Origin of the sequence: Streptomonospora alba (assembly GCF_000826685.1) — a bacterium.
Classification (GTDB): Bacteria; Actinomycetota; Actinomycetes; order Streptosporangiales; family Streptosporangiaceae; genus Streptomonospora; species Streptomonospora alba.
On record NZ_JROO01000009.1, the window covers coordinates 168,409 to 262,184 of the forward strand.

Here is a 93,776-nt window from a genome sequence, read left to right on the forward strand (position 1 = left end):
CCTGGGGCACCCTCCTCCTCGCTCCAGGGCAGCCAGGCGCGCAGGTGGAAGCCGCCCGCGTCGTCGGGGCCGTGGGTGAGCCGTCCGCCGGCGAGCGTGACGCGTTCGGCGAGCCCCAGCAGGCCTTGGCCGCCCGGTGCGCCGGGCCCGACGGGGGCGTCCGGCACCTCCGGCGCCTCCGGTCCGCCCGGTCCGCCCGGTCCGGCCGCGAGCGCTTCCCCTGCCTCGGCGGGTGCGTGCGGCGCGCCGGGGTCGTGCCGAGCCGGAGCCGGCCCGGCGGCGTCCGCTGCGACGGCCGAGCGGCCCGCGCCATCCGGACCCTCCCCACCGACCGGACCGCCGGTCCCGCGGCCGACCGCCGCCTCCGCGGCCGCGTCGCCACCGCCCGATCCGTCGGCGCCGCCGCCTCCGGCGCTGGGAGCTGAGTTGCCGACCTCCACCGACAGCCCTTCCCCCGCAGCGCCGCGCAGGGCGACGCGCACGCGCGCGCCCGGCGCGTGGCGGCGGGCGTTGGTCAGGCCCTCCTGCACGACTCGGTACGCCGTGCGGCCCGCGGTGTCCGGTGGGCGGCCTGCGGCCTCGTCGTCCAGTTCGACGCGCATCCCGGCCGCCGCCGACTCCGAGACCAGCCCGCGCACGTCGGCCAGGGTCGGCTGCGGCAGCTCGCCCACCGGGGCGCGCAGCACGCCGATGACCTCGCGCAGGTCCTGCAGCGCCCGGTGCGAGCTCTCTCGGATGACCGCCGCCGCGCGGGCGACTTCCGCTGCCGGCGCGTCGGGGCGGTACTCCAGGGCGCCGGCGTGCACGCTCAGCAGCGACAGCCGGTGCCCGAGCACGTCGTGCATTTCGCGGGCGATCTGCTCGCGCGCGTGCATCTGCGCCTGCTCCGAGCGCAGCCGCGCCTCGGACTCGGCCCGCGCCGCCCGCTCGCGCAGCGACAGCACAAGCTGGCGCCGGTGCCGGATCACCGCGCCCCAGCCCAGCACCGCGACGACCATCACGGCGGTGAACGCGACGATCCACTGCATTTCACCGGGATCGGCCTGGCGCTGCGGGGGAGCGAGTCCGCTGAAGAGCAGGAAGTAGGCGGCCTGTCCGGCCACCGTCGCGGCGCCGCACAGCGCGGCGGTGCGCGCGGAACGGTGCACGGCGACGGTGAACAGGACGGCGAACTGGGCGCCGTCGGCGAGCGTGGCGTAGGCGGACAGCGGTATCAGCCCCAGCGCCAGACCGACCGGTCGGCGCCTCCGCAGCCACACCGCCGCGCACGCGACCGCACCGACGACCTCCTCGCGCAGCAGCGCGGTCTCGGAGACGTCGGGGTCCTCCGTCAGCGCGATCGCCCACGCCAGGCCGTAGATCACCGCCGCCAGGAACAGGCCGGTGTCGGCGGCCCACTCGCGCGGCCCGCGCCTGCGGCGGGGACCGGCGGGCTCCGCACTCGGGCTGGGTGTCCGTGGGCCCTCCATACCTCGAACCTAACCCGCCGACCGGCTCCCGCCGGGCGGCCGCGGGCAAGCGGCCGACCGGCGCCGCGGCGGCGAATACCTTCGGATGACAGCCCCCGGCCGGCGGGCGACCGAAGTCGCCCGATCCGATACCGGCGGCCGACGCGCCGCACGGCCCGCGCGCCCTAGCGTCGAGGCATGACACGGACAGCCCGGATCGCGGGCCTGGTCGTCGGAGCGGCGCTCTGCCTCCAGGGCGCCGTCGGACTCGCCGGCGCTCTGGGAGCAGGGGTGTGGGATGCGGCGGAGCGGCTGTCGATCGTGGGGCGGATGCCCTGGCTCGCCGACTACGCGGTATTCGCCAACGCGTCGCTGCTGGTCGCGGGGATCGCGATGGTCACCGCAGCGGCGCGGCTCGGGGACCGCTGATCCGGGAGTGGCCGCTGCGGAAGAGCAGCGGGGGCAGGGGGGACGGCCGGTGACGCCGGTCGTCGCGGTATCGGAGTCGAGGAGCGGGGGAGTTTCGGACACGCTATGGCTGAGGAGAGAGCTGGCATGAAACCGGAGGCGTCGGCACCGGGCGGAGCCACGGTCGTCGCGCCCGGCACGGGCGAGCGCGTCCTCATGTGGGGCGGGTTCCCGCTGCTCGGTGCCGGGCTCGGCGCGCTGGTGCGGAGCCTGGTCGGCTGGCTCGCGACATGGCCGTGGGTGCCGTTGGAGGGGCCGGTCCAGCTGATCGCCGCGCTTCCCGATCTGCCCACCCGCATCGGCGGCGCCGCGGTAGGGCTGGTCGCGGGGCTTGTGCTGGCGTTTATCGGCGAAGGCGAGTCCGGCACGGTGACCGTCGGCGACGACGCCGCCACCGTCGAGCGGGGAGACCGGCGCATCACCTTCGCGCGGTCGCGGACCCGTGCCGTGTTCAAGGACGGCAAGCGCTTGGTGGCACTGGGACCGGACACCGAGGAGCTCGCCGGGCAGTCCACCGACCTGAGCGAGCGCCGGCTGGCCGCGGCGTTCCGCGCGCACGGCTACCCCTGGCACGAGGGCGGCGACCCGCACGCGGCCGAGTACCGGCGCTGGGTCGAGGGAATCCCCGATCTTTCGGCCGGGGCGCACGCGCTGTTCGCGGCGCGGGAGCGCGCGCTGCGCAAGGACGGCTCCGAGGCGGCCGCCGACGCCGAGGAGTTGCGCTCGGAGCTGGCCAAACTGGGCCTGGTCGTCCGCGACGAGCACAAGAAGCAGTACTGGCGTCCTGTCCCTCAGCGGGGAGGAGCCGACGAGGCCGGCTCCGGCGGGGAGTGAGCGGAGGGAGGCGGCGGCTACCGGCGCCTGCGCCCGTGGACGGCGCGCGAAATCCGGCGGCCCAGCAGCAGGTAGCCGATCAGGGCCCCCGTGGTGTTCAGGATGACGTCGTCGATGTCGAAGGCCCGGCCGCTGACGAGTGCCCCCTGCACCGTCTCCACGAGGAGCATCACCAGCGCGGTCAGCACGACGGTGCGGACGATGCGGCGGAAGCCGGGGTAGAGGACGGGCAGCAGGAAGCCGAACGGCGCGCCGAGCACCAGGTTGCCGCCGACCTGCTGGATCGCTTCGCGAGCGGGGGCGTCCAGGTAGAACTTCAACGACCAGCCGGGTTCCAGGTTCGTGTGGGTGTGGCCGACGGCGCCGGGAACCGGCGTGAGCGTGATCCGCGCCAGCGCCACGGCGAACGCGACCATCCCCGCGAACGCGGCGAGGACGACCACTGCGCGCAGCACGGCCAGGCCGAACCGGCGGAGCCGGCCGGGTCCACCGCCGTGGCCGTCGGAGGAGTCGGCCGGGGCGCGGTCGTCGGCCCCCGCCATCTCGGTGGCGGCGACCACCCCCGCATCGTCGGCCGGGGCGTCGTCACCCCGTTCTTCGGATCGCTCAGCCACGTCCCACCCACGGGTCTCGGTCCTCCGGAGGCCGACGGCGCTCCGCCTAGCCAGTCAGGTCATGCGTACAGCATGTCCCTGTGGAGGGGGAATGCCCTTCACGGCCACGATCGGCTTCCCGTCCGCCGGAGGGGCGGAGCGGGGCGGCGAGGGCTGGCGGGGGGACGACGGGACGACGGGGCGGCGTCAGGCGGTGCGGGTGCGGATGCGGTGGTGCGGCCCCGGGCCACCCGGCGCCGTCGCCGTCCTCGTCGGGCGCCCGGGCTTGCGCCGGTGGGACCGGTGTCAGCGGGACCGGCTTCCGTCGGCCGCCCCTCCGCTGTGCTCGCTGCCGCCGCGCGCTCGGCCGGGGCGGGGCGGGCGGGACCGGCCGGCGGCCCGCCGCCACCGGCCGCCGCGGCCACCCCCGGTCCCGGACCGGCACGGTCAGTCCCCTTCGCCCTGTCCCACCCGTCTTCAGGCGCCTGCGAGATACGTGGCGCAGCTTTCCAGGAGGTACTCGGTTCCCTGGCGGGAGATCTTGGCGGTCTTGGGGCTGTCGCAGACCTGGTGGACGGTCAAGCGGGTGCGGCCGTCGCCCAGGTCGGCGAACTCGAAGGTCATGCTCTGGGGTTCCAGGCCGGCCCCGGGGGCCGCGCCCATGGTCTCCACCAGGCGGCGGTGCTCGACGACCTCGACGTAGCCGCCGCTGATGGAGTGCACCTCACCGGTGGGCGTCTTGATGTCGGCGCGGTACTCGCCGCCGGGGCGGACGTCCAGGACCACCGACTCGGGGACGGCGTTGAACACCTGGGCGAACGCCGCCGGCTCGGTCCAGGCGGCCCACACGGCTTCGACCGGAGCGTCGAATTCGCGGGTGACGGAGTAGCTGCTGTTCTCGGCCTCGGTGGTGGGCGTCTGGGACATGTCGGTCTCCTCGGCTCTGCGCGGCTGCACCGCGTTCAACGTGCTGACAGGGGAGACCGTCGGGCACGCGGGAACTCATCGCCGATCGGGGAAGTTCCGCGGACACGTTCCACCGGTGCCCGTCCCCGGCGCCGTAGCCTGCACCGGCAGGTCGGCGCCTACCGCGCGCCACCGGACCCCGCCGCCTCGACCAGGGCGGCGAATCGGTCGGCGTCGGCGATGGCGGAGCCGACCGCCACGACGTCGGCGCCCGCTGCCAGGTATTCCGCGGCGTTGCCGGCGTCGACGCCTCCTGTGGCCACGATCCGCAGATCCGGGAACGGTCCGCGCATCGCCGTCATCCACTCCGTGCCCAGCGGCGCCGCCGGGAACGCCTTCACCCACCGGTGCCCGTTCCGGAGGGCCTGCTGGATGTCGGTGGCCGTCGCCACCCCCGGAAGGTGCGCCATGCCCGCCGCTCGGGAGGCGGCGGAGACCTCGGCGTCGAAGCCGGGCGCCACGGTGAATACCGCTCCCGCCTCGCGGGCCGCATCGACGTGCTCGGGGGTGATCACCGTCCCGGCGCCGACGTGCTGTCCCCGGGCGGCGCCGGCCTCGGCGACAGCGCGCAGCGCCTCCACCGCCTCGGGAGTCTGCACGGGCACCTCGACCGCGTCGACGCCCAGGTCCCAAGCCCGCTCGGCGAAGCGGAGGGTGCGCTCACGGGACATGCCCCGCAGGATGGCCATGATGCGGGACCGTGAGAAGAGCTCGTCGAACAGCGTGTCCTCGCCCATGGCGCTCCTTGCCTCTCGCTGACTGCCCGGGGCGGCCCCATGCTTGCACACGGCCCCGCCCGCCCCGGCGCCCCCGTCGAGGCCGGGCGGGCGGGACGCGCGGCGGTGCCGTGCTCTACCGGATGCGCGGCAGGTAGGGGCCGGGGTGTCGGACGGCGGTGACCACGCCGCGGGTGATCGCCTCCTTGAGCGCGGCGGAGGGACGGCCGGTGAGCGCGGCGCGCACCGGGGTGTCGTCGAAGCGCAGGAACTGGGTCACACCGTCACGCCGTCCCAGGCTGATGTTGACGGCGGCGTACCCCAGCCAGACCCGGCGCGGCGTGCGCCCGCGAGCGACGTCGGCGACCACGTCGCCGGCCCGCATGCCCATCGGAAGCCCCGTCTGGCAGGTCATCCGCGACACGCCGCCCCGCGTCGCCGCCGCTGCCGCGTCTCCCGCGCCGACGACCTCGGGGTGGGAAACGGACCGCAGGGACTCGTCGACGAGCAGGCGTCCGTCGCCGTCCACGGCGAGGCCCGCATCGGCGGCCAGGGAGTGGACCCGGAAGCCCGCGGTCCACACGAGGGTGTCGAAGCCGATCGGGTCGGATCCCTCGACCAGCAGCCGCCCGTCCTCCACGGCGCTGACCTCGGTGTGCTCGCGCACGGCTACACCCAGCCGCTGCAGCGAGCGGCGCAGGTAGCGCAGGGAGCGCGGCGGCAGCCAGTCGCCGACCGCCTCCGCGGAGACGAGTTCGACCCGGGCCCGCGGATAGGACTCGGCCAACTCGCTCGCCGCCTCAAGACCGGTCAGTCCGCCGCCGGCCACGACGATTCGGTGGAGCTCCGCTCCGCTCCGGGCCGCCTCCGGGGACGGCGGCCGGGCGGGCGCGATCGCCCCGGCGGCTCTCGCGCCTGCACCGGCTGTGTCCTCTGCGGTCGCGGCCGCGGGGAGGGATTCGACGCGGGGCGGCGCGGTTTCGGCGCCGCCGAGACGGGCGGCGAGGTGGTCGCGCAGCCGAGCGGCCTGGTCGGCGTCGGCCACACCGAACGCGTACTCCTGCACGCCGGGCACGCCGCGGGTGTCCCAGGAACTGCCCAGCGCGTAGACGAGCGTGTCGTAGTGCAGTCGCCGGTGCGCTCGCCGGCCGTGCCGCTGTTCGGCCAGATGCACGGTGCGCGAGTCGGGGTCGATCCCCGTCACGCGTGTGATGACCGTTTCGACGCCGCTTCCCCGAAGCAGGTCGGCGATGCGGATGTCCGCGAGCCGCTGGCCGGCGGCGACCTGGTGGAGGCGGGTGCGCTCCACGAAGTGTTCGGAGGCGTTGACGAGGGATGTCCGCCGGGGCGGTACGCAGTCGCCGGGCGGCGCGCCCGGCGGCGGCCATGCCTGCGAATCCCGCGCCCAGGACGACGATGCGGTGGCGTGTCATGGTCTCTTCCTTCCGCGTTCCTGCTGTGGTCCGCGAAAGTTGAACCGGCGCCGCGCGCCCACCGTGACAGCCGGAGCGGTGGCCTGCGTCACACGATCCGGGCCGGATGTCCGCTCAGCCCGCCGGCTCCGTCTCGCCCTCCCCGCCTTCCGGGTCCGCCTGCCCCGCGAGGAACGCCAGCTTGCCGGGAGGCAGCACGACGCGTACCGCCGTGATCCTCCCGTCGGGAGCGGTTTCCAGCCACATGACGCCGGAGAGTTCGCCGCCGACCCGGAGTATCGCCGCGGTCTCGCCGTTGACCGCCCTGACCTCGGCCTCAAGCCCGGCCGCTTCGGGGCGTATGCCCACGACGGACGCGAAACGCGCCACCTTCGCGCGCCCGGTGATCGGGCGGGGCGCCGCACGGACCGTGCCGCCGCCGTCGGTCCAGGCGACGACGTCCTCGGCGAGCATCCGCTCCAGCGAACCCACGTCGCCCTCCACGGCCGCGGCGACGAACCGCTCGACGATCCGGCGCTGCTGTGCGGTGTCGGCGGCGAAGCGGCGCTGGGGCGCGCCGACGTGCTCGCGCGCACGCCGCAGCAGCTGCCGCGAATGGTCTTCCTCGACGTCGAGCAGTTCGGCGATCTCGCGGTGCGTGTGGCCGAAGGCCTCCCGCAGCACGAAGACGGCGCGCTCGGGCGGCGTGAGGCGTTCGAGCATGACCAGCACGCCCACCGACACCGAGTCGCGCTGCTCCGCGGTCTCCATGGGGCCGAGCGCGCCGTCGTCGATCAGCACGGGCTCGGGGAGCCAGGGGCCGATGTAGCTTTCCCGGGTCGCCCGCGCCGATGTGAGCCGGTTCAGGCAGAGGTTGGTGACGACCTTGGTCAGCCAGGCCGCGGGTACCCGAACGGCGGAGGCGTCGGCCGCGTTCCAGCGCAGGAACGCGTCCTGTACGGCGTCCTCGGCCTCGGCCGCGGACCCGAGCATCCGATAGGCCAGCCCCAGCATCCGGGGACGCTGTTCGTGGAACAGCGCCGCCTTGGCCGAGTCCGACAGCGGGGCGGAGGGCTCGGGCGCGGCTTCGCCGCCGTCGCCGCGGGCCGCGTGCGCGGCGGCTGTGTCCATGGTGCCGGCGTCGGCCCGGCCGCCGTCGCCCGCCGGCGCCGGTGAAAGGGGCCGCGGTTCGGGATCGGGATCGGGATCGGGATCGGGATCGGGGCGCGATGGGGCCACACGACGATGCTAATCCTGCCGGTTCCGCCTGCGCGGCCGCCCCGCATGAACGGGTCGGCGGATCGCGTGACCTGCGGGTCGGTCCGGCGCGCAAGGCCGGAGCAGCGGGCGTTCACGAACGCAGGCGTCCCACGAGCGGCACGAAGCGGCCGGTCCGGGCGGCGTAGTCGCGGTAGGCGTCGCCGTGGACGCGCAGCAGGTGCGGTTCCTCGACCAGGCGGACTTGGATCTGCACGGCTGCGACCGCGAGAACGAGCCCGATCGCCGAGACCGCATTGGGGACCAGCAGCAGCATGCCGGCGAAGACCGCCGCGACGATGCTGAAGATCGGGTTGCGCACAAGGCGGAACGGGCCGGCGGTCACGAGGTCGGTGTGTTCGCCGCTGTCGACGCCCACGCGCCACGACGAGCGCATCGAGCCCTGGGCCACGGGGACCGCGACCAGGGCGAGGGTGAGGACCGCGATCCCGGCGCCGGTCGCGAGGCCGGAGTCGAACAGGGCGGGCACGCCCAGCAGGGCGGCGACCGGCGCGGTGAACCCTGCCAGGAGCGCGGCGGCGAAGGCGAGTTTCCCCCACCACTGGACGCTGCCCGGCGGAGCACCCATGCGCAGTCCGGCGTCGCCCGTCCGGCGGCGGTGCCGCCACGACTGCACCCCGAAGGCGACGACGAACAGAGCGGTGAAGTACGCCAGTGCGATCCAGGCCATGGGGGCCGCCCTCAATGGATACAGGGGATTATGTATTCACGGATGAGTGAACCATATTCGGGGCGGACCGGCAACGGCTCCGGTGGCGGCATCGATGCGCCGCCGGGCGTTCGGGGAGGGTGCGGCCGGGGTGCAGGGCGGCCGCTTCCGGACATAGGGCGGTCGCGGGCCGTCGACCGGCCCCACGGCGGCGGGCAGGCCGGCGCCGGATGCGACGGCAGCGAGCGTCGGAGCGCTCCGCACGCTGCCGTCCCCACCCTTGCCCACCCGGAGCGCCGGGCGCGCGGCCTCAGCTGTAGGGGCTGGGCGTCACCGGCGAGACGCCGGTGTCCTCGATTCCGGTGTTGGCGCAGACGTCGATGCCCGGGCCCATTCCCGCCCGAGCCCCCTTTTCGTCCGCGCCGACGAAGAAGTCCAGGCCGTAGATCTCGGTGGGCTCGCACTCCTCGGGGGCGTGGTTCCCGGCACGGGCGTGGCCGAGGGTGAACTCGGCGACGTCGCCCTCGTCGAGGACGAACGGCTCGCCCGGCTCGCCGCGCTGGACCGCCCAGGAGCCGATCTGCTCGCCGTCGATGTCGACCCAGCGCACGTCTACTGTGCTCGGCATCAGGCACGCGCCGTCGCCGTCGTGGATGCGGTCCAGCGCCATCTCGAAGTAGACGGTGCCCGCAGCGCCGTGGCGGCCGTTCTCGATGAGTTTGAAGTGGTGGGATCCGCAGGTCGGCACCGCCTCGGCGGTGTCCGCGGCGGCGAGCGGCGCGCCGGCCGCGAGCGCGGGCAGCGCGGCGCCCGCCACGACGGCGGCGCGCAGTCGGCGGGCGGTACGGGACGCAGGTGTGGACACGGACATGGTTCCCCCTTCGCGAATCCCCCGTTCGGGCGGCTCTCATATCACTCGGTGTGACGGCCGATCGGGGAGAGGGGTTCGCCGAATCACGCGTACGGCGATGGCCTGAATCGGACATCGTCGCAGGTAAACCTGGGTCCTGTTCCGAATGCAGGGTGCCGAGGGAACGTGGAGTGTGCACAAGGTGTGCACCGGATCGGTGCGCCCCTGCGGCCGCCCCTGTCACATGTCGATGAGCGGCAGTTGCTCGCCGCCCTGGGCGCTCCCTCCCGCCGCCGGAGCCTCGGCGGGGTCGGGGCGGTGGCGCGGCCTGTCGCCGCCGCCCGGGTGCACGAGGCCGTGGCGGCGGGCGGCGTCGCGGACCCGCGCTCCGATCAGATCGCGGTAATCCCTGGGCGCGTAGGCCCCGCGGCCGTAGAGCTCGCGGTACTTCGGCACCAGGTGCGGATACTCGCGGGCCAGCCACTGCAGATACCACTCCCGCGCGCCGGGGCGCAGGTGCAGCACGATCGGGGTGAGGCTCGCGGCACCGGACTCGGCGATCGCGGCGACCGTCGCCTCGATCTGCTCGGCGGAGTCGGTCAGGCCCGGCAGGATCGGCGCCATAAGCACCGAACAGCTCAACCCGCGGTCGGCGCTGCGCCGGACGATGTCCAGGCGGGCGTCCGGGCGCGGAGTACCGGGCTCGGCCGAGCGCCACACCGTCTCGTCGAGGGAGCCGACCGAGACCGCCAGCCCGACGTCGGTGACTCGGGCCGCCTGTTCGAGGAGGTCGAGGTCGCGCAGGATCAGCCGGCCCTTGGTGAGGACGGAGAACGGGTTGGCGAAGTCGCGCAGGGCAGCGATGATCTGCGGCATCAGCCGGTAGCGGCCCTCGGGCCGCTGGTAGGGATCGGTGTTGGTGCCCATGGCGATCGGCTCGCCCGACCACCGCGGATTGGCCAGCTCGCGGCGCAGCAGCTCGCCGGCGTTGACCTTGACCATGATCTTGGAATCGAAGTCGTGGCCGGAGTCGAGATCGAGGTACTCGTGCGTACGCCGGGCGAAGCAGTTGTGGCTCACCACCCCGTTCGCGAGGAAATCGCCGGTACCGGTCGTGATGTCGTACAGGGTGCGCTCCTCGCCGGTGTCCTCGATCGACACGACGTCGAGCTGGGCGTCCGACGTGAGCGCGGCATCGTCCACCCGGCGCTTCCGACTGACGGCGGGGTCCGTGGTGTGGAAGAAGCGCAGCCGCTCCCGCAGCCCTCCGGTCAGCCGTACCACGCGCATGTCCGGCGCCGCGGCAGGGACATCGAGCGTGTGGTCGAAGTCGAAGCGCTTCAGGCACAGGCGGACCGCGGTCGCGATCTCACTGTCGGAGCCGGAGATGCGAAGGACGCCCGGGGAACACTCCCCTTCCGCATCGAATACCCCGGCGAGGAACCCCTTGCGCCATTCGTCGCACGGCGCTGTCGGCCACTCCACGATCTCGGAGATGCGCTCGGACGAGGCGCGCTGGGAGCTCCGTATCGCCGGCATCGGTCGCCGGTCGGCCGCCGCGGCGGCGAAGTCGAATCCGTCCGTGCTCACGCCGAGGTCGGCGAGGAAGTCCGCGGCGCGAGCCAGGGCCTCGTCGTCGGCCGGTGCCAGGCGGAACCGGAACGCGCGGGCGCCGTCGGCCGAGTGACCCGCTCGGGGAGGGCCGGATTCGCCGAGATGCGCGTCACCGCGAATGATCCCGCGGAGATAACCCTGCTTGTAGGAGGCGGTGACCTCCGGGGGACTCGCGTAGTGGCCGGTCCCCAGCAGGCCCATGCCTTCGGTGAGGTGCGGGCGGCGCCTGTGACCGGACATGCCGCCGGTGACGTGTTTCCAGCCGCGGCGTGTGAGGAACCGGTGGTCGCCGCTGGCGACGAGCGTCGTGCCGTCCGCCAACGTGATGCGGTAGGCACGCTTCACCGTCTGCCAATGCGCCTGCACCGTCGTCGGCGTGCAACGCCGGTAGGAGCCCGCGCGCCGCGTTCCGTAGATCCGGTCGCCGACCCGGAGCTCCGCCAGTGGTGTGGTCCGACCGTCCGCCATGAGGATCGGGGTCTCGCCCGACAGGCAGTACACGCATGCATGACTGCATCCCCGGTAGGGATTGACGGTCCAGCGGAACGGGACCGAGGCCTCGCCGGGGACGCGGTTGATGATCGAGCGCGCGCGGATCTCGACGGCCACGGCGTCGCCTCCGTCACCTCCGAGGACCGGGCCCGGGCCGGGATCGCCCAGCCCGGCCCGCCCCGTGCCGCGCTCCTGGCCGGAGGGCTCGGGTGCGACGGCCGCGCGATCGAACAACGCGAGATCGTCGTGCTGGTCACGCAGGGATTCCCAACGCATACCCGCTATACGAACACACGTTCGAACACCTGTCCAGTCGCCCTCCACAGCCCGGTGTCCAGGAGCGCGGCCGACCGGCGCCCCGGCGGTCCTCAGGCCTGGGTCGGCGCGGGCAGCACCTGGTAGAGGCGGTTGTCGGGGACGGGGCGGCTCCGCCACTCCCGCGGGTAGCCCACCGAGACCTCTTGGAACCGGACCCCGTCGTGGTGGGTGACCCGCGGAATGTGCAGGTGGCCGTAGACCACCGCGGCGGCGTCGTACTTCGTGTGCCAGTCCGCTGTGTGCACGCTGCCGCACCACTGGGCGAACTCGGGGTAGTAGAGGACGTCGGTGGGCTCGCGCACCAGGGGATAGTGGTTGACCAGCACGGTCGGGCCGCTGATTTCCGAGAGGCGGCGCCGGCTGTACTCCAGGCGCGCCCGGCACCACTCGTCGCAACTGGGGTAGGGGTCGGGGTGCAGCATGAACTCGTCGGTGCACACGACGCCGGTGCCGCGGGCATAGGCGAGCCCTTCCTCCTTGGTGGAGGTGCCGGGCGGATGGAAGGTGTAGTCGTAGAGGGTGAACAGGGGCACCACGGTGACCGGGCCGCCGGCTCCCCGCCACACGGGGTAGGGGTCCTCGGGGGTGTGTACGCCCAGGTTCCGGCAGATGTCGACGAGTTGCTCGTAGCGCTGGACGCCGCGCAGTTGGCGGGGGTCGCGCGGGGTGGTCCACAGCTCATGGTTGCCGGGCACCCACACCACCTCGGCGAAGCGCTCCCGCAGCATGCCCAGCGCCCATTCGACGTCGGAAGGCAGTTCGCCGACGTCGCCGGCCACGATCAGCCAGTCATCGGCGGTGTAGGGGCGCAGCCCTTCCAGCACCTCGCGGTTGCCGCTGTGGGACACGTGCAGGTCGCTGATGGCCAGCAGGTGCGGCTCGGCGCCAGGGGCGTCGGCGCGCGCGGTTCGGTCGGTGGAGTCGTGTTCGGGCATCGGCGCTCGGCTCTCCCTGGTTCGGCTCGGCTGCCGTCACCGGAACAGTCTCGGACACCCGCCCGCGGCGCGCGCATCCGGCCCGGGCGATCCGGGCTGCGCGCACGCATCGGCCGCTGCGAAGAGCAGGCGCGCGCCCGCCCTCAAGACGCCGCCCGCCCTGTGGACGGGGCCAGCGCCGACGGGTCCGCGCAGCCTAGAGTGGTTGTCAGGGGGCGCCCCCGGGGTCACGCTCGCGGGCGGACCCGCCCGAACACCGGCTCCACACACGTCGGTCGGCCCCGCAACGCGTCGACGGACCTCCCGCACCGGGGACCCGGCGGGCGGCGCCCGGCCGTGCGCCGCGGCCCCGCCCGGGCGCCTCGGGCGCTTCCGCGGACCAGGCAAGGGAACGGATGCCATGACCCGGTACACACCCGCCACCGTCGGCGGCGACCTGGCCGGCGACCTGCTGCTGCACTGGTCCGCGCGCATCGGCGGCCGCCACCGGTTGGTGCCCGACGGCTGCGTCGACCTGCTGTGGATCGACGGCGGCCGGCTCGTGGTGTGCGGCCCCGAGACCACCGGCTGGACGTTCACCCTGCCTCCCGGCACCGCGGCCGCGGGTATCCGGTTCCGGCCGGGGCGCGTCGGCCCGGTCCTGGGGATGGACACCGCCGACGCCCGCGAGCGGCGGATACCCGTCGAGGACGTGCTGGGCTCGGCCGAGCAGCGCAGGCTACTCGAACGCCTCGACGAGGCCCGCGGCGACGCCGAGCGCGTGGCCGTCCTGGAGGACCTGGTGCGGCGCAGGCAGCACGGCGCCCCGCCCGCCGACCCGGTGATCACGGCGGTCCTCGGCATGCTCACCGCCGATCCCGCGGCGCCCGTCGCCCTCCTCGCCGCCGAGACCGGGTTGAGCGAGCGTCAGCTGCACCGCCGCTGCACGTCCGCGTTCGGCTACGGGCCCTCGGTGCTGCGCCGCATTCTGCGCCTTCAGAGGTTCCTGCGCCTGGCCCGCCACCCGGCCGCGCCGACCGGCCTCGCGGGCCTCGCATACACCGCCGGGTTCACCGACCAGTCGCACCTGTACCGCGAGTGCCGCGACCTCGGCGGCGCCGGACCGCACGAGCTCATCGGCCGCCCTGGGCGGCGCGGCGGCGCCCGGCCGCCCGGGGCGCTGGGCGCCGGCGTCGACCCGGCGGGCGCGTCCGATTCGTACACGACCGCGCGCAGCGTCGTCCGAAAGACTCGGCGGCATGGAGACACGGAATCCGGACACCGCGAAGGTCGCCGAGCGCTATCGCAAATTGGCCGCTGAATTCACGCGGCGGGTCGAAGGCGTTCCCGCAGGGGAGTGGGAGGCGCCCACCCCGTGTGCGGAGTGGAGCGCTCGCGACCTGCTGAGCCACATGATCCGCAATCACACGCACATGCCGGCCCAGGTCGGCATCGACATCGAGCCTTCGCAGTCGGTCGACGAGGACCCGGTGGCGGCCTGGCACGAGGCGCGCGCGGCGATGGAGGAGGTACTGGACGATCCCGAGCAGGCGGCCAAGGAGTACGACGGCTACTTCGGGCGCCTCAGCGTCGCCGGCACCGTCGACGACTTCCTCGGCTTCGACCTGGTCGTGCACTCGTGGGACCTCGCCCGGGCGACCGGGCAGGACGAGACGCTGCCCGCCGACGAGCTGCCCCGCCTGTGGGAGATGGCGCGCACGTTGGGCGACAGTCTGCGTATGGACGGAGTCTGCGGGCCCGAGGTCGGCGTCCCCGAATCCGCGTCGGAGCAGGACCGCCTGCTGGCCTTCCTCGGCCGCCGCCCCTGAACCGGCGGCACCGGCGCGCCCGGCCGTCCTGCGTGTCCTCCGTGCCTCCGCCGGGGCGCAGGCACGGCCTGGCGGAGGCACGGATGGGGCACGGTCGGCGCCGCCCCGCGCGGGGCGGCGTGCGGCCGACTGCGGGGCCGGGTCGGGCGCCCGGGACGGGCCCCGCCTCAGTGTCCGGCCGGGCCCGCCGGGGCCTCGTCGGGTTCGAGTGTGCGCATGATCCCGGCCAGTTGACGCACCTGTTCGCGGGTGAGCCGGTCGAACACGCGCTCGCGCACACGGGCGACATGGCCCTTGGCCGCCTCACGCAGCACCACGAGTCCATCGTCGGTGAGGATCGCCCAGAAGCCGCGGCGGTCCTCCTCGCAGGGCTCCCGCCGCACGTAGCCGGAACGCTCCAGCCGCGTGATCTGGTGCGACAGGCGGCTCTTGGAGACGATGACGCTGTCGGCCAGCATCCGCATGCGCATCCGCATGCCGGGCGCCTCGGACAGCGCCACGAGGATGCCGAACTCGACGAGGCCGATCCCGTTGCGGGTCTGCAGGTCGCGGTCCAGCTCCTCCTCGATGCGGGATTCGGCGGTAAGCAGGTGGCGCCACATCGCCTGCTCCTCGGCGTCGAGCCAGCGAACGTCCTCGTCTCCAGCGGCCATGGGCGCCATCGTACTCACACCTGCCCTCACACGGACCCGCCTTCGGCCCTGGCCGAGGAGGCGTCCTGTCCCCGCTGAGCGGGCGAAGCGGCCAGTCCGCTGCCGACCAGCCAGCCGTGCGCGGCGGCCAGCACCGCCGGCGGCAGTTCGTGGCCTCCGGAGTGCTCGTGCAGCGTGACCTCGGCACCGCGTTCACGCAGCTGGCGGCTGAGCAGCCGCGCGTCGTCGGCGGTGGTGATGGGGTCGGTGCGCCCGGTGCCCAGGAACACCGGCTTGCCCGACAGATCGACCTTCTCGGGCTCGCGGTCCTGCAGGGGCGCGGCCACGGCGAACAGCGCGGCGCCCGCCAGCGTCCCGGGGTGCAGCAGCAGGGTGGCCGCACCGATGTTGGCGCCGTTGGAGAATCCCACGGCGATCAGGCTGCGCGGGTCGATTCCGTACTCGTCGACGGCGGCGGCGATGAACCCCGCCAGCTCTCCGGAGCGTGCGACGACGTCGTCGACGTCGAAGACGCCCTCGCGCAGGCGGCGGAACCACCGGTTGGCGCCGCGTTCGCTGACCTTGCCGCGGGGCGACAGCAGCGCCGCCTCCGGCGCCAGCGCCCGTCCCAGGGCGAGGAGGTCGTGCTCGTCGGCCCCGGTGCCGTGCAGCAGGAGCAGCGTCGGGCGCCCCGGCTTCTCGGCGGGCACGTAGACGTGGTGGAAGTCCTCGGTGGTGGTCACTGGTCGGCCTCCTCGGTGGTCGCGGTGGCGGCGGACCGCGGGGCGGTGCCGTGCTCGTCGACGACCAGCTCCGGCAGGTGCCGCTCGATCTCCGCGCGCTGGGGCTCCAGCCACGGCGGCAGCCTGAGCTTGCGGCCCAGCTGCAGCAGCGGCTCGTCGTAGTCGAATCCGGGGCCGTCGGTGGCGATCTCCAGCAGAACTCCGCCGGGCTCGCGGAAGTAGATCGAGGTGAAGTAGGACCGGTCGCGGATCTCGGTGACGCCGACGCCGTCGCCGGCCAGGCTCTGCTGCCACTCGACCTGGGTGGGCTGGTCGGGGGCGCGGTAGGCGACGTGGTGCACGGTGCCCGCCGCCACCAGGCCGGTGCGGGCCCTGCGATCGGCGATCACGTCGACGACGGTGCCCACGCCCGCGCCCGCGTCGTCGGTGTGGAAGCGGTAGCGGTCGCCCAGTTCGGCGGCGAGCCCGAAGCCGAGTTTGCCGCTGAGCATGCTCGCCGTGCTGTCCAGTTCGTGCTCGGTGAGGGTGATGCCGCGGATGCCGCGGATGGCGTGCTGGGGCGGGATCCCGCCGCCGTCCCAGGGCTCGGTCTCGTGGTAGTCGGCGGTTGCCACCAGCTCGATGACCAGTCCGTCGGGGTCGTGCAGGCTCAGCACGTCCTCGCCGAGCCGCTCGACGGGCCGGCTGGTCTCCAGGCCGAGTGAGGCGAGGTGCTCCTGCCACCAGCCCAGCGAGCCCTCGGGCACCGCGAAGGACGTGGTGGTGGCCTGGCCTGCGCCCAGGCGGCCCTTGGGCGCGTTGGGCCAGGGGAAGAACGTCATGATCGTGCCGGGGTTGCCTGCGCGATCGCCGTAGTACAGGTGGTACGTATCGGGCGCGTCGAAGTTCACCGTCTTCTTGACCAGCCGCATGCCCAGCGCCTTCAGGTAGAAGTCGGCGTTGGCCTGGGGGTCGCTGGCGATCGCTGTGACGTGGTGGATCCCCGCCGGGCGCACATCCATGACCGTCCCTCCCTCGTGATTGTTTTGGTTTTGACTATGTCTCTGGAAACAGTTGAAGCTTAAACCATATTTCGGGGAGAGGTTCAGTCGGCGGAGCGGATGCGTGTGCCGAGCCCCCGGGCGGCGCCGCTCAGCGAACCGTGCGGGACCCGCCTAAGCTGGCGGCATGACGGCTCCCGCTGCCCCGGCTATCCGCGTGCTGATCGTCGACGACGACCCGCTGCTGCGCGCCGGGCTGGCGATGATGCTCGGCGGCGCACCGGATCTGGAGGTCGTCGGCGAGGCCGGGGACGGGGCCGAGGTGCCGGAGCTGGTGGCGACCCGGAGCCCCGACGTGGTCCTCATGGACATCCGGATGCCCTCGACGGACGGGCTCACCGCCACCGAGCGGCTGCGTACCCGGCCGGACGCGCCCGAGGTGGTCGTGCTGACCACCTTCGACGCCGACGAGCACGTGCTGCGGGCCCTGGGAGGGGGTGCGGCGGGCTTCGTCCTCAAGGACACCCCGCCCGCCGAGATCGTCGAGGCCGTGCGGCGGGTGGCGCAGGGGACGCCGGTGCTGTCGCCCTCGGTGATCCGCCGCCTGATCACCCGGGCCACCGGCGGCGACGGCCGCCGCCGGCGGCGGGAGCGGGCGCACGAGCGGTTGAGCGCGCTCAACGAGCGCGAACGCGACGTCGCAGTCGCGGTCGGCGAAGGCCGCTCCAACGCCGAGATCGCAGCCGTGCTCCACCTGAGTGTCCCCACGGTGAAAACCCACGTCTCGCGGGTCCTGGCCAAGCTCGATTTGAACAACCGCGTCCAGATCGCCCTCCTGGCCCACGACGCGGGCCTCGTCGAGGACACCGGCGCCGATGATTGACCGCCGCGCGCCCTCCCGCCCGGCGGCCGACCGGCGCCCGCCGCCGCCCCTGCCGCTCCGCGGGGCGCGGGTGTGCGGATAGCCGGGGTGTGCAGGGGCGCGCGAAGGACACGGTGACCGACCGGACGCTGGACGTCTTCGAGAACCGCTTCGTCGGCTCCCGCCCGGCCGGGGAACGCGTCGCGCCCGCTTCACGGGCGACGTCGGTCCGCACGAAGCGGTCAAGCTGTGCTACGTCGGCGCCATCCAGACCACTGGGGCGAGCCTCGCGCCGCCGTGACCGGAGAAACCGTCGTCATCGACGGCGGCTAGCACGTGCTGTATCAGCCCGGCCAAGGCACGCGATGCCGCGTGAAGCCCCGGGTGGGATGATGGAGCGCCCCCGCCCCGCCCCCCACGAGGAGCCGCTCGTGCCCCCCTCATCCCACCCTCCGGCGCTGTCTCGCCCCGTCCGCTCGCTCCTGGCCGTCCTGGGATGCGCAGGGTTCGCGCTCGGCGCCACTGCGGTGTTCACCACGGAGAACGGCACAGGCGCGACCGCGCTGATCGTGTTCGGCGGCGTGCTCCTGGTTGCGGCCTTCTTCGGCGACCGCATCGACAGCCTGGAGTTCGGCGGTGCCAACCTCCGGATGCGCGCGGCGGCGGCCGAGAAGTACCGCCAGGCCGAGGAGTCCGAACTGCGCGGCGACACGGATGCCGGCGAGCGGCTGCGCGGCGAGGCGCGTGCGCTGATGGAGGCCGCGGGCGTGATCGCCGAGGATTACCGCTCGACCCGGCGAATGATGCCGTCGGGCCCGGACCGCACGGCCGCCATGGAGCGGATCGTTGCGCGCGCCCGCGACTTGGGGCGCTCGGGTGCGTCCGACCCGGAGCAGGTGCGCGAGTGGCTGCGCTCCTCCGACGAAGAGCGGCGCGTGACGGCCCTGGGCATGATGCAGGCTGATCCGCGCCTACACGACTTCGACGCCCTGCTGCCACTTGTGGAGGAAGCCGGCAGCGCCTTCGAGCAGTATCACGCGTTGGTGCTCGCTGAGGAGATGGCCGACGGCCTCGGCCCCGAGCGGCGCCGACGGCCTCGGCCCCGAGCGGCGCCGGCGGCTCGCCACAGCGGTCCGCGCCGGTAAGGGGAGGTACGACTTCGGTCACAACCGGCGCCGGGCCGCCGAGGCGCTGTTGGAGCGGCTGGAGGGCCGGGCCGACAGCCGCTGACGGCGGGGAGGAGGTTTTCGCAGGGTGCCCGCGGAGGGCTCGCACGTACTATACACACGATGTATAGACGTCGTGTACAGTCTCCGTCATGTCCTTCGCGCACACGGTCCTCGGGCTGCTGGAGAACGGCCCGGCACACGGCTACGACCTCAAGAAGGTCTACGACGAACACTTCGCACACGACCGGCCGCTGCACTACGGGCAGGTCTACGCCGCGCTGGCGCGGCTGCTCAAGAAGGGCCTGATCGAGGTCGCCGGCACCGAGACCGGCGGCGGGCCCGAGCGCAAGCGCTATGCCATCACCGACTCCGGTGTCACCGACCTGAACACCTGGCTGGGCACCCCCGAAGCGCCGCAGCAGTACCTGCAGAGCACGCTCTACACCAAGGTCGTCCTGGCGCTGCTGGCCGGACGCCCTGCGGCGGACGTGCTGGAGGTGCAGCGCAGCGCCCACCTGAAATCGATGCGTGAGCTGACCCGGCGCAAGACCGAAGGCGACCTCGCCGAACAGCTCATCTGCGACCACGCCCTCTTCCACCTGGAGGCCGACCTGCGATGGCTGGAGCTGACCGCCGCCCGGGTGGACGAGCTCGCCGAAGAGGTGAACCGGTGAACACCCACGACACCGCCGCCGGCGCGGCTCCGGAAGGGGAGCTGCTGGCCGCCCGCGGACTGGCAAAGTCCTTCGGGCCCACTACGGCGCTGCACAACGCCTCATTCGACATCGACCCCGGCGAGATGGTGGCGGTCATGGGCGCCTCCGGGTCGGGCAAGACCACGCTGCTGCACTGCCTGGGCGGCATGCTCCACCCCGACCGGGGACGGATCCACTACCGGGGCCGCGACCTCACAGCCCTGTCGGAGAGCCAGCGCAGTGGACTGCGCCGCGAGGAGTTCGGCTTCCTGTTCCAGTCCGGCGGGCTCGTGCCGGAGCTGAGCTGCCTGGAGAACACGGCACTGCCGCTGCGGCTCAACGGTGTCCGCCGCAAGTCCGCCCACCGCAGCGCCGAGGAGTGGCTGGAGCGCCTGGGCGTGGACGGCACCGCCCACCAGCGCCCCGGCGAGGTCTCCGGCGGCGAGTACCAACGCATCGGCCTGGCCCGCGCGCTGATCACCGAACCCGCGATCCTGTTCGCCGACGAGCCCACCGGCGCCGTCGACTCGCTGAACGAGGAGAAGGTCATGCGGCTTCTGGTCGATGCGGCCCGCCGCAGCAGCACCGCCGTCGTGCTGGTCACCCACGAGGCCCGCGTCGCCGCCTACGCCGACCGCGAGGTCACCGTCCGCGACGGCCGGACGCGCGACCTCGTGCAGGGCGGCGCCGAATGAGCGGGCAGGCGGCGCGCCGCGGGCCGACGGGGCCGCTGCGCTGGGTCCGAGAGGTCGCCCTGGGCGTGCGGATGTCGGTGTCGGGAGGCCGCGACTCCTGGGTGCGGCTCGCGCTGATCGCCACGGCTGTCGGGGCGGCGGTCGCGCTCCTGCTCGGCGCGGCCTCGACCCCCACTCTCATGGACGCCCGCGCCGAGCGCGACGAGGCGCGCTCCTACGATCAGACGCAGTCGATCCCCGAACCCTCCGCGGACACCCTCCTCGTCGGCTACGCCGACAGCGACTATTTCGAGCGGGGCATCGTCGGCCGGGTTCTTGTGCCCGAAGGGCCGCGGGCGCCCGCGCCGCCCGGTGTGGACGAGGTTCCCGGCCCCGGTGAGATGGTGGTCTCGCCCGCGCTGAAGCGCCTGCTGGAATCCCCCGAGCACCGGCTGCTGCGGGAGCGGTTGGACTACCGGATCGTCGGAACCGTCGACCCTGAGGGACTGCTGGGCCCCCACGAGCCGGCCTACTACGCCGGCGCCGACAAGTCGGAGCTCTCCCCGGCGATGTCGATGGTCACCCGGATCGACGACTTCGGCGCCGAGCGTCGCGAGTCCGAACCCAGCCCCGCCATCCTGTTGCTGGTACTGGTGGGCGCGAGCGTTGCGCTGCTGCCGCTGGGTGTGTTCGTCGCCGCGGCCCTGCGCTTCGGCTCCGACAAGCGCGACCGCCGGATCGCGGCGCTGCGGCTGCTCGGCGCGGACCGGTGGACGGCCGGGCGCATCGCCTGCGGCGAGGCCGTCATCGGCGCGCTGGCCGGTATCGCCGCCGGTGTCGCCCTGTTTCTGCCGCTGCGTGAGGTCGTGTCGCCGATGCGGCCCGGCGGCATCGACGTGTTCGCCGCCGACATCGTGCCGCACCCCGTGCTCGCCGTCGTCGTGTGCTTCGGCGTGGTCGCCCTCGCGGTCGGGGTCACCCTCGTCTCCACCGCCCGGGCGGCCACGGACCCGCTCGGGGTGACGCGCCGCGCCGCCCGGCCGCGCCGCAGACTGTGGTGGCGAGCGGCGCTGACCGCGGCCGGCGCCGCGCTGCTGGCCCCGATGGCGACGGCCGGCGACGAGTTCGCCGGCGGGTCCGAGTCGCTGCAGGCGGCCGCAGGGCTCGTCCTGCTGCTGCTGGGTGCCGGAGCACTGACGCCGTGGCTGTTCCAGGTCGTCGTCTCCCGGGCGCGCCGCGGCGGGGTGGCCTGGCTGCTGGCGGTGCGCCGGCTGCGCGCCGACGGTGCCGCCGAGACACGCGCCGTGACCGGTGTCGCCGTGGCCGTCGCGGGCGTCATCGCGCTGCAGTCCCTCTTCGCCGGCGTCGCGGAGCGCTTCGACAACCCCGAGCCGATGAACCCGGGCATGCCGCCCTACACCGCCCGCGTCAACGCGCAGGACCCGTCGGCCGCCGAAGGGACCGCTGAGCGGCTGAGGTCGGTTCCGCAGGTGCGGGACGTGCGAACCGTCGTCGAGTACCAGCGGGTGGAGGGCCCGGACGGGAGCCTGGCGATGCGGGTCGGCGGCTGCGATGCGCTGCGCCAGTACGCCCGCATCGGCACGTGCTCCGACGGGGACGTCTTCGTCGGCGAGGACGGGGCCGCCCCTGCCGCCCCCGCCGCCCCGGGCGACCGGCTGCGGGTGCTCGGGACCGGGGAGGCGGCCTCGTGGACGCTTCCCGGATCCACCCGCGCGGTCCCGTTGTCCGAGACCGCCCGGCAGGACCCGGCGAACGCGGTCGTCGGCGTGCTGGCCACACCGGGCGCGGTCGCGGAGGCCGGACTTCCCGGTTCCGTCGTGCGGGCCTCGTTCGACGTCGCCCCCGCCACGCCGCGTGCGGTCGAAGAGGTCCGCACCGCGGTGCGGGAGCTCGGTCCCACGGCCACCGTGACGGCCAACACGATGCCGGGCAACGTGCAGGTGATCGACTCACTCAGAGGACTGCTCACCGCCCTCGTCGCCGCCTCGCTCGGCGTCATCGGGCTGGGGCTGCTGATCTCCACGGTCGAGCAGCTACGGGAGGGCAGACAGGCCCTGGCGCTGCTCGCTGCATCGGGTGTGCGCGGGCGGACGCTGGCGGCCTCGGTGCTGTACCAGTCGGCGATCCCGCTGGCGGCGGGGCTGCTGGTCGCCGCCGCGATGGGGACGGTGCTGGGCGGGCTGCTGCTGCGCATGCTCGACTATCCGGTGGAGTTCGACCCGGTCGCGATCGCGGTGACCGCCGGCGCGGCGGCCGCCGTCGTCCTCGGGGTCACGCTGCTCAGCCTGCCCGCGCTGGCCCGGCTCGTCCGCCCGGACAACCTGCGGGCGGAGTAGGGCGTCCGGGACGCCCCGGTCCGTCCTCCCGGGGCGTCCCGGACCTCGCGGCCCCTCAGCCACCAGGCCGGGCCGGGCACCACGCCGGCGGGGGTTATGAACGCGATGTATAGACAGGGTGTATAGTCCCGCCCATGTCCTTCGCGCACACGGTTCTCGGGCTGCTGGAGAACGGTCCCGCGCACGGTTACGACCTGAAGCGGGTCTACGATCAGCACTTCGGTCAGGATCGCCCGTTGCACTACGGGCAGGTCTACGCCGCGTTGGCGCGGCTGCTCAAGAAGGGCCTGATCGAGGTCGCCGGCACCGAGCAGGGCGATGGGCCCGAGCGCAAGCGCTATGCCATCACCGACTCCGGTGTCACCGATCTCCACACCTGGCTGGGCACCCCCGAGGCCCCGCAGCAGTACCTGCAGAGCACGCTCTACACCAAGGTCGTCCTCGCGCTGCTGGCCGGACGCCCCGCCGCAGATGTGCTGGAGGTCCAGCGCAGCGCCCACCTGAAGTCGATGCGTGAGCTGACCCGGCGCAAGACCGAAGGCGACCTCGCCGAGCACCTCATCTGCGACCACGCCCTCTTCCACCTGGAGGCCGACCTGCGATGGCTGGAGCTGACGGCGGCACGACTGGACGAACTCGCAACGGAGGTGAACCGGTGAGCGCAGCCGGTACCGAAGCGCCGCCGCCCGCCGCGGACGAGGCCCTCGGAGGAACCCTGCTCGCCGCCCGCGGACTGGCCAAGTCCTTCGGGCCCACCACGGCGCTGGAGAGAGCCTCCTTCGACATCGATCCCGGCGAGATGGTGGCGGTCATGGGCGCCTCGGGGTCGGGCAAGACCACGCTGCTGCACTGCCTGGGCGGCATCATCGCGCCCGATCGCGGGTGGATCCTCTACGAGGGCCGCGACCTGGGGGCGATGTCGGAAAGCGAGCGCAGCGGACTGCGCTGCGGCGACTTCGGCTTCCTGTTCCAGTCCGGCGGGCTCGTGCCGGAGCTGAGCTGCCTGGAGAACACGGCACTGCCGCTGCGGCTCAACGGCGTCGGCCGCAGAACCGCCGATGCGCGCGCCCGGGAACGGCTGGAGAGCCTGGACGTGGACGGCACCGCCCACCAGCGCCCCGGCGAGGTCTCCGGCGGCGAGTACCAGCGCGTCAGTCTGGCCCGCGCGCTCGTGGCCGAGCCCGCGATCCTGTTCGCCGACGAGCCCACCGGCGCGCTCGACTCGCTGAACGAGGAGAAGGTCATGCGGCTGCTGGTCGATGCGGCGCGGCGCAGCAACACCGCCGTGGTACTGGTCACCCACGAGGCCCGGGTCGCCGCCTACGCCGACCGCGAGGTCACCGTCCGCGACGGCCGGACGCGCGACCTCGCCCCGGGAGCCGCCGGTTGACGGGGCGGGCCCCGCCTCCCGCGGTGGGCACAGCATCGCCGGCGCCGCTGCGTTGGGCCCGGGAGATCCGGCTCGGCGTGCAGCTCTCGGTGACCGGCGGCCGCGACGCGTGGATCCGGCTCGCGCTGGTCGCCTCCGGCATCGGCGTCGCGGTGGCGGTTCTGCTCGTCGCGGCCTCCTGGCCGACCATGGCCGAGGCCCGCCAGGAGCGCCACGACGCGCGGTCCTACGAGTTGGACCGGCAGACGCCCGAGTCCACCGACCAGACGCTGCTCATCGCCTATGCCGACACCTCCTACCACGGCGAGTCGGTCTACGGCCGGCTGCTGGAGCCCGAGGCACCGGGGGCGCCCGCGCCGCCCGGTGTGACCGACCTTCCCGGCCCCGGTGAGATGGTGGTCTCCCCCGAGTTGAAACGGCTGCTCGACTCGCCCGAGGGCCGGTTGCTGCGGGAGAGGCTCGACTACAGCATCGTCGGGACCATCGGTGACGAAGGGCTGGTGGATCCCGGCGAACTCGCCTACTACGCCGGTGCCGCTCCGGATCTGCTCTCATCGGAGGAGACGGGTAGGAGCGAACGCATCGACGGCTTCGGCACCTCTCGATTCGACTTCCCACGGGGTGGGGAGACGCTGGTGCTGGCGCTGACGGGGGCCGTGGTGGCGCTGCTGCCGCTGGGGGTGTTCGTAGCGGCGGCCCTGCGCTTCGGGGCGGACCGGCGGGACCGCCGACTCGCGGTGCTGCGGCTACTCGGCGCCGATCGGTGGACGGCTGCGCGGACCGCCTGCGGCGAGACCCTGATCGGTGCCCTCGTCGGCACCGCCGCAGGGTTCGCACTGTTCTTCCCGTTGCGCGGGCTCGTGCCGTCGGTGCAGGTCGGCGGCGTGAGCGGGTTCGCCGCCGACATCGTCCCCCACCCACTGCTCGCGGTCGCGATCCCGATCGGGGCGGTGGCCCTCGCGGTCGGGGTCACCCTCGTCTCCACTGCCCGTGCGGCCGCCGACCCGCTTGCAGCGGCGCGGCGCGCCTCGTGGCCGCGTCGCAGGCTGTGGTGGCGCGCGGCCCTCCTAACGGGCGGCACGGCACTGCTGCTGTCCTCGATCGGTGCCGACCCCGGCCGGTTCGGGCGGGTGCCTGAGACCGCGGTAGTCGGCGGCGTCCTGCTGGTTCTGCTGGGTGCGGGCCTGGTGACGCCGTGGCTGTTCCAGGTCGCGGTCTCTCGGGCGCGCCGCGGAGGCGTGCCCTGGCTGCTGGCGGTGCGCCGGCTGCAGGCCGACGGGGCCGCGGAGAGCCGGGCCGTGGTCGGGCTCGTGGTGATCGTGACGGGCGCCGTCGCGCTGCAGACCCTCTTCGCCGGGATCCAGATGCGTTATGCCGACGAAGAGCCCGTTCCCGGGGAGCGCGTCTACCGCACGGACGTACCCGAGCTGCCTCCGGCGGGGGCAGCCGAGGTCGCCGAGCGGCTGAGCGCTGTGCCGCAGGTACGGGACGCGCGCGCCGTCGTCGAGTATTGGCACATCGAGGGCCCGAACGATCCGGTTTCGCTGCGCGTGGGAAGCTGTTCGGCGCTGCGCGACCACGCCCGGATCGGCGAATGCTCGGACGGCGACGTCTTCGCCGTCGAGGGGACGTCGACACGGGTGGAGGAGGGCCAACGGCTGCGCATCCCCGACGCCGACGGCGCGGCCACGTGGGAGCTGCCCGAGGTGAAGCGGAGCGTCGCACCACGCGACCCGAGCGGACTCGGGGAGGACCCGGTACCCGGATCGGTGCTGGCGACCCCTGGCGCCGTGGCCGGCGCGGACCTGCCGCGTTCCGGCGTCTCGGCGGTCTTCGGCCTCGACCCGCTGACACCCCGGGCCGTCGAGGAGGCCCGCAACGCGGTCGCCGAACTCAGCCCGATGGGCACCACGGTTATCGGGCAGACGTCCGACAGCGAGCGCGAGCGCGAGCTGGATCGGATCGGCGCGCTGGTGACGGCAGGGGTCGGAGCATCCCTTCTCGTGGTCGGCCTGGGCCTGGTGATATCCGCCGTCGAGCGGCTACGGGGCACCAAGCGGGAGCTGGCGGTGCTCGCGGCTTCGGGGGTGGACCGGCGGACCCTTGCGCTGTCGGTGCTGGCGCAGGCGACGATCCCGCTCGCCGTCGGCCTGGCCGTATCCCTGGCGGTCGGGGTCCCGCTGGGCGCTGCGCTGCTGCGCATCGCCGAGGTCCCCGTTGCCTTCGACATCGGGGGGATCGCCGCGATCACCGCCGCGTCGGCAGCGGTCGTCCTGTCGGTGACGGTGCTCAGCCTGCCCGCTCTGGCCAAGGCCATCCGCCCGGAGAACCTTCGGGCGGAGTAGGGCGGCGGGACGCCCGGTCCCTCCTCCCGGGCGTCCCGCCGCACGGCCGACCGGGACGCGGACCGCATGCTCCACGCGGGGACGCCCCAGCCGCTCGCTACCGCCCCAGGCGCCGGATCAGGCCGATGGCCGCCTCGATGAGCCGGTCGGCCTCTTCCCGGGAGTCGGCGACCACGATCTCGCGGCGCGCCTCGCCGATGATCGCGGTCAGCACGCTGACGGTGAGGCGTTCCAGTGCGGAGTCGCCGGCCTGAAGCAGCACGGAGTTCTGGCGCACCCACTCCCTGCTGCCTTCGCGGCGCCGCACGTCGAAGCCGGGCGGCCCGTCGCCGGTGAGCAGCAGCAGACCCACGTCGCGGCGCTGCCAGGAGTCGTCGAGGAAGGCCCGCGCCCCCGCGATGAACAGTTCGAGCGGATCCTGCTCGCCCTCGGCACGCGCCTGGGCGACGGCGCCGGCGGCCTGCTCCTCGTCGGTGGCCTGCTGGTCCTCCCACAGGGCCATGAACAGCTCGGTCTTGCCGCCGAAGTGGTGATAGAGGCTGCCGACGCTGGAACCCGCCCGCTCGACCATGTCGGCGACGGCGGCATCGGCGAAGCCCTTCTCGGCGAAGACCTCGCGGGCGGCCTCCAGCAGGACGCGGCGGGTGTGGGCGGTACGGCTCCACTGCCAGGCACCTTCGCGCCCGCCCGTGCGGGTCCCGGTCCTGCGTGCCATGTGCGCCCTTCCGTCGAGCGGGGCGCAGCGGCCGCCCCGGCCCGGGCTGTACGCCTCCACGTTAGCGAACCCCGCCCCGGCTTCAGCGCCGCCCGCCGGGGCCCTCTCCGGTACGCGTGGCAGAAAAGGTGGGCAACCTGTCGTTGCAGACGCCCGCATTCGCGGCGAGCATGTGGACATGGCCCCTCCGACGCTGCTCGCCGTGCTCTTCCCACAGGTCCAGAGCCTGGACGTGACAGGCCCCGTGGAGGTCTTCACCGGCGCGAACAACCTGTGCGCGAGCCGGGGCAGGCCGCGGCCCTACGACGTCCGCACCGCATCCCCGGGCGGCGCGCCGGTGCGCACCTCCAGCGGGCTGCTGCTGACTCCCGACACCGCCCTGGAATCGGTATCGGAGCCCGGCGTCGTGCTGGTCCCCGGTGGCGAGGGCACCCGGCTGCCCCAGCCCGAGGTCGTCGCGTGGCTGGCGGAGTGCGCACCGCGTGCCCAGCGGGTGCTGTCGGTGTGCACGGGCGCCTTCCTGCTCGCCGAGGCGGGCCTGCTCGACGGACGGCGGGCGACCACCCACTGGGCTCAGTGCGCCGCACTGGCCGAGCGGTTCCCCGGCGTCGACGTGGACCCCGACCCCGTCTACGTGCGCGACGGGAAGTACGCCACTTCGGCGGGCGTCACCGCCGGCATCGACCTGGCGCTGGCCGTCGTCGAGGAGGACGCCGGTCGCGACGCGGCCCTGGAGATCGCCAGGTACTTGGTGGTCTTCCTGCGGCGACCCGGCGACCAGGCCCAGTTCAGCAACCAGTTGGCCGCGCAGACCGCCCGACGCGAGCCGCTGCGGGAGATCCAGCAGTGGATCGTCGAGAACCCCGCCGCCGACCTGTCCGTGGAGGTCCTGGCCGCGCGCGCCAGCCTCTCCCCGCGGCAGTTCGCCCGGGCCTTCGCCGCGGAGGTGGGCATACCGCCGGGCCGCTACGTCGACCGCACCCGGCTGGAGGCGGCGCGGCGCCTCCTGGAGGACAAGGACGCCGGCGTGGAGGAGACCGCGCAATCGTGCGGTTTCGGCACTCCCGAAGCCATGCGCCGTGCGTTCCTGCGCACGTTGGGCGTCGGCCCGGCCGAATACCGCCGCCGGTTCCGGCCGCGGCACCCTGCCGAGGCGGAATGAGCCCTCCGGGTGCTCCGCCCCGCTGATTGTCCGGCGCCGATCAGCCCACGCGCCGACCCGCCGAGCCCGACCGGGAACCGTCCGGGCGCAGTCACGCCCGAGGGCGGGCACACACCGAGGAGAGGAACAGCCATGCGGATCGCCATACTGCTGTACGACGGTTTCACCGCTCTCGACGCCGTGGGCCCCTACGAAGGCCTGAGCAGGCTGCCCGGGGCGAAGGTGTTTTTCGTCGCCGAGCGCACCGGGCCCGTGCGCGCCGATACCGGATACCTGGACCTGGTCGCCGACACGGCGATGGACGACGCGCTGGGCGCGGATTCCGCCCCCGACATCCTGCTGGTCCCCGGCGGGCCGGGGCAGGCCGAGCACATGGACGACGCCCGGATGCTGGAGTGGATCCGCGCAGCGGACGCTACGAGCACCTGGACGACTTCGGTATGCACCGGCTCGCTGCTGCTGGCCGCCGCCGGCCTCCTCGACGGGCGCCGCGCGACCTCGCACTGGGCGCTGGTGGACGACCTGCCCGCGTTCGGGGCCCGGCCCGCGGAAGAGCGCGTCGTCTTCGACGGCAAGTACGTCACCGCCGCCGGAGTGTCCTCGGGCATCGACATGTCGCTGCACCTGATCGCCCGCATCGCCGGAGACGGGCACGCCCAGTTGGTCCAGCTCGTCACGGAGTACGATCCCCAGCCCCCGTTCGACGCGGGTGCTCCGCACAAGGCGCCCGATGCGGTGGCGGCCGCGGTCCGCGAGCGGTTGGCAGGCCTCTCCGGGCGGAAGTAGGAGGGGGCGCTCGGCGGTGCGCCCGGTGCGCGTGTCCACACCGCGTCCCGGAGTCGCCCGCCGGGCCGGTCCCGCCGGAAACGGCAGGGCCGACCCGGTCCGATGGCCCTAGAGCTCGACTACCTGGCGCACGGCCTCGCCCGAGGCCAGGCGGTCGAATCCCTCGTTGACCTCCTCCAGGCCCAGGCGCCCGGACAGAAGCTCGGTGACCGGCAGCATGCCGCGCCGGTAGAGGGAGATGTAGGTGGGGATGTCGCGGGCGGGCACCCCCGAGCCGAGGTAGCTGCCGCGCAGGGTGCGCTCCTGGGCGGCCAGGGTGACCGCCGGGATCGACACGTGCCGGTCGGGGTGGGGCAGCCCGACGGTGACGGTGGTGCCGCCCGGGCGCGTCGCGAGGTAGGCCTGGGCGAGCACGTCGGGGTTACCGGTGGTGTCGACGATCTTGTCGGCGCCGCCCCCGGTCAGTTCGCGCACGGCCTCCACCGCGTCCGGGCCGCCCTGCAGCCGGTCGGTGGCGCCCAGCCGCGCCGCCAGATCGCGCTTGGCCTCCACCGGGTCGACACCGATGATCTGTGCCGCACCCGCCACGTTCGTGCCCAGCAGCGCCGAGAGTCCTACGCCGCCCAGCCCGAACACCGCCACGCGCTCGCCCGGCCGCACCTCGGCGGCCTTGAGCGCGGCGCCGACACCGGTCAGCACCGCGCATCCGAACAGCGCGGCGACCTCGAAGGGCAGGTCGGAGTCCACGCGCACCGCGGAGTCGGCCGAAACCACCGTGTACTCGGCGAACGCGGAGACGCCCAGGTGGTGGGCGGGCCGCTCGCCGTCGGGGCCGCGCCAGCGCCGACCGCCGCCCACGAGGTCGCCGGCGTTGTTGGCGGCGGCGCCGCGCACGCACAGCGCGGGGCGGCCCTCCATGCAGCGGGCGCAGCCGCCGCAGGGGGCGACGAAGTAGAGCACCACGTGGTCGCCGACCGCGAACCGGTCCTGGGCGCCGGGGCCGCAAGCCACGACCTCGCCCGCGGCCTCGTGGCCCAGCACCATCGGCACCGGGCGCGGACGGTCGCCGTTGACCACAGACAGGTCGGAGTGGCACAGCCCGGCCGCGCGGACGCGCACCAGCAGTTCGCCGGGGCCGGGCGGGGCGAGTTCGAGTTCGCGCACCCGCAGCGGGCGCGAGCGGGAGTACGGGCCGTCGGCGCCGATCTCCTCCAGGACGGCGGCGCGCACGGCGGCGGGGGCGGGTGCGTTCACGGGCTCCTCCACTCCACCGGCCGGCTCCGGGCCGACCGGTCCGCAGCGGCTGTTCTCGGTCGGGCGGCGTTCACGTGCCGCTCGTCTGCAGCTTCTCCAGGGCGGTGCGGAGCCGGCCCGCGAGGGGCACCGGCCGGCGGGTCTCGCGGTCGACGAAGACGTGCACGAACCGTCCTTCGGCCACCTTCGTGCGCCGGTCGCGCCGGTAGAGCCCCACGCGGTAGTGCACCGAGGAGGTGCCCAGGCGGGCCACCGAGAGCCCGACGGCAAGCACCTCGGGGAACCCGATCTCGGCGGTGTAGGAGCACTGCGACTCCACGCACAGGCCGATGACGTCCCCGCCGCGGTAGTCCAGGCCGCCCTGCTCGACGAGCCAGGCGTTGATGGCCGTGTCCATGAACGCGTAGTGCACCGTGTTGTTCATGTGGCCGTAGGCGTCGTTGTCGGCCCACCGCGTGGGGATCTCGGTCCAGTGGGCGTAGTCGGGTCCTTCGGCGCCGCCGGCCCCCGAGCCGTCCGCAGCGTTCTGGGCCGCGTCCACCGGCCACCCCCGCATCCATGACGACATACCAGTCGGTATGGAGACTACAGGTTTCCGTGCGCCGCCGCTCGCGCGGGGGAACGGGGTGGGCGCACGCGCGCATCCGCCTCGGCGGAAACGCCCGGTACAACGATCCGTTGTCCGCGCCCTGTGATCCGTTCGCGGGGTCTCCTTTCCCTATTCCGCCGACGCCTGGTATGGCCCCGGTATTCCCATTCCACCGCTTTCGAGAACGCGTATGCGTGGTGCCTCGTGGTGGCGGCAAGAGGGGATGAGGCAGGATCGGAGTATGAAGATCCTTTGGGTGTTCGCGCACCCGGAACGGCGCTCCCTCAACGGCTCCCTGATGGACGAGGGACTGGAGCAGTTGACGGAGCTCGGCCACGACTACCGCGTCTCCGACCTGTACGCGATGGACTTCAAACCGGTCGTCGACGCCGCCGACTTCCGCGGAGTCGGGGGTGCGGGCTGCGACCGGCTGTTCGTCGGCGACGCCCAGGAGCGCGCTTACCAGGAGCAGCGCCTTGGCGCGGACGTGCGCGGCGAGCAGGAGAAGATCGAATGGGCCGACGTGCTGGTTTTCCACTTCCCGCTGTGGTGGTTCGGCCCGCCGGCGATTCTCAAGGGCTGGTTCGACCGTGTGCTCGTGCAGGGCTTCGCCTTCGGCCTCAAGGACGAACGCGGCCGCACCCGCCGCTACGGTGACGGCGGGCTGGTCGGCAAGCGCGCGCTCATCGTCACCTCGGTGGGGGCGCGCGAGTCCGGGTTCGGACCGCGAGGCGTGCACGGGCAGGCCGAGGAGGTGCTCTTCCCGCTGCTGCACGGCACTTTCTGGTACACCGGCGCCGCCGCGCTGCCGCCGTTCGTGGTCTACGGCGCCGATCGCGCCGGCAGCGCCGAATTCGACGTCCACGCCGCCGAGCTGCGCAAGCGGCTCTCGGAGCTGGACACCGCCGAGCCTCTCGCCTACCGGCACGAGAACAGCGCCGACTACGACGACGACCTCGTGCTGAGCCCGGAGCTTGCCTCAGGTCGCGCGGGTCTGGGTGTGCACCGGGCCGAGCCCGGTGCACACGGCCGTCTGGAGCCTGCCGAGGCCAAGGACGGAACCGGCGCTCGCATCCCGGGCCGCCCCGTCGGGTGAGGCGGGGCCTTCCGCAGGCGAGGAGCCGCCCAGCCCACGAGGGGCCTCCGGGAACCGTTGGGGCTCGTCACCCCGGAAGGCCGCGGCGATGGGGTTGTGTCCGCGCGACGCCCGGAGGTTCCTCGGGCCTGGGGCACCCTGCCACGAGGCACCGCCTCGGTCAGCCCCGGCTCCCGTCGAGCAGCTGCCGGAAGAACGCGCGGTAGCCGCGCATGGTGGTGCGCAGATCCTCCGTGCCGGAGTCGGATCGCCCGGACCACTGCTTCTCAAGCGTCTGCTTGCGGGCGGCGAGCCGCTCGTTGAGCGTGCGCAGCATTTCGTCGACCAACCGGTCGGCGCTGTCGACGGCCGAGCGCGGGTCGTCGACGAAGTCGCTCTGCACATCCCGCCACCGCTGCTGCAGGTGCTCGGCGTCCTCGGGGGTGAACAGGGCGGCTCCCTGCTCGTCTGCCTCCGCACCGCCCGCCGCCGGGCGCCCGTCCGCGGGTCCGCGGGCGGACTGGGCGGGTACGGCGGTGGTCGCGCCGGAGGCGCCCGAGGGGCCGGGGGCCTCCGACCCTTCCGACGTGGTCGGCGCGGAGGACACCGCGGGGGCGGCGGTGCGGGAAGCGCCCGACCCCTCCCCTTCGGCGGTCTCCGAGGCGGCCGAGCCCTGCTTGGGTCCGGTGGAGGCACGCCCGTCGGGGGAGGTTTCCGCGGGAGATCCGGCTGCGCGGTCCGCCGGCCGGTGCCGGGCGTCGGCACCGCCGCTGCCGACGGCGCCCGCGGCCCCGGCGGAACCGTCGACCGGCTCGGTCGTCGGCTTGTCGGCTGTGCGGTGCGGTTCCTGTTCGCCGGTACCGGAGCCTGCGGGCTCCGGGCTGCCGCCGCCGGCGGTATCCGCGGCGGCCTCGTTCTTGCGCTTCAGCGGGTTGTCCATGGTGGGACTCCCTTCAGCGGGGCGCGCTGCGCCCGTGCGGCTTCGACTGGTCAGCGGGCGGCGGTGCCGCCGCGATCGGCGGGGCCGGACTCATCGTGGGCGGACCCGCTGCCGAGTAGTTCGTTGAACAGCGCGCGGTAGTGCATCGTCGCGGCGCGCAGGTCCTCGGTGGTGGCTTCGCCGGCGGCGCTGCGCTCGCTGATGGCGCGGGCCTCGCGATAGCGGTCGAGAGTGCCGGCGTGCTCGACCGAGAGGTCGGTGATGCGCTGGTCGTCGTCCTCGGTGGGGTATCCGCGGTCGGCCATGAGCCGCGCTAGGAGCTCGTGCCCCTCGCGCACGGCCTCGCCCGGCGAGTCGACGAACCGCTCCTGGATGCGTTCCCAATCCGCCTCGTACTGTCGGCGGGAGGCGTCGGAAAGGGGCGTCAGCTGCAGCTTGGCGTGGCGCTTCTCGCGCTCGGCGAGATCGCGCTCCGCCGCGCGGCGGTCGCCGTGCTTCTCGACAGCGCGGTCGTACTCGGGGCCGAAGCGCGAGCGCAGTCGGCGCCTGCGCTGCCACGGCACTGCGAACGCCGCTCCCGCGGCCACGACGGCGGCCAGCGCGACGACAACGACGACGATGACGATTATCAGGCCGGTGTCCATGTCGATCGGCCTCCTCGTTCCGGTTCGGTCCCCGCATCGAGCGGGGCCCACTGCGGCTTCACCGCACGGCTACCCGACCAGAGCCGGGTAAACCGGCGACAATCCTCCGGTCAAGGGGGATCGGGAGATCGGCATGCTTACCTGGACTGATAAGGCGGTCGCGGACGGCGGATCCGCGCCGGGGCGAGGGCGGCCGGGTACCTACCGTGCCGAGCGGCGGTGAACCGACGCGCGGGCCCGGTCGCGGAGCGCTCCGCGACCGGGCCCGGCGGCGCCTCGGCGGGCCCCGCGTGCTCAGTTCCCCTCGCGCCGCCTGCTCAGGTAGTTCTGCGCCAGCACCACGGTGATCAGGAACGATCCGCTGACCACTTGCTGGAAGGCCGAACTCAACCCGCCGATCCCGTTGATGATGTTCTGGATGACGTTCAGCAGCAGTACTCCCACCAGCGACCCCGAGACGAAGCCGTAGCCGCCGGCCAGCAGGGTGCCGCCGATGACGACCGCCGAGATCGCGTCCAGCTCGATGCCGATTCCGAAGATGGTCACCCCCGACCCCAGCCACACCGCGTTCAGCGCCCCGGCCAGTCCGGCCAGCAGGCCCGAGAGCGAATAGGCGGAGATCTTGGTGCGCGCCACGGGAACCCCCATCAGCGCGGCCGCGTCCTCGTTGCCGCCGACGGCGTAGAGGTTCTGGCCCCATCCGGTGCGGCGCAGCGCCACCCCGCCCACGGCGAACAGCACGAGCACCAGCAGCACCGGGTAGCCGATGCCCAGGAAGCGCTCCTGCACCATCGGGGTGAGGGCGAGCCCGTCGGGAACGACGTAGGTTTCGCTGCCCTCGTCGGATACGGCCAGCATCAGTCCCCAGGCGCCCAGCATCGTCGCCAGCGTGACGATGAACGGCGCAAGCCGTGCCTTGGCGATGAGCACTCCGTTGAGCGCGCCGATCAGCCCGCACACCCCCAGCGGCAGAGCGAGCGCGGCCAGGCTGCCGTACTGCGACGCCCACGCGGCCAGCACACCGGCCAGCGCGAACACCGTGCCCACCGACAGGTCGATGCCGCCGGTGATGATCACGAACGTCATGCCAAGGGCGATGATGGCGGGGAACGCCGCGCCGACGGCGATGTGGTTGAGGTTGCCCACGCTGAAGAAGCCGTCGATCGTCAGCGCCGCGACCGCCAGTACGGCCGCCAGGACCACAAGCGCGCCGTGCCGCTGGACGAACTCGGCGGCCGAACCGTCGCCCCCTCCCGCGCCGAACGGCCCGCGGACGCCGCCTTTCCGGCCCGGCCCGCCGCCGGGGAGCCCGGTTGCGGACGCGGCCGTGCTCTTCACCGCGGTCATTTCCTCCCCCGCTCCCTCGCCACGTAGACGGCCGCGATGATCACCGCGGTCTGGGCGATCTGCGTCCACGACGGCGGCAGATCGTGTTTGATCAGGGTCGACACGAGCAGCTGCATCAGCACCGCGCCCGCCACCGTGCCGGCGATGCGCACCCTGCCGCCCTGCAGCGGGGTGCCGCCGACCACCACGGCGGTGATCGCGGACAGCTCGATCAGCCGGCCGATGGAGTTGGGGTCGCTGGCCTGCAGGCGCGCTGTGGCCAGCACGCCCGCGACGGCCGCCAGCAGCCCGCACAGCACGTAGACGACAAGCAGCGTGCGCCGCACCGGGAGTCCGGACAGCTCGCCCGCACGGCGGTTGCCGCCGATGGCGACGATCCGGCGGCCGAAGACGGTGCGCCGCACCACGAACACGACCACCGCGACGAGCACCGCCGATATCCACACCAGGTAGGGCACGCCGAGCGCCTCGCCGGCGCCCAGCTCGCGGATGCCGGGATTGCGGATGCCGTCGAGCTGGGGCAGCAGCACCAGCGACAGCCCGCGGCCGCCGATCATCATCGCCAGTGTCGCGACGATGGCCTGGACTCCGGCGAAGGCCACCAACGCGCCGTTGACCGCGCCCGCCGCCGCACCCGCCACGAGCGCCACCAGGACGGCGACCACCGGCCCGTACCCCAGGTAGAGCGAGATCATCGCCGCCGAAAGCGCCATCACCGACCCCACCGACAGGTCGATGCCGCCGGTGGCGATCACCAGCGCCATCCCCAGGGACAGGATGAGTACCGGGGTGACCTGCACCGCCTGGGTGCGGAAGTTCTCCAGCGAGAGGAAGTGCGGGGTGAAGACGAGATTGAAGACCAGCAGGGCCGCCACGCCGATGTAGACGCCGTACTCCTGCAGCCAGGGAACGGCCCGCGTGCGATCGACGCGCACCGCGGGCATGCCGATCGCGGTCATCGGACCCCCTCTGCGCCGGCGGACCCTTCCTCTGCGGCTTCTGCGGCAGCGTCCGTCGCAGCGGCGTCCCCGTCGCCGGCGGCGATGGCCCGCATCAGCGCGCCTTCGCTGACCTCCTCGCCGCTCAGCTCGTCCACGACGGCGCCGTCCTTGAGCACCACGACCCTGTCGGCGCCTTCGATGAGTTCCTCCAGGTCCGAGGAGATCAGCAGAACGCCGAGCCCTTCGGCGGCGAGTTCGTCGACCAGGCGCTGCACCTCCGCCTTGGCGCCGACGTCGATGCCGCGCGTGGGCTCGTCGAGGAGCAGCACCTTGGGATCGAGCGCCAGCCAGCGGGCCAGCAGCACCTTCTGCTGGTTGCCGCCGGAGAGCTCGGCGACCTTCTGCCGGGTGCCGGCCGACTTGATGCGCAGCCGCTCGACGAACACGTCCACCACCCGGTCGATCCGACGCTCGGAGACCAGCCCGAACCGGGACAGCCGCGGCATCGCCGCCAGCGCGATGTTCTCCCGCACCGACAGTTCGGGGATGATGCCCTCGCTCTTGCGGTCCTCGGGCAGCATGCTGACACCGGCGGCGATGGCCGCGGCCGTGGACCGGCGGCGCAGCGGGACGCCCGCCACCGTGATCCGGCCCGACCGCAGCGGCATCGCCCCGGCGATCGCGCGGGCCGTCTCGGTGCGGCCCGACCCCAGCAGTCCGCCCAGCCCCAGCACCTCGCCGGGGCGGATCGCCAGGGAGACGCCGTGCAGTCGCCGCCGGTCCCGCAGGCCGTCGGCGACCAGCACCGGCTCCTCGGCGCGCCGCTCGTGCGGACCGCCGAAGGTGGTGGCGCCCTGGCGCTCGACCTCCTTGGCATCCCGCCCGAGCATGAGCGAGATGAGCCCCAGCCGATCCAGGTCGGCCAGCGCGCCCGTGTGGACCACCCGGCCGTCGCGCAACACGGTGACGCGGTCGCAGATCCGGTACAGCTCGTCCAGCCGGTGGCTGACGTAGACCACCGTGATGCCGCGCTCGCGCAGGCCGCCGATCACCGAGAACAGCGTCTCGACCTCACGGGGCTCCAGGGACGACGTCGGCTCGTCCATGATCACCACGCGGGCGTCGGCGACCACGGCGCGGGCCAGGGCCACCATCTGCCGGGCACCCATGGACAGCCCCTGCAGGGGACGGGTCACGTCGACGTCGACCCCGTAGTCGCGCAGGATGCCCGCCGCCTCGCTGTGCATGCGCGCGAAGTCGATCAGCCCGAAGCGCCGCGGCTCGCGTCCCAGGAACAGGTTGCGCGCCACGCTGAGCAGCGGGATCAGGTTGACCTCCTGGTAAATGGTGGAGATCCCGGCCTGCTGCGCGCGCAGCGGCGCGTCGAATCGGACGGCCTCCCCGCGATAGCGCATCTCCCCGCCGTCGGGGGCGTACACGCCGGTGAGAACCTTGATCAGCGTCGACTTGCCCGCCCCGTTCTCGCCGACCAGGGCGTGCACCTCGCCGTGGGAGAGGTCGAAGTCGACGCCGTCGAGGGCCAGCACCCCGGGGAACCGCTTGGTGAGTCCGCGGGTCCGCAGGACGGGACCGGCCGCACCGGCCCCGCCCTGCTCTGCGGTAGCGGTCATCGCCACCGTCTCCTCCTCATGTGCTCCGTCGCCGGTGCAGCCTGCGGTGCCGCCCGCCGCTCAGTAGGCATTGGACCGTTCTTCCTCGGCGTTGTCGGCGTCGTACTCCCGGTCGGAGATGATCAGCTCGACGGGGACCTCCTCGCCCTTGCCGAAGGACTCGTGGGCGTCGAAGGCCAGCGGGCCGAAGCGCGGGTTGGACTCCACGACGCCGTGGACCCAGCCGTCGAGGATGAGCTGCACGGCCTCCTCGGTGCCGTCGACCGTGACGATCTCCACCTCGCCGGGCTCCTTGCCGGCCCCGCGCAGCGCAGTGACCGCGCCGATGCCCATCTCGTCGTTCTCGGCGTAGACGCCGTCGATGTCGGGGTTGGACTGGATGAGCTGCTCGGTGACCGACTGGCCGCCCTCGCGGGTGAACTCGCCGGTCTGCTCGAAGACGATCTCGATGCCGGGCGCGTTCTCCTCGATGCGCTCCTTGAAGCCCTTGGTGCGCTCGGTCGTGACGTTGTTGCCGGCTGCCCCCAGCAGGATGGCGACCTCGCCCTTGCCGCCCAGGGCCTCGGTCATCTGGTCGGCCGCGCGCCTTCCCTGCTCCACGAAGTCGGAGCCGATGAAGGTGACGTAGTCCCCGCAGGCGTCGCCGTTGATCTGGCGGTCGATGGTCACGATGGGCACCTGCTTGCGCTCGGCCTCGGCCAGCACCGGCTCCCAGCCGTCGGAGTTGAGCGGGGCGATGATCAGCAGCTCGGCCCCCTGGGACATCAGGTCCTGCACGTCGCTGATCTGCTGGGCGAAGTCGGACTGGGCGTTGGAGGTGATCAGCTCGACTCCGCGCTTCTCGGCCTCCTTTTCGATGGAGGCGGTCTCGGTGATGCGGAACGGGTTCGACTCCGCCTCGGACTGGGAGAAGCCGACCTTCATGTCGGCGAGGTCGAATTCCTCGATGCCGGCCTGCTCGGCCGAGCAGGTCTCGCCGCTGCCCGCGGCGTCTTCGAGCACCTGGGCCTGGGCGGCGGTGTCGCCGCCGTCCTGGCCGCCTGCGGCCTCGTCCTCGCCGCGTGCGCAGGACGCCGCCAGGAGCGCCAGCGCTGTGCAGCCGGCCGCGGTGAGGACCGTAGCCGTGCGGCGCGGGGCGCGCTCGGCGCGGTCGGAGGGGTCGATTGCCATTTCCAGCCTCCACCGGAGAAGGGATGTGTGAGCCGGTCGGGTCGCGCGGCGCGCGAATCAGCCGAGCGGGGTGCGGACGGACGGGGACTCGGGCGGGTCGGCGGGGTCGGGGCGGAGCGCGGATCGACGGGGCGCGCCCCCGCGGACTCCGGGGCCGGTGCCGCCCGCCGGGTCACGGGCGGGCGGCACCGGTGCGGTCGGAAGGCGGGTCCCCACCGCCCTCCGGCCGCGCCGCCGCGGCGCCGTCCGGCCGGTCAGGCCGGGCCGGTGCGCGGTCGGGGGGACTACTCGGCCCAGGGCTCCTCGATCGCCCAGGTCGCGTCCGCGTCGAAGTCCTGTGCCGTCTCATAGGGCTCGGGACCGCCGACACCGGCGAGCCAGAGTTCCTCTTCGTAGTGGCGCAGGAACTGGTCGGGGAAGTTGTAGGAGCGCAGCGAGACCCCCGAGCCGGACAGGCCGGGCGCCGCGCACCAGGTGGCGTCCTCGCGGTAGAGCTCGGAGCCGTCGGGCGCCTCGCGCCGTACGCGGGATGCGCGGTGGCGCAGGTACTCGTCGGGGTAGTTCACCGATTCGAGGGAGTAGCACGTGTCGTCGGCCAGGCCGGGCACGATCCTCCACGTCGCGTCCTGCTTGAGCAGGTCGGAGCTTGACTCGTCGACCACCGAGGTGAATCCGAGCGCGTCCCGGTGGCGGATGTAGCGGTCGTCGTGGCCGGATGTGGTGACCCGCAGCGAGTGCTCGCCCGTCGGCAGCTCGGCTTCCCCGCCGACCGGGCGGCCCGCGATCAGGTCCTCGTGCGCCTCCCGGATCCGGGGCTCGTCGACCTTGACCCGCTGCCGGTCGTAGGTCCACAGGCCGTTGAGCTCGTTCTCCACATCGGTGATCTCGGTGTAGATCGCCGCGGAGAGCCCGTTGGTGCGTTCCAGCCGCTGGAGCCCCGCGGTCAGGCCGACATAGCGGGAGGTCAGCGATTCGCTGTCGGAGACCATCTCGTAGCCGAACCCGTTTCCGGGACTCCACTCGTGGCCGTCGACCCGCAGGCCCAGGCCGCCGTACTCGCCCAGCACGGAGGCGCGCGAGTCGGTGGCCGGAGCGGGATCGCCGGGGCCGACGTAGATGTGGGAGTCGACGACGTCGCCGTTGCCGGTGTCGTGCCAGCCCGAGGCGCCGGTGACCAGCCGCGAGGGGTCCGTCCGCTTGACCTCCTCGGCGATGCGGGCGCCGTCGTACTGGCCCCATCCCTCGTTGAAGGGGATCCACTGGGTGATCGAGGGGAAGCTGCGGTGCTGGTCGACCATCTCGCGCAGTTCGTGCTCGTACCGGTCGCGCGCGGCTTGGTCGGGGTTGTGCGCCATGGACGGCATGTCCTGCCACACCAGCATGCCCATGCGGTCGGCCCAGTAGTACCAGCGGTCCGGCTCGACCTTGACATGCTTGCGGATGGTGTTGAAGCCGAGGTCCTTGGCCGCCTTGATGTCGAACTTCAGGGCCTCGTCGGTGGGCGCGGTGGAGATCCCGTCGGGCCAGTAACCCTGGTCGAGCGGACCCATCTGGAAGACGTACTCGCCGTTGAGCGTCATGCGCCGCACTCCGTCCACCATCTCGGTGCCGACGGAGCGCATGCCCGCATAGCTCTCGACCCGGTCGCGGACCTTGGAGCCGCGCTTGAGCGCGACCTCCACGTCGTAGAGGAACGGGTCGTCGGGCGACCACAGGTGCGGATCGGGCACCGGCACCTCGATCCGGGAGCCGGGCTCGCCGCTCGCCCTTCCCACGACCTCGTCGCCGTCGCGCACCGTCACCTGCGCTGTCGCCCCGCCGGCGCCTGCGGCGCGGACCACCGCGTCCAGCTTCTCGCCGGACACGTCGGGCGTGAGGTCGACTCGGGTGGTGTGCGCCGGCGCGACCGGCTCCATCCACACGCTCTGCCAGATACCGGAGTAGGAGGTGTAGAAGATGCCGCCGGGGTCGTTGCGCTGCTTGCCGACCGCCTGCTGGCCCGAGTCGGTGGGGTCGTGCACGCCCACGACGATCTCGTTGTCCTCGCCGCGGCGCAGCGCGTCGGTGATGTCGAAGGAGAACCTGTCGTAGCCGCCGCGGTGGGCGCCGATCTTCGTGCCGTTGACCCACACGTCGGCCGTGTAGTCCACGGCGTCGAAGTTGAGCTTGACGTGCCGGCCCTTCCAGGAGTCGGGGACGGCGAAGGTCCGGCGGTACCACATGCGGTCGGTGTCCTCGGCGATCCCCGAGAGCGCGGACTCCACGGGATAGGGGACGAGGATGCTGCGGTCGAGTGACCGGCCGATGGGCGGTTCCTCGCCCTCCTCGGCCGGGGCCCACTCCCACTCGCCGTTGAGGCTGTGCCACTGGTCGCGCACCATCTGCGGGCGCGGGTACTCGGGCAGCGCGTTGTCCGGCGACACGTCGTCGGTCCAGGGGGTGGTCAGCGGGGGTTCCTGCGGCGCCCACTCGGCGGCCTCGGCGGGGGAGGCCAGCGTGAGAGGCATGATCAGTGCGGCGGCAGCGGCAGCCAGCGCGGTCAGCGTGGAGCGGGGGCGCCTGCCGCGGAAGGCGCGGCGAGGTCTGGCGGACGGGGGGTCGACGTCATGCGGGAAGCGTCTCATCCGAAGCCTCCGGGTAGGGGGATTCGGTCGAGCGGGGTGCCGGCGCGGCCCGCTGACCGAGGTCCCATGGTTTTACAACGTGGGAAACCCGGTTCCATTCATGATGAGAGCACAGTCACAGGTGGCTGTCCAGACCCCGATTCGCCGCTCCGTGGAGTTCACGGATCCTCCACCGCAGCGCGGTTCGTGCGGGAACATGCGGTGAGCAGCGCCCATGTACGGGGTGGTCTTCGGTGTTGTATAACGATGGAAAAGTCAGCACCGACTCCGGGCACCGGGCAGCGCCGAGCAGACCGAGGGCCCGGCCGGTCCGCTGGTCGGCAAGCGCCTTCAACCGGCGCCGCTCCGTGCCGATCGCTCCGTAGGCTCGGAGCCGGGCGCACGGATGTGAGCGGGCAGGCGCGCGTGCGAAGGAGGCGCTGTGGGCATCAGCCTCAAAGACGTGGCCGAACGCGCGGGCGTGTCGGTCAAGACCGTGTCGAACGTGGTCAACGGCTACCGCCACGTCACACCGGCCACCCGGCAGCGGGTGCAGCAGGTCATCGACGAACTGGGCTACCGGCCCAACCTCACAGCGCGCCATCTGCGCAAGGGGCGAACCGGGATCATCGCGCTCGCCCTGCCCGAGCTGGGCAACCCCTATTTCGCCGAGCTCGCCGACGCGGTGATCAGCTACGCGGCCGGGCTGGACTACATCGTGCTGCTGGACCACACCAACGGGCGCCGCGACCAGGAGATCCTGTTCGCCCAAGGGTTCCGGGCGCGGCTGATCGACGGGCTCATCCTCAGTCCCATCGAGCTGGAGAACGAGGACCTGCTCGCCCGGGGGAACGACGCGCCCCTGGTGCTCCTGGGCGAGCGCGAGTACGAGGCGCCGCACGACCACATCGCCATCGACAACGTCGCCGCCGGGCGCACCGCCACCCGGCACCTGCTCGACATGGGCCGCCGCCGGGTGGCCTTCCTCGGCGCCCGCCACGGCCGCGCGCGCCGGACGGCGCATCTGCGCCTGCGCGGCTGGCGCGCGGCGATCGCGGAGTCGCCCGACGCGGCGGGCGGCGACGAACTGGTCGCCACCACCGACGGCTACGCGCGCGGGGACGGCGCGCAGGCCATGGCCCGCCTCCTGGACTCCGGCGCCGCCCCCGACGCGGTGTTCTGCTACAACGACCTGATCGCCATCGGCGCCATGCGAACGCTCACAGAGCGGGGTCTGCGGGTGCCCGAGGACGTCGCGGTCGTGGGTTTCGACGACATAGACGACGGCCGCTACTGCTCCACCAGCCTGACCACCGTCGCCCCGCACAAGCAGGCGATCGCCCGGGCGGCGGTGGACGCCCTGCTGGCCCGCCTGGACGGCGGCGCCGAGGCCGCGCAGAGCGAACCCCGCCACATCCGCCCGGGGTTCGCCCTCATCCGCCGGGAGAGCACCCTCGGTCGGCCGTAGCCGCGCGCGGGTTCCCCACTCCGGCAGCGGAGCAGGAACCCTCGGGAACCACCTGGGCAACGCCGTCCCGGCAGCCTCGCCCCCTCGGCGGGAAGCCGGCCCGCAGCCTAGAGGGCGAGCACCGTCAGGACGCGTGCCACAAGGGCGGCCGTGGCCGCGGCGACCGCGGCGGCGCCCACGACGCCACCGAAGTCCCGGAACGGGCGTGCTCGGCCACGCCCGTCGGGTGCGCTGCGGTTCCCGGGCGGTGCGGGCGGTTCGGCGCGCCGGGCCCCGCGGGCCGGCTGCACCGAGTGCGCGCAGGGGCACCCGTGCGGAGAGCGCAGCGGCGGTTCCGGTTCCGGGCTCCGGAGCGCTGTGCCCGGCCGCCCGGAACCGGCGGATCGGGGCCGGTGAACGTGCGGTGGGGGCTCGGCGGTCTGCGGAGGACGTGTGGCCGCGGGCCCGCTGGCGATGATCTCCGGCCGGCTGTCGGCGAGGTGGCGGATGAGGGAGGCCAGCGCGGCGTTCTGGGCCGCGTCGAGGGCCGCGGGATCGTCGGGCGGGCCCGGCCGGTCGGGCTGGGGCGCGGTCGGCCGAACGGTGTTCCACGGCGCGGCGTGTCCGCCGTACGTAGTGGCTGCGGGCATGGCTGTGCCTTTCAGGAAGCGCTGAGGGCACCGGCGGGTGCCGCCGCACGGCGGAGAAAGGGCGGGAAGCGGAACGGGAAGTCCGGAGCCTGCGGGGAAGGCCGGATGAACGCACCGTTCCATCGGGGATCCCGCGATCGTGGCGGGCCCGTCGGTGCTCCGAGTTTATCCGCGCGCACCCCGCGGATTCCGGGATTCCGCTTTTCCGAGTGGCAGGGATTTCCGCTGCTGAAAGTACACGCAGGTAGGCCGAGTGGCGGAGTGCCGGGTCACGGGTGCGCCCGTGTGGGCGATCCGGGCGTTGGGTGCCGCCGAGCGGTAAAATCAACGGGGATTCCGGCGGCGGAGGATTTCGGTAGCGGTGTCCGTTTCCTGGAATCGGGTGAGTCCTTCACGGGAATCCGATCTCAGGTTTCGGAAGTGCGCCATCCGGACGGCACTCGGCCCGCCGGTCCGTCCGCCTGCTCCGCCGCCGCGGCCACGACCCGGCGGGCGGTCTCGACGATTGCGGCCAGCCGTGTGTGGTGGGCGCCGGGCCAGTAGACGCGGCCGCAGTCACGGCAGCGGGAGAAGGTGTCGTAGGTCCTGCGGGTACCGGGTTCCAGCAGGTGGTCGACGTCCGCTTTGAAGGCGGGGATCAGCGGCCCGTTGCACGCGCTGCAGCGGCTCCACGGCGCCAGCGGCGGTACGAACCGGTCCAGCACGTCGTGCAGTTGGTCGTCGGGGTGCTGCCCGTGCACGAAGGCCCCGGCCGCCAGCGCGCGGCGGTGCAGAAGCCGGCGGTCCTGGGTCAGCAGCACGCGGTGCTGCCGGTTGGCCATCGCGACCAGTGTGTCGTCGTCGAGGTCGTTGCTGTAGGCGGTGTCCACACCCACCAGGCGCAGTCGGCGGGCCAGCGCTCCCAGGTGCACGTCGAGCAGGAACCGAGGCGGGCTGAAGGGCGGCCGCTGCGGGCGGGTGATTGTTGTCACGTCCGCGGTCGTGCCGGGGGCGGGGCGGTGGTCGGCGCCCACGCAGCGCCCGTCCGCGAGCAGGCGGCCGACCTCGGTCAGCGGCACCCCCGTCGACTGGACCACGTGGCCGAGGGTCGCGGTGGGGTCGTGGTCCATCCGGATCTCGGCTGCGCGGGTGCGGGCGGGCAGGAAGAACCGCAGTTCAGGCGCGAACCGCAGGCGCACCCCGGGCCGATCGGGCCGATCCATGCCCCCAGGGTGCCAGAGCCGTATCGGGCGCTCGGGCCCGTCCTCACCGGCGCTGCGGTCTCGGCTCCCGCGTCCGGCCGCCCCCGGTGCGCCGCGGTTGCGTTTTCCTGAGAGGATTCACATGATCCTGAGAGGATTCACATAAAACCCCGGTAACGCCTTGAATGTAACGAGGGCGTCACGACACGATGGGGGTGCTCGGTGCATCCCCATCCGGGCCTGACCCTGTATTCCCGTCCGGAAATGCGATCCGTGACTACTAACGTACAGTCTGCACGCAATACCGTCGCCGCCCCTCCGGCCGGCGGCTCCGAACGACGGTTCCTGCCCGAGGTGCAGGGGCTGCGCGCCGTGGCGGTCGCGCTCGTGCTCGTCTACCACGTCGACCACGACCTGCTGCCCGGCGGTTACGTCGGCGTCGACGTCTTCTTCGTCATCTCCGGCTTCCTGATCACGTCGCTGCTGCTGCGCGAGGCCCGCACCGAGGGGCGGGTGTCGCTGGGGCAGTTCTACATCCGCCGGATCCGGCGGATCCTGCCGGCGGCGAGCGTGGTGCTGGCGTCCACCGGGCTGGCCGCGTTCTGGCTGCTGCCGGAGCCGCGGCTGGCCGAGACCGCCAAGGAGTTGGCGGCCAGCGCCCTGTACGTGGAGAACCTGTTCCTGGCCGACCAGTCGGTGGACTATCTGGCGGCCGAGAGCGCGGCCAGCCCTGTGCAGCACTTCTGGTCGCTGGCGGTGGAGGAGCAGTTCTACCTGCTCTGGCCGCTGCTGTTCGTGGCCTGGGCGGCGGGCGGCCCGCTGTGGGGGCGCCGGCGGGCGATCCTGGCGGTCACGGCCGGGGTGCTCGTGGTGTCGCTGGGGTTCTCGGCGGTGCTGACCGCCTCCGATGCCGAGTCGGCGTACTTCCTGCCGCAGACGCGGATGTGGGAACTGGCCGCGGGTGGCGTGCTGGCGGTCGCCGCCGCGCGCATCACGTGGCCGGCGGCGGCGCGCTGGGTGCTGGGCTGGGCCGGGCTGGCCGCGATCGGCTATGCCGCGCTGAACTACAACGATCAGACGCCGTTCCCGGGCCTGGCGGCGCTGGTGCCGGTCGCGGGGGCGGCGGCGGTGATCGCCGCCGGGCAGAACGGGGGCCGCTGGTCCACGTACGGGCTGCTGGCCAGCCGTCCGGCGCGGTTCGGCGGCGACATCTCCTATGCGCTGTACCTGTGGCACTGGCCGGTGATCGTGTTCGCGCTGGTGCTGACGGGATCGTCGGAGCTGGAGCCGCTGTATGCGGGGCTGGCGGTGGTGGTCTCTGTGCTGCTGGCCTGGGCCACGAAGGTGGCCGTGGAGGATCCGGTGCGCCGGTGGGGGCTGCTGCGCTCGGGCAGGCACGCGGCGTCCTTCGCGGTGGCCGCCGCGGTGGTGGTCGGCTTGATCGGCGCCGGTCAGATGGCGCGGTACGAGTGGCTGCAGAACGTGGAGTTCGATCCGGTGCAGCATGTGGGCCCGGCTGCACTGGGCACGTCGGAGCCTGCGGGCTCGGGCGATGCGCAGCTGTACCCCTCGCCGGTGGCCGCGGGCGACGACCTTCCCGACGTCTGGAGCGAATGCCAGGCCGATCCCGGGGCGACGAAGCTGCAGTCGTGCGTCTACGGCCCCGACGACGCCGATACCACCGTCGCGCTGACGGGCGACTCCCACGCGGCCCAATGGGCCCCCGCACTGCGCAAGATCGCCGAGGAGCGCGGCTGGCAGTTGCACGTCTACGCCAAGTCGTCGTGCTCCTTCACCCTCACCACGATGGAGCGCAACGGCAACGACTACGGCAAGTGCACGGAGTGGAACGAGGCTCTGCTCGACGAACTGACCGGTGAGGTCGAGCCCGACATCCTGTTCACCACCTCCAGCGCCAACAACAAGGCGGCCTCGGCGGCCACCCAGTCCGAGGGTGCCGTCGACATCGCCGCCGGCATGAACCGGCTGTGGGGACCGCTTGAGGACGCCGGTACCGAGGTCGTCGCCATCCGCGACAACCCCCGCATGGCCACGCGTCTGCCCGAGTGCGTGTCACTGCACAGCGACGACCTGTCGAAGTGCGAGAAGCCGGCCGAGGAGGCCTTCTCCAACGAGGACCCGCAGCTGATCGCCGCCGAGCACGACTCCGACGTCGAGGTCGTCGACCTCACCGACCAGTTCTGCACCGGCGCCACCTGCCTCCCCGTGATCGGCAACGTCATGGTCTACCGCGACAGCCACCACATCACCGCCACCTACTCCGAGATGCTCGCCCCGGAACTCGAACAGGCGGCGCAGAACGCCCTCGGCGGCCTGTAGGCCCGCGATGTGGGGAGGGCCGCGCGGCTCCGCCCACCGGCGAAGCCGCGCGGCCTGCGAGGCCACCGCAGGCGGCGGCGGATGCGCGGACCGGGAGATCGACCACGCGGGGAAGCTTCGTGCCGGTGCGTGCCGGTTTATCACCGGGTGGCGCTATCGTGGCCGCGTGCGCGAACCAGACGAAAGAGAAGATCGCCCCGAACCGGCAGACTCCGCTCACTCCGGTCGGGCCGCGGGCGGCATCAAGGAGCCCTGGCAGGCGGACCCCGGGGCCGACAAGGTCGGCGGCGGCCCTGCGGGCAGCCGGGGCGGGCCCCCGACCGGTATCGACACCAGCGTCGCCCACAACGCGCGGGTGTGGAACTACTGGCTGGGAGGCAAGGACAACTACGCGGCCGACCGCGCGGCCGGCGACCACGTGCTGTCGCTCTTCCCGAGCATCGTCGACGTCGCGCGCGCCGACCGCGCCTTTCTGCGGCGCGCCGTGCGCTATATGGCGGGCGAGGCCGGGCTGCGCCAGTTCCTCGACATCGGCACGGGCCTGCCCACCGCCGACAACACCCACGAGGTCGCCCAGGCCCTCGCACCGGAGTCGCGGGTCGTCTACGCCGACAACGACCCGCTGGTGCTGGTGCACGCCAGGGCGCTGCTCACCTCGCGGCCGCCCGGCGCGACCGACTACGTCGAGGCCGACATCCGCGAACCCGACCGCATTCTGGAGGCGGCCGCGGCAACCCTCGACCTCGACCGGCCGGTCGGGCTGATGCTGCTGGGCGTCCTCAACTTCGTGCTGGACACGGCGGAGGCGAGCCGCGTCGTCGCCCGCTTGGTGGAGGCTCTGCCTCCGGGCAGCCACGTCGCGATCACCCACCCCACCCTGGACATGGGCGGCGAGGCCAACGCGGAGGCGATGGCCTTCTGGAACGAGAACGCCACCCCGCCGATAACACCGCGCACCGTCGCCGAGATCACCGGTTTCACCAACGGCCTGGAGGTTCTGGAACCGGGCGTGGTCTCCTGCGCGGAATGGCGCCCCGACCCCGGCGAACTCGGCGGCGCACCGCAGCGCGTCGCCCAGGTGGGCATCGTCGCGCGCAAACCCTGATCCGAACGAAGCCCGGCCGGCACCGGAACGAGAAGCCGGTGGACGCGGGCGGGCGCGGCGCGGGCCCCGCGCCGCGCCCGCGGCTCATGCCGGCGGCGCCGGTTCGGTCGGGCGGCCGTAGGTCATGCGGCGCAGGAACCATTCGGCGGGCCCCCGCCGGAACCCGGCGCGGCGCAGGGCATCAGCCAGCACGACCGTGGCCAGCCACACCGGGGCGCACAGGCCCGTTCGATGCGGCTCCGTCAGGCCGGGCGGCGCAGCAGCCACGCCCAGAAGCCGCGGCGCGGATGGCGCGCCTTGATCCTTCCGGACTTCACCTCGCCGCTGACCCGCAGCACGGGTGCCCCGGGCGCGGGCGGCCCCTTCACCTTGTTCACGACGGTGCCGCTGGAGGCCGTCGTGTCATCCATGTTCACCCACCAGCCGTGCGGCACCACCAGCACCACCGAACCCGACTTGGCGCGGGCCTCGACGGCGACCTCGCTGTACGGGCACTCGGCCGCGGTGAAGTCGAGCTTGATCATGCCGGACGCGCACTCCACCGTGATGTGCTCCGGCACCGGCCAGTAGCCCTCCCGCTTCAGGCGGCCGCTCTTGGTCTCCAGCACCAGCGGAGGCGTCTCGACGCTGCGCCGGCCCGCCACGGGTTCGGCGGGCAGATCGGCGGTGAGCGGTTCCAGATCGGCCCGGGTCTTGGCCGCATACACGGCGGATAGCCGCTCGTCCAGTTCGGCGAGCTCCAGCCGGCCCTCGGCCACCGCCTCGCGCAGCCGCTCGGCGGCGGCTTCGCGATCGGCGTCGGCGACGCGCAGAGCGGGCGCAGCCGAGGCCGGTTCCTCTTGTGCATCGCCCACGTCCGGCTCCCAACCCGTTGGAATCGCGCCCTGTCCGCGCTACGAGCATATGACGGCCTCGTTCACCGCCGGTCCGAGGCGGAAACTCACCGCCGCCGGCGCGCGGGGCGGCGCACCGGCGCTAGAGCGAACCCGGTGGGCACAGCGATGACAAGGACGGTCCAGGCAGCCGTACGGCATGGCCGACTCCGGACGGGACGGGCCGGAGCTCCGGAGGGGCGAGGGGCGAGCGGAGCGGGGCCCTCAGCGGCGGCGCGCCGTCGGCGCCAGGCCGAGGATGACCACCGCGCCGACGACCAGGTGCGCCGCCAGCAGCACGATCATGCTCGCCGTGCCGGCGGCGGAGATCACCGGTCCCATCAGGGACAGCACCAGCACCGCCGCCGCGACCGCCGTCCAGATCGGCCCCGGACGCCCCGTCAGCCGCTCCAGCACAGCGAGCAGCGCCCACCCCGCCGCGCCTGCCCCCAGGGCGGAGGCGGCGATCGACACGGGGCCGATGGGGCCCACGGTCCCGCCCCGGTCGCCGGCGACCTCGATTCCCGCGACGGGCACAGCCACGGCCCACAGCGCGAGCACCGCGACAGCCGCTCCGACCACAGCCCCCGCGCGGCGCAGGCTGCGGCCCCCGCCGGCGGAAGCCGACGAAGGAGCGCTCTCGGAGGCGGGTGCGGATTCGGTTCGACCTGACATGTTCTTCCCTTCCGTCCCGCGGGACACCGTGTCCCGTGCGGGCTTGGCTGAGGTTCGGCAGGTGGCCGCGATTGCGGTCGGCCACCGGCGGACACCGAAAGACTCCCGCGAGCGCCGCGATTCCGCCTCGGGCGAGGGGATACCGTTTCCCCGACTCCGGTCGGCGCGGCACCTACTTCGGTCGGTGTCGGCGCCGTGGCCCCCGTGGCTAACCTTGGCCGGTGAACGAAGAGACCGGCCCCGGCCAGGCGGCAGACCCTGGATGCTCGACGGCTCCGCGGCCGCTCACGGCCCTGGGCGTGGCGGCGGCGTCGGCCGTGCTCGCGGCACTGACGATCTGGGCCCGCAACGGCGCGCAGCCCGACGCCGCCGCGCTGACGCTGGACATCGCGGTCGGCGTGCTCGGCTGCGCGCTCGCGCCGCTGCTGCTGTGGCGCCCGCTGACCGGTGCGCTGGGCCTGGTGGCGCTGGCGGCGCTGTCCCCGGCCGTCACACCGCCGGCCACCTTCGCGGCGCTGCACGTCGCGCAGCGGTACCGCCTCCCGGTCGCCGTCGCCGTCGCAGCGGCGGGCGTCGCCGCGCATGCGATCCAGGGGCTGTGGCAGCCCAGCGGCGGGCTCTCCTACGGCTGGTGGCTGGTGCTGATCACCACCGGGTACGGCGCGATGGTCGGGTGGGGCGCGCTGGTACGGGCCAACCGCGCCCTGGTCGTGTCGCTGCGCGAACGGGCCCGGCGCGCCGAGGCCGAGCAGGGCCGGCGGGTGGCCGAGGCCCGCATGGCCGAGCGCACCCGTATCGCGCGCGAGATGCACGACGTGCTCGCCCACCGGCTGTCGCTGCTGGCCACCTACGCCGGCGCACTGGAGTACCGCCCCGATTCCCCGCCCGAGCGCCTCGCCCAGGCGGCGGGCGTGGTGCGCACGGGGGTCCACCAGGCGCTTGAGGAACTCCGCGAAGTCATCCTGGTGCTGCGTGACGAGGACACGGCCGAGGGGGTGGGCCCCGCCCGGCGCAGTCCCCGGCTGACCGACATCCCCGCCCTGGTCGAAGAATCCCGCTGCGCCGGAGTGGGGGTCCGGCTGCGCGACGAGACCGCCGAGGCCGACAGCCTGCCCGCCGCCCTCGGCCGCACCGCCTACCGCGTCGTCCAGGAAGGACTGACCAACGCGCGCAAGCACGCCCCCGGCCGACCGGTCGAGGTGGAGATGACGGGACGGCCCGGCGAAGCGCTCGTGATCACGGTGACCAACCCGCTCGGCGGTGGCGAGGCGTCGGCGGACGCGTCGGCGGAGGGGTCGGCCGAGGGGGCGGTGCAGGGGAGCCGGTCGGAGAACGGCGGAGGAGGCGCGCGGCGGCCCGAACGCAGCGGAGCGCACGGGAAGCAGGCGGCGTTCGGGGACACGGGCGGGCTGCAGGCGCGGGAAGCGGAGCCGGAATCGGCCCTGGGCGGCGTCGTCGGCGCGGCCACGGGCCGGGCGAGGTCCCGGGGAACGCTCATCCCCGAGCTTCCGACGAATGATCCCACCGCGCCCAGCAGCGGGACCGGCCTGGTCGGCCTGACCGAGCGGGTGCACCTCGCCGGCGGGCGGCTCGACCACGGCCGGTCCGACGGAGGGTTCCGGCTGCACGCCCGTCTACCATGGCCCGCATGAGCCGGGAGCTGCGGATTCTCATCGTCGACGACGACGCTCTGGTCCGCGGCGGGCTGTCCATGATGCTCGACGGCGTCCACGGCATCTCCGTCGTCGGCGAAGCCGCGGACGGCGACGAGGTCACCGCTGCCGCGGACACCCACGCGCCCGACGTCGTGCTCATGGACCTGTGCATGAAGCGGGTCGACGGCATCGCCGCGACCCGCAAGCTGCGCGCGCGGCCCCGCGCACCCGAGGTCGTCGTGCTGACGACCTTCGACAGCGACGAGAACATCCTGCACGCCCTGCGCGCCGGTGCGGGCGGCTTCCTGCTCAAGGACACCCCGCCCCCGGAGATCGTCGACGCGGTCCGCAAGGTCGCCGCCGGCGACCCGATCCTCTCGCCCCGCATCACCCGCCGCCTCATGGACCGCGCCGCCACCCAGTCCGGCGCCTACGAACGGGCGCGCGCCGCCTTGGAGTCCCTGAGCGCGCGCGAGCACGAGGTGGTCCAGGCGGTAGCCGAGGGCCGCGCCAACGCCGAGATCGCCACCCGCCTCTACATGAGCGTCCCCACGGTCAAGGCCCACGTGTCCAGCATCCTCACCAAACTCGACCTGGACAACCGCACCCAGATAGCCCTCCTGGCGCATGATGCGGGGCTGGCGTGAGGACACGATCGCCGGTGTTCCGTGTTCCCCTCATGCGGCATCGAGTACGGAGCGGACCTCCGGCACGTCGGAGATCCCGTTCCTCATCATCCGCGGCGCCGACGAGGAGGCGGCCGGAGAGGTCACCGTTCGGGATATGGCCACCGGTGAACAGCACAGGGTGCCCGACGGCGACGCTGGCGCGCAGATAGAGCGACTCCTCGACCACTGATCCCGGGATCTTGCACGCAAGATCGGTTTGGAGGTGGCCTGAAAGTAAAGCTTGTACCCGTCGAAAAGGGGGTCTCCTATCCCCTGCGGAAACATCACTCACATCCGAGCGCTGCCGCCATCGAGCGCCCGGTTTTCGTTACTTGAGGCGCCTGATAGCAGTGAAATCCGCGCGTTGGATTGGTGTCAGGCGCGTGTGAAGGCGGTTCCGAAGCTGCCGCCGCAAGATTTGCTGGCGGAGAGTGTTTGCTTCCGCCTATTCTGATGGTGACGGCGTTGGCATCACTCGGAGGTCCGTAGTGTCTGACTTCGCGGCACGAGCGCGCGCGGCTCTGGATGAGCGCGATATTTCGCTACGGGCGGCCGCCCGGGCGATGCACATAGACCCCGGCCACCTCTCCCGCGTGCTCTCCGGAAAGCGGTCCCCTTCTCCGCAACTCGCGGAAGCTTTGGATGGCCTCGTCGGTGCCGAGGGTGCCCTGGCCGATCTTGCGGCGACTCTGGACGAGGATGACCGGGGCCGGATCGCACACAGCGTCGCGGAGCCGGCACGCGTGGACCTCGGCACGGTGCGCGCGTTGGCGGACGTGCTCGCGGCACAGCGGCGGCTCGACGACACGTTGCCCGCCACCGCGATGCTGCCGTCGACGTCGGCACAGTGGGAGACCGTGGAGCGGTTGGCGCGCGACGCGCGGGGGCCGCATGCGGACGCCCTGCGCGAAGTCGCTGCGGAGTGGGTCCAGTTCGTCGGGTGGCTGCACGCCGAAGCGCGCAACGACGCCGACGCGGTCCGCTGGCTTACGGAGGCAGAAGACCGGGCCGACGAGGTCGGCAGTGGGGAACTCGCGGCGCAAGCGGCGAACTTCAAGGGTTACCTAGCGCGTCGACAAGGGCGCCCGCGGGCGATCGTGCGCTGGTTCTCTGCGGCGTACTACACGCCTGGAGCGGCCCCGCTGCAACGTGTCGGGGATGCGGTCCAGGCAGCCCATGGATACGCGCTACTGGGTGAACGCGACGCAGCACGGCGATTGTTGGGGGAAGCGTCCGACCTCGTCGACGAGGCCGGGGATACGGAGGCACCGGGCACCGCCTATTGGCTGTCTCCCACGTTCTCGCGGATGGGGATGGGCCTGGTTCACCTCGCCCTGGGCGAGTACGCGGAGGCGGCAGCCAATCTTCGGGCCGGACTGGACGGACTGCCGTCCGAACAGCGGCACGCGGAATGGTCACGCGAGTACCGGGACGCCCTGGAGGAGGCGCGCGCCGCGTAAGCCCGGCTCGGCTGCTCGGCCCAGTTGGCCATGGCGTTGTAGTCACTCTCGGCGCCGAGAGTGACTCTGCGGCCGCTGTCACCGCAACTCACCGTCGACTCCAGGACCGGGTGCGCCTTCTCCGCGTAGTGCATCATCGAATCGCATCGCCGAACCGGCCGGAGGCCGATTTTTCCGAAATGACGCAAGAGGTAGCCGCGTCATAGTTCACCTGAGGGGCGATTTCTCGCAGAGAGGTGTTGACCGTTGCCTTCTATGAGTGGGCAACAGGGTCACACTTTCGCGCGCTTCTGCTTCAAGGAAGGCTATAAGGCAGTACAGACCCCCGCGACGCGGGCAAGGCGTCCGGGGGCGTGGCCACCAGCTATCAAGGAGCTGATGACATGAGGCAGAGTAGCCGTCCACACACGCGGTCCGCGAGGCGGTGGGGGCGCACGCCGGAGTGCGCGCACGCCCATGCGGCCGCTTCACTGATGCAGATCCGCCATCCCGACTTGGTGATCTGGTTCGGCGAGAGCTCGCGCCGGTACTTCGTGATGGACGCCGACGGTCTGCACGAGTTCCCCGACACCGACGCCGTCCTGCTGTTCGCTTGGCAGCGCACAAAGCGGTCCCCTCGCCGCGTTACGCACCGAGCGCTTCGCTTCGACGACGGTCTCGATGACCTGCGCGAATCCCTCAGCGGTCCGCTGCGCGAGCTGATCGCCGCCCGGCCGGACCTCACGCACACGCCTGCCGAGATGGCGGGGGAGAGGTGACCGCAGTGAACGCACGCGATATCGACACTGCACTTCTCGCCATGCTGAAGGCACGTTACGGCGCCCGATGGAACATCAGGCGCACTGAGAACCTGTGGATCGCCACCGCCGACGACCCCGATACCGACCGCGCACCCACCGTCGTCCAGCCCGATGTCGAGGCCTTCGTCCGCGAACTGGAGGAGCCTCCAGCACGCGCCTGCCGTCCATCGTCGCTGCTGTCGTCGTCCTGGGTCGCAGCCCACTTCGACCAGGCCGGCGACGGCGCCTACATCTCCCGGGAGTCGCCGCGAACCTAGAGACACCGCGTGCCGAGGAAAAGCGCCGTAAGGCCCCTCCTCGGCACGCGACTGCAGTTCACGCGAGGGTTATCGCATTGTGTTGCTATGCGTCGCCTGGTGGCTCTTCCTTTACCCAGCACTTGCGGTGCTCGCGAACATACCGAATATCAATCCGATGGCTAGGATGTCTCCGTAGCTCCCCCATGATGCTTCCGGTGAACGCATCGACGATCGCAAGGTCGTCCGTAAGGTAAAGTGCTCCATTGTCGAAGCGCAGGTGATCATTTGGGCATAGGCATAGGGCGTTCGACTCTATATCGGGGCCGTCATGGGGAAACCCGAGGGGTTGAATGTGGGCTGCTTCGCTTCTAGGGCCGACGGGAAGAGCGATCGTATTTCCGCAGACCTGACAACGATTGGAGTGCCAATTCTTCACATTCTCTGTGACTTTCGAGTTGCGTCGAATTCGCGTTGAGAGGACTCGTTCGGCAGGGCTTCCTGCTTCATGGTCATGGCCGGAATCAAGGTTTTCTGGTTCGGTTGGAAGGTAGTTCCGATCTTCCAATTCGCGCGAACTTGATATCTTAACGAGAAGGAATTGGCAGACACGGTAACCGTCATCCCTAGTCTTGAACCAATGCCGCATCACGCGGTACAAGCCGTCGTACCGGTATCCGTTAGATGGCGAGTAATCAGTTCTCGCTTGCCAGCCACGGATCACGCGGACCGGTAGTCGCTCAAGTTGGTTCTTGACCAAGGCAGCGTTGCCGGTGTCGTTGAGATCCTGATCCTCGGCCTGGCTGCCATTTTTTTGGCCACCATGACCGGTATAGACGATGGCATCGCCATGGTCCTCATCGTCTTCGTACCCGCCACTGAGGACGATGGCGTCAGCACCGTCAGTCCGTATGCCCGATATGCCTGTTCGGTTGTGAGCGTGGAGTTCGTTCAATCGGACACTGTCCCGGTCCGGATACCACGTCCCTTCCGGTTGTCCCGTGATCTCGCCAAAACGCCTCTGGTAGTCCTGAGCCATGGGACGTCAGTGTAAGTCTGATCTGTCCGATACAGGGGTGTTCGTGCAGCTGCTGTTATTTCCTTATTCAGGCTGTATCTGAATCCTCACCCCTGCACTGGCAGGTTGAGTTCTACTCGCAGGTCGTCGGGGTTCATGTCGGGGGAGGGTTCGGTTACGTAGACCTCCCACATGGACCTCGCCGGGGTCAGGCCCTGTTCGTCGGCCCACGTGCACAGGCGGTCCCACGATGCGGGCAGGCCGTCGAATGCGCCCGCGTGGGTCAGCCGGGCGACGCGCCCCGCGGGCAGGGTGCTCGGCACGACGTCGCCCTCCGGGTCGATGTGGCGGTCGACAGGGAAGCCGACCTCAAGGTCGACGGGGTCGCCGAATCCGCCGTGGTACAGGCCGAATGCGGGCCCGGTGATGTTCGCGCCCTGGCCAGTGATCGCGGGGACGAGGGCGCCGAACGAGCGGTCGAAGAAGGTGGGCAGATCGGCCTGTTCGACCGTGCCTCGGATGACGGCGGTGGTGGACGGCTGGACCGAGACGATCCGCGGCTCGTATCCGTTCGTCTCGGGGGTGGGCTGCTGCATGTGTCGGTTCCTTCCGTTGCGTTGGCGGCCGGTGCCGGTGCCCGGTGCCCGGTGGAGGCGGGCGCGGCACCCTCGACCGGCGCAGTGGCGGCTGCGCCCTCACGGTGCAGACCGCCGGCGCGCCTCGGAGTCATCGCACAGTGGCCGGTCGACTCTTCGTCGCCGCACAGCCGCCGGTCGGCTCATCATCGCCGTCGCCGTGCCGATCGCGGTGGACCCCGCACGCCCCGCGCGTCAAGCGCGGCGTCCCGCCCGTATCCCGGCCCCCGTGCCCTCGCGCCACCCATGCTCCGTGCCCTCGCACCGCCCCTGCCCCCGTCCCGCCCGAGTCCGCCGCTGTCGCCAGGCTCCTCCCGACGGCCGTCCGCCGGCGGGCTACCATCATTGGCCATGACCGGGAGCCCGGGCCGCAAGCGCCCCACCATCAGTGACGTCGCCCAACGTGCAGGCGTGACCAAGGGCGCCGTGTCGCGGGCGCTGAACAGCGGGACCGGTGTCAGCCCCGGGACCCGCGAGCGCATCCGCGAGGCGGCGGTGGAGCTGGGGTGGAGCCCGAGCTATGCCGCGCGCGCCCTCAACGGGAAGCCGCTGGGCACCATCGGCCTGGTCGTCCGCCGGTCGCCGGAGATCCTCGACTTCGACGCGTTCTTCGCATCGTTCCTGTCCGGCATCGAGTCGGTGCTCTCGGGCGAGGAGCACGCCACGGTGATCCGCTTCGTGCCCGACGCCCAGACCGAGGCCACCACCTACGAGCGGCTGTTCGGCGACCGCTTCGTCGACGGTTTCCTGGTCACCGACCTGCGCGTGGACGACGAGCGCCCGGCGATGCTGCACCGCCTTGGCGTCCCGGCCGTCGTCGTCGGCGCGCCCGAGGGCTCCTCGGACTTTCCCACCATCAGCAACGACGCCCGGGAGGCGATCCGGGCGCTGGTGCACCGGTTCGCCGAGACCGGCCACCGCCGCATCGCCCACGTCCAGGGCGATCCGCGCATGCTGCACGCGCTCCAGCGCCGCCGCCACTGGGAGGAGGCGCTGCACGAACTCGGGTTGGAGCCGGGTCCGGTGGAGTACGGCGGTTACACCATCGAGGGCGGCGCCCAGGCGACCGGGCGCCTCCTCGCCCGCGGCGAGCGCCCCACGGCGGTGTTCTACGGCAGCGATCTCATGGCCATCGGCGGCTACTCCGTGCTGGGCGACGCCGGGCTGGCCATCCCCGGCGACGTGGCCGTGGCCGGATTCGACGACATAACGCTGGCCTCGTACGTCTCGCCGCCGCTGGCCACGGTCCGCAGCGGACACCGCGAGCTGGGCAGCTCGGCCGCACGCATTCTGCTGGACATGCTCAAGGGCCAGGAGCCGCCGGCGGTGACGAGGAGGACCGGCGAGCTGCGGCTCCGGAGTTCTGCAGGGTAACGAGTCGGTAACCTCCTCTCCTTTTGTCGAGTGATCTCTCCTACACTCGCTCGGTAAACCGGTTTACTTCTGTGTTGCGCTTCCCCATGAGCCACACAGCGACCCCCGAACCCTTCAACCCCCCACACCCCGCATCGACCGAACAGGCACGTCGGCGGACCCTGCGCCGCCCCGGCCGCCCTGTCACCTCTAGGCGACACGGCAGGCGCGCAGGGCCACGACGAGGAACGGAGATGGTCGTGAAGATCCCCGCCAAAGCAGTAGTGTCCGCCTCGACCGCGCTCGGGATGGTCGCCGCCCTGACCGCCTGCGGCTCCGGCGAGGAGTCCGGAGACCAGACGCTGACCTACTGGGCCAGCAACCAGGGCGCGAGCGTCGAGGAGGACAAGAAGGTTCTCGAACCCGTGCTCGATCGCTTCACCGAAGAGACCGGCGTCGAGGTCGAACTCGAGGTCATCCCCTGGAGCGAGCTGTACAACCGCATCCTCACCGCGGTCAGCAGCGGCGACGGGCCCGACGTGCTCAACATCGGCAACACCTGGGCGGCCAGCCTGCAGAAGACCGGCGCCTTCGTGCCTTATGAGGGCGAGGACCTCGAGGCCGCGGGGGGCGAGGGCCGCTTCGTGGAGACGAGCTTCGCCACCGGCGGCGCCGAGGGCGAGCCGCCGACGTCGGTCCCCCTCTACGGCCTGTCCTACGCGCTGTTCTACAACCCGACCATGTTCGAGGAGGCGGGCATCGAGGAGCCGCCCTCGACCTGGGAGGAATTCACCGACACCGCCGAGAAGCTGACCAAGGACACCGACGGCGACGGCGAGACCGACCAGTACGGCTTCACGATGGAGGCCGGAAGCGAGCGGCAGAACTCCCACTTCGCTCACGTCCTGGGCATGCAGCAAGGCGGACAGCTCTGGGGCGACGGCCCGAGCTTCTCCTCCCCGGAGGTGGTCGACGGAGTGAAGATGCGGCTCGACATGATGACCGAGCAGGAGATCGTCGACCCCAGCAACGCCGAATTCAGCGACGGCACCCAGTCCATCGGCGACTTCGTCGACGAGCGCGCGGCCATGATGATGATGCAGGGCAGCGCCCGCACGACCCTGGCCTCCCGCGACTTCGACAACTATGAGGTCGCCCAGATCCCCATGATGGATCCGCTGCCCGGCGAGCCGATCCAGAGCCATGCCGCGGGCATCAACATCAGCGTCTTCAACGACACCGACGACAAGGAAGCCGCCCTGCAGTTGGTGGAGCACCTGACCAGCCCTGAGGAGCAGGTGTACCTGTCGCAGGAGTTCCAGACGCTGCCGGTGGCCACGGAGGCCTACGACAACGAGGAGCTGCAGAGCGAGTCCATGGACACCTTCCGCACCATCCTCACCGACCACGCGGCTCCGATGCCGCTGATCCCCGAGGAGGGGCAGATGGAGACGGTGCTCGGCGAGTCGATCGCCGGGCTCTTCGCCGACGCCGCGACCGGCAGCGAAATCACCGAAGCCGACGTCCGCAAGGCCATGGAGGAAGCCGAAACCCAGATGAACGCCGCGAACTAGACCCGGTAGCAGGCGGTTCGTCCAACCGGCCGCCCCGTCCCTCCGCGGCGGGGCGGCCGTTCGATGGAGGCCCTTGATGTCGACCACTGAAGACACCGAAGAACCGCGGCCCCGCGCCGAGGAGGAGGCCCCGGCGGCCGCCCCCGAGGACAGCGGTATCCGTAAGCGGCGGCGCCGTCCGGACTTCCTGCCCTACGGCATGGTCCTGCCGGCGGCGGTCATGGAGCTGCTGATCCACATCATCCCCATGATCCTGGGGATCTACATCGCGTTCACCTCACTGACGCAGCTGACCATCCGGAACTGGACGTCGGCGCCGTTCGTGGGACTGGACAACTTCGTCCGGGGCCTCGACCCCAGCGGCGCGCTCGGCAGCGATCTGTTCCAGAGTCTGCTGCGTACGCTCGTGTACACGGTTCTGGTGGTCGGGATCTCCTGGGCACTGGGCATGGCGGCGGCGGTTGCGCTGAACACGCGGTTCCGAGGGCGCGGAGTGCTGCGCACGCTTTTTTTGGTGCCCTACGCTCTGCCCGTCTACGTCGCCGCCATCATCTGGGCGTTCATGTTCAACCAGCGCGACGGCATGATCAACCGGCTGCTGGTCCAGGACCTCGGCCTTCTGGGCGAGCGCCCGTTCTGGCTCATCGGCGAGAACGCGTTCTGGGTGCTGGTCGTCGTGTCGATTTGGCGCCTGTGGCCGTTCGCCTTTCTGATGCTGCTGGCCGCCCTGCAGAGCATCCCCGAGGACATGTACGAGGCGGCTGCGATCGACGGGGCCTCGACCTGGAAGCGGTTCACCGGCATCACGATGCCGATGGTGCGCTCGTCCAACGCCGTGGTCCTGCTGGTCATGGGGCTGTGGACGTTCAACGAATTCAACATCCCCTTCTTGCTCTTCGGCGATGTATCGCCCGACAGCGCGCGGCTGATCTCCCCGCTGATCTACGAGCACTCCTTCGTCAACTGGAACTTCGGTCTGGGGGCCGCGATGAGCGTCCTGCTGCTGGCCGCGTTGGTCATCGCATCGGCGGTCTACGTCCGGATGGTCCTGCCCAAGGGAAATGGCAATGACTGAGACACCCGGTTTCCGCTGGTTCCGCCGGATCATCCTGACGTTCCTCACCGTGTTCACCGTGCTGCCGCTGTACGTGCTGGTGGTGACATCGGTGAAGCCGCTGGAGAACGTCCGGGGATTGTTCACCTGGGTTCCCGAGCGCATCACCTTTCAGCCGTATGTGGACATGTGGTCGACGATCCCGCTGGCCCGCTACCTCACCAACAGCCTCATCGTGACCATCTCGGCCACGGTTCTGGCGCTGATCATCTCGGTTCTGGCGGCGTACCCACTGGCGCGGCTGCGGTTTCGCGGCAAGCGCGTCTTCAGCATGACGGTGCTGTCGACGCAGATGTTCCCCGGCATCCTCTTCCTGCTGCCGCTGTTCCTGATGTTCGTGCAGGGAGAGGAGATCCTCGGGATCCAGCTGACGGGCTCCTACACCGGCCTGATCATCACCTACCTGACGTTCGCCCTGCCGTTTTCGATCTGGATGCTGGCGGGCTACCTGAGCGCCATCCCCGAGGGCCTGGAGGAGGCGGCGATGATCGACGGCACCGGCCGGATCGGAGCGCTGGTGCGGGTCATACTGCCGGTGGCCCGCCCGGGGATCCTCGCCGTGGGCGTGTTCGCCTTCATCACCGCATGGGGCGAGGTGCTGTTCGCGTCGGTGCTGACCGACACCCAGACGCGGACGCTGTCCATCGGACTCAAGCTCTACACCAGCCAGGTCGACACGTTGTGGAACGAGTTGCTGGCGGCGTCGCTGACGATCTCCCTGCCGGTGATCATCGCGTTCATGCTGGTCCAGCGCCATCTGGTGTCGGGTCTGTCGGCGGGGGCGGTGAAGTAGCAGCAGCGCAGGGCCCCGCCCGCCCTGCCGACCGCTTTCACCGCCCTTGCTAGCGTTACCGCAGGCGATTCGGTGACGAGCGCGGCGGGGCGGGGCCCTGCCGCGCCGCTACACGGCGGAAGGGCACGGAATGACCGAGGCGGACCATCGCCGCAACGACGCGCGCCTCCAGGAGTGGCGGAACCGGACGATCGTGCCCATGGTGGCGGCCGCGAGCGTGTTCCTGGCGGCGTACGCATGGCCGATCATCGATCCCGACCTGCCCGCCGTGTGGGAGGGCGTGTGCTCGGCCGCGCTCGTGGTCGTGTGGGCGCTGTTCTGCGCCGACTACGTGGTCCGGCTGTGGCTGGCGCCGCAGCGCGTGGCCTTCGTCCGCCGCAACTGGTTCGACCTGCTGGTACTGCTGGTGCCGGTACTGCGGACTCTGCGGCTGGTGCAGGTGATCGTGGTCCTGGGGCTGGTCAACAAGCGGGCCACGATGACGATGCGCGCCAGCGTGTCCAAGTACTCGGTCGCGGCGGCGCTGCTGATCGTGTTCTGCGCGGCGCTGGCGGTGCTCGACGCCGAACGCGGGGTGCCCGGAGCCGTCATCCATACCTTCCCCGATGCGTTGTGGTGGGCGGCCACCACGGTGACGACCGTGGGCTACGGCGACCTGTACCCGGTCACGGCGGAGGGACGGCTGGTCGCGGGCGTGCTGTTCACCGCCGGCATCGCCCTGCTGGGTGTGGTGACAGCGACGCTGGCCTCGTGGTTCGTGGAGAAGTTCAACGAGGGCCAGGAGAGTGCCGCGGCCACCCAGAAGCAGATGGTCGAGCTGATGGAGGAGGTCCGGTCGTTGCGCGCCGAACTCGCCGCCAGGACCGCCCCCGCCGAACCCGCCGCCGAGGAGGCCGATCCCGGCCGCTGAGACACAGGGTGCGCGGCAGCGGGCAGGGGCGGTGAGCGGGCGGCGCGCCCGCCTGCTCCGGGGCAGGACCGGCGCTCGCGGCGCCGGGGTCCGCCCCGGCTGAGCCCCGCTCGCGTCACGGTCGGGCGCACCCCAGGACTTCCGATATCTCCCCGGCCGTGCGCACCACCTCCGGGCCGAGCTCGTACATGCGATCCTCGGGCATGCGCGACTCGGGCGCGCTGACGCTGATACTGCCCACCACGCCGGGCTCGTGGTCGAAGACGGGTGCCGACACCGTGCGGATCCCCGGGGTGCGTTCGGAGAAGGACAGGGCATAGCCCCGCTGCCGGACGGCGTCGAGCTCGATGCGCAGCTCGGCGGGGTCGGTGACGGTCGTCGGCGTCACCGCCTCGATCGGGCCGGCCAGCAGCTCCTCGGCCTGTGCGCGGGGCAGAAACGCCAGCATCGCCTTGCCCGGCGCGCCGTAGACCAGGGGGATCGGTACGCCCAGCTCGGTGTAGGTGCGGCGCAGCGCGTGGTGGCTCTCGACCTGGTCGATGACGGCGCGCTGGTTTCCCGGAAGCAGTTCGTGCAGCCCCACCGTCTCGTCGACGAGCGCGCGCAGCTCGCGCATCGCGCCCAGGGCCGCGTCGCGCAGCGTCGTGGGAAAGGCGCCGCTGCGGGCGAGCTGCACCAGCAGGGGCCCGAGCGCGTAGCGGCGCTGCACGGTCTGGCGGACGAGCCCGTTGGCCTGCATCGACGCCAGGATGCGGTGGGCTGTGCTGGTCGAAAGCCCGGTGCTGCGGGCTATGTCGCTGATTCCCATCTCCGGCCGGCGAGGGCTGAAGCACTGCAGGATCGCCACGGCGCGGTCGATCGCCTGTACTCCCGGCCTCGCGGCCCCGTTGCCCCTGGCCTCGGCGTTGGCGCTGCCCTCGGTCGTCTCGCTCAATTCGGCCCAACCCATTGACGTTCACGTGCCTGCAATCGTACGTTCCTGTTATACGGGATCGTATCCCACTATACGGGAAACACACGGAACAGGTGCGTGGATGAAGCCGCTCGACGGATTCCGGGTTCTCGACCTCACCCGCTTCCTCTCCGGGCCCTACTGCACGATGGTGCTGGCCGAGCTCGGAGCCGACGTCGTCAAGGTGGAGCAGCCCCAGACCGGGGACGACTCACGCCGGCTGGCGCCCAAGGTCAACGGGGAGAGCTACCCCTTCGGAATGCCCAACCGCAGCAAACGCAGCGCCTCCCTCGACCTCAAGGACCCCCGCGGCCGGGACGCCTTTCTGCGCATGGTCGAGCGCGCCGACCTGGTCATCGAGAACTTCCGGCCGGGCGTGGTCGCCCGGTTGGGCATCGACTACGACACCCTGCGCGAGATCAACCCGTCGCTGCTCTACTGCTCCATCAGCGGGTTCGGGCAGACCGGTCCCTACCGCGACAGACCGGGCTTCGACATCATGGCCCAGGGCGCCTCGGGGTTTCTGCGCATGACCGGCCACCCCGACGGCAGCCCCACCAAGGTGGGTATCGCCATCAACGACATCGCCGCCGGAGCCACCGCCATCTACTCGGTCCTGGCCGCCGAGCTGAACCGGCGCGCCACCGGCGAAGGCGACTACATCGACATATCCCTCGTCGACGCGGGCCTTGCCTGGACGGTGTGGGAGTCGGGCGCCTACTTCGGCAGCGGTGAGCAGCCCCAGCCCACCGGTACGCGCCACCGCCGCTCCACGCCCTACCAGGCCTATCGGACCGCCGACGGCTACGTGACCATCGGCGCCAACAACGACCGGCTCTGGCACCGCCTCGTCGTCGATGCGCTGGAGCGCCCCGCCTGGCTGGAGGACGAGCGCTTCGCGACCCTCCACGCGCGCATGGAGCACATCGACGAACTCCAGGAGGAGATCGAGGAGGTCACCGCCACCCGCACCACCGCCGAGTGGATCAAGGTCCTCGACCGCGCCGGTGTCCCCGGAGGTCCCGTGCTCACCTACGCGGAAGCCCTCGAAGATCCCCACATCGTGGAACGTGGCATGGTAAGTGAAGTGAATCACCCGATCATCGGTGCTATGCGCACCATCTCGCCGCCCGCCAAGTTCGGCTCCCTGGAGTCGGGCATCCAGGGCCCCGCCCCCTGGCTGGGCCAGCACACCCGAGACGTCCTCGCCGACGCCGGACTCGGCGAGGAGGAGATCGATGCGCTCTACACCGAGCGCGTCGCCTACGACGAGCACCCGGAACTGCAGGAAAGGTAGACAGCCGATGTCCGACGACCTCAAGGTCGAGCGCTCCGGAGCGGTCGCGACCCTGACTCTCGACCGCCCTGAGAGCCGCAACGCCATCAGCTTGGAGATGTACCGCGACCTGCCCGGGATCCTGCGCGGCATCGACGACGACAGCCGCGTCAAGGTGCTGGTCGTACGCGGGGCGGGCACCAAGGCCTTCGCGGCCGGCGCCGACATCAGCGAGTTCCGCGAAGTGCGCGGCGACGCCGAGAGCGCCCGCTCCTACAACGAGCAGGTGGCCGCCGCCGAGCAGGCGCTGGAGGGCATGTCCAAGCCCACCGTCGCCATGGTGCACGGCTACTGCGTGGGCGGCGGATGCGGCCTCGCGCTCGCATGCGACCTGCGGTTCTGCGACACCTCCGCGAAGTTCGCCATCACCCCCGCCAAGCTGGGCCTCGTCTACAGCCTGGAATCCACCCGTCGGCTGGTCGACCTGGTCGGACCCGCCCAGGCCAAGTGGATCCTGTTCTCCGGCCGGCGCATGGACGCCCAGCACGCGCTGCGCACCGGTCTCGCCGACGAGGCCGCCGAAACCGAGGAGCTCGCCGAGCACACCTACGGCTTCGCCGAGCTGGTCGCCACCCGGGCGCAGTTCAGCGTCCGCGCCTCCAAGGACATCGTCCGCCGCATCGTGGCCGGGCAGCGCCGCGAAGACGCCGAGACCACCGAGCTGCGCAACTCCTCCTTCGACACCGACGACTACGCCGAGGGCGTGCGCGCGTTCTTGGAGAAGCGCCAGCCCGAGTTCACCTGGTCGTGACCGCGGCGCGCCTCCCTCGCCGCACGGCCCACCAACGCACACGGAGCGCGGAACGCGCCAGCGCCCTGCACGCGCCGCCACTCCCGGCGGCGCCCGCAGCGGAACAGCGTCCCCTACCCCCCGAAGCAGCCACCGTGCCGGCAAGGAGGCACCCGCCATGCCGATGAAGAAGACCCGACACCTGCTCCCGGCCCTGGCCTCACTGGCCTCGGCCACGCTGCTGGCCGCGGCCACCGCCTGCGGCGCGGGCTCCTCGATGCAGGAGAACCCCGACGACTACCCGAGCAAGGAACTCGACTGGACGATCGCCTTCGGCCCCGGCGGCGGCAACGACATCATGTCGCGCACCATCGTGGACATCCTCAACCAGGAGGAGCTCTACCCGGCCGACATCGTCGTGGAGAACCGCGAGGGCGGCAGCGGCGCCAAGGGATGGGGCCACCTGTACAGCAACTCCGGCGACCCCTACACCATCTCCACGACCTCCGGATCGTTCATCACGACCCCGCTGCAGGCCGACACCGGCTGGATGCCCGGCGACTTCACCCACATCGGACTGTTCGCCACCGACGACACCCTGTTCGTCACTCCCGGCTCCAGCGACATCACCACCTGGGAAGACTGGGTGCAGCACGCCGAGGACGAGGGCAAGGTGTCGGTGGGCGGCATCGGCACCGTCAACGTCGACTACATCATCCAGGCCGCGCTCGCCGAGCAGGCCGGCTACGAGATCGAGTACGTGCCCTTCAACGAGGAGGGCCAGCTGCAGACCGCCCTGTCCTCGGGCTCGCTCGACGGCATCGTCTCCAATCCCGGCTCGATCATGGGCCAGGTCGAAAGCGGCGACGTCAACGCGCTGCTGTTCACCGGCCAGGAGCGGCTGAAGGCCCTGCCCGACGTGCCCACCGGCGAGGAGCAGGGCTACGACGACCTGGTCTCGATGCCGCGCGGGCTCATCCTGCCGCCCGACGCCCCCGACTACGCCCGCGAGTGGTGGATCGAGACCATGCGCGAGGTCGTCGAGACCGACGCCTGGCAGGAGTACCTGGACAAGAACTACCTCACCGCCGACGTCCGCTGGGGCGACGACTTCACCTCCTACCTGGACACCACGGGCACGCGCTTCGAGAAGCAGTTGAAGGAGCAGGGGGCACTCTGATGGCGAAGACCCAGGCGCCCCGGATCCGGCTGCCCTTCCAGCGCACGTCGGCGGATCCGGCCGCGGGCCGGGGGGCCGCCCCTGACGCGGCCGCCGGCGGGCCCGAACCCGAGCCCGAAGGCGCCGGGGGTGACGGCGGGGCACAGCAGGCGTCACCGGTACGGGGGGAGCCCGTCTTCTACGTCGTGGTGGGCTCCGTGCTGGCCGCCTATACCGTCGTCGCCTTCGGCATGGACTGGGCGACCGCCGCCGGGCGCGTGGGGCCCGGCCTCTTCCCGCGGATCATCGGTGTCCTGGGGGTGGCCGCCTGCACGGTCGGCGCACTGCACAGCATGCGCGGCCGGATGCGGGCCGCACGGTCGGAACCGGAGGCCGCACCGGCCGCCGATCACGCCGGGGGCGGCGGCGAGCCGGCTGCCTCCACCGCAAGCGGATCCGAAGCCGGAGGGGCACCCGACGCGCGGCGCCACCCTTGGACCGTGGTGGCGCTGTGCGCGATCCTCGCGCTCTTCGTCACCGTGCTGGTGCCGGTGGGCGCGGTGGTCACCGGTGCGCTCGCCCTCACCGCGGCGCTGCTGCTGTGCGACAGGTCGCACCCGGTGCGATCGGTGCTGCTGGGCACGGCCTTCCCGGTGGTGCTCTACGCGGTGTTCGTGCTGGGGCTCAACGCCCCCCTGCCCTCGGGCATCCTCCCGCTTCTCTAGGGCCCACCCGCACCCGGACCGGCAGATTCCTCGGAGCCCAGCATGGACATCTTCGCCAATCTGGTGAACGGCATCATCGGCGTGCTGTCACCCACCACCCTCCTCTTCCTGGGCGTCGGCGTGCTCGTGGGCATGTTCGTCGGCGCGATCCCGGGCCTGGGCGCCTCGGCAGGGCTGGCCATCCTGCTGCCGCTGACCTTCGGCCTCGAACCCACGACCGCGATCGTCATGCTGGCCGCCGTCTACTACGGCGCCATGTACGGCAACACGATCACCGCGGTACTGATCAACACCCCCGGCGACTCGGCAGGGGTCCCTGCCACGCTGGAAGGCCACCCCCTGGCCAAGCAGGGGCGCGCCGGCCCGGCGCTGGTGGTAGCGGCGATCGCCTCGTTCATCGCCGGCACCGTCGCCGTCGTACTGCTGACGATCACCGCGCCGCTGATGGCCGGGGTCGCCTCGTCGTTCGGGCCGCCCGAGCTGTTTTTGCTGGTGGTCATCGGGCTGCTCACGCTCATCGTGCTCGTGGGCCGCAACTGGCTGCGCGGCCTGCTCTCGGTGCTGATCGGCTTCGCCATCGGCACCGTGGGCATCGACGTCGGCGGCGGCGCTCAGCGCTACACCTTCGGCTCCACCGAGCTGATCAACGGGATCCACTTCATCCCCGTGGCCATCGGGCTGTTCGGCCTGGGCGAGGTGCTGTGGACCCTCTACCGCGGCGGACACCGCGACGGCGCCTCGCCGATGCGGCTGAACCGCCGCTCCGGCCCGTTCTGGCCCAGCCGCCAGGAGTGGCGCCAGGCCCGCTCGCCCATCGCGCGCGGCACCCCGCTGGGGTTCGTGCTCGGCGTGATCCCCGGCGCGGGTGCCACCGTCGCCTCGCTGATCTCCTACAGCGTGGAGAAGGGGCTGTCCAAGCGGCCCCAGCGCTTCGGCAAGGGCGCGATCGAGGGGATGGCCGGCCCGGAGTCGGCTAACAACGCCGCCGCCACCGGCGCGATGGTGCCGCTGCTGACGCTGGGCATCCCCGGGTCGGCCTCCACCGCCGTGCTGCTGGGCGGATTCCTGATGTGGGGCCTGCAGCCCGGGCCGCTGCTGATGACCCAGGAGCCCGAGTTCGCCTGGGGCCTGATCTCCAGCATGTACCTGGGCAACGTGATGCTGCTCCTGGTGAGCGTGTTCTGCATCCCGCTGTTCGCCGCTGTCACCAGGACGCCGTTCCGCACCCTGGGCCCGCTGGTCATCCTCCTGTGCGCGTTCGGGACGTTCGCCGTCAACGGCAGCGTCGTCGAGGTGGGCATCATGTTCGCCTGCGGCGTGCTCGGGTTCTTCATGCGGATGTACGGCCTGGCGCCGGCGGCGACGGTCATCGCGCTGGTGCTGGGGCCCATCGCCGAGGAGACGCTGCGCCAGACCCTGCTGCTCGACGGCGGGATGACGTTGTTCGTCCAGCGCACGCCCTCGCTGGTGATGCTGTTCGTGATGGCGCTGGTGCTGTGCCTGCCCCTGCTCGGGACACCGCTCAAGCGCACGGCCGCCCGCGTGGCCGGGCCGTCGCGCCGGGCCGGCGCCGCGGCCGATGCCGAGGCGGCCGAGGCCGAGGAGGACGGCGGCCCGGAGAGCGTCCGCCGGCAGGAGGCCTCCGGCGGCGGGTGAGCCACGCACCGACGCGCGCCCGCCGGTCCCGCAAGCAGCGGGCTCGGCGGGCGCGCGTCGTTTCCGGCTCCCGCCGGCGCGGAGTGCGCTACGCGCTCGCGGCGCTGCGCCAGGCCCGCCCGCTCAGCAGGCGCAGGCCGTTGAGCGCGACCAGGATCGTGGAGCCCTCGTGGCCGGCGACGGCCAGCGGAAGCGGCAGGGTGCCGACCAGGTCCCAGGCCACCAGCCCCGCGATGAACACCGAGGCGATCACCAGGTTCTGCACCACGAGCGTGCGCGCCCGGCGCGCCAGGGCCACGGCCGCGGGCACGGCGGTCAGTTCGTCGCGGACCACGACGGCGTCGGCGCTCTCCAGCGCGAGGTCGGAGCCGGCGCCGCCCATGGCCGCGCCGGAGGTGGCCGCGGCCAGCGCGGGGGCGTCGTTGACGCCGTCGCCCACCATCAGCACCCGGTGCCCCTCCGCCTCGACCGCCCGGACCGCGGCGACCTTGTCCTCGGGCAGCAGTCCGGCGCGGATGTCGGCGACACCGGCCTCGGCCGCCATGTGCTCGGCCGCGCGCGGGTTGTCGCCGGTGAGCAGCAGCGGCGGCGCCCCGGTCAGCTCAGCCAGCCGGGCGACGGCCGCGGCGGCCCCGGGGCGCAGCCGGTCGGCGATGCCCAGCACTCCCGCCGGAACGCCGTCGACCACCACCAGCACCGCGGTGCTGCCCCGGTCCTCCATCCGCTCGACTTCGGCGGCGGCCTGCGGCGCCGCCGCTTCGTCGCCGAGCAGGCGCGCAGGCGAGCCCGCCTCGACGCGGCGGCCGCGCACGGCGGCGGCCACGCCCAGCCCGGGCGCCGAGGTGAAGTCGGCGGCAGGCGGGATCGCCAGGCCGCGGGCACGGGCGGCTCCGACGACGGCGACCGCCAGCGGATGCTCGCTGCCGTGCTCGGCCGCGGCGGCCAGGGTGAGCAGTTCGTCGGCCTCCAGCCCCGAGCCCGGCAGCGGGCGCACCTCGGCCAGGCGCGGCGCGCCCTCGGTCAGCGTCCCCGTCTTGTCGAGCGCGACCCGGTCGCAGCGGGCCAGCCGCTCAAGGGCGCGGGCGGACTTGATCAGCACGCCGTGGCGGCCGGAGTTGGCGATCGCCGCGAGCATCGGCGGCATGGTCGCCAGCACCAGCGCGCACGGCGAGGCGACGATCATGAAGGTCATCGCCCGCAGCAGGGTCGGCTCCAGCGCGGCTCCCCACATCAGCGGCACGGCGAACAGGGCGAGCGTGGCGGCGACCATGCCGACCGAGTAGCGCTGTTCGACCTTCTCGATGAACAACTGGGTGCCGGCCTTGGTCCGGGTGGCCTCCTCCACCATGGCCACGATCCGCGCGATCACCGAGTCGCCGGGGTCGCGCTCGACCGCCACGCGCAGCACTCCGGTGCCGTTGACGGTTCCGGCGAAGACCTCGTCGCCGGCCTGCTTGGCCTTGGGCAGCGGCTCACCGGTGATGGAGGCCTGGTCGACCTCCCCGGCGCCCTCGACCACGCGGCCGTCGGCGCCGATGCGCTCGCCCGGCCGCACCACGATCACCTCGCCCGGGCGCAGGTCGGCGGCCGGGACGGTCTCCTCGGCCCCGTCGGCGGCGACGCGGTATGCCCGGTGCGGGGCGAGGTCGAGCAGGTCGCGCACCGAGTCGGCGGTGCGGGCGGTGGCCACGGCCTCCAGCGCGCCCGAGGAGGCGAAGATGACGATGAGCAGCGCTCCGTCGAGCACCTGGCCGATCGCCGCGGCGCCCAGGGCGGCGGCGACCATGAGCAGGTCGACGTCGAGGCGCTTGTCGCGCAACGCGCGCAGCCCCTCCGACGCGGGCTCCCAGCCGCCGGCCGCATAGGTGAGGGCGTACAGCGGCCCCCAGAGCCAAACGGGCGCGCCCAGCAGGTCGAGCGGCAGCGCCGCGGCGAACAGCGCGAGCGCGGCGGCGGCCCAGCGCACCTCGGACAGCGCGAACACGCGGGCGATCCGCCCGGGAGCGCGGCCGGTCTCGGAGGCCTGCGGGGAGAGCACAGCGGTCACGTCGGGGCCCCTTCCACGTGAGCGACGAGCACCAGCGGGCCCATCTTACAGGAACACATGAACAACAATTCAAGTGTTCATGTGTGCGACCGGTAGACTGGCCGCATGGGTCACCGAGTCACCACCCCCGCCGAGGACGCCCTCCGCACCCGGTTGGAGGCGGCCGACGCCGAGCAGGTGGCCACCACACTCCAGGCGCTGGCGACCCCCTCACGGCTGCTGATCCTCGCCCGCCTGCGCGAAGGCCCGCTTCCGGCCACCGCCCTGGCCACCGAGGTCGGCATGGAGCAGTCGGCCTGCTCCCACCAGTTGCGTCTGCTGCGCAACCTCGGCCTGGTCGTGGGCACCCGCCAGGGGCGCTCGGTCGTCTACGCCCTGCACGACGACCACGTCGCCGCCCTGCTGGACCACGCGCTGTACCACGTCGAACACCTCCGCATGGGAGGCACCGGCGCCGGAGCCGACGCCGCCGACCTCTCCGCCGAGGAAGCCGAGCCCTTGAGCTGAGCCCACCAGCCAGGGCCCCGGGCCGCGCTTCGAGCGAAAGGCGGCGCCGTCGGACGCACGGACCCGCTTCCGGCGCGGCGCGGCCCCGCGTCCCGGACGGCCCGCCCCGGTGCCGGGACTCCGGTGTCACGTGCGGCGCAGTACCCATTGCAGTGCGCGCATCGGGCGGCCGCCCAGGCTCGCCGATTCCGTTTCGCGCGCATCCGCGATCTCGCAGTGCGGGAAGAGCGCTGCCACGTGGGCGGGGTCGTGGTGGCGGAACACGGCGCCGTCGGGGTTGGTGAAGACGCCGCGGACCGGATGCCGCGACGCGGCGTAGAGGGCCCGGTAGTGCTCGCTGCCCTGCAGCGGGTAGTCGCCCAGGAACACCGGGCCGCCGGGCGCGCACAGCCGCTCGACCTCCGCGGCGATGCGCCGCTGCTCGCCGTCGTCGGGCACCACCGCCAGCACCGAGATCAGCAGGACGGCGTCGAACGCGCCGTCGGGGTACTCCAGCGGCAGGTGCGGCGCGTGCTCCATGCGCAGGCCCGGCGACTCCCGGCGCCCGCGCGCGATCAGCGCCGCCGAGGGGTCGGTGCCCACGGTGTTGCGGAACCCGGCCCGCGCGAGGTCGCGCATCGCCCGCCCGTAGCCGCAGCCGAAGTCGAGGATCCGCGCGGCGGGGGCGAGCCGCGCTGCGATCGCCTGCAGCGGCACCGGATGGCGGAAGACCTTTCGCGCCCCCGCCGCCTCCCAGTACCCGCCCGCCATGGCCGACCTCCCCGCCTTCCGGCTCGCCGGGCACGACTATGCCACCGCCGTGCCCGGTGGACGAGCGGCGCGGCGGCCCGCGCTGCGCTCCCGCCGGTCGCCGCCCCGAGCGCTCAGCCGGTGAAGGCGGCGGTGTTCTCGCGGACCCATTGGGCGAAGGTGCGGGCCGGGCGCCCGGTGACCTTCTCGACCGTGGGCAGGACCGTGTAGCCCGCCGCGGGCGTGTCGGTCCGCATCCGGAGGAAGAACGCGACATCGGAGTCCCCGAAGCCCTGGCCGTGCCAGTGTTCGACCATCTCCTCCCGGCTGAGCTCGACGTAGCGGACCTCGCGGTCGAGGACCTCGCTGATGACGCGCACCTTCTCGGGCGGGGTCAGCGCCTGCGGGCCGGTCAACCGGTACTGCTCGCCCGCATGGCCCTCGCCGGTCAGCGCGGCCGCGGCCACGTCCGCCACGTCCGCGTCGTGGACCATGGCGCTCTTCGCGTCGGGGAAGCCCTCCCTGACGACGCCCTCGTCGCGCACCGAATCCGCCCATTCGAGGGTGTTGGACATGAACTCGACCGGCATCAGATCGGTCCACTCCAGCCCGCTCTCCTTGACGGCGCGGTCGAATCCGGTCTCCTCCAGGTCCCCGCGCAGCACGGTGACCTCGCGCGTGCCGGCTGTGCGCGCCAGCTCCATGATCTGCGGCCCGTTCTCCAGCGGCAGGTAGTCGTCGCCGAAGCCGATCAGGTGGGCCGCCGTGATGCCGGCGAACGCCTCGCCCAGGCTCGCGGAGTCGGCGAGGTTCCCGGCCGCGACCTCGGCACCGGAGGGGAGATCGGCCCGCGCGGATCGCGCGTCAGAGCACGGACCCGGTGTCCGGCGGAGAGCAGCCGTTGGACGAGGGGGCGCCCCACATTGCCGGTGGCGCCGGTGACGAGCACGGTCATCGGAACTCCTTTCGTCATGGCGCCGAAGCTAGCGGCGATCGCGGCCGGTTTCCGTCCGCGATCGCGCGCCGATCGCGCGGAGCCGCTCAGCAGCGGTGCCCGGCGTGGGTGCCCCGCCGGTGTACAGCCAGCTGGACATCGGATCGGCGGGCTGAGGGGATCGAGCGCCACCGCTCCACTCCGTAGCGTTCATCGTGTCGCTGCTGCGGCGCCCGCGCCGAGCGGTCGCCGCGCCCCGGCACCCCAGACCCGCCGATCCGCCGAGGAGCACCTCATGTCCGACCCCTACAGCATCGACCCCTCGTCCGGCCCCGCCCCCGCGAACACGTCCGCCGCCACGCCGCAGCAGCGCTCCGCGAACTCCGCCCGGACCGTGCAGGTCCTGCTGTGGACCCTGTTCGCCGTCTGCCTGGCCGTGAACGCCGTGGGCTCGCTGGTGGCGATGCCCCTCCTGCTCGACGCCGCCTTCGGTGCGGGCGCCCTGGCCTGCCTGGTCGCCGCGATCGTGCACTACCGCCGGACGCGCCGGTGACCGGCGTCGCCGCCGCTCGGCACCAGGAGCGGGACCCCCTCGCCGCCGCCGGCGTCGCCGTCGCCCTTGTCGGCGTGCACCGCAGCTACACCGACGGCCAGGGACGGGTGACCGCGCTGGACGGAGTGTCGCTGCGCGTGCCGCGGGGGTCGTTCCTCGCGGTGATGGGCCCCTCCGGGTCGGGAAAGTCGACGATGCTCAACTGCGCCTGCGGACTCGACCGGCCGACCTCGGGCACCGTGGAGATCGGCGGAACCGACATCGGGGCCCTGAAGGAGCCGGCGCTCACCCGGTTCCGGCGTGAGCGGGTCGGCTTCGTGTTCCAGTCCTACAACCTGCTGCCGACCCTGACCGCTGAGGACAACATCACCCTGCCGCTGCGTCTGGCCGGGCGCCGCCCCGATGCGGCGTGGCTGCGCGAGCTCGTGGACCGGGTGGGCATCGGCGATCGGCTGGGCCACCACCCCTCCGAGCTGTCCGGCGGACAGCAGCAGCGGGTCGCGATCGTGCGCGCACTGGCGATGACCCCCGACGTGGTGTTCGCCGACGAGCCCACGGGCGCGCTCGACGCCGAGGGCGCGGACCGCATTCTGGGGCTGCTCCGGGAGGTCGTCGACGACCTCGGCCAGACGGTCGTCATGGTCACCCACGACCCCCGGGCCGCCGCGCGCGCCCACGCCACGGCTGTCATGGCCGCGGGACGCATCGCCGATGTACACCAGGCGCCCCGGCCGGCCGAGCTGGCCGAGCGGCTCGCCTTCCTCGGAGGGAACTGACCCCATGCCGCCCAAGACATCAGCCGCTCCGCGCTCCGGAGCCGGCCCCGACGATCTCGCGTTCTCCGGGGCCGAGCGGAAGGGAGGGGCGCCGGGCCTCGCGCTGCGGCTGGCGCGCAAGCGCATCGGCGGGCTGTCGGCCGTCGCGCTGGCGGTCGCCGGCGGGGCGGCCTTCGTCACGGTGGGAGGCGTCCTCGCCGAGACCGGGCTGCGCTCGCATCTGCCCGCCGAGCGCACGGCCGGAGCCGACGTCGTGGTCGCCGCTCCCCAGACCCTGGACCAGCCCGACGACCTCGACGCCGCGCTGCCCGAGCGTGCACAGCTGCCCGGTCGGCTCGTCGACCGGCTGGGCGGGCTCGCCGAGGCTTCGGCCGCGGTCGGCGAGGTCTCCTTCCCGGCGGCGGTGGTCTCCGGCGGCGGAACCGCTTCGGGGCCGGACCCGCGCACTGCGGGCCGCGCCTGGTCGGCCGCCGAGCTGCCGGGCGGGGACGTGGCCGGTGCGGCGCCGCAGGGCACCGGCGAGGTGGCCCTGGACGCCGCGGCGGCGCGCTCGGCGGGTGTGGGGGTCGGCGACGAGCTGCGCGTCACCGCCGCCGGACGCACCGGCGACTACCGGCTGAGCGCGATCGTCGCGGATGCGGGCTCCGGCGTCTTCTTCGCCGACACGGTCGCCGCCGAGTTCGACGCCCGCGCCGACGGAGCGGGCCGAGCCGGACCCGCGGGCGGCCCGCCGGCCGCCGGTGTGGACCTGATCGCCCTGCGCAGCGCTCCCGGAACGTCCGCCGAGGAGCTGGCGGAGGCGGTGCGCGGCGACGTGGAGGCGAGCGGCTCCGACGCCGTGGTCTACGCGGGCGACGCGCGCGGCGACGCCGAGGCGCCCGCCGCCTCCGCCGGTCGCGCCACGCTGCTGGCGATCGCCGGCTCGCTCAGCGGGACCGTGCTGCTCATCGTCGGGTTCGCGGTGGCGGGCGCGGTCTCGGTCTCCGTCGCCGCTCAGCGCCGGGACCTGGCACTGCTGCGGATCGTGGGGGCGACGCCGCGCCGGATCCGCCGGCTGGTGGCCGTGCCCGATCTGTTCAGCGCGGCGGTCGCGCTGCTGCCGGGGATCGCCGCCGGCTACCTGCTGGCCGCGTGGCTGCACGAGTTGCTCGCCGGCGTCGGCGTGGTCCCCGCGGGCCTGCCGGTGGCCGTGGGACCGCTGCCGGCGGTGGCCGCAGCCGTTCTGCTCCTCGGCACCGTGTGGCTGGCGTCCGTGGCCGCGTCGGCACCCGTATCAGCGGCTCCGCCGATCGGTGCGCTCGCCGAGTCGGCGGCGCAGCCCCGGCCGCCTCGTCCCTGGCGCGCTCGCGCGGGCGCGGCGCTGATGGCGGCTTCGGCGGTGCTGTCGGTGCCGCCGCTGCTAGTGGACTCGCGCATGGGCATGGTCGGCACGGCGACCGCCAGCCTGGTGGCCGTCATCGGGCTGGCCCTGGCCGGTCCGGCGCTGGTGCGGGCCCTCACCGGCGCGGCCGCCCGTCGGCTGCCCGCCCGGGCCTCCGCGCTGACCTGGCTGGCCGTGCGCAACCTGCACGGCCACGCTTACCGTGTGGCGGGGGCGGCGGCCTCGCTCGCCATGGCGGTGGCGTTCACCCTCGGCTACGCCTACGCCCACACCACACCGGTGGCCGCCGCGGACATGCAGCGGTCCGAGAGCACCCTCGCCCAGCACCGGGTAAGCGCGCCGGGCATCGGCGGCGTCCCCGACGAGGCCGCCTCCGCCGTGCGGGACGCTCCCGGCGTCGCCGCGGCCGTGGCCTCGATCCCGACGTCGGTGGCCTGGCCCTACCAGGCGCTCGGCGAGGACACCCGGAGTTTCGACGTGCTGCCGGCCGACGCGCTCGGCCCCGGTGCCGCCGCTGTCGTCGACCCCGGTGTCGTCGACGGCGACCTGGACCGGCTGAGCGGGTCGGCGATCGCGGTCGGCGCGTCCTATGCCGACCGGCGCGGGGTCGAGGTGGGCGACACCCCCGCCTTCCGCCTCGGCGACGGCACTCGCGTCCGCGCTCGCGTGGCGGCCCTCTACGAGCGTGAACTCGCCTTCGGCCCTGTGCTGCTGTCCCGCGACCTCGTGGCCGGGCACGTCACCGGCGGCCTGCCGACCGCTCTGCTGGTGCGCACGCGGGACGGGGAGGAGGCCGCGGCGGCCGGGGCCCTGGAAAGCGTCGCCGCCGAGCATCCCGGTGTCGAGGTGGCGGCCGCGGCCGGTTCCGCGGAGTCCGGCGGCGAAACGAGCGCACTGCCCGCCGACACCGTCCTGAACTTCGTCGTGCTCTCCGCGCTGCTGGGTTACATGCTGATGGCGGTGGCCAACCGGCTGGCCGCCCAGACGCTGCAGCGGGGAGCGGAGGTGTCCGCGCTGCGCTCCGTCGGGATGACCCCGGGCCAGGTGCGCTCCGTACTCCGCCGCGAGTCCCTCATGCTCGCGGCGGGGGCCGTCGCGGCGGGAGTCGTCGCCGTGGCGGTCCCGCTGGCCCTGGTCGGCATCGGCTACCTCGGCAGGCCGTGGCCCGGCGGCCCGGTGTGGCTGCTGCCCGCGTCGGCTGCGGTGGTCGCCCTCCTCGCCTGGCTGAGCGTGGAGTTTCCGGCCCGCCGCCTGGTCGCCGCCGCGGCGCGGCGTGAGGAGTGAGGGGCGCCGGCCGCCGGTCCCACCGGATCGGGCCGGCGCCTTACGTGCCGAGGTAGGCCAGTACCGCCCGCACCCGCCGGTGGCCGGTGTCGCCGTCGGCGAGGCCGAGCTTGCTGAAGATGCGGCCGATGTGCTTGTGCACCGCCCCGTCGGTCACCACGAGCCGCTCGGCGATCTCGGTGTTGTCCCGGCCTTCGGCCATCAGCGCCAGCACGTCCCGCTCGCGCGGGGTGAGTCGGGACAGCGGGCGCTTACGGCGGGTCAGCAGCTGCCCGACGACCTCGGGGTCCATCGCGGTCCCGCCCGCCGCGACCCGGGTCAGGGCGTCGAGGAACTCCTCCACCCGGGCCACCCGGTCCTTGAGCAGGTAGCCCACGCCGCGCGCCCCGTCGGCGAACAGCTCGGAGGCGTAGACCTCCTCGACGTACTGGGAGAACACGAGTATGGGCAGCCCCGGGCGGGCGCGGCGGGCGTCGATGGCCGCGCGCAGCCCCTCCTCACGGTAAGCGGGAGGCAGGCGCACATCGGCGATGACCACATCGGGCGAGTGCTCGTCCACGGCGCCGAGCAGGCCCTCGGCGTCGCCGAGGACCGCCGCGACCGTGTGGCCTCCGGTCTCCAGCAGGAGTTTCAACCCCTCGGCGAGGATGGTGTTGTCCTCGACGATCACGACTCGCACGGCAGCTCCACTGTGATCAGGGTCGGGCCGCCCGCGGGGCTGGTCACCGACGTCGTTCCGTCCAGCGCCGCCACGCGGCGGCGGATGCCGCTGAGGCCGGTGCCTCCTTCTCCGCCTCCTTCGGCGCTGTCGGGGGCGGTGCCGCCCTCAGCGCCGCCGACGCCGTCGTCGGAGACCTCCACGAGCAGCGCGGCCCCGGCGCGGTCGATGCGCACCGAGGCCGAGGACGCCTGCGCGTGCTTGGCGGTGTTGGTGAGCGCCTCGGCGACCACGAAATAGGCCGCGGCCTGCACCGAAGCGGGCACCTCGCCCAGCTCGCCGACGTGGACGCGGGTGGGTACGGCGCAGCGGGCGCCGAGAGCCGATACGGCGCCGTCGAGGCCCCGGTCGGCGAGGATGGGCGGGTACATGGTGCGGATGACGTCGCGCAGCTCCGCCATGGCCTCCTCCGCGCGGCCGCGGACCTGGCTCAGCAGCTCGGCGGCGCGGTCGGGGTCGCTGGAGACCAGCTGCTCGGCGACGCCCACCCGCATGGCCAGATCGACCAGCCGTGCCTGGGTGCCGTCGTGCAGGTCCCGCTCGATGCGGCGCAGCTCGTCGCCGTGCGCCTTCAGCGCCTCGGCGCGGGTGTGGGACAGCTCCTCGACGCGGCCGGTGAGGCGCGCGGCCTCCGTCTCCGCCGGCGAGGGCGACAGCAGCCGGTCCAGCAGCCGGGCGTAGCCGGTGGCCACGACCGGGGATCCCCAGAAGAACAGCGTCGCGTACACCGCGGTCTCGGCGAGTCCGCCGACGATCGCGAACCCCCAGCCGCCGGCCTCGATCCCGAGGAACGTCGCGGGCTCGGGGAGGGCCCACCACACGGACATCTCCACGAGCGTCGTGGGCACACCCACCACCCCCGTCAGCCCGATGATCCCGGCGGCGGGCCCCAGCAGCGCGTGTACGGGCAGTGCGCGCAGGGCACGCCGCGTGGCCGGTTCGCGCACCAGCTCGCGCAGTCGCGCAGGGGCCTGCGGAGCAGCGGGCGGGGGAGGGCTCCCGAGCCGCTGGAGCGCCCGGCGGTGCTCCGACTCCCCCCACCGGCGCACCGCTGTCAGCAGTCGGGGCAGCAGGAGGGAGCCGGTGCCGAGCGGCATGAGCACGGTGGCCGCCGCCAGCAGCGGCAGCGCCACCATCGCCGCCACCCCGGAGGGGAACGCCGCCAGCAGATAGAGGCCGGCCCGCCCGCTGGCGAGCAGCCGTTCCCAGCCCATACCCCGACCTCCTGACTCCGGCGGCGCGGCCGGACGTTCCCGATTCTTCCGCAGTCCGGCGTGTGCCGACTGTCCGGGCAGCTCGACGTCCTGCGGTGGTGGCCCGGTCCGCTTCCCCCGGCGGTCGGGCGCGGTCAGGCTCCTTCGGCGGTCCTGGACCGCTCCGTAAGCACCTCGAAGACCGGGTGGTCGGGCAGGTCGGCGGCGAACTCGCGGACCGGGGATCCGGGAGGAGTGCGCAGCCAGCGTCCGCGGGCGACCTCCTCGGCGAAGGCCTTCAGCGCCGAGTACGCCTGGTCGCCGCGGGTCTCGACCAGCCGCACGGTCTCGGTCCGGCCGCGTCCGCGCAGCGTCCCGGAGCCGTCGGCGCGGGCGTTGGCGACCCACGCGGCGGCGCCGCTGCTCGCCACCAGCCACCGCCGCCCGCCGCTCCGGATCGGGCTGACCGGAGTGGAGCGCAGGGCGCCCGAGGCCCGCCCGGTCAAGGTGAGCACGTGTGCCCGTCCCACGGGAAGCCCGAGCCGCACTGCCAGCCGCACCGCGCTGTTGAGCGCGCGCATACCCGCCGTCGCACGGAACCGACGATTCACCGGGGCCTCCCGCGGCGATAGGGCGAGTCGCTCATCGGCCGAATATTAGCCGACTCCGCGTCCGCGGCGGCCGGATCGTCCCGAACCGGACATCCGACCGCAGCGGTGCCGCGACGAGCGGCGTCAGTCCTCGCCGCAGCAGGAGCAGCCGGGGCCGCAGCCGCACTCCTCGGATTCGGTCTCGCCGGCCGCGGCGAGGCCGATGCCGACCGGGGCGCAGCAGGCGTCGCCGCGCCAGGCCTCGCGGCCCTCCTTGACGGCGACCCCGGCGATGAGCAGGGCGACCAGCGGGTCGGCCCAGGCCCAGCCGAGGAGGGCGTTGGCCAGCAGTCCCGCCAGCAGGGCCGCGGAGAGGTAGCTGCACAGCAGGGTCTGCTTGGAGTCCGCCACCGCCGAGGCCGAGGCGAGTTCGCGGCCGGCGCGGCGCTGGGTCAGCGACAGGACCGGCATGATGACCACCGACAACGCGGCCAGCACGATGCCCGGCAGCGAGGGCTCGGCCTCGCCGGCGCCCAGCAGGGAGCGCACCGCGTCGAAGGAGACGTAGGCGGCCAGCGCGAAGAACGACACGGCGATGATACGCAGCGCCCGGCGTTCGCGGCTCTGGCGCAGTGCGGCGTCGCGGGCGGAGAACTGCCAGGCCACCGCGGCCGCCGAAGAGACCTCGATGACCGAGTCCAGGCCGAATCCGATCAGCGCCGTGGAGGAGGCCGCGGCTCCGGCGGTGATGGCGACGACGGCCTCGACCACGTTGTAGGCGATCGTGGCTGCCACCAGCAGCCGGATGCGCCGGGTCAGTGCGGCTCTGCGAGCCTCACTCGTGCGTCCGGTCGCGGGCGAGGCCATCAGCAGCACCCCTCCTCTTCGGTGTCCAGGCAGGTCTTGTCGGACTCCACTGCCAGCACCGCCGACCGCAGGTCGTCCAGCGCGTGGCCCAGGCGGGAGTCGGCCAGCTCGTAGCGCACCCGCCGCCCGACCGGCACGGCCACGACCAGCCCGCAGTCGCGCAGGCAGGCCAGGTGGTTGGACAGCCGGGTCCGGCTGATGCCGAGGGATTCGGCCAGGTCGGCGGGGTGGGCGGGCGCCTCGCGCAGCAGGAGGAGGATCCGGCAGCGGATCGGATCGGCGAGGGCGCGCCCGAACCGGGAAAGCGCGTCGATGTCCGTGGCGATGCTCAGCATGCCCCGACGGTACATGAAATCCTGAATCTGGAAAATGCTGAATCCAGGAGTCGATGTCTCCTCGGGTGGCGGCGCAGGAGGGGACCGCCTCCCGAGCGGCCAAGACGAACACACTCAAGGCGCCGGGCGCCGGGCGCCGGGCGCCGTCGCCGGGACGTTCATGCCCGTGCTGATGCGGATGCTGCTCAGAACGGTCTCGAACCGGAGAAGGCCTTCGGCGCCGAACAGCGGTACCGCATCGACTGGGACGCTTCGCTGCAGGACTCGGAACGGGAACCGCCGCCGGGAACGGCCCCGCGTGCCGCCGACGGCGGGCGCTGAACGAACGGTCCGCGAGCCGGATCCGGACGGCCGTCCGCCCGGCCGGTGGGGGTGTGTCAGTCGGCGGCGCTTCCGGCGGCCGAGTCCCCATCGCCCCCGCCGAGACGCACGGTGACCGTCACACGGCCCCCGGAATCGGCCTTCGCGACTGCGCGGCCGGTTCGCACGCCTTCCTCCAGCTCCAAGGTGATCGGGCCTCCCTCGCCGGTGAAGTTGCGCCACCACCTCTTGCGTTCGGGTAGGGCGACGGTGATCGCGACGGCCTCCGAGCTGCGGCGGTAGGCGACAGGCAGGGAGAATGTGCGCCCCGAGCGCCGGCCCGTGTAGGTGACGACGGTCATGCGCCTGCGCAGCGGGCGCCCCCATCGCGGGGATGCGCGCAGTGCCGTCACGCACGCGTTGACGGGACGGACGAGGCGGTGCGGCAGCGGTCCCTTGTATCGCACGAGGCCTCCAGGCAGTGGATGGAATACGAGCCGGGCACGGCCGTCCGCTCCCGTGGCGCATTCGGGCCCGAGCGGGTGGACCGCATCTCCGTTCGCCGTCACACTATCGGGATAAGTGGAGACCCCCATCCGTTTGCAGGGAAGTGAGAGGAATGGGCGCCGAGGACTCTCGCATGCCGCCCGGCAGCGCCGCTCGGTCCGGGACGGCCGGCCTGCGCGCCGACGCTCTGCACAACCGCAACCGGATCCTGGAGGTCGCCGGAGACCTGTTGGCCGAGCGCGGGCTCGACGTGCCGATGGCCGCGATCGCCAGGCACGCCGGTGTGGGAGTAGCGACCCTCTACCGGAGGTTCCCCACCAGGCAGGCCCTCGTCCGCGAGGTTTTCGCCGACCGGTTCGCTGCGTGTGCGTCGGCGGTCGAGGACGCACTGGCCGCACCCGACCCCTGGACCGCGTTCCGCACCGCCGTCGAGCAGGTATGCGCTGTGCAAGCCGGCGACCGGGGCTTCAACTCGGCGTTCGTCTCGGCCTACTTCCAGGAGTTCGGCGTGGGCGGCGAACTCGACCGCGTCATGCGGGGCCTGACCGAGCTGACGCGCCGCGCCAAGGACGCCGGTCGCCTGCGCGCGGACTTCGCGGCCGAGGACTTCACGCTGCTGGTCATGGCCAACAGCGGCATCTCCGTCCAGCCCTCCGAGGCGGCTCAGGCCGCGTCCCGGAGGCTCGTCGCCTACCTGCTCGACGCCTTCCGCGCCGACAGGGCGGGCCCTGCCGATCCGCTTCCGCCGCCCGCCCCGCTCGACCTGTACGACGTTCTGCGGCCGCGTTAGCCGACGCGGCACCCTCCCGGCCGGTCGCACGCGCGCACACGACGTTCCCTTCGCCGAGCCGACCGCACAGGGCGCGGGCGGCGCCGCCTGGTCCCGCGTCGAGAGTGTCCGCAGAGCCGCTCTCGACATCGAGGGTGACTCCACAGCCGCTCTCGACGCGGGAAACGCGCCCGGCGAGGCGAACGGCCGCCCCGATCCTGTGCCGCTCCCTCAGCGCCAGCCGGGGTCCGGGGACTCGGGTGAGACCAGGGGGCGCAGTGTGCGCGCGGCGATCCGCAGGCCCTGCTCGGTGTGCTCGGCGGTCCCGCCCCACACCGGGTCCTCGTGTTCGACGGCCAGCGTCCCGTTGTAGCGCGCCTTGTGCAGCATGTCGACGATGCGGTTCCAGTCCAGCATGCCGCGGCCCGGCACGCGGTAGCTCCACCAACCGGCGTCCACCGGCGACGTGCGCCCCACGGTCCTGCCGAAGACGCCGTAGCGGGTGCGCAGCCGCGTGTCGATCTCGACGTCCTTGGCCTGGGCGTGGGCCACGATGCCGCGCTCCAGCGCGAACTCCAGGGCGTCCTCGGCGTCGATGCCGATCCACGGCAGGTGGGAGGGGTCGAAGTCCAGGAGCAGTCCCAGGTCGGACATCCACTCCCACAGCTCGGGCGAGTAGGCGAGGTTGCCGGGATACCCGTCGGGGTGCGACCCCTCCATCGGGCAGTTCTCGGCGAGGAGCCGCACGCCGCGCTCGCCCGCGTAGTCCACCAGGGGCGGCAGTACGCGCTCGGCCAGCCGCAGGTTCTCGGCCACCGACCGCGTGACGTCTCTGCCGACGAACGTGGAGACGTAGGGCACGCCCAGGGCCGCCGCGGTGTCGACGCAGTGGCGCAGGTGCCGGTGGACGCTGTCGCGCTCCTCGGCGTCGGCGTGCAGGTTGTTCGCGCAGTAGACGACCGCGGAGACCGTGAGGCCCAGGCGGTCCAGCAGCGCCCGGACGCGTTCGGCCTCCGCCTGCGTGAAGGCCGCGGCGTCGAGGTGGGCGGCGTGGTGCGGATGGTCGCCGCCGGCGGGCCAGGCGGCGACCTCCAACGACGCGTACCCGTTGCCGGCGGCCCACTCGGCCACCTCGTCCAGGGACGATCCGGCGAAGCACGCGGTCAGCAGCCCGAGTCTCATCCCTCTCCCCTCAGCGCAGCGCTGTCGCCGGGCCCGCTGCCCCCGACACGCACCGGCCATGCGGGCATCGCGGTGCGCCCGCCCGCAGCACCGGCCTCGGTGCCGGGAGCGACGGGCGCACCCGACGGGGGACGCCTCGCAGGCCCGGCCGCCCCGCCGGTCGGCGGCTCAGGCGTCGTTGTCGGCGCCGCCGGCCAGCAGCGGCTCCAGCACCAGGTCGGGGTTGTCGCGCTCGATGACCCGCAGCCGGTACTTGTTGTGGATCAGCACCAGCAGTTCGCCGTCGGCGCGGCGCTTGAGCACCTCCGCGCCCGACAGCGCGTGGGCGGCGGGCGCGGAGTCGGCGTCGGTGCGCCGCGCCATCGTGTACTCCAGGTGGGCGAGTTCGACCGGGGCGTTGAACTCCTCGGCCATGCGGTGGGAGACCACGTCGAACTGCAGGGGTCCCACCGCCGCGAGTACCGGCGCCTGTTCGCCGCGCACGTCGGAGGTCAGCACCTGCACGACGCCCTCGGCGTCCAGCTGGGCCATGCCGCGCTGGAACTGCTTGTAGCGGCCCGAGTCCTTGGCCCGCGCCACGGCGAAGTGCTCCGGGGCGAAGCTGGGGATGGGGGCGAACTCCACCTTGGGTCCGGCGTAGAGGGTGTCGCCCACACTCAGCGCGGCGGCGTTGACCAGCGCGATCACATCGCCCGGGTAGGCGGCCTCGACGGTGGAGCGCTCGCTGCCGAACACCGCCTGGGTGTACTTGGTGGCGAAGGGCTTGCCGGTGTTGGCGTGGGTGAGCACCATTCCGCGCTCGAACCGGCCCGAGGCGATGCGCACGAAGGCCATGCGGTCGCGGTGGGCCTTGTCCATGTTGGCCTGCATCTTGAAGACCTGGCCGGAGAACGGCGCGTCGAGGGGGCGGCGCTCGCCCTTGGCGTCGACGGGGTCGGGGGGAGCGGGGGCCAGGTCCACCAGGGTCTGCAGCAGCTTGGAGATGCCGAAGTTGGGCAGTGCGGCGCCGAAGAGCACCGGCGAGGACTCCCCGGCCATGAACGACTTCTCGTCGAACTCGGCGCCGATCTCGCCGAGCAGCTCCATCTCCTCGGTGGCCTGGACCCAGGTCTCGCCTTCGGCCTCGGCGGCCTGCTCGGGGGTCAGGTGTTCTTCCAGCGCGCGGGTGGCGCCGCCGGGGGTGCGGGTGAGCTTGGTGTAGGTGCCCTCGGAGCGGTCGATGAGGCCGCGGAAGTCGCCGGCGATGCCCACCGGCCAGTTCAGCGGGGTGGGCCGCAGCCCGATCCGCTGCTCGATCTCGTCCAGCAGCTCCAGCGGCTCGCGGCCGGGCCGGTCCCACTTGTTGACGAAGGTGATCACCGGCATGTTGCGGGCGCGGCAGACCTCGAACAGCTTCAGGGTCTGGGGCTCCAGGCCCTTGGCCGAGTCCAGCAGCATGATCGCGCAGTCCACGGCCGAGAGCACCCGGTAGGTGTCCTCGGAGAAGTCGGCGTGGCCGGGGGTGTCGAGCAGGTTGAGCACGCAGTCGCCGTAGTCGATGCGCAGCGCGGCGGAGGTGATGGAGATGCCCCGGGCCTGCTCCATGTCCATCCAGTCGGAGGTCACCCCGCGGCGGTCGCCCTTGCCGTGCACGGCGCCGGCCGAGGTGATGGCGGCGGCGTGCAGCGCCAGCGCCTCGGTCAGCGTGGACTTGCCCGCGTCCGGGTGGGAGATCACCGCGAAGGTGCGCCGCCGGGCGGCCTCGTCCGCGACCTCGCGGGCCGGCTTGTTGTGGGTCTCTTCGGCCGTCGTACTCACCGCTGCTGCTGTTTCCTCACCTGGTCGCCGGTCGCTTCGAGGTGCGTTCTGCGCTGGTCTCCCAGCCGCTGGGCGAACTCCTCGGCCATCGCGAGCTGACCGCGCAGGTCGCGGCAGCGCTGCTCGGCGGCCCGCTCGAACTCGTCGAGCCGGTGGGCCAGGTCGGCCCGCCGGTCCCCGTCCAGGCCGGACTCGGCCAAGCGGTCCAGGACCTGCAGCAGGTCGCGGGTGTCCTCCAGGCTGAAGTCGAGGGGTTTCATCCGCTTGATCAGCAGCAGCCGATCCAGGTCGGCCTCGGTATAGAGCCGGAACCCGCCCCGTGAGCGGGCCGAGGGCTCGACCAGCCCGATCTCGCCGTAGTAGCGGATGGTCCGCAGCGACAGGCCCGTGCGTTGGGCGACCTCGCCGATCTGCATGTGTCCGGCGCCCATCGTTGCACCTCCTGCCTTAACCCTACCCCCACGTCAGAAACGGCGAGCCGGTCGTCCGCCGTCGAGAGTAGCGCTCGGCGCGGTCGTGCCGGGCCGGTGGGAGCCGCGCGGGGGAGCGGGCGACGTGCAGGGCGGCGATCGCAGACGGCGGGCCGCGGTGGCCGGGCGAAGCGCAGCCCGCCCGGCCACCGCGGCGGGAGGCAGCGGTGGAGTGTTGCGGAAGCGGCACCGCTGCCCCGGCGTTACAGACTCTACTATCCCGTGAGAGTAGAGTCGCCGCAGAACCGGCCGCCGCTCCGCGGACACGGCCGGGCCCACGGACGTGCGGTCGCCTCCCGCGCTCCGCGGCCGGCCCCGCAAGCCGCGACCATCACCGGCGAACACCTCCGGCCGGGGAGCTACGCTCCCGCGCGTGCCCGCCGTCGCGGTCGCCGCCTACGCGCTGCCGCCGACGGTCGCCACCCCGCTGGGCACGCGGGAGCGGGCGTGGAGCCGCCCCCGCCCGCCGATCACTCCGGCGCCGGTCCCGTGGAGTCGCGGATGACCAGGTGGGAGGGAAGCACCACGCGGCGGGGCCCGTCGTCTGACGGGCGGGTCGAGCCCTTGGTCAGCAGAATCTCCACGGCGGCGCGACCGGACTCCTCCTGGGGGCCGGCCAGCGTCGTGAGGGCGGGGACGCAGAAGTCGGCGCCGAAGATGTCGTCGTAGCCGACCACGCTGATCTGCTCGGGCACCGAGACGCCGCGCTCGGCCAGTCGCCGCAGGATGCCGATCGCCAGCAGGTCGTTGTGTGCGACGACGGCGGTCGCGCCCGAGACCAGCGCGGCGTCGGCGGCCGCACCGCCGCCTGCGACCTGCGGAGGGAAGGGGCCCAGCCGGGTCGCGGTCATGCCGCGCTCCTCGGCGCCCGCGCTCAGGGCGCGCCAGCGCTCTCCGGCCAGCCAGGAGATGTGCGGTCCGGAGAGGTAGACCAGTGAGCGGTGGCCCAGCGAGGCGAGGTGGTCCACGATCTGCCTGCTGCCTGCCGCGTTGTCGACGACGACGCTGGGCAGGCCCTCGACCTGGCGGTCGATGAGGACGAGGTTGTGCTCGCGGGCGAGTTCGGCGGTGGTGGCCTCGGGCATGCGGCTGGACGCGAGCACGAACCCGTCCACCGAGCGGGCCAGGCGCTCGATCTTGTCGCGCTCGGTGTCTGCGGACTCCTCGGTGAACCCGAGCATGAAGGTGATGTCGGCTGCCGTCGCCCGCCGCTCGGCTCCGCGGATGGGGCCGAAGAAGTGCGGGTTGGCGATGTCGGGCACGAGCATCGCGACCGTGGCCGTGTGCCCGGACTGCAGTGCGGTGGCCAGCGGGTTGGGGTGGTAGCCCAGGCGCTCGGCGATCTCCAGGACGTGCCGGCGGGTGGCGCCGTTGACGCGTCGGGGGTTGCTGAAGGCCCGGGAGACCGTCGATGCGGCGACTCCGGCTTCTCGGGCGACGTCGTAGACGGTCGTGCGCTTGGGAGTAGGCATGATGCGTCTGTTCTACGCGACATTGGCAACATTTGGCAATCGCTTGCCATGCCGTCCTCGCGAAACCTAAGGTTCACACAATTCGCGCTTCTGGCCGGTCGCGCACCGGGCTGAACTGCACCGATCGTTGTCCTCGTCGACTGGAGCACCGGATGTCCGACACCCCCGAACCACCCGGCGACGGGCCGCCCCCGCGGTCCCGCCCGGCGGCGGTCCGGTGGCTGGAGGCCGCGGAGCTGGCAGCAGGCATCGCGCTCCTGGCCCTGATCTTCGTGCTGATGCTGACCCAGGCGCTCCAGCGCCATCTGCCCGTGTCCGGATGGGTGTGGACCGGCGAACTCGCCCAGCTCGGCTTCGTATGGCTCGCGTTCTCGCTGGCCGGCTACCTGCTCGGCCGCGACGAGCACATCACCCTCAAGCTGATCGACTTCGCACCGCAGGCGTGGATCCGGCGCGCCGTGTGGATCGCGGCCAACCTCGTGGTGGCCGCCGTCTGCGCCGGTTTCGTCGTCGATGCGACCGAGTTGGTCTTCGGCGGCTCTCCGATGACCACGCCCGCCCTGGGGATCCCCATGAGCTGGGTCTACGTGATCCCGATGGCCGGGTTGGCGCTGACCGCGCTGCGCGCGGCGGTCAACGCCGTGGCGACCGGCCCGCCCGCCGGCGCGCCGCTGCCCGCCGAAGCCGATGCCGACGCCGGGGAGGCCGACCGATGAACGCCGCCCTGGTCGTCGCCGGAATCCTGGTCCTGCTCCTGCTGCGGGTTCCCATCGCCTTCGCGATCCTCGGGCCCTGCCTGGCCTACATGGCGCTGACCGGCCAGTCCACCGGGCTGAGCCTGCGCACCGCCGCCGAGGAGATCAACAGCTTCCCGCTGCTGGCGGTCCCGCTGTTCGTCCTGGTCGGCGTGACCGCCAACCACACCGGCATCGCCGACCGCATCTTCGCGTTCGCCCAGGTGCTCTTCGGCCGCGTCCGCGCGGGGCTGGGCTACGTCAACATCGGCGTGAGCGTCGGCTTCTCCTGGATGAGCGGAAGCGCGCTGGCCGACGTCGCCGGCGTGGGCAAGATGACGGTCCCGGCGATGACGAGCCGCGGCTACTCGCGGCGCTTCTCCATCGGGCTCTCGGCGGCGTCCAGCCTGATCGGCCCGGTCATGCCGCCGAGCATCCCGGCGATCGTCTACGCGTCGGTGGCGGCGGTCTCCACAGCGGCGCTGTTCGCCGCGGCCGTCGTCCCGGCGCTGCTGATCGCCGGCGGGCTCGCGCTGGCCGTCTTCATCTGGGGGCGCCGCCAGCACCACCTGGCCGGACGGCGGCCCGAACCCGGCGAGGTGCGCGGCGCGGTGCTGCGCGTCCTCGGCCCGCTGGGGGCTCCGGTGCTGCTGCTCGGCGGCATCCTCAGCGGCCTGTTCACCCCCACCGAGGCCGCAGCGGTCGGCGCGGCCTACGTGTTCGTCCTGGGCTTCTGCTACCGCAGCCTGAACCCGCGGACCCTGGGGCGCATCGCGGTGGAGACCGCCACCACAGCGGCCTCCATCGCCGTCATCCTGGCGGCCTCCGGCCTGCTCGGCTGGATCCTCGCACGCGAGCAGGTTCCCCAGGACCTGGCGTCGTTCCTGCTCGGCTTCACCGACAGCCCGCTGGTGTTCCTCCTGCTGGTCAACGTCGCGCTGATCTTCATCGGCACGGTGCTGGAGCCCGTCGCGGCGCTGGTGATCACGGTCCCCGTGCTGCTGCCGGTGGCGATGCAGTTCGGCGTGGACCCGGTGCACTTCGGCGTCATCACCATCGTCAACCTGATGATCGGCCTGCTCACCCCGCCCATCGGCGGAGTCCTGTTCGTACTGGGCTCGGCGACCCGCACGCCGATGCAGGAGGTGTTCCGGGGTACCGCCCCGTTCCTCCTCCCCCTCATCGCGGTCCTCGTGCTGCTGACCGTGGCACCGGATGTGGTGCTGTTCCTGCCCGCGCTTCTCGACCTCTAGCCCTGCCCCGCAAGACCGACCCCATCGCCGCTTCGACGCGGCATCCCCCGAAAGGACCCCTTAGGAGGCGTTCGATGCGCACCACCCTTCGCTGGGCGGCCGTTGTTCCCGTTGCCGCTCTGACCCTCGCCGGATGCGGCGGCGGGGGCGGATCCGACGACGGCGGGATCACCCTGTCGTTCTCCAACAGCTACGGCGAAGACCACCCGCACACCCGCTGCGGCATCGACGTGGTCGCCGAGAAGGTCGACAAGGCCGACGCCGGCATGACCGTCGACACCTTCCCCAACAGCCAGCTGGGCGACAACACCGAGACCTTCTCCTCGGTCATGTCCGGCGACATCGACATGGACGTGCAGGGTTCGGCCGCGCTGGGCTCCACCTACGAGCCGATCGGCGTGTTCGACGCCGCCTACGCGTTCGACGACGCCGACCACCTGTTCGGCTTCTTCGACTCCGACGCCTCCACGACCGTCAAGCAGGACTTCGAGGAAGCCACCGATACCAAGATCCTCGACGTCTGGTACTTCGGCGACCGCCACTTCACCGCCAACCAGGCAATCCGCAAGCCCGCGGACCTGGAAGGGCTGCGGATGCGGTTCCCCGACTCCCCGATCTACCTGGAGAACGCCGAGGCCCTGGGAGCCGACGCGACCACCGTCGCCTTCGAGGAGGTCTACCTGGCCCTGCAGCAGGGAACCGCCGACGGCCAGGAGAACCCCATCCCCACGATCAGCAGCGACAACTTCGACGAGGTGCAGTCGCACATCAGCCTCACCAGCCACCAGATCGGCTCGCAGATGATCGTCGTCTCCGGTCAGACCTGGGAGCGGCTCTCCGGCGAGCAGCAGGACGTCCTGCAGCAGGCGGTCAGCGAGACCCGCGCCGAGAACCGGAAGTGCATCGAGGAGGCCGAGGCCGAGATCCTCGACGAGTGGAAGGCCGACGGGACCATCGAGATCGTCGACGACGTGAACGTCGAGGCCTTCCGCGGCCAGGCCCGCGAGTACTTCCGCGACAACCTCGACGGCAAGTCGCTGGAGCTGTACGAAGCCTTCCAAGAGGCGAAGTAGGCCGGCGGAGACGACGGAGCGGAGCAACGCACATGCGGCGCAGTATCGCCACGGTATCCCTCAGCGGCACGCTGGAGGAGAAGCTGCAGGCGGCAGCGGCGGCCGGGTTCGACGGGGTCGAGATCTTCGAGAACGACCTCGTCGCCGCACCGGTGCCGCCGCGGGAGGTCCGCGCCATGGCCGCGGACCTCGGCCTGGGCATCGACCTCTACCAGCCCTTCCGCGACTTCGAGGGGGTCGACGACGCCCAGCTCGAACGGAACCTGCGCCGAGCCGAGGCCAAGTTCGAGCTGATGCTCGAACTCGGCACCGACACCATGCTCGTCTGCTCCAACGCCTCGGAGGCGGCCATCGGCGACGACGCGCGTGCGGCGGCACAGCTGCACCGCCTCGCCGAGGCCGCCTCCCCCTACGGCGTGCGCATCGCCTACGAGGCGCTGGCCTGGGGGCGCCACGTCGACGACTACCGGCACTCCTGGCGCCTCGCCGCCGAGGCCGACCACCCCTCGCTGGGGGTGTGCCTGGACAGCTTCCACATCCTGTCCAAGCGCGACGACCCTTCCGGCATCCGGGACATCCCCGGCGAGAAGATCTTCTTCCTGCAGCTGGCCGACGCCCCCTACATGGCCATGGACCTGCTCCAGTGGAGCCGGCACTACCGGTGCTTCCCCGGCCAGGGCGGATTCGACCTGACCGCGTTCACCAGGAACGTACTGGAGGCCGGCTATACCGGCCCCCTGTCGCTGGAGGTCTTCAACGACGTATTCCGCGCCTCCGACCCCCACCGCACCGCTGCGGACGCGCTGCGCTCGCTGTCGGTGCTGGAGGACGCGCTCGGCCGCGAGCGGGCGGCGGAGCGCGTAGCCGAGGGACCCGGGGCCGACGGCGCACGGCCCCGGGTCACCCTCACCCGCCTGCCCGATCCGCCCGAGGACGCCGCCTACGCCTTCGTCGAGGTGGCCGCACAGGAGGCCGGCGCCGACAGCGTGCGCGCCGTGCTGGCCGCGCTCGGGTTCGACCACACCAGCGACCACCGCTCCAAGCCCGTCCAGCTGTGGAGCCGCGGCGACGCCCGCGTGCTGCTCAGCGCCACCGATCCGCGCCTGGGGCACACCTGGGACGGCGACGCCGCCGTCACCGCCCTGGGCGTGGAGGTCGCCGACCCCGACCGCGCTGCGCAGCGGGCCGACCTGCTGCTCGCGCCGACCCTCCCGCGCCGCCGCGACCCCGCCGAGTCCCGCATCAGCGCCGTGGCCGCCCCCGACGGCACCGCCGTGTTCTTCTGCCCTTCCAGTCAGCAGGGCCGGGGGTGGCTGGCCGACTTCGCAGCGGCGGCCGTGCGCGACAGGAACGAGGGCGCCGGCGTCCCGGTGACCGCGATCGACCACGTAGGCCTGTTCCAGCCCTTCGACCACTTCGACGAGGCATCGCTCTTCTACCGCTCGGTGCTGGGGCTGACCCCGGACGCGAGCCTGGAGGTGGCGGCCCCCGACGGGTTGGTACGCAGCCGAGCGCTCCACTCGCACGACTCAGGGCTGCGCATCGCGCTCAACGTCTCGGTGCTGGGACGCGGAACCCGGGCCGACGCCGCGGGCGGGGCCCAGCACATCGCCTTCGCGTGCGACGACGTGTTCGCCGCCGCCGAGGCGATGCGCGCCGGTGGCGTCGCGCCGCTGCCCATCCCCGACAACTACTACGACGACCTCGCCGCCCGCACCGACCTGGCGCCGGCGGTACGCGAGCGGATGCGGGAGAACGGGATCCTCTACGACCGCGCCGGCACGGGGGAGTTCTTCCACTTCTACACCCCGATGCTGGGCAACCGGCTGTTCTTCGAGGTGGTGCAGCGCGTCGGCGGATACACCGGCTACGGCGCCGCCAACGCCCCCATCCGCATGGCCGCCCACCGAGCGGAGCGCACCAGGTGACCGGCGCGATCGGCGACGAGGCGGCGCGGCACACGGCCGTACCCGAACCCGCCGGCGCCGCACCGTCCTACCTCGTCGGACTCGTCGGCGCCGGGGTCGGCCCCTCGCTCACGCCGCCCATGCACGAGCGTGAGGCCGCCGCGTCCGGGCGGCGCCTGATCTACCGCACCATCGACATCACCGACCTGGGCCTGCCCGCGGAGTCGGTGGCCGAGCTGGTATCCGCGGCGCGGCGGCTCGGGTTCAACGGGTTGAACATCACCCACCCGTGCAAGCAGCTGGTGCTGCCCGTCCTGGACGGGCTCACCGCGGACGCGGCCGCGATCGGGGCCGTCAACACCGTGGTCTTCGACGGCGGGTCGGCCATCGGGCACAACACCGACTGGTCGGGCTTCGCCAGATCCCTGGGGCGCGGGCTGCCGCACGCACCCCGCGACCGGGTCGTGCTGCTGGGCGCGGGCGGTGCGGGTGCGGCCGTCGCCCACGCGCTGCTGGCTTCAGGTGTGCGCGAACTGTGCGTCGCCGACCTGGACGCCGAGCGGGCCGGGGAACTGGCCGAGCGCGTGGGCCGCCGGTTCCCCGACGCGGCGGTCGCCACCGGCGACGCCGCCGCTCCCGGCCGCCTTCTGGCCTGGGCGGACGGGCTGGTGCACGCCACACCGGTGGGAATGGCCCACCACCCCGGCATCCCCGTCCCGCCGGAGCTGCTGCGCCCGCCCCTGTGGGTTGCCGACGCCGTCTACCGCCCGCTGCGCACCGAACTCCTGCGCAGCGCCGAGCAGAACGGCTGCCCCACCCTGGACGGCGGCGGCATGGCGGTCTTCCAGGCCGCCGACGCCTTCGAACTGTTCACCGGCCTCGTTCCCGACCGCGACCGCATGCTCACCCACTTCCACGATCTGCTCGCAACGGAGTGACCCCTCCCGCCCTGCCCATCAGCCGCGCGTACCTAGGGCGGGGGAGCCGGGGACCCTCCCCTGCCGCCCGCCTCATCCCCGTCGGCTCCGCGGCCTGCTGCTCCCACGGCACCGGTGGCTCGCTCCGCCGGAGACAGCTCGTTCATGGGGCGAACGGATCGAGGGGAGCGCCGAAGACCCGGTCCATTCGGGCCTCTGTGCTGTCAGCGAGCACGTCTTGGGCCAAGGGGCGCAGACCGCGTTCGACGGCCATCCGGTGTGCAGCCGGGTCGATGCAGAACAGGACCCCGAGTACACGCAGCAGGCGGGCCGCGTTCTCAAGGTCGACGGGGAGCAGGGGGTTGGCGTGCCTCCACACGATGTTCACGGCTTGGTCGGCGATCCGGCGCTTCAGACCCGCGAAGCACGTCTCTTGGCCGTCGGATGCCAGGAGGGCGCCCAGCGCCGAAGCCGGGACGCGGTGCAGGGCGTCGGCGCACCGGTCCAGACCATGGGCGAGACTTATCAGTAGTGAACACCAGAAATGGCCGGTGAGGGATGTGCGGATCTCCCTTGTGCCGAGTGTGCTCTTCTCCGTTTTCACCGCGGAGGCCTCGATCGCGGGCAGTCCGCGGTCGGCGATCGTTTCGGCGATGTTCCGCGTCAGCCGAATCCGGTATCCGTATTCTGCGAGCCAGTCGGTGATATCCATCAGCGCGATTCCGGCCGCGGCCCGTTGCTCGCTGGTGGTGATGTTCCGGTGCCGCCATCCGTTCGGCGGAGCCGGGGCACTGTGCCATCGCTCTTCTGCAAAGGAGCGGAGCACGCGGCGCTCGTCCGGGGAGCGTCCGGCGCGGCCCAGGTGCCCGGGCCACCCGTGCATGCTGCCGCCGCACCCGGCGCACCGGCATTTCGGGCGGGTGGCTTCGGCGCACCGGCTATTGTGATTCATGGTCCCCCTGCTTCCTGGAGAGAAGTGCGGCGAGCTAATCGACGTTCGATCTCGTCGCTGCTTCTCGGACTCGGATGCAGACGCAGGAACCGGATTCCCGATAGCGCGGTATCACCGACCGGGGAGCCGGCAGTCGCCCGATGGAGACACTTTTAGTCGCGCGTACCTAGGGCGGGGCGGTAAGCCCCTGGGTAGCGTCCTATAGGTTCGACCGGCGCCCTTGGCCGTTATCGGTCACCGTCGCGCCGATGAGGCCGGGTGGTCGAAAGGCCGGTGGCGGATCGCGGAGCGCCGGAAAGGGACGCGTTCGGCGCGCCCGGTCTTGTCGACATTCGTAGACGACCGGAGGAGCGGCGTTCTCGGTACAGCATGTGAGTGGGACGGGGCGGGGGCGGCGGCC

The 93,776-nt window shown here is 72.6% G+C and carries 89 protein-coding genes (1 of these 89 running past the window's edge); 44 read left to right on the plus strand and 45 right to left on the minus strand.

Annotated features, from left to right (window positions below; translation table 11 throughout):
• Positions 1–1,469 carry the 5' portion of a sensor histidine kinase gene (locus tag LP52_RS05770; protein WP_052809483.1) on the minus strand. The gene continues 10 nt to the left of window position 1, outside the view, so 1,469 of the gene's 1,479 nt are visible here — the first part of the coding sequence; its start codon is at positions 1,467–1,469; its stop codon lies beyond the left edge, outside the window.
• A 177-nt stretch (positions 1,470–1,646) separates the two neighbouring features.
• Here LP52_RS05770 and LP52_RS05775 point away from each other — a divergent pair, with 177 nt between their 5' ends.
• Together LP52_RS05775 and LP52_RS05780 are read left to right on the plus strand one after the other, a co-directional pair.
• Positions 1,647–1,877 (plus strand): hypothetical protein, encoded by a 231-nt coding sequence (locus LP52_RS05775; RefSeq protein WP_040271366.1) that lies wholly within the window; start codon positions 1,647–1,649, stop codon positions 1,875–1,877.
• 126 nt (positions 1,878–2,003) lie between these two features.
• Positions 2,004–2,750, plus strand: coding sequence for a YqeB family protein (locus LP52_RS05780; RefSeq protein ID WP_040271367.1), 747 nt, complete (start codon positions 2,004–2,006; stop codon positions 2,748–2,750).
• A 17-nt stretch (positions 2,751–2,767) separates the two neighbouring features.
• Here LP52_RS05780 and LP52_RS05785 read toward each other — a convergent pair whose 3' ends face one another.
• The 9 genes from LP52_RS05785 to LP52_RS05825 all read right to left on the minus strand — a co-directional run bounded on the left by LP52_RS05785 (position 2,768) and on the right by LP52_RS05825 (position 12,573).
• Positions 2,768–3,364, minus strand: a complete 597-nt coding sequence (locus LP52_RS05785) for a VanZ family protein (RefSeq protein WP_202966048.1) — start codon at positions 3,362–3,364, stop codon at positions 2,768–2,770.
• A gap of 456 nt (positions 3,365–3,820) precedes the next feature.
• Positions 3,821–4,270 (minus strand): SRPBCC family protein, encoded by a 450-nt coding sequence (locus tag LP52_RS05790; RefSeq protein ID WP_040271371.1) that lies wholly within the window; start codon positions 4,268–4,270, stop codon positions 3,821–3,823.
• Positions 4,271–4,428: 158 nt separating this feature from the next.
• A complete protein-coding gene (locus LP52_RS05795; protein ID WP_040271372.1) occupies positions 4,429–5,046 on the minus strand; it encodes a bifunctional 4-hydroxy-2-oxoglutarate aldolase/2-dehydro-3-deoxy-phosphogluconate aldolase in 618 nt (205 codons plus the stop codon).
• A 115-nt stretch (positions 5,047–5,161) separates the two neighbouring features.
• Positions 5,162–6,334 (minus strand): NAD(P)/FAD-dependent oxidoreductase, encoded by a 1,173-nt coding sequence (locus tag LP52_RS05800; RefSeq protein ID WP_084722933.1) that lies wholly within the window; start codon positions 6,332–6,334, stop codon positions 5,162–5,164.
• A 238-nt stretch (positions 6,335–6,572) separates the two neighbouring features.
• A complete protein-coding gene (sigJ, locus tag LP52_RS05805) occupies positions 6,573–7,676 on the minus strand; it encodes an RNA polymerase sigma factor SigJ (RefSeq protein WP_238580746.1) in 1,104 nt (367 codons plus the stop codon).
• Between the two features lie 112 nt (positions 7,677–7,788).
• Positions 7,789–8,385: a methyltransferase family protein gene (locus LP52_RS05810; protein WP_040271374.1), complete on the minus strand. Its 597-nt coding sequence runs from the start codon at positions 8,383–8,385 to the stop codon at positions 7,789–7,791.
• A 289-nt stretch (positions 8,386–8,674) separates the two neighbouring features.
• Positions 8,675–9,235 carry a DUF4232 domain-containing protein gene (locus tag LP52_RS05815; RefSeq protein ID WP_052809484.1) on the minus strand — a complete coding sequence of 187 codons (561 nt, stop codon included), beginning with the start codon at positions 9,233–9,235 and terminating at the stop codon, positions 8,675–8,677.
• A gap of 219 nt (positions 9,236–9,454) precedes the next feature.
• The gene (locus tag LP52_RS05820; protein ID WP_052809485.1) at positions 9,455–11,596 is read right to left on the minus strand and encodes an intein-containing Rv2578c family radical SAM protein; all 2,142 of its coding nucleotides are present in this window, start codon (positions 11,594–11,596) and stop codon (positions 9,455–9,457) included.
• Positions 11,597–11,688: 92 nt separating this feature from the next.
• Positions 11,689–12,573 (minus strand): metallophosphoesterase family protein, encoded by an 885-nt coding sequence (locus tag LP52_RS05825; protein WP_084722934.1) that lies wholly within the window; start codon positions 12,571–12,573, stop codon positions 11,689–11,691.
• Between the two features lie 400 nt (positions 12,574–12,973).
• Here LP52_RS05825 and LP52_RS05830 point away from each other — a divergent pair, with 400 nt between their 5' ends.
• Both LP52_RS05830 and LP52_RS05835 read left to right on the plus strand, forming a co-directional pair.
• The gene (locus LP52_RS05830; protein WP_084722935.1) at positions 12,974–13,873 is read left to right on the plus strand and encodes a helix-turn-helix domain-containing protein; all 900 of its coding nucleotides are present in this window, start codon (positions 12,974–12,976) and stop codon (positions 13,871–13,873) included.
• Positions 13,812–14,381, plus strand: a complete 570-nt coding sequence (locus tag LP52_RS05835) for a TIGR03086 family metal-binding protein (RefSeq protein WP_040271375.1) — start codon at positions 13,812–13,814, stop codon at positions 14,379–14,381. The genes LP52_RS05830 and LP52_RS05835 overlap by 62 nt, the downstream gene beginning before the upstream one ends.
• Positions 14,382–14,548: 167 nt before the next feature.
• Here the strand turns inward: LP52_RS05835 and LP52_RS05840 are convergent, their stop codons facing one another.
• From LP52_RS05840 to LP52_RS05850, 3 genes are read right to left on the minus strand one after another with little or no spacing between them, the layout of a single operon-like run.
• Entirely contained in the window at positions 14,549–15,034 is a 486-nt protein-coding gene (locus LP52_RS05840; protein WP_040271529.1) for a MarR family winged helix-turn-helix transcriptional regulator, read from the minus strand.
• A gap of 26 nt (positions 15,035–15,060) precedes the next feature.
• Complete coding sequence (locus tag LP52_RS05845; protein WP_084722936.1) at positions 15,061–15,756, minus strand: alpha/beta hydrolase; 696 nt, start codon at positions 15,754–15,756, stop codon at positions 15,061–15,063.
• On the minus strand, positions 15,753–16,757 hold the full coding sequence (locus tag LP52_RS05850) for a ring-cleaving dioxygenase (RefSeq protein WP_052809486.1): 1,005 nt from the start codon (positions 16,755–16,757) through the stop codon (positions 15,753–15,755). Before LP52_RS05850 ends, LP52_RS05845 begins: the two co-directional genes overlap by 4 nt.
• 166 nt (positions 16,758–16,923) lie before the next feature.
• Here LP52_RS05850 and LP52_RS05855 point away from each other — a divergent pair, with 166 nt between their 5' ends.
• From LP52_RS05855 to LP52_RS05890, 8 genes are all read left to right on the plus strand, one after another.
• The gene (locus LP52_RS05855; RefSeq protein WP_040271376.1) at positions 16,924–17,619 is read left to right on the plus strand and encodes a response regulator transcription factor; all 696 of its coding nucleotides are present in this window, start codon (positions 16,924–16,926) and stop codon (positions 17,617–17,619) included.
• Between the two features lie 410 nt (positions 17,620–18,029).
• Positions 18,030–18,743, plus strand: coding sequence for a hypothetical protein (locus LP52_RS05860; RefSeq protein WP_157036222.1), 714 nt, complete (start codon positions 18,030–18,032; stop codon positions 18,741–18,743).
• A 173-nt stretch (positions 18,744–18,916) separates the two neighbouring features.
• Complete coding sequence (locus LP52_RS05865) at positions 18,917–19,441, plus strand: PadR family transcriptional regulator (RefSeq protein ID WP_040271378.1); 525 nt, start codon at positions 18,917–18,919, stop codon at positions 19,439–19,441.
• Entirely contained in the window at positions 19,438–20,157 is a 720-nt protein-coding gene (locus LP52_RS05870; protein ID WP_040271379.1) for an ABC transporter ATP-binding protein, read from the plus strand. The genes LP52_RS05865 and LP52_RS05870 overlap by 4 nt, the downstream gene beginning before the upstream one ends.
• The gene (locus LP52_RS05875) at positions 20,154–22,493 is read left to right on the plus strand and encodes an ABC transporter permease (protein ID WP_052809487.1); all 2,340 of its coding nucleotides are present in this window, start codon (positions 20,154–20,156) and stop codon (positions 22,491–22,493) included. Before LP52_RS05870 ends, LP52_RS05875 begins: the two co-directional genes overlap by 4 nt.
• A gap of 134 nt (positions 22,494–22,627) precedes the next feature.
• Positions 22,628–23,152 carry a PadR family transcriptional regulator gene (locus tag LP52_RS05880; protein ID WP_040271380.1) on the plus strand — a complete coding sequence of 175 codons (525 nt, stop codon included), beginning with the start codon at positions 22,628–22,630 and terminating at the stop codon, positions 23,150–23,152.
• Positions 23,149–23,883, plus strand: coding sequence for an ABC transporter ATP-binding protein (locus LP52_RS05885; protein WP_052809488.1), 735 nt, complete (start codon positions 23,149–23,151; stop codon positions 23,881–23,883). The genes LP52_RS05880 and LP52_RS05885 overlap by 4 nt, the downstream gene beginning before the upstream one ends.
• Positions 23,884–23,906: 23 nt before the next feature.
• Entirely contained in the window at positions 23,907–26,228 is a 2,322-nt protein-coding gene (locus tag LP52_RS05890) for an ABC transporter permease (protein WP_157036223.1), read from the plus strand.
• A gap of 97 nt (positions 26,229–26,325) precedes the next feature.
• Here LP52_RS05890 and LP52_RS05895 read toward each other — a convergent pair whose 3' ends face one another.
• Positions 26,326–26,943, minus strand: coding sequence for a TetR/AcrR family transcriptional regulator (locus LP52_RS05895; protein ID WP_040271381.1), 618 nt, complete (start codon positions 26,941–26,943; stop codon positions 26,326–26,328).
• Between the two features lie 178 nt (positions 26,944–27,121).
• Here LP52_RS05895 and LP52_RS05900 point away from each other — a divergent pair, with 178 nt between their 5' ends.
• The gene (locus LP52_RS05900) at positions 27,122–28,105 is read left to right on the plus strand and encodes a GlxA family transcriptional regulator (RefSeq protein WP_040271382.1); all 984 of its coding nucleotides are present in this window, start codon (positions 27,122–27,124) and stop codon (positions 28,103–28,105) included.
• A gap of 132 nt (positions 28,106–28,237) precedes the next feature.
• On the plus strand, positions 28,238–28,891 hold the full coding sequence (locus tag LP52_RS05905; protein ID WP_040271383.1) for a DJ-1/PfpI family protein: 654 nt from the start codon (positions 28,238–28,240) through the stop codon (positions 28,889–28,891).
• Positions 28,892–28,999: 108 nt separating this feature from the next.
• Here the strand turns inward: LP52_RS05905 and LP52_RS05910 are convergent, their stop codons facing one another.
• Positions 29,000–30,145 (minus strand): zinc-binding dehydrogenase, encoded by a 1,146-nt coding sequence (locus LP52_RS05910; protein ID WP_040271536.1) that lies wholly within the window; start codon positions 30,143–30,145, stop codon positions 29,000–29,002.
• Positions 30,146–30,215: 70 nt separating this feature from the next.
• A complete protein-coding gene (locus LP52_RS05915; RefSeq protein ID WP_084722951.1) occupies positions 30,216–30,701 on the minus strand; it encodes an acyl-CoA thioesterase in 486 nt (161 codons plus the stop codon).
• Between the two features lie 274 nt (positions 30,702–30,975).
• Here LP52_RS05915 and LP52_RS05920 point away from each other — a divergent pair, with 274 nt between their 5' ends.
• Positions 30,976–31,830, plus strand: a complete 855-nt coding sequence (locus LP52_RS05920; protein WP_084722939.1) for an NAD(P)H-dependent oxidoreductase — start codon at positions 30,976–30,978, stop codon at positions 31,828–31,830.
• A 160-nt stretch (positions 31,831–31,990) separates the two neighbouring features.
• Here LP52_RS05920 and LP52_RS25655 read toward each other — a convergent pair whose 3' ends face one another.
• The 7 genes from LP52_RS25655 to LP52_RS05955 all read right to left on the minus strand — a co-directional run bounded on the left by LP52_RS25655 (position 31,991) and on the right by LP52_RS05955 (position 40,989).
• Entirely contained in the window at positions 31,991–32,749 is a 759-nt protein-coding gene (locus LP52_RS25655; RefSeq protein WP_052809491.1) for a hypothetical protein, read from the minus strand.
• Positions 32,750–32,799: 50 nt separating this feature from the next.
• Positions 32,800–33,393, minus strand: a complete 594-nt coding sequence (locus LP52_RS05930) for a hypothetical protein (protein WP_040271384.1) — start codon at positions 33,391–33,393, stop codon at positions 32,800–32,802.
• Positions 33,394–33,687: 294 nt separating this feature from the next.
• Entirely contained in the window at positions 33,688–34,740 is a 1,053-nt protein-coding gene (locus LP52_RS05935) for an ABC transporter permease (RefSeq protein ID WP_084722940.1), read from the minus strand.
• Entirely contained in the window at positions 34,737–35,699 is a 963-nt protein-coding gene (locus LP52_RS05940) for an ABC transporter permease (RefSeq protein WP_040271385.1), read from the minus strand. The genes LP52_RS05935 and LP52_RS05940 overlap by 4 nt, the downstream gene beginning before the upstream one ends.
• Positions 35,696–37,312 carry a sugar ABC transporter ATP-binding protein gene (locus tag LP52_RS05945; RefSeq protein ID WP_052809492.1) on the minus strand — a complete coding sequence of 539 codons (1,617 nt, stop codon included), beginning with the start codon at positions 37,310–37,312 and terminating at the stop codon, positions 35,696–35,698. The genes LP52_RS05940 and LP52_RS05945 overlap by 4 nt, the downstream gene beginning before the upstream one ends.
• A gap of 60 nt (positions 37,313–37,372) precedes the next feature.
• Positions 37,373–38,482 carry an ABC transporter substrate-binding protein gene (locus tag LP52_RS05950; protein ID WP_040271386.1) on the minus strand — a complete coding sequence of 370 codons (1,110 nt, stop codon included), beginning with the start codon at positions 38,480–38,482 and terminating at the stop codon, positions 37,373–37,375.
• A 284-nt stretch (positions 38,483–38,766) separates the two neighbouring features.
• Positions 38,767–40,989: an AbfB domain-containing protein gene (locus LP52_RS05955; RefSeq protein WP_238580747.1), complete on the minus strand. Its 2,223-nt coding sequence runs from the start codon at positions 40,987–40,989 to the stop codon at positions 38,767–38,769.
• Positions 40,990–41,527: 538 nt separating this feature from the next.
• On the opposite strand from LP52_RS05955, the gene LP52_RS05960 reads away from it, so the two are divergent.
• Positions 41,528–42,553, plus strand: coding sequence for a LacI family DNA-binding transcriptional regulator (locus LP52_RS05960; RefSeq protein ID WP_040271389.1), 1,026 nt, complete (start codon positions 41,528–41,530; stop codon positions 42,551–42,553).
• Positions 42,554–42,660: 107 nt separating this feature from the next.
• On the opposite strand, the gene LP52_RS05965 is transcribed toward LP52_RS05960, so the two are convergent.
• Both LP52_RS05965 and LP52_RS05970 read right to left on the minus strand, forming a co-directional pair.
• Entirely contained in the window at positions 42,661–43,182 is a 522-nt protein-coding gene (locus LP52_RS05965) for a hypothetical protein (RefSeq protein WP_040271391.1), read from the minus strand.
• A gap of 407 nt (positions 43,183–43,589) precedes the next feature.
• Positions 43,590–44,384, minus strand: a complete 795-nt coding sequence (locus LP52_RS05970) for a Mut7-C RNAse domain-containing protein (RefSeq protein ID WP_052809493.1) — start codon at positions 44,382–44,384, stop codon at positions 43,590–43,592.
• Positions 44,385–44,627: 243 nt separating this feature from the next.
• Here LP52_RS05970 and LP52_RS05975 point away from each other — a divergent pair, with 243 nt between their 5' ends.
• Positions 44,628–46,703, plus strand: a complete 2,076-nt coding sequence (locus LP52_RS05975; RefSeq protein WP_193789956.1) for an acyltransferase family protein — start codon at positions 44,628–44,630, stop codon at positions 46,701–46,703.
• A gap of 325 nt (positions 46,704–47,028) precedes the next feature.
• Positions 47,029–47,808 (plus strand): SAM-dependent methyltransferase, encoded by a 780-nt coding sequence (locus tag LP52_RS05980; protein ID WP_040271545.1) that lies wholly within the window; start codon positions 47,029–47,031, stop codon positions 47,806–47,808.
• Positions 47,809–48,050: 242 nt separating this feature from the next.
• On the opposite strand, the gene LP52_RS05985 is transcribed toward LP52_RS05980, so the two are convergent.
• Complete coding sequence (locus tag LP52_RS05985) at positions 48,051–48,662, minus strand: DUF1707 SHOCT-like domain-containing protein (protein ID WP_202966049.1); 612 nt, start codon at positions 48,660–48,662, stop codon at positions 48,051–48,053.
• 243 nt (positions 48,663–48,905) lie between these two features.
• A complete protein-coding gene (locus tag LP52_RS05990; protein ID WP_040271393.1) occupies positions 48,906–49,355 on the minus strand; it encodes a DUF6069 family protein in 450 nt (149 codons plus the stop codon).
• Positions 49,356–49,576: 221 nt separating this feature from the next.
• On the opposite strand from LP52_RS05990, the gene LP52_RS05995 reads away from it, so the two are divergent.
• The 6 genes from LP52_RS05995 to LP52_RS06020 all read left to right on the plus strand — a co-directional run bounded on the left by LP52_RS05995 (position 49,577) and on the right by LP52_RS06020 (position 54,195).
• Entirely contained in the window at positions 49,577–51,007 is a 1,431-nt protein-coding gene (locus LP52_RS05995) for a sensor histidine kinase (protein ID WP_238580748.1), read from the plus strand.
• Complete coding sequence (locus LP52_RS06000) at positions 50,995–51,657, plus strand: response regulator (RefSeq protein WP_040271394.1); 663 nt, start codon at positions 50,995–50,997, stop codon at positions 51,655–51,657. The genes LP52_RS05995 and LP52_RS06000 overlap by 13 nt, the downstream gene beginning before the upstream one ends.
• Positions 51,641–51,868 carry a His/Gly/Thr/Pro-type tRNA ligase C-terminal domain-containing protein gene (locus LP52_RS28915; protein ID WP_394298189.1) on the plus strand — a complete coding sequence of 76 codons (228 nt, stop codon included), beginning with the start codon at positions 51,641–51,643 and terminating at the stop codon, positions 51,866–51,868. The genes LP52_RS06000 and LP52_RS28915 overlap by 17 nt, the downstream gene beginning before the upstream one ends.
• Positions 51,869–52,166: 298 nt before the next feature.
• Entirely contained in the window at positions 52,167–53,138 is a 972-nt protein-coding gene (locus tag LP52_RS06010) for a helix-turn-helix domain-containing protein (RefSeq protein WP_157036224.1), read from the plus strand.
• A 473-nt stretch (positions 53,139–53,611) separates the two neighbouring features.
• On the plus strand, positions 53,612–53,896 hold the full coding sequence (locus LP52_RS28250; RefSeq protein ID WP_238580749.1) for a hypothetical protein: 285 nt from the start codon (positions 53,612–53,614) through the stop codon (positions 53,894–53,896).
• Positions 53,897–53,901: 5 nt separating this feature from the next.
• Complete coding sequence (locus tag LP52_RS06020) at positions 53,902–54,195, plus strand: hypothetical protein (protein ID WP_040271396.1); 294 nt, start codon at positions 53,902–53,904, stop codon at positions 54,193–54,195.
• A gap of 85 nt (positions 54,196–54,280) precedes the next feature.
• On the opposite strand, the gene LP52_RS26235 is transcribed toward LP52_RS06020, so the two are convergent.
• On the minus strand, positions 54,281–55,213 hold the full coding sequence (locus LP52_RS26235) for a YDG/SRA domain-containing protein (RefSeq protein WP_084722943.1): 933 nt from the start codon (positions 55,211–55,213) through the stop codon (positions 54,281–54,283).
• A gap of 86 nt (positions 55,214–55,299) precedes the next feature.
• The gene (locus LP52_RS06030) at positions 55,300–55,788 is read right to left on the minus strand and encodes a GyrI-like domain-containing protein (protein WP_040271400.1); all 489 of its coding nucleotides are present in this window, start codon (positions 55,786–55,788) and stop codon (positions 55,300–55,302) included.
• Between the two features lie 390 nt (positions 55,789–56,178).
• On the opposite strand from LP52_RS06030, the gene LP52_RS06035 reads away from it, so the two are divergent.
• From LP52_RS06035 to LP52_RS06055, 5 genes are all read left to right on the plus strand, one after another.
• Positions 56,179–57,201, plus strand: a complete 1,023-nt coding sequence (locus LP52_RS06035) for a LacI family DNA-binding transcriptional regulator (RefSeq protein ID WP_040271401.1) — start codon at positions 56,179–56,181, stop codon at positions 57,199–57,201.
• Between the two features lie 233 nt (positions 57,202–57,434).
• Positions 57,435–58,754, plus strand: coding sequence for an ABC transporter substrate-binding protein (locus LP52_RS06040; RefSeq protein ID WP_040271402.1), 1,320 nt, complete (start codon positions 57,435–57,437; stop codon positions 58,752–58,754).
• 76 nt (positions 58,755–58,830) lie between these two features.
• Positions 58,831–59,829, plus strand: a complete 999-nt coding sequence (locus LP52_RS06045) for a carbohydrate ABC transporter permease (RefSeq protein WP_040271403.1) — start codon at positions 58,831–58,833, stop codon at positions 59,827–59,829.
• Positions 59,822–60,661 carry a carbohydrate ABC transporter permease gene (locus LP52_RS06050; RefSeq protein WP_040271405.1) on the plus strand — a complete coding sequence of 280 codons (840 nt, stop codon included), beginning with the start codon at positions 59,822–59,824 and terminating at the stop codon, positions 60,659–60,661. Before LP52_RS06045 ends, LP52_RS06050 begins: the two co-directional genes overlap by 8 nt.
• A 130-nt stretch (positions 60,662–60,791) precedes the next feature.
• On the plus strand, positions 60,792–61,571 hold the full coding sequence (locus LP52_RS06055) for a potassium channel family protein (protein ID WP_040271407.1): 780 nt from the start codon (positions 60,792–60,794) through the stop codon (positions 61,569–61,571).
• Between the two features lie 115 nt (positions 61,572–61,686).
• Here the strand turns inward: LP52_RS06055 and LP52_RS06060 are convergent, their stop codons facing one another.
• Complete coding sequence (locus LP52_RS06060) at positions 61,687–62,505, minus strand: IclR family transcriptional regulator (protein WP_238580750.1); 819 nt, start codon at positions 62,503–62,505, stop codon at positions 61,687–61,689.
• Between the two features lie 100 nt (positions 62,506–62,605).
• On the opposite strand from LP52_RS06060, the gene LP52_RS06065 reads away from it, so the two are divergent.
• The 5 genes from LP52_RS06065 to LP52_RS06085 all read left to right on the plus strand — a co-directional run bounded on the left by LP52_RS06065 (position 62,606) and on the right by LP52_RS06085 (position 68,129).
• Positions 62,606–63,820 carry a CaiB/BaiF CoA transferase family protein gene (locus LP52_RS06065; protein WP_040271408.1) on the plus strand — a complete coding sequence of 405 codons (1,215 nt, stop codon included), beginning with the start codon at positions 62,606–62,608 and terminating at the stop codon, positions 63,818–63,820.
• A 7-nt stretch (positions 63,821–63,827) separates the two neighbouring features.
• On the plus strand, positions 63,828–64,610 hold the full coding sequence (locus tag LP52_RS06070) for an enoyl-CoA hydratase-related protein (protein WP_040271410.1): 783 nt from the start codon (positions 63,828–63,830) through the stop codon (positions 64,608–64,610).
• 157 nt (positions 64,611–64,767) lie between these two features.
• On the plus strand, positions 64,768–65,769 hold the full coding sequence (locus LP52_RS06075; RefSeq protein WP_238580751.1) for a Bug family tripartite tricarboxylate transporter substrate binding protein: 1,002 nt from the start codon (positions 64,768–64,770) through the stop codon (positions 65,767–65,769).
• Positions 65,769–66,473 carry a tripartite tricarboxylate transporter TctB family protein gene (locus tag LP52_RS06080; protein ID WP_040271411.1) on the plus strand — a complete coding sequence of 235 codons (705 nt, stop codon included), beginning with the start codon at positions 65,769–65,771 and terminating at the stop codon, positions 66,471–66,473. The genes LP52_RS06075 and LP52_RS06080 overlap by 1 nt, the downstream gene beginning before the upstream one ends.
• 42 nt (positions 66,474–66,515) lie before the next feature.
• Positions 66,516–68,129 carry a tripartite tricarboxylate transporter permease gene (locus LP52_RS06085; protein WP_040271413.1) on the plus strand — a complete coding sequence of 538 codons (1,614 nt, stop codon included), beginning with the start codon at positions 66,516–66,518 and terminating at the stop codon, positions 68,127–68,129.
• Between the two features lie 88 nt (positions 68,130–68,217).
• Here the strand turns inward: LP52_RS06085 and LP52_RS06090 are convergent, their stop codons facing one another.
• Positions 68,218–70,176: a heavy metal translocating P-type ATPase gene (locus LP52_RS06090; RefSeq protein WP_040271414.1), complete on the minus strand. Its 1,959-nt coding sequence runs from the start codon at positions 70,174–70,176 to the stop codon at positions 68,218–68,220.
• 105 nt (positions 70,177–70,281) lie between these two features.
• Between LP52_RS06090 and LP52_RS06095 the strand changes: the two genes are divergently transcribed.
• The gene (locus LP52_RS06095) at positions 70,282–70,683 is read left to right on the plus strand and encodes an ArsR/SmtB family transcription factor (protein ID WP_040271416.1); all 402 of its coding nucleotides are present in this window, start codon (positions 70,282–70,284) and stop codon (positions 70,681–70,683) included.
• A gap of 126 nt (positions 70,684–70,809) precedes the next feature.
• Here LP52_RS06095 and LP52_RS06100 read toward each other — a convergent pair whose 3' ends face one another.
• The 3 genes from LP52_RS06100 to LP52_RS28920 all read right to left on the minus strand — a co-directional run bounded on the left by LP52_RS06100 (position 70,810) and on the right by LP52_RS28920 (position 72,385).
• Positions 70,810–71,433 carry a class I SAM-dependent methyltransferase gene (locus tag LP52_RS06100; protein ID WP_040271418.1) on the minus strand — a complete coding sequence of 208 codons (624 nt, stop codon included), beginning with the start codon at positions 71,431–71,433 and terminating at the stop codon, positions 70,810–70,812.
• Positions 71,434–71,546: 113 nt separating this feature from the next.
• The gene (locus tag LP52_RS06105) at positions 71,547–72,116 is read right to left on the minus strand and encodes a hypothetical protein (RefSeq protein WP_394298185.1); all 570 of its coding nucleotides are present in this window, start codon (positions 72,114–72,116) and stop codon (positions 71,547–71,549) included.
• Between the two features lie 47 nt (positions 72,117–72,163).
• Positions 72,164–72,385, minus strand: coding sequence for an NmrA family NAD(P)-binding protein (locus LP52_RS28920; RefSeq protein WP_394298186.1), 222 nt, complete (start codon positions 72,383–72,385; stop codon positions 72,164–72,166).
• A 256-nt stretch (positions 72,386–72,641) separates the two neighbouring features.
• On the opposite strand from LP52_RS28920, the gene LP52_RS06110 reads away from it, so the two are divergent.
• The 3 genes from LP52_RS06110 to LP52_RS06120 are packed head-to-tail and all read left to right on the plus strand — an operon-like array spanning position 72,642 to position 76,340.
• Positions 72,642–72,899: a hypothetical protein gene (locus tag LP52_RS06110; RefSeq protein ID WP_040271420.1), complete on the plus strand. Its 258-nt coding sequence runs from the start codon at positions 72,642–72,644 to the stop codon at positions 72,897–72,899.
• Positions 72,896–73,675: an ABC transporter ATP-binding protein gene (locus LP52_RS06115; RefSeq protein WP_040271421.1), complete on the plus strand. Its 780-nt coding sequence runs from the start codon at positions 72,896–72,898 to the stop codon at positions 73,673–73,675. The genes LP52_RS06110 and LP52_RS06115 overlap by 4 nt, the downstream gene beginning before the upstream one ends.
• A 4-nt stretch (positions 73,676–73,679) precedes the next feature.
• Entirely contained in the window at positions 73,680–76,340 is a 2,661-nt protein-coding gene (locus LP52_RS06120) for an FtsX-like permease family protein (RefSeq protein WP_052809496.1), read from the plus strand.
• A 40-nt stretch (positions 76,341–76,380) separates the two neighbouring features.
• On the opposite strand, the gene LP52_RS06125 is transcribed toward LP52_RS06120, so the two are convergent.
• The 6 genes from LP52_RS06125 to LP52_RS06150 all read right to left on the minus strand — a co-directional run bounded on the left by LP52_RS06125 (position 76,381) and on the right by LP52_RS06150 (position 80,810).
• Positions 76,381–77,019, minus strand: coding sequence for a response regulator (locus tag LP52_RS06125; protein ID WP_040271423.1), 639 nt, complete (start codon positions 77,017–77,019; stop codon positions 76,381–76,383).
• A complete protein-coding gene (locus tag LP52_RS06130; RefSeq protein WP_040271425.1) occupies positions 77,007–78,272 on the minus strand; it encodes a sensor histidine kinase in 1,266 nt (421 codons plus the stop codon). Before LP52_RS06130 ends, LP52_RS06125 begins: the two co-directional genes overlap by 13 nt.
• A 134-nt stretch (positions 78,273–78,406) precedes the next feature.
• Positions 78,407–78,862 carry a nitroreductase/quinone reductase family protein gene (locus LP52_RS06135; protein ID WP_157036225.1) on the minus strand — a complete coding sequence of 152 codons (456 nt, stop codon included), beginning with the start codon at positions 78,860–78,862 and terminating at the stop codon, positions 78,407–78,409.
• A 123-nt stretch (positions 78,863–78,985) separates the two neighbouring features.
• Positions 78,986–79,708, minus strand: coding sequence for a cation transporter (locus tag LP52_RS06140; protein WP_040271556.1), 723 nt, complete (start codon positions 79,706–79,708; stop codon positions 78,986–78,988).
• A complete protein-coding gene (locus LP52_RS06145) occupies positions 79,708–80,043 on the minus strand; it encodes an ArsR/SmtB family transcription factor (protein ID WP_040271428.1) in 336 nt (111 codons plus the stop codon). The genes LP52_RS06140 and LP52_RS06145 overlap by 1 nt, the downstream gene beginning before the upstream one ends.
• 377 nt (positions 80,044–80,420) lie before the next feature.
• On the minus strand, positions 80,421–80,810 hold the full coding sequence (locus LP52_RS06150; RefSeq protein ID WP_040271430.1) for a calponin homology domain-containing protein: 390 nt from the start codon (positions 80,808–80,810) through the stop codon (positions 80,421–80,423).
• A gap of 173 nt (positions 80,811–80,983) precedes the next feature.
• Here LP52_RS06150 and LP52_RS06155 point away from each other — a divergent pair, with 173 nt between their 5' ends.
• Positions 80,984–81,640, plus strand: coding sequence for a TetR/AcrR family transcriptional regulator (locus LP52_RS06155; protein WP_040271558.1), 657 nt, complete (start codon positions 80,984–80,986; stop codon positions 81,638–81,640).
• Between the two features lie 210 nt (positions 81,641–81,850).
• On the opposite strand, the gene LP52_RS06160 is transcribed toward LP52_RS06155, so the two are convergent.
• The 4 genes from LP52_RS06160 to LP52_RS06175 form a co-directional block, all read right to left on the minus strand.
• Entirely contained in the window at positions 81,851–82,801 is a 951-nt protein-coding gene (locus LP52_RS06160; RefSeq protein WP_040271432.1) for a sugar phosphate isomerase/epimerase family protein, read from the minus strand.
• A gap of 168 nt (positions 82,802–82,969) precedes the next feature.
• Positions 82,970–84,598, minus strand: coding sequence for a peptide chain release factor 3 (locus LP52_RS06165; RefSeq protein ID WP_040271434.1), 1,629 nt, complete (start codon positions 84,596–84,598; stop codon positions 82,970–82,972).
• Positions 84,595–85,029 (minus strand): MerR family transcriptional regulator, encoded by a 435-nt coding sequence (locus LP52_RS06170; protein ID WP_040271435.1) that lies wholly within the window; start codon positions 85,027–85,029, stop codon positions 84,595–84,597. Before LP52_RS06170 ends, LP52_RS06165 begins: the two co-directional genes overlap by 4 nt.
• A 509-nt stretch (positions 85,030–85,538) precedes the next feature.
• Entirely contained in the window at positions 85,539–86,540 is a 1,002-nt protein-coding gene (locus LP52_RS06175) for a LacI family DNA-binding transcriptional regulator (RefSeq protein WP_040271436.1), read from the minus strand.
• A 152-nt stretch (positions 86,541–86,692) separates the two neighbouring features.
• On the opposite strand from LP52_RS06175, the gene LP52_RS06180 reads away from it, so the two are divergent.
• The 5 genes from LP52_RS06180 (at position 86,693) to LP52_RS06200 (ending at position 92,445) form a co-directional block, all read left to right on the plus strand.
• Positions 86,693–87,256 (plus strand): TRAP transporter small permease, encoded by a 564-nt coding sequence (locus LP52_RS06180; RefSeq protein ID WP_052809497.1) that lies wholly within the window; start codon positions 86,693–86,695, stop codon positions 87,254–87,256.
• Positions 87,253–88,527: a TRAP transporter large permease gene (locus tag LP52_RS06185; protein WP_040271437.1), complete on the plus strand. Its 1,275-nt coding sequence runs from the start codon at positions 87,253–87,255 to the stop codon at positions 88,525–88,527. The genes LP52_RS06180 and LP52_RS06185 overlap by 4 nt, the downstream gene beginning before the upstream one ends.
• Positions 88,528–88,601: 74 nt before the next feature.
• Positions 88,602–89,600, plus strand: coding sequence for a DctP family TRAP transporter solute-binding subunit (locus LP52_RS06190; RefSeq protein ID WP_040271439.1), 999 nt, complete (start codon positions 88,602–88,604; stop codon positions 89,598–89,600).
• Between the two features lie 32 nt (positions 89,601–89,632).
• Complete coding sequence (locus tag LP52_RS06195) at positions 89,633–91,528, plus strand: bifunctional sugar phosphate isomerase/epimerase/4-hydroxyphenylpyruvate dioxygenase family protein (RefSeq protein ID WP_040271440.1); 1,896 nt, start codon at positions 89,633–89,635, stop codon at positions 91,526–91,528.
• Positions 91,525–92,445 (plus strand): shikimate dehydrogenase, encoded by a 921-nt coding sequence (locus LP52_RS06200; RefSeq protein WP_394298188.1) that lies wholly within the window; start codon positions 91,525–91,527, stop codon positions 92,443–92,445. Before LP52_RS06195 ends, LP52_RS06200 begins: the two co-directional genes overlap by 4 nt.
• 142 nt (positions 92,446–92,587) lie before the next feature.
• Here LP52_RS06200 and LP52_RS06205 read toward each other — a convergent pair whose 3' ends face one another.
• A complete protein-coding gene (locus LP52_RS06205; protein WP_040271441.1) occupies positions 92,588–93,136 on the minus strand; it encodes a hypothetical protein in 549 nt (182 codons plus the stop codon).
• Positions 93,137–93,776: the final 640 nt, after the last annotated feature.

Bases quoted from the DNA above. Each gene is read 5' to 3' on its own strand.
- LP52_RS05920 (WP_084722939.1), top strand. From the start codon at position 30,976: ATGAAGATCCTTTGGGTGTTCGCGCACCCGGAACGGCGCTCCCTCAAC.
- LP52_RS26235 (WP_084722943.1), bottom strand. From the start codon at position 55,213: ATGGCTCAGGACTACCAGAGGCGTTTTGGCGAGATCACGGGACAACCG.
- LP52_RS06070 (WP_040271410.1), top strand. From the start codon at position 63,828: ATGTCCGACGACCTCAAGGTCGAGCGCTCCGGAGCGGTCGCGACCCTG.
- LP52_RS06045 (WP_040271403.1), top strand. From the start codon at position 58,831: ATGTCGACCACTGAAGACACCGAAGAACCGCGGCCCCGCGCCGAGGAG.
- LP52_RS05905 (WP_040271383.1), top strand. From the start codon at position 28,238: ATGCGGATCGCCATACTGCTGTACGACGGTTTCACCGCTCTCGACGCC.
- LP52_RS06040 (WP_040271402.1), top strand. From the start codon at position 57,435: ATGGTCGTGAAGATCCCCGCCAAAGCAGTAGTGTCCGCCTCGACCGCG.
- LP52_RS05820 (WP_052809485.1), bottom strand. From the start codon at position 11,596: ATGCGTTGGGAATCCCTGCGTGACCAGCACGACGATCTCGCGTTGTTC.
- LP52_RS06055 (WP_040271407.1), top strand. From the start codon at position 60,792: ATGACCGAGGCGGACCATCGCCGCAACGACGCGCGCCTCCAGGAGTGG.
- LP52_RS05850 (WP_052809486.1), bottom strand. From the start codon at position 16,757: ATGGATGTGCGCCCGGCGGGGATCCACCACGTCACAGCGATCGCCAGC.
- LP52_RS05950 (WP_040271386.1), bottom strand. From the start codon at position 38,482: ATGGCAATCGACCCCTCCGACCGCGCCGAGCGCGCCCCGCGCCGCACG.
- LP52_RS06050 (WP_040271405.1), top strand. From the start codon at position 59,822: ATGACTGAGACACCCGGTTTCCGCTGGTTCCGCCGGATCATCCTGACG.
- LP52_RS06100 (WP_040271418.1), bottom strand. From the start codon at position 71,433: ATGGCGGGCGGGTACTGGGAGGCGGCGGGGGCGCGAAAGGTCTTCCGC.
- LP52_RS05955 (WP_238580747.1), bottom strand. From the start codon at position 40,989: ATGCCTCTCACGCTGGCCTCCCCCGCCGAGGCCGCCGAGTGGGCGCCG.
- LP52_RS28920 (WP_394298186.1), bottom strand. From the start codon at position 72,385: ATGACGAAAGGAGTTCCGATGACCGTGCTCGTCACCGGCGCCACCGGC.
- LP52_RS28915 (WP_394298189.1), top strand. From the start codon at position 51,641: ATGCGGGGCTGGCGTGAGGACACGATCGCCGGTGTTCCGTGTTCCCCT.
- LP52_RS06085 (WP_040271413.1), top strand. From the start codon at position 66,516: ATGGACATCTTCGCCAATCTGGTGAACGGCATCATCGGCGTGCTGTCA.
- LP52_RS05975 (WP_193789956.1), top strand. From the start codon at position 44,628: ATGCGATCCGTGACTACTAACGTACAGTCTGCACGCAATACCGTCGCC.
- LP52_RS05940 (WP_040271385.1), bottom strand. From the start codon at position 35,699: ATGACCGCGATCGGCATGCCCGCGGTGCGCGTCGATCGCACGCGGGCC.
- LP52_RS06000 (WP_040271394.1), top strand. From the start codon at position 50,995: ATGGCCCGCATGAGCCGGGAGCTGCGGATTCTCATCGTCGACGACGAC.
- LP52_RS05830 (WP_084722935.1), top strand. From the start codon at position 12,974: ATGACCCGGTACACACCCGCCACCGTCGGCGGCGACCTGGCCGGCGAC.
- LP52_RS05795 (WP_040271372.1), bottom strand. From the start codon at position 5,046: ATGGGCGAGGACACGCTGTTCGACGAGCTCTTCTCACGGTCCCGCATC.
- LP52_RS05840 (WP_040271529.1), bottom strand. From the start codon at position 15,034: ATGGCCGCTGGAGACGAGGACGTTCGCTGGCTCGACGCCGAGGAGCAG.
- LP52_RS06190 (WP_040271439.1), top strand. From the start codon at position 88,602: ATGCGCACCACCCTTCGCTGGGCGGCCGTTGTTCCCGTTGCCGCTCTG.
- LP52_RS06035 (WP_040271401.1), top strand. From the start codon at position 56,179: ATGACCGGGAGCCCGGGCCGCAAGCGCCCCACCATCAGTGACGTCGCC.
- LP52_RS05900 (WP_040271382.1), top strand. From the start codon at position 27,122: ATGGCCCCTCCGACGCTGCTCGCCGTGCTCTTCCCACAGGTCCAGAGC.
- LP52_RS06205 (WP_040271441.1), bottom strand. From the start codon at position 93,136: ATGGATATCACCGACTGGCTCGCAGAATACGGATACCGGATTCGGCTG.
- LP52_RS06095 (WP_040271416.1), top strand. From the start codon at position 70,282: ATGGGTCACCGAGTCACCACCCCCGCCGAGGACGCCCTCCGCACCCGG.
- LP52_RS05775 (WP_040271366.1), top strand. From the start codon at position 1,647: ATGACACGGACAGCCCGGATCGCGGGCCTGGTCGTCGGAGCGGCGCTC.
- LP52_RS06080 (WP_040271411.1), top strand. From the start codon at position 65,769: ATGGCGAAGACCCAGGCGCCCCGGATCCGGCTGCCCTTCCAGCGCACG.
- LP52_RS05780 (WP_040271367.1), top strand. From the start codon at position 2,004: ATGAAACCGGAGGCGTCGGCACCGGGCGGAGCCACGGTCGTCGCGCCC.
- LP52_RS05865 (WP_040271378.1), top strand. From the start codon at position 18,917: ATGTCCTTCGCGCACACGGTCCTCGGGCTGCTGGAGAACGGCCCGGCA.
- LP52_RS06160 (WP_040271432.1), bottom strand. From the start codon at position 82,801: ATGAGACTCGGGCTGCTGACCGCGTGCTTCGCCGGATCGTCCCTGGAC.
- LP52_RS05825 (WP_084722934.1), bottom strand. From the start codon at position 12,573: ATGCCCGAACACGACTCCACCGACCGAACCGCGCGCGCCGACGCCCCT.
- LP52_RS06185 (WP_040271437.1), top strand. From the start codon at position 87,253: ATGAACGCCGCCCTGGTCGTCGCCGGAATCCTGGTCCTGCTCCTGCTG.
- LP52_RS05990 (WP_040271393.1), bottom strand. From the start codon at position 49,355: ATGTCAGGTCGAACCGAATCCGCACCCGCCTCCGAGAGCGCTCCTTCG.
- LP52_RS06140 (WP_040271556.1), bottom strand. From the start codon at position 79,708: ATGGCCTCGCCCGCGACCGGACGCACGAGTGAGGCTCGCAGAGCCGCA.
- LP52_RS25655 (WP_052809491.1), bottom strand. From the start codon at position 32,749: ATGGACAACCCGCTGAAGCGCAAGAACGAGGCCGCCGCGGATACCGCC.
- LP52_RS05935 (WP_084722940.1), bottom strand. From the start codon at position 34,740: ATGACCGCGGTGAAGAGCACGGCCGCGTCCGCAACCGGGCTCCCCGGC.
- LP52_RS05930 (WP_040271384.1), bottom strand. From the start codon at position 33,393: ATGGACACCGGCCTGATAATCGTCATCGTCGTCGTTGTCGTCGCGCTG.
- LP52_RS06075 (WP_238580751.1), top strand. From the start codon at position 64,768: ATGCCGATGAAGAAGACCCGACACCTGCTCCCGGCCCTGGCCTCACTG.
- LP52_RS05790 (WP_040271371.1), bottom strand. From the start codon at position 4,270: ATGTCCCAGACGCCCACCACCGAGGCCGAGAACAGCAGCTACTCCGTC.
- LP52_RS06155 (WP_040271558.1), top strand. From the start codon at position 80,984: ATGCCGCCCGGCAGCGCCGCTCGGTCCGGGACGGCCGGCCTGCGCGCC.
- LP52_RS06195 (WP_040271440.1), top strand. From the start codon at position 89,633: ATGCGGCGCAGTATCGCCACGGTATCCCTCAGCGGCACGCTGGAGGAG.
- LP52_RS06030 (WP_040271400.1), bottom strand. From the start codon at position 55,788: ATGCAGCAGCCCACCCCCGAGACGAACGGATACGAGCCGCGGATCGTC.
- LP52_RS06120 (WP_052809496.1), top strand. From the start codon at position 73,680: ATGCCGCCCAAGACATCAGCCGCTCCGCGCTCCGGAGCCGGCCCCGAC.
- LP52_RS05810 (WP_040271374.1), bottom strand. From the start codon at position 8,385: ATGGCCTGGATCGCACTGGCGTACTTCACCGCTCTGTTCGTCGTCGCC.
- LP52_RS05945 (WP_052809492.1), bottom strand. From the start codon at position 37,312: ATGACCGCTACCGCAGAGCAGGGCGGGGCCGGTGCGGCCGGTCCCGTC.
- LP52_RS06065 (WP_040271408.1), top strand. From the start codon at position 62,606: ATGAAGCCGCTCGACGGATTCCGGGTTCTCGACCTCACCCGCTTCCTC.
- LP52_RS05915 (WP_084722951.1), bottom strand. From the start codon at position 30,701: ATGCGGGGGTGGCCGGTGGACGCGGCCCAGAACGCTGCGGACGGCTCG.
- LP52_RS06170 (WP_040271435.1), bottom strand. From the start codon at position 85,029: ATGGGCGCCGGACACATGCAGATCGGCGAGGTCGCCCAACGCACGGGC.
- LP52_RS06145 (WP_040271428.1), bottom strand. From the start codon at position 80,043: ATGCTGAGCATCGCCACGGACATCGACGCGCTTTCCCGGTTCGGGCGC.
- LP52_RS05815 (WP_052809484.1), bottom strand. From the start codon at position 9,235: ATGTCCGTGTCCACACCTGCGTCCCGTACCGCCCGCCGACTGCGCGCC.
- LP52_RS06175 (WP_040271436.1), bottom strand. From the start codon at position 86,540: ATGCCTACTCCCAAGCGCACGACCGTCTACGACGTCGCCCGAGAAGCC.
- LP52_RS05895 (WP_040271381.1), bottom strand. From the start codon at position 26,943: ATGGCACGCAGGACCGGGACCCGCACGGGCGGGCGCGAAGGTGCCTGG.
- LP52_RS05875 (WP_052809487.1), top strand. From the start codon at position 20,154: ATGAGCGGGCAGGCGGCGCGCCGCGGGCCGACGGGGCCGCTGCGCTGG.
- LP52_RS06180 (WP_052809497.1), top strand. From the start codon at position 86,693: ATGTCCGACACCCCCGAACCACCCGGCGACGGGCCGCCCCCGCGGTCC.
- LP52_RS05965 (WP_040271391.1), bottom strand. From the start codon at position 43,182: ATGCCCGCAGCCACTACGTACGGCGGACACGCCGCGCCGTGGAACACC.
- LP52_RS06105 (WP_394298185.1), bottom strand. From the start codon at position 72,116: ATGGAGCTGGCGCGCACAGCCGGCACGCGCGAGGTCACCGTGCTGCGC.
- LP52_RS05855 (WP_040271376.1), top strand. From the start codon at position 16,924: ATGACGGCTCCCGCTGCCCCGGCTATCCGCGTGCTGATCGTCGACGAC.
- LP52_RS05970 (WP_052809493.1), bottom strand. From the start codon at position 44,384: ATGGATCGGCCCGATCGGCCCGGGGTGCGCCTGCGGTTCGCGCCTGAA.
- LP52_RS06130 (WP_040271425.1), bottom strand. From the start codon at position 78,272: ATGGGCTGGGAACGGCTGCTCGCCAGCGGGCGGGCCGGCCTCTATCTG.
- LP52_RS28250 (WP_238580749.1), top strand. From the start codon at position 53,612: ATGCAGATCCGCCATCCCGACTTGGTGATCTGGTTCGGCGAGAGCTCG.
- LP52_RS06110 (WP_040271420.1), top strand. From the start codon at position 72,642: ATGTCCGACCCCTACAGCATCGACCCCTCGTCCGGCCCCGCCCCCGCG.
- LP52_RS05880 (WP_040271380.1), top strand. From the start codon at position 22,628: ATGTCCTTCGCGCACACGGTTCTCGGGCTGCTGGAGAACGGTCCCGCG.
- LP52_RS05835 (WP_040271375.1), top strand. From the start codon at position 13,812: ATGGAGACACGGAATCCGGACACCGCGAAGGTCGCCGAGCGCTATCGC.